Source organism: Photobacterium sp. DNB23_23_1 (genome assembly GCF_052873815.1).
This window is the reverse complement of record NZ_JBNNXT010000020.1, coordinates 1-83,644: the sequence shown is the minus strand read 5'-3', so window position 1 is coordinate 83,644 and position 83,644 is coordinate 1. Positions and strand designations below refer to the sequence as shown.

Here is an 83,644-nt window from a genome sequence, read left to right as displayed (position 1 = left end):
TCAGCTATCAGCTATCAGCTATCAGCTATCAGCTATCAGCTATCAGCTATCAGCTATCAGCTATCAGCTATCAGCTAAAGACGAACGGATGTTCTGGGTTAAAGCAAGAGAAACTTTGCGAATTTATACAACGGTCAGCTTAACGACCAGAGTGGTTTAGACATGCTACCGCCCTTAGGTTGTGGTTCCTAATGACCGTCAATTTTCGAGTGCAAGGTACACTACCGCAAGTTTGTTACGTCGAAATGTCAAATTTCTACTTAAATGATGAGGTTTCCCCCTTCAAATATGATTGATGATTTTACACATTTTTTATGCTGATAGGAATATGAATTTTGTAGCTTACTTTCAGAAAACCTTAAACGAATAGCGTAAGCAATTAACTTTAAAGGGTTTTACTTGTATTGATAAGTTTTCAAAATCATCATAACGGTGTAAGAATCCTAGTGGCACACCTCCCTCCCCCCATTAAGTTATTCTTATCGGCAAGCTCGTTGTTATTTTTGGGAGTGACCTCTCTTTTTTTCACTCCTGCATTTAAGAATTCATAAAACTCTTTTATGACAATTAGCTAGATGCATTGCGGATTTGTGTTAATCGCAATATCATTGCATAGAAGGCGGGAACCGCTTGATTGATATTTTTATATACGTAATTGTTAATTTTGACCAACAAGTAAGGGAATAGGATGAAAAAAGCAGCTTTGGCAATGATTGCGGCGCTATCACTTTGTGGTACAGCTTTCGCAGCAACTGAAACAGGTTCTACAGCCGCAACAACTGGTAGTACAGCTTCATCTACCGCAACTACTGCAGGTACAACAGCATCAACATCTGGTGCTGCTGCAGGTACAGCTGGTGCTTCTGCTGCTGCCGCTGGCGGTATTACAGCCACAACAGTAGCAGTAGGTGCAGCAGTGGCTGTGGCTGGTGTTGCAGCTGCCGATTCAGGCGGCAGCACCAGCACCACAACGACAGCGACTGCAACTCAGTAATACTTAAAACAGCTAGAGTTTGAGTTGATTGTGTTTAACCGCGCGTTATAGCGCGGTTAATTAACCAAAAATTCACTCAACAGCTACCACCTGATTCTGACATTTTATTCTAACCACTCTACTTTATCTTTATTTAGCAATTTGGATGCTACCTTCATGTTTCGACATTGTTCCACTGCAGTACTTCTCTTATTAACGCTTACTGGGTGCAGTCAGAAGTTTAATGATGTTAACGACACCGTTAACCTTGCCTTTTTTGGTGATAAAGATGTCGCCTTAAGCGCAGAAGAAATCAACCAACTTCCCTACGCCAGCATGTACGCACGCGTCGAGGACGGCCCACAAGCTTTTATGGTATTGGCTTTTGCTGAAAACAAAAAAACACAGGGTTTGCCAAACTCAGACTCGTCAACTCCAACCAATACCCAACTTAAGTGGGTGTCAGCCGATAAAGGCATGTTGATTACGGAAAATGGCCGAATCGTTAAAACTCTTAATTTGCCAAAGGGCAACTTAATTGGCAGCCACAGCTATAGCGTCGACCCTCTGGTGCAAGGGTTGCACTTAGCCTCTACCCCAACGCAATGGCAACGTACCATAGATTGGCAGCCCGGATATCATTTTGGCTACCCGAGCAAAAGTAAGTTTTCATATGTAGCCGACGATATTCTGGATATCAACGGTACTGAAAAACCTAGCAAGCAGTTTATCGAGCATGTCTCTATTCCCCTGCTGGATATCTCGTTCGACAACCATTGGTGGATCGACTCACGTAATGGCCAAGTTATAAAGAGTAAACAAAAGCCAGCGCCTAACATGCCTTATATCGAGCTGACCCAGCTTAAACCATTTAACTAGGAATGATGACCGTGAGTGCTTTTAGCTTTTATACCACTGATCACATAAAGCATAGCAACCCAATAGCCCAAAAGACTACTCAAAAGTCCTTTCAAGCCGCTATTCAAAAAGCTATGCCGTCACTGTTTTTTTTCTTTGTTGCTCTACTGCTTACACCACATTTTGCAAAGGCTAATAACTACCAACCAGAACAAGCATTGAGCGTAACTATTTACAGCCCTGATAAATCTCAAGCTTGGTCTTTAGACTATTCCAAGCCTGCTCGTTTGAGTCAAATTGTTAGCGATAATATTGCTACGCAATTACAGCGTAATAGCCTACGGGCTGACAACATTTATTGGCCAGGCAGCAGTTTGACTAACAGTGCGACACCTGAGAACAAATCATCCGTACTGAAGCAGATCGACCAGCTTGTAGATAAAGAGCCTATTGGCTTTGCAGCAAAAGCGAGCCTTAGGGCCAATGAACGCTGGATAAACCATAACATATTTTATTCGAGGCAGTTTATCCCGCTTGATTTTGATGCCATTAGGCTAAACAAAAAATTAAACCCTTTTCTTAGTGGCGAATATCACCTCTATTTACCTAATCGTCCTAATAATGTGTTAATTATTGGTGCGGTTCAAAAGCCTACATCGCTTGAATGGCGACCTCGCCTACCAGCAAAACAATACTTAGCTAAAACAGCATTGATTGAGGGGCATCAAAAGGATTTTGCAGCAGTCATTCAACCTGACGGTACAGTAGAGCAGCACCCTATTGCCTACTGGAATAAAAACCACATGGATATTGCGCCGGGTGCGACCATATATATTGGTTATAACAGTCTACCAACCGACTATGAAAAACTGAATGAAGAAATGATTGACCTACTAAGGAACAAGGTACTGTAATCATGACAAATAAGGGCATAAAACACACGGTAAAAACACCTAATCATTTATTCAGGCTATCAGCAATTGCTTTAACTCTACTTCCTATATATTCAACCAGTGCCGATGAGTTCAGTTATCCAATATTAAAGCCTTCCCAGTCTGATTTTGGTGGCGTCGGCTTGATGCAAATGCCTACAGCACGTATGAATCCAACGGGTGAGTTTAATTTCGGTGCGACTTATAACAATGAATACCATCACTATAATGCCTCATTACAACTTTTCTCTTGGTTTGAAGCAACGATTCGTTACACAATCGTTCAAGATCTTCTCTACAGTGGCAACCCTGATTTTAGTGGCGATACAAAATACACAGATAAGGGGATCGACTTTAAGGTTCGCTTGTGGGAAGAAAGTTACTGGCTGCCTGAAGTTGCCGTTGGGGTGCGAGACTTCGGGGGTACAGGGCTATTTGATGGCGAGTTTATTGCGGCCAACAAACAATTCGGGCCTGTTGATTTTACCCTTGGCGTAGCTTGGGGATACATGGGTAACAGTGACAATGTCAGCAACCCATTATGTGACTTAGCAGACCGTTTTTGTGAGCGCGAAATTCGTGGACAGTGGGGTACGGCAAACTTCGATAACTTTTTTAGTGGGCCGATGTCAATTTATGGCGGCATAGAGTATCAAAGCCCCTGGGAACCACTTCGGTTTAAACTGGAATATGACGCTAACGATTATACTAGCGACTACCCTGTCACCCGTGGTGAAATTGAAATGCCACAGGATAGCAAGTTTAACTATGGAGCACTTTATCGTGTAGGCAATTGGGGCGATTTACGTCTAAGTTATGAGCGCGGAAACACTTGGACCTTTGGGTTTAATCTATACACCAACTTCAATACCTTGAAGTCTGGATGGCAAGACGAGCCGGCGCCAAATTATACGCCTCGCGGTGAAAACCACCATGCAACTAAAAGTGAGCTGACCAATGCGGAATGGCAGGTTCTTGCTGACGAGCTGCATACTATTGCGGGCTATAAGAATCCGACTATTCACTACAATGATAAGAGTGTGACGGTCAGTGCCGATCAGAATAAATACCGCAATCGCAATGAGGCACATGAGCGTGCTGCGACGGTGCTCGCCAACCGAGGCCCTGATGTTGCTGAGTATCGGTTAATTGAAACCAGCAACCGTCAAGCAATTACCGAAACCCGTATCGATGCCGAAAAATTCGGTGAAGTTGCCAATGTTGAGTACATCGGCGCGACCATTGAAGATAGCAGTTCGGTATCTGTACCCAATAAGCCTGAAGGTACGCTGGTTGCTGAGCCAAGCAAACACTGGGATGTCAATATTTCCCCTACTCTGCAGCAATCTATTGGTGGGTCAGAAGATTTCTACATGTTCAACATCGGTATCAATGCAGGTGCAAACTACTGGTTTACCGACAATGTTGAGCTTGGTGGTTCAATTTACTTCAATATCTATGATAATTACGACCAGTTCTTGTACGACGTGCCGCCTGATGGCACAGACTTGAAGCGTGTTCGTACTCTGGTTCGCCAATACATCAGCGATAACCCTGTTCGTCTGGATAACTTGCAGCTTACTTGGATGGATAAATTAGGCGATGACTGGTACAGCCAAGCGTATGGTGGTTACCTTGAAATGATGTTTGGTGGTGTTGGTGGCGAAGTGTTGTATCGCCCGCTTGGCGCAAACTGGGCTGTCGGTATGGATGTCAACTATGTCGTACAGCGCGATCCTGATTCTGCCTTCGGTTTCTTTACCGAGGAAGATCAATTTGACCCAATCACTAATCGTCCATATCGCGTTCAAACGGGGGCGATGACTGGTCATGTTACTGGTTACTACCAACCACAATGGAATTGGCTACCAAATACTTTATTCAAGGTTAGCGCGGGCCAATACCTAACTGAAGATATTGGTGTCACTGTCGACTTCTCTAAACAATTTGATAGTGGAATTACCGCCGGTGCCTTTGCCACCTTTACAGATTTGTCTTCCGATGAATACGGTGAAGGTAGCTACACCAAAGGTTTCTACATTTCGATTCCGTTCGATGTGATGACCGTTAAGCCAAGTACTAATCGTGCGACCATTTCTTGGTTACCGTTGACCCGAGATGGCGGCCAGATGCTAAGCCGGAAATACCAATTGTTTGGTGTAACGGATGCAAGGTATCCGTGGTATGGGAGAAAGGCAGGGCACTAGGCGGAAGAAGCAAGGCGTGAGGCGAGTGGCCATAGGCTAGAGGCAAAGGCAAAAGCAAAAGCAAAAGCAAAAGCAAAAGCAAAAGAGCAACGTTAACCCCAGTCACAAATGTGAGTGGGGTTTTCTTTTTCTAACAGCTGAAAAAATGAAGACAAAAAAGCCGTGTACAAATAGCTGGTCCTCTTTTTCCCTTATCGTGACAAGCTCTATGCCCTTATGCACTCCCAGTTATTGAATTGACTCAATACAACGGAGACCATTTTCCATCAGAAATACCGTCACTGAGACACCTAGTACCAACCTGGATAAGTCGTTGATCAAGTATTTGCACTCGCGTGCCAAATTACCGTCACCGCGCAAAAAAACGGTTCAGTTTTCAACCCAATTTCATGGCCATTAAGTGACTCCAACAACTAAAAGTACACATTTAAATGCTCTAAAACCTACAAATATAGGCACAATGCATAACAAAACAATCAGTGTAAGTTATTGATTAAAAAAACCAATACTCACTATGATGCGTACTTTTTTATGCACTTCAATCACACCAAGTCTCAATAATGTGACATTGCCCGAAAAGTTATTCCGGTGGCACACATTGGTGGGATTTATCAGCTATCATAAATAAATAACAAGATTGTCAATAGTTTGACAACACAATTCTTAAAAACATTTTTTTGACGACAAAAAACTAACAAGAAGAGGGAAAGGGCATGTTCAGGGCATATGCACGCTTTTCAGTGAACCATCCATTGGTACATTACACGAATCTACTGGCAGTGCTGGCTGTGTTTATTACCAGTTGCTACCAATTATTAGAAAATGAGAATTTGATGTTTGCAGCTGGCTTAGTGCTTGTGATCTTACCAACTGTCATATTCGCACGTTCATCAGACTATAAGCGTAAGTATTTAAGTACGAATGATTGATATCGACAGATTATATTGATTTAAGTAAAAAAATCGGCACCTAGATGCCGATTTTTTTATTGCTTAACGCAAGTCTATTATATTACCTAGCTTGCAGCTGGAGCTGTTGCCACATCGCTTTGACAATCAACTGATCGGCAGGGTTGAGCTCAGACTGTGCATCAGCCATGCTTTCAACGACCTTAGCATCCATCACTTCAATGCTCGATGTCCCTTCGAGTTCACAGTTAGCGGCAGATAGCGAGATATGTCCACGTAGGTAACCGCCGGCAAACAGTTCATCGTCTGAGGCCGTTTCTACCATCTGGTCAATCAAGGTTAACAACTTTTCTTCGTATTGCTGGATCATAATCTTCATTCTTTGGCTATTGGCTGCTCGTTATGCAGACTTATTCAAACATCACTGGATCTAATGGCACTATGCCATAATGGGCCCGTAGTGATTCCGACAACTGCTTGGCCCTATCTGGAATACCGTGCTCTAGATACTGCAACACTTGCTCTCGAACCTTGTTAGTGAAACCGATCCTATCAGGTTCACAACTGCCATTGAGGTTATCACAGCTGACTTGAAAGCGAAAACCGCAGCTCGCCGCCAAAATCCACTCTAGGGCTTGGGGTTTGATTTCGACGATTTCAAATTCAGCCTGCGCCTGAGCTGTGCGACCATCCGGCTCATACCAATAGCCATAATCTTCCAACAAGCGGCGCTTGGGGCCGGCAATACACCAATGGGCAATTTCGTGCAGGGCCGAGGCAAAATAGCCGCGGGCAAAGATGACACGATGGTGGGCGCTATCCTCATCAGCAGGCTGATAGACAGGTTCATCAACGCCGAGGATCAACTCGGTATTGTAACTTTCAAGAAAGCAGCGATTAAAAATCGCAATAATATCATCGTTGTTGTGTTGCATTTCTTTCTACATGATTAATCAGGAATTACTGTTTTTCACTCTATCCCCTGCCCCACGACCAATCGCCGTCTGCAGAATATAGGCAAAGTATGATTTTAAATTAAAGGTTAAGATCATTTCCTGGTCCATCTCAGCCAGTTTCACCGGGGTCGACATATCTACGCCGTTGATTTGGGCCAAGCCGGTGATCCCAGGCAATACGTCCAGCACACCACGCTGCTGACGCGCTTCAATGAGTTCGGTTTGGTTGAACAGGCATGGGCGCGGGCCAACCAAACTCATTTCACCTTTAACGACATTGATCAGCTGAGGTAACTCATCAAGCTTAGTTCTACGCAAAAAAGCCCCCAGTTTGGTGACAGAGCTGGCATCAACAAGGTGAGTGGCTACCGACACCGTTTCTAGCGGCATGGTACGAAACTTCACCAAGATAAACGGTTTTTGGTTTTTACCGACTCGCTGCTGGCGAAAAATCGGCTGACCAGTATCACGTTTACCAAGCAGATAAACGATCACTAACACCGGAGATAGGCAAATCAAGCCACACAGGGCGAAAGAAAAGTCCAATAGCCGATATAAGCCAGATTGCATTATATTAGTTCCTATATGTTCTGTGGAGGCAAGTCTAAAGGATGACCAGAAGCAAGTGCAAGCACCAAATAGCGCATAATTCAATCAACAGTTCTTGAAAGTAACCTGAACGGCTAGCTAGTCATTTATTTAGCGTTTAGAATGAGGACACTATCCTCAGGGTGTGAATCATGTTTCAACCAGTTTTAAGCCTTTTCAGTGCCAAGCGCATCACCAAGCGCGTCGTTACCGTCTGTTATGATCTCATTGCAATAACAGCTGCCTTGTATCTAGCTATCGCTCTTCGAACAGGAAAAGTGATGATCCCCTTTGGCCCAGAGGAGTTCATCAGCTTTGCTTCAACGATTTTGGTTACACTCCTCGTATTTGCTAAGCTCGGCTTGTACAGGGCGGTTTTACGCTACATGATTGTCCCAGCCTTGGGGCATATTGCATTGGCTGTCATTTTATCTGCTTTTGCTTTAGCTATCTCAAGCTTTTATACGCACTCATACATTCATCGCAGTGTTCCAGCAATTTACGCTGGCCTTGCCATACTTTTCTTAGGTGCGCCTCGGGTCATGATTAGAATGTACTTCGACCGCTACTATAGAAAAGGTAAACCACATGTGCTGATCTACGGTGCAGGCTCTACTGGCCGGGAACTCGCCTATGCCCTGCGTCAAGGCTCAGAGTATCACCCTGTCGCGATGCTTGATGATAATAACCTAAAATGCGGCAACATTATATATGGCCTAAAGGTTTACCATAGCAGTGAGTTTGAAAAACTGAACAGCCTTTATCGCCCAGTCAAACTTCTTCTTGCCATTAATAACATCAGTAAAGGCGAGCGTTTAAGATTACTGGAAAGACTCTCTAGCTGGCCGATAGAAATACAATCCGTTCCTTCCGTTGAAGACATTGCTTCTGGTAAATCAAGCCTGACGGAAATCAAAGATCTCGATATTGCTGATCTCCTCGGTCGAAATAGTATTGAACCTCAAGAACACTTAATGAAGGCGTGTATTGAGTCAAAAGCCGTTATGATTACAGGTGCAGGGGGCTCTATCGGTTCTGAGCTCTGCCGGCAGATAATAAAAAGAAAACCCAAACTGGTCCTATTGTTCGAGCTTAACGAATATAACCTTTACAAGATTGAGCGCGAGTTGCTGCAATTTCTCAAATTCACCAAGCAAGAAATCCCTATTATTGCGGCCCTAGGATCGGTACAGCATAAAAACCGGCTACAAAACTTGATGCTCAAATATCAAATAGACACTGTTTACCATGCAGCGGCCTACAAACATGTGCCTATTGTTGAGCACAACACCGTCGAAGGTATTCGTAATAATATTTTTGGGACCTGGTTTACCGCCGAAGCTGCGATGAAGTCAGGTGTGAGTAATTTTGTATTAATCTCTACAGACAAAGCTGTTCGCCCTACTAATGTAATGGGGGCCAGCAAGCGAATGGCTGAGCTTGTCCTCCAAGCTTTGGCAGATGCAAATAGCCCAACAACATTCACTATGGTCCGATTTGGTAACGTACTCGGTTCATCAGGCTCTGTTGTGCCGCTATTTCGTGAGCAAATAAAGAGTGGTGGACCAATTACTGTCACGCACCCTGATATTACACGCTATTTTATGCTGATCCCTGAAGCAGCCCAGCTGGTTATTCAAGCTGGAGCCATCGGCCATAATGGTCAAGTCTTTGTACTTGATATGGATGAACCGGTAAAGATCCTCGACCTTGCAAAACGCATGGTTCAGCTAATGGGTTTAACTGAAAAGAAACATGAAAAGTGTGATGGCGACATCGAGATCCGTTTTACTGGCCTAAGACCAGGAGAAAAGCTCTATGAAGAATTGCTGATTGGTGATAACGTGACCGGTACTGAGCATCCAAAAATCATGTCAGCGAAGGAAGAAAAATTAAGTTGGCCGGAAATGGAAGATGTTCTAAAACAACTTGATAGTGCCTGCCACTCAACAGATCTTCAAAATATCAGAAATATACTTCTCAGCACACCTACAGGTTATACCCCTGAAGGCGAGATTTACGATCACCTTTATCATGATGTAACACAGCTCAAACTGTAATATCTATACGAAACATAGATAAAATCAGGATGCATGCATTCAATATGGATGTATGCATCAAGCTGATCCTTAGTTCAGTGTAGAGTGAAGATCATCATTGAGCTCCCACCCCAGTAATTCCTTTGCCTTACTATTATCGACTTCGAGATCATCAAACAGCTGGCTCGCTATTGCGCCTTTTCCCAACAATTTGGCTGCAAAGCGCATAACAGCTACCGGTACAGGAAACTGTATCGTTTTTTTCCCAGCAGCTTCCGCTAACGTATTAACCAATTGTTTAGTTGAAACGGTTTGACTATCAGCAGCCAAGAAGACTTGATCTACTGCTGCAGGATGAGAGGCGCATAACTTCAACAGTGACACTAAGTTTGTAACAGAGACGAAGCTTTTACTGTTTGCTACAGCACCAAAAGGGAGAATAGGTAAAACCGTAGCCAGCTTTGCCAACCTTGCCATATTTCCCGGGGCCTTCTTACCATATACCAATGCAGGGCGAACTATAACTAATTCAACACCTAATCGCTTAGCTTCTAGCGTGAGCTGCTGCTCAGCCTCGTATTTTGAGATCGCATAATCAGACACAGGTGTTGGTGTTTGCTGCTCGTTAAATGGTATACCGTGGGTAACATTGCCATTTACACCGATACTACTGACAAAAACAAAGCGGCTCACACCTTGTTTTGCCGCCTCACGCAAAAGGTGCAATGCAGCCTTACAGTTAACCTGCCTAAATAATTCAAGTGGTGACTGTGAAGGGTCTGCCAAAATGTGCGCCCTAGCAGCTAAGTGAATAACAACATCAACGCCTGCAAGTGCGTCATCCCAATTAGTTGTATCTGTAATATTACCAGTAGCAACAACATCCGTTGAAGATGGAAAAATGTCACTGATGTTTTCGTCTAACTTTCGTACAGATGCTCGTACAGAAAAGTCTTCCTGCAGTAATTTGACTAATTCCTTGCCAATAAAACCATTCCCACCTGTTACCAAAACCCTTTTCAAAAGCCACTCTCTCAATGCTATATGTTCTGTGATATATTAGTATATCAAGTGAATTGGTGGTTATCATGTGGTCAATTAGCAACAAAAATAAATTTCTTCTCCAACGCTTTGCGGATGCAGCTTCTGGCTTTCTTCTTTCATTCTTTTTTATATTAGGCAAAAGAAAGAAAAGGATCATTTTTAATTCAACCGTAAATAAAGATTTCACTTTCAATTCGAAGTACCTATTTATTAACCATAAAGAGGACTTTGAAAAAGCAGGGTACGACGTAAAGTTCATTATCAATGATGATGAAAAAAGGAACAAACTTAAACTCGAGTTTGGCGGTCACTTTATATCGACGAAAGGCATCAAACATAAAATATATATTCTTCAGGCGAGTTGCTGGATCATGAGTACAATGGATGCCCCTGTCAGCGGTTTATTCATGAATCATAACCGTTTGGTAATCCAACTTGGGCATGGTACACCCATAAAGAATATTGGACTAATGGACCAATCTGCTGGATTGATAAAGAAACTGTATTATAAACTAATGAGTACCAATATTAGTTATTACTTGAGCCCTTCCGCGTTCTTTGCAGACTATATTGGTAAAGCGTTTGGCGTAACACAAAATCAAGTTCTTGTTGCTAGACAACCTCGCCTTGACTCAATGTCCAACGGTAGTTCAACCTTTATTGATAGTTACCGAAAAAATAGCAATACTAAATTTATATTATACAGCCCAACTTGGCGTCCATATAGCGATGTTAAATTATTTCCTTTTGAAGGTTACGACAAGGAAAAGTTGGAACTACAGCTATCAGAAAATAATACTATTATATTTCTAAGACTACACCCAAAGTTTGAAATTAATTTAGTGGATTACCTAAGTCCGCATGTAGTTAACCTTGACTCAAATAAAGCACAAGATATTACTGAATACTTAGACCAATTTGATACATTGCTCACAGACTACTCAAGTATATACTGTGACTTTGCGATGCTTAATAAACCTGTCGGATTTATACCATACGATAAAGAAATATATAAAAAAGAGGTTGGTTTTTCATTTAGCTATGAAGATATGATATGGGGAAAAGAGATAACATCACTCAACGATATTTTTGAAATCGGTAGTGACAATTTAGCCAAAGAGAAAGCTGAAGTCCTGAATATGCTACCACATGGTCAGGACTTAAATATGTTAATAGCCAATGAACTAAGAAAGATAGTTAAACCGTAAAGAAAGCTGACCAATAAAGAAAGATTTGAGTGAGCCATTAGCCAAACGAGCAAGGAGTAACATCATGATAGCTATTAAGACGTTGAGCTGGCTCACTAACACAACAATAGCGATACCAATGAACATTACAAGGTAGAACAACCCTGAAAAAGCATGTATAAACTGCTTGTTGTTGATATGTAGCTTACGTAATAACCTGGTTTCATGATCTGAAAAGGCCCAATATTCCACAATGATAAAATACAAACCAGTTACACATGAAAAATACAAAGCATAAGACAAGTTTACAATAAAAAACAAAGCAGTTATAAATACTACAAGCATTATATCTGATAACACTTGACAATATGTCGGGAATGTACGATTAATTACTTTATAGGGAATTGACTTTCCCTTTACATTAAAGGCTTTGACCTCAATATTCTTTAATTCATTGTTAATAATCTTGCCTTTGTAAACTTGCAAAGCAGTATTAAACAAATAAAGAAAAACAACGAGCGCTATCATCAGGATTACATAAGTATTTCTACCTATTGTTGACTCAATATTTTCTAATGCTGCAATATTCTTTGTCCCAGATAAAACAAAAAGAAGTTTTAAAGGGATAAACATAACTACCATATTAAGGAACTTACAAAGCAACATTATTATAGATGCAGGCAGTATATGCAGACCAATTGTATACCTAAAAAAAGAATAAAGGTGCATGAACATGAGGGCGAATTCAACTAGCCTCGACTTTACTACTCTAAACTTTTTTTGAATCTTAATATTATTCATAAATTTATTTATCAAAACAGATTGTATCAGTATGATTAACAATATAATCAACAAACCTTTTAGTATTATTGTTATCAATGTGCTTGAAAAAAAGATCTGATGCAACTGGAATATTGTCGTTACTTTCTTGAACCAAGTCTGTCAATGAGTACATTAATTCTGAAAATTTATACGTGATTTTGCCCGGAAAAACCGACTCAAGAGGGTAGATCGTCCCTCGTTCATCATCGTATTCCTCATCATCAAAAAGATAAAGGCAAATATTTGAAGAAATCAGTGCGTAGTCAATCCAAACACTTGAATAATCTGTAATAAGAATATCAGTTTGCTTCAATACTGAATTAGTTAATTCATACTTATTAAGGTCGACTAATAGCCCCTTTTCAGCCAAGAGTGGCAGTGGCTGAATTTTACTGAATTTATGTGCCCTAATTCCGAATACCGCGTGATTTGCTTCTAGAAAATCACATAACAGCTTCTCTTCTTCATGAGAAAAAGCAGCTATCTCATTAAATTCATGCCATGTACCACGGTATGTAGGCATCCAAGAGATCAGTTTTCTTCCATTTAACATTCTTTTTAGTAACTCGTCACTACTATCTGTGAACCAGTCTAGCGTCTCATGGAACAAGAGATCATTACGTGGTAAACCAGAAAGTATACAGCGGCTAGGCGGCACCTGAAAGCAAGCAGACATTACAGCCATATCTAACATGGAAGAGCAAACTAGTCCATCTAAATTCTTTGACTCAAACTCAAGAAAAGAATCCGTAAAACGTTTACCATCAAAATAACGAATAGTTTTTAATGGAATACCATGCCAAACATTATAGATTTTACGTCTTTTATTCGTGAGAAATCGAGGAATAGCATGATCGACAATCAAAATGGGTGATGACAAAAGACGCTTCAAGTTGTATAAGTTGGATAGTAAACCACTAGTATTTTTACCGCGGATTACATTTAGCTTTAATTCCGGGTAATAGTATTTAAAGTAAGCTTCTATGCAAACTAAGTTACCATCAAGAACACCTGTAGAGGCATAAAGTGTGACCGAATTTTTCTCTTTTGGCCAAAGAAGATCAATAACATTGCCAATAAATTTATGGATAAGGCCTTTAATATTTATCATCTAAAACTTCTTTGCAATTTCAATAATTTCTGTCGTTGAAATAGATGGTGTCCTTGGGAAGTAAACAACCTCACAGATATCATTTAACTCATCAAACTTACCTTTCCAATCATCGCCCATAGCTAATACATCGGCACGATAGAACTCAATGTACTCACGTTTTCTTTCTAAGGAATGCTCAATAAATACTTCATCTACAAACTTAAGCGACTGAACGATCTTGATTCTGCTTTCTTGATCGTAGATCGGACTGCGATTCTTTTTTGAAAAATTGAGCTGATCACTTGAAATTCCGACAATTAAAGTGTCTCCAAGCGATGCACAGCGCTCTAAAATATTGATATGACCAATATGAAACACATCAAAGGTTCCGAATGTAATTATTCTTTTTGACATTTCTTACTCACACCGCTCTATAATAAAATCTTAATATTATTGTCACACAACATAAAAAGAAACACAAGGCAATGAATATCTTGTTTGTCACTGATTACCAGTATAATTTTCTAAAATTGAATCTGCAACTTTAGAAATGACTTCACTTCTATCCATACCTATACATCCTGGTATATAGCTAATATTTGGAAACCAAAGATCTTTATTATTATAAACTCTATACCTCTGAGCTTCACTATTTGTTAGAGCAAGCGTTTCTATACCTGATAGCCCTGCTATTTCTAGCACAGCAGTACCAGCAGATACAACAAGGTCCAAATTTCTCATCAAATACAACACGGACTCAAAATCATTCAGTTGATCAATTGGAGGGATATAAATATCAGTAGAGTATAATGTCTTAATTTTTTCAATTTCATCAATACAATGATCATACTGCAAAGATACAAAAACACAGTTTGGAATTTTAAATAATACAGATAAATCCTCAACGCTATAATAATGTGTATTTCTTGAATGACTTTGAACCATACTCCGCCAACAAATACCTATAATAGGCCTTTTTTTTACTTTCAAAGAATCAATAAATGAATTTATAATATTTTCTGTTTTTAAGTCTTTTATTTCAAATCTCTTTGTTGAAAATTGTGCATTTTCACCTGGTTCAACAAAATCAGATAACATATCGGTCATCAACGTTATTCTGTCAAAGTTAGCCATAAGACCAATACTATTTTTATCAAGAACATGATGAATTTTATGATGTGGCTGATGACTAAAGTCAAATGAGTTTTCATGCATAATACGTTTCGTTCGAGATACTGGTGTAATGTTTATGTCTTGATATACTCTTGAAAATAGTGATACTAACCTAGGTTCACATGAAAAAGTGACATTTGGATGTGCAGCTTTGATCGCAGGGAACATTGATGAATAACGAATGTCGTCACCAGGCCCCCACGATGAAAGCACAAGTAAAGCTTCATTGTCATCTAAAGAGCTAAGACTTTGAATATATTTACTCCCGAGGATTTGTCTAAAAACAGATGACATATCTCGCTCACGCATAGAACGAAAACCTTCAACTAATTCCCCTTTAGCAAACCAATATTCATTTATATTTTTATTTGATAAATACTTTTTGAAAAGCTGTAAGATCTTACTTGCAAATTTAAAGTCCTTTAACTTAACTGCAGCCTCAAAAATATAGTTTACACTACTCTTAGACAGATTATTGAGATTGTTACAGCTGTATATTCTTATAAGTTCTTCGTATTTTGATTCAATATAATATAAAAAAACTTTCTGGTTAGCTGTTAAACTATCAAAGTCAATAGCAGATCGATATGTTTCTACCTTGTAATCTAGGTATACACTTAAAACATAACGTTGAAAATCATTCTGTTCTTTACAGTTATCAACAATTGATCTCAATGATAATAATAAATAAGATTTATTTTCTATTTTTGAAAGTAAAACAGAAAAAGTTACTTTGTTTAAGCATGAAGTATCAGCTAACACAGCGAGTATCATGAATTTAATTCGTTGCAACTCATCTGACTCAGCAAGAGCAGCAAGTAAAATATCTTCCGACCGTTGAGATTTAATAAGAAAGCCGATATTTTTATTGACTAAATTGATGAGAACGACATAGTTATTTTGTCTATAACTCGTTTTGATAGCTTTTAATCTAAAATTACCAATAATATCAAAAGAGTACTTTTTTACTCTACAGAATGATATACGTGGAATGAAAACAATATTGACTGCGTCATCAACATCATCAACAAGAATATGATTAAATAGATTAGCCGGCTTTGCCATTGATATGATTTTATTTAACAAGCTATTTTAATCCTAATTTAATTATCAGCTTTTATTAAGCAAGTAGTTTAAAATTATATGCTCGTCAGATGAAATAGCTTCAGATTCCTTCATTGCATGAATTACAGCGCACCTATTTTTAATTGACATGCTGCCTAGCATGGTTATGATTTCATTATTAATAGCTTTGAATTTAGTTGACTTTTCAGAAAGAACCTCTTTGTTCAATCTAATTGAATCTTTCATTTCTATGGCTATTGAATCTCTTAACTGTTGTAAAGAATACTCATGGGTGCCAGCAAGATGAGGGCAATATTCTTTAAGCCTATCAACTGGTGCTTTAAAATTGGGCAGCCAAAATGTTGAGCTCAGCTCATTAACTTTTAAAGTTTTACATATTTTCTTATGAACAAACCCATAATAATCTTCAGGTATATCGTCCATTGCAAAGCATTGGTAAACTTCCTCTCCCTGCAAAGCATAATCTAACGCAGCTGTCGTATTCCCTGCAATACAAATAAGTCTATGATTACTGATAGTGTCTAAAGAGTTAACTACTAATGCTTTCCTATTAATTTTATCAACCTCATTGAATCGTGGATGGTGTTTAATAAAAATATTATTAATGTATATATTTTTATCCAGCTCCTCAATAATTTTATTCAAGTGTGAAAGTGATGGGATAGATGTTGGTAGAAGGCATACATTCAACATCTCATCAGTTTCATATTTCTTATCTTCTAACTTAAACGAATTGTCTAACCGTGAGATAGTAAAAACCTGAGCTTTTGATTTACCAATTTTATTGTATGTTTGCTGACTATTTTCATTCATCAAAACAGCATAATCAAAATCTAGTTTTGGAAAAATTTTCGATACGGCAGCATGCTGAAGGTAAATCCTTTTTACACCAAATAATTTAAATACCCTAGATACAGCCACATAGTTAGGATTGTGGTCATTAGAGACAACAAGTAATGTTGGCAAACACCCTTTTTGAGATTTCATGGCCTTATAATAAATCAGGAAATTTCTAGTATATTCTAGAGCATAGGTTAATGATGTCTGATTAAGGGTTATTTTATTGGTAAAGAACGATATAAATATTACAACAGATAGAATAGCATTTATAATAATACTTTTATCTTTTCTTTTGAAAAAACCAATATTATCAGCATTTACGATATTATTTATATTTTGGGCGGCATCTTTATCATCGAGAATCCCATTACACCAATTATGGAAGCATTCAAATTCTTTTAAATTGTTTTTTGTATGCCCAGCATATATAACCTCTGAAAATGAAAAATTGATTTTTTTTACTCTCTTCTTTATAACCTCTTTGAAGAGCAAAATCGGGAGATAAAGTAAACCTTTTTTTGTAGAGAACCGTTGATATAATTCAATATTTCTTTCTCTATTCTTTACATTACGACCATATTGAATTACTGCTGTCGAGTCGACTAACCCTTTGTAAAAGGTATATATTAACTTAATCACTTTCTAATCTCAGAAATAAACTTTTAATGATTGACCAACATCCAGAGAAACAGCACCTTTAGCAAAGGCTTTGCTTATGAATATTTTCCCTATAAAACCTGCGCTTATAAGGCATAAGTCTCCTGGTTGAACATTTCCTTCTATCCATGAGTTAACCTCTTTATAGACAAAAGGCAAAGGCCTTAGTGCTTTAACTGTTTCAGTTTTACCCTTTAACATACTATGTGTCGGTATCTCTTTAACAATAATATTATCATGGGGTATTTTATCTTTGATAGCCTCTGATTTATAACCAGAAATAACAATCAAACGTTTTGAATGTCTTACCAATCTTTGTATACTATTTTTATTAAAGATAACATTATTTATCTGATCTTCAGTAAAATACTCCGCTGAAATACTATTACTTTCAACTCTACTAATTATTTCCTTGGTTGTAAAAGCTAACCTATTAACCACCTTAACTTCCATATCAAGAGGAATATCTATTGAAGAGTTATTATTATAATCTACATAATGGAGAAACTTATAAGGTGATGGCATCCCTATTAGATTAAATTTCGAATCTAGTATACTGTTAAATGCGCTTTTTATCTCTTGCCTTAATTCCAAGGGTAGTTCTTCTCCCCACCAATGAACTTCTTGCCTCTTACTTAACTTTGGACAGTCTGAGAACGCATATGCCTCACCGTCACTTATTCGCACAAAAGAAAATGGTATCTGTTTTTTTACTGCTGCTATCAAATTTCTAAACAATATCCTTTGAGCCATTTTATTATAACGTAAGTCAAAGAGACATTTACCTTCAGGAAAGCTTTCATTAAAAGAAGGAAACAACTCCAAATAATCTTTGAAATATTTCTCAGTTTGCTTAGAAAACGCAATTTCAATATTATCTATAGATATACCTGTAGGACTGTAATACTGCCTTACAAGCTCTAATTTATCTTGTTTTTCCTGCTCTAATATCAAATCCTTATGAATATCATAAAGATTATTGTCACCGAGTTGCAATGCTCTCTTAAATATTTTAAATAAATGAACCTGTTTGATATCTTTTTTATTATCAATGATAATTTCAAGCTGTTTTATGGAGCACACTGAAATTAATGATGAAATTAACCCAGATGCTGAATTTCCATATCTATTTGTGAAGTGGATAATCCTGTATACTTCTTTATCATCTGGACTTAAAATAGAAAATTGAAGCAGAGAAATATATAAAAACTCTTTGGTATACATATCTTCAAATTTATAATATCTTTCAGCTCTTTCTATTACATTCTTTCTCGATACATGAAATTTTGATAAAACTTTACTTAATTCTTTTTTATTCAAATTAAAGTTACTCATCACATTATTGATGAGTTTTATATCAATATTTTTATCCTGTAGTAAGCTTAATATTATTGCTTTTTTTTCCACTTTTATTTTTCCAAGAGTGTTTATTTTCTTATGAATATAGCACCCCACCACTTTCTAAGCGATGGAGTGTCTTCAAAAAGCTATTAATAGCGAACCACATTTGTTGATTCTGAAATCTGTTTAAATCTTGGTTCTACTATCTTGTAATACGTATCGTCGATAAAATTGAAAACATCCATATAACTTTTGAAACAATCTTCAATTTGTAAATCTAAGAAATTTATTATCTTTTTAGTAGCCATTTCCGAGACAGTTAATTTTTCCATAGCATCAAAACATCCATATGCTGTACCTGATGTTTTCGAGAATCCATATGCTCGAGCATCTTCGACTAAAAGAATAGACGGTTTACGCTGCCGTAAGAAATATATATGCCCATGAAGTCTATAACCGATATGTAAGTCTATACTATCATAAAATGATAAATTTTTACTTTCACCATAAAGTGATACTGTATCAATATTTAGTGATTTTGCTATTTTTTCTAACTTTCTCGTAATTGCGTTTTCAGCACCATGCAATGTTAAATATATTTTAACATCGTCTGAAAAATAATTGCGGATTAAAGTTAATAGTTCAATTGATTGCTTAGTATATTTTGACTTATGCTGAACACTAATCGCGACTGACTTTATATTTTTACAACCTTTGTATTGGCTTCCTATGACATCAGGATCAAAAAGAACTAAATCCCCACTGTAATATGAGTTAATACCCGCCTCTTGCATCAACACTCTAATCTTTTCATCCCTACAAGGAATCAAGCCATAATTATTAGATATATTCTTTAAGAATTTAATATCAGATTCTTTATAGCGTTCTAACGAAAATGAAGAATCCTCAGGTAGATAATGCTGATACGAACACCCAAATGGGACAAAGTTAAATTTATCTAAATCATCGATATTATCAAATAACTTATAGTTTTTTGGGTAAGTTCCTGGGGCAACAGAAAATCCTGGAGCAAAGATATTCTTTACATGCTCAAGATTCAAATCTTCTAAACTTTGTCCTCGGAAAACACGTAAAAAATTAAAATCCGGATTATGAACTTTTAGTAGCTTTACAAATGCATCGGTGATCATTGCATCACCAACATTACCCGTTGAAAACTCGGGATATGTCGTGAGAATAATATTTTTATATTCACCAGATATCAATAAATTATTTAACTTATCAAGTTCATCTTGTTTTAGCTTGTTTTCAAGTATTTTATTTTTACTTTCTAAGTCTAAAAGTTTATTAATAACTGAATTCAATGCATTTTTAACTTTTTGCTCTTGCTTATTTTCTAATGAAGCAAACTCTAAACTTAGATTTTCAATTTTCTTGTTTTGAAGTCTAATTTCATTTTTCAAATCTTTTTCAATTTTTTTTCTGTTTGCAAGCCATTTTATATATGGATATTCCTTCATGAAAAATTTTTTCACAATAAACTTCCCTTATTCGCAAAGCTCAAATGATAATGGAGTACCTTTAATTAGTTTTATTTTCGCTTTTTTCCCTATCACTTGCTCATAGAACTTGGGTTCTAAACCTAAGCCTGGGCGTATGCTTTTCACGTTTTCACTCGTCAACTCTTCACCTTCCGCGATATCCTTAACGGCATACAATGAACGACGGAATTTCACATTACCTTTTTCAGCTTCAGTACGTTCATAGTTGACCTTACCCAGTGCCTGCCAAGCGGTTTTTGCATCTTTACATAGCTGTGCAAGTTCATGCGGTTCAAGAGAGAAACTATCGTCTGCACCACCACCGTTTCGGTCCATCGTTACATGTTTTTCAATCAAGCTCGCACCAAGTACCACGGATGCTACTGCAGTCGCATTGTCAATCGTATGATCTGACAACCCTGACAACACGCCGAATCGCTCTGAAATATCAGCAATCGTTCGGAGGTTATATTGATCGGCTGGTGCAGGATAGCCACTCACACAGTGAAGAACGACAAGCTCCTGACAACCATTATCTTTTGCTGTTTTGATGGCTTCAGCGATTTCTTCTTCGTTGGCCATGCCCGTAGACATGATCATTGGCTTACCTGTTTGTGCCACTCGAGCAATCAAAGGTAAGTCAATCAGCTCGAAAGAGGCAATTTTATATGCTGGCGCATTTAATTCTTCAAGCAGGTCTACAGCGGTAAAATCAAATGGGGAGCTAAAGATCGTGATACCAAGCTCTTTTGCCTTCTTAAACAAAGGCTCATGCCATTCCCATGGCATATGCGCACCTTTGTACAGTTCATACAGCGTCTGTCCGTCCCACAGCCCACCTTTGATTTGAAAATCCTCACTGTCACAATCGATAGTAATGGTCTCATGGGTATAAGTCTGCAACTTAATGGCATCGGCCCCTGCTTTCTTCGCTTCTTCCATAATGGCGAATGCACGGTTTATATCACCATTATGGTTTGCCGAAAGCTCGGCAATAATATACGGCGGATGTTCTGGTCCAATTTTACGGCCATCAATAGTGATATAGTTATTCATTTACGTTTACCTGTTTGTGTATTTCTTTGAAAGGTTTCGTCTGTCAGCTGCATGTATCCCGCTTTTGAAAATAAGCGTTGTGATGCCGTGTTTTCTTTCAGTACGGTGGCGTTGATTACAATATCTGGGTGGATATCATCAAGTATTGACAGACATTGGCTGGCAATTCCCTGACCAAAATATTGCGGATCAACAAAAATAGAAATCAAGTAACAGCAACTCTTTTGTCGGTTTAGCCTTACCACCCCAACGGAAAAGAACTCGCCATTTATATATTTTTCTGCGATGTAAAATAGACAATGTGGATTCACAACCTGCTTTTTCATCCAGCTCCGATGTTCTTCCCAAGATGGAACAGTTGAGTTGAGTGCGAACTTTCTTGTCTCGGGTAAGCATTGCCAATCGTAAACTTGCTTTATATCATCGTGGCAGGCCTTTCTCAGAATGATTTGCTCGCCACCCTTTATTTGATCAAAGGATGAAATCACGCTAGCGACACGTTTTGCTCCGTAGCCATCACAAATTGAAAAGGCATTTTCTCGGAAATTATCATAATTTGTGATGATACGTTCGATGCCCGCATCAAGTTGATCAGCAATATCTTCAACTTCAATCGGTATCGCTACCTTGGCTTCATTGAGATTATGACTAATTGTTTGCTGATTCTCCGCTAACGGAACAATAATACTCGGTAGGCCGAGGCAAGCCCTTTCCCAGGAGGTTGTTCCCGGTGCACCAATCGCGATAGTATGCGCAAGCATCAGTCCAGCCATGTCTTCAACAAAGTCGATATGTGTGATGATACTAGGGTAGCTCTCGGTATACTGCTTAACGGCAAGGTAATGCGGAGCCTTGGGTGACAGGAGTGCGGTAACCTTTATATCTGAATACCCTGAAACCATCAGGGCCTGTAAGACGCTCAGCGTCGCGTTAGGTTGGTCAATCCCCCCCATGCTCACCAATATTCGATGTGCTGACATATCTTCTGCCCTTTCTAGAGCACGCACCCTAAGAGCACTGAACTGATTACGCATCGGGGCATAGTCACAACCCACCAAGATTACAGTCTCCGGGTTCACTGCAGGGCGGTATTCTTCAACACCACGGGCCAGAGTTTGATCCATTAGCAAGTGGCAGTCGTGCTCCCGGACAAGGTCATCGATTGCCATTACCCGGGAGTCCATCGCTACCTTGATAGCCGTTTCCCACTCTTTGCCAATACCGTAATGATCAACTATCACCCAGTCAGGCTGATCAACCATAGCAATAAAGCTGTCGGCATCTTCCTGTTGGCTCACCTGAAGCCAAGCGGCATAATCCGCTGAGTGCAGAGGTGCCTGCCAGTGCTGCGGAGTACTCAACTGATAGACACCGTATCCACGGGACAGAATGTAATCAATCATATCTCCGGCCTGCGGGCGGCAAGCAAAGTGAACCTGGTGACCGTACCAAGTGAGCTCATCGGCCAAAACCAAGCAGCGCATAATGTGACCGCTGCCGATGTGAAGAGATGCGTCAGCACGAATCACAATATTCATGACCGAATTTTCTCCATCAGCGCGAACAAGCCTTCAGCGGTATCCCAATCTTCCGGTGTATCAATATCCTGCACTTCAATTCTTGGCAGTATAATCGCTATGCTATGTTCAGAAAATATCGCTCGACCTTCACAGAAGGCCTCGTATGTCCCCCAGTAGAACTGGCCGGCATCATGAATAGCTTCTTCCAGATCTTGCGAGCGGGTGTTTTGATGCTCGGGCATGAACATCGATACTGTCCCTTTTGCCGTTACCTTCAAGGCGCGCTGAATTGGAAACGGGAAGGTCGTTGCACTGAATGCATAATCAACGCCCGGCGGTGTGACAGACTCCAATCCTTCAGCCAGTTTATCAGCCCGCACAAACGGTGCAGTCGCATAAATGCAGCAGATGTACGACGGCTGACATCCTGATTCAACCAACCATGATGCGGCATGCTGAATCACATCCATGGTGGTGGCATGATCATCTGAGATGTCTGTCGGCCTGATGAATGGCACCTCTGCACCGTACTGCTTGGCGACATCAGCGATTTCCTGATCATCTGTTGAGACAATGATCCGATCAAAACAGCCCGATTCCCGGGCTGCTTTTATCGAATAGGCGATCATCGGCTGTCCAAAGAAAGGTTTGATATTCTTTCGGGGAATACGCTTACTTCCACCGCGGGCAGGAATGATAGCTACACGCATTACTTCAACTCCAATACCTTGGCCAGTACTCGCACCACTTCATCTTGCTGATCCTTCGTCATCAGGTGGAACATCGGCAGTGAAATCGCCTCGCTATAGTAGGATTCGGCACGAGGGAAGTCCCCTTGTTTGAACCCCATAGCCTGATAGTAAGGCTGGGTATGGACTGGAATATAATGCAAGTTAACGCCAATACCGTTCTCGCGCAGTGCATTGAAGACTTCACGATGAGACAGGGTGATCTTGTCCAACTCCAGACGGATCACATATAAGTGCAGGCCCGAGTAGGTTTCCGGCAACTGGTACGGACGAGCCACTGGTAAACTCGCAAGCCTGTCATTATATCGCTCAGCCAGGCGATGGCGGGCCTCGACAAAATCGTCAAGCCGCTCCATTTGGCTAACACCCAATGCCGCCTGAAGTTCGGTCATACGGTAGTTGTAGCCCAACTCAATTTGCTGGTAATACCAACCGCCGTGTGATGGCTCGGTCATCAACGCATCATCGCGGGTGATCCCGTGGCTACGGAAAAGTGCCATTTTGTCAGCAAGCTGAGCATTGTTTGTCAATGCAGCCCCCCCTTCCGCCGTGGTGACAATCTTCACTGGGTGGAAGCTGAATACAGTGACATCTGAGTACTCACAGTTGCCAATCACTGTATCTAGGTAGCGCCCACCAATGGCGTGTGAGGCATCTTCGATAATGGCAAAGCCGTATTCTTCAGATAGCGCTTTAATCGCGGCCATGTCACAAGGTTGACCACATAAGTGAACAGGCACGACAATCTTAGGCAGGCGATTTTCGAGCTTAGCTTGCTTGAGTTTTATTGCCAGCGCCTCGGGACACATATTGTATGTGTCAGGGTCGATATCGACGAAATCAACCTGAGCACCACAGTACAAACCACAGTTTGCTGACGCGACAAAGGTTATCGGTGAAGTCCACAGCCAGTCACCATCGCCCAAGCCCAATGCCATACAAGCAATATGCAATGCAGACGTTGCACTGTTTACCGCCAGGGCATGAGAGACACCGGTATAATCCGTTAGTGCTTTTTCAAAAGCAGGGACCTGAGGCCCCTGTGTCAGAAAATCAGATTTCAGAACATCAATAACGGCATCGATGTCTCCTTGGCTAATTTCCTGTTTACCGTATGGGATCATTGTTTTCTTACACCGTGAAAGTCGGATCGACGTGATCTTTGATCAAGTCACGCAGTGACTCAACGGTTTCCCACTCAGTGTTAGTACCCGAGTTGTATTTGAAGCCAAATGGTACTTTTTCTGCTTTGTGATGCGCCATGTATTCTTCTTCTGTGTAAGTAAAGGACACAGACGGTAAGATAGCGTAGTGAGGGCCCAAATCAATAGTATTCAGAGAGTCCGTATCGGTGATCATTTCCTCGTGCAGTTTTTCACCCGGGCGGATACCGACTACACGTGTTTTAGATTCAGGTGCCACTGCTTTGGCAACATCCAAAATTTTGTATGATGGGATTTTAGGAATGAAAATTTCACCACCTAAGTGGTTCTCAAGCGCAAACATCACCAAGTTCACACCATCCTGCAGTGAAATGTTAAAACGGGTCATCTCTTCATGGGTGATGGGTAGAACACCCTCTTCTTTTTTCTTCAAGAAGAAAGGGATCACTGAACCACGAGAGCCCATTACGTTACCGTAGCGAACGACACTGAAGCGGATATCTTTAGAACCACGGATGTTGTTTGCCGCCGTAAACAACTTATCTGATGCCAATTTGGTCGCACCATAAAGATTGATTGGCGCGCAAGCCTTATCAGTCGACAACGCCACGACATCCTTGACACCACACTGTAGCGCAGCATGGATCACATTCTCAGCCCCATCAACATTGGTACGGATACATTCTGTCGGGTTGTATTCAGCCGTGTCCACTTGCTTAATTGCTGCCGCATGAATGATCACATCAACACCTTCACACGCCTGGATCATACGCTCTTTGTCACGCACGTCTCCAATAAAAAAACGCAGTTGGGGGTAGTCATAGGCAGGATACTGTTGCTTAATCTCTGACTGTTTCAGCTCGTCACGTGAATAAATAATGATTTTTTTCACATCACTATAACGCTCTAGGATTGTTTTGATAAATTGCTTACCAAATGAGCCTGTACCGCCAGTGATCAGAACTGTTTTGTTGTTCAACATCCGTTTTACCTTGTCGTTTGCGTCATAATCTAGATACAAGGATGAAAAGCCTACTTTTCGGCGTGCTACCGCCATGAAGTAACGCTTCTCCCCGCACAAGATTAAGTTAAATTTCGTCGAATTTTACCATAATTGTCTTTAAAAACTAAATTAAATTAAACCCTTAAAAATCAAAACATTAGTTATTTTTAATTATACTTTATAATCACTGTTGTTAGTTTTATTCATCAGCCATGAATATATCAATAACTCTTTTAGCTGAACCGCCGTCTTCATAAGTATTAAACTTTTGGTTAAATTTTTGATGGCATACCTGGATTGGTGCTTTTTTTATACCTAACCTAAGAGCATCTAACCTATCATATATTGGCCCAGGCATATGGCTATCAACATCTATGTAAAAGCCTCTGTTTTCATTTTCATAATGAGCTCTGTCATACATAAAAAAGACTATTGGACGATTAAGTAATGCATAATCAAAGTAAACACTTGAATAGTCAGTTATCAAAATATCAGAGATCAAATAGAGGTCATTGACATCATTGTAGTTAGACACATCAATAAAGTGAGAGTGCTCTTTATGCGACTCAGAAAAATAATGTCCACGAAATAAAAAAACACAGTTCTCATCAAAACCATCAGTAAAATCACTATTTTCCAATGGATTATTAAAGTAATAACTCTGAGATACAGTCGAAAATTGCATATCGCGCCAAGTTGGCGCATAAAGAACAACTTTCTTACTCAAATCAATCCCTAAATTTTGTTTAATATTACTAATCCTATGAATATCTTCAGAGAATGTAATCAATGCATCATTTCTCGGGTAACCAACCTCAATAATTTTTTCTTTAGGTATACCAAATGCCGAAGAGAAGCACTTTGATGCATATGAGCTTGGAGATATAAAATAGTCATATCTATCCGAGTCAACTTGATATGAATACCTCATCCCCATTTTACTTGTAGTCGAATATGTACCATGTTCAATATCAAATCCAAGTTTTTTCAAAGGTGTACCATGCCAACATTGAATATATTTTTGACCCTTCTTTTTTTTCAAACGAAAAGGAAGACGACAATTCGTTATCCAGTAACCTGCATTAGCATAAGCTTGGTCATACTCTTCTGTACCATAATAAACAACCTTTGTGTTATGATTGCTTAACAATAAACTTTCAAGTTTATTGTTGTTTTTATCTAATACCCAGATGAAGTTATAATCACTTGGCACTTTCAATAATTCCAAATAAATAGACCAAGGAGAATCTGAAGCATTTTTTCCCTGAAAACACTCAAAAACAAATGTATCTTTATCTACCTTTGCTTTACTATGTTTCAAACTAAACATAAACTGCGAATATTTCACAATCAAAAACTTAGTTATAACATCAAGATAATTACTCTTTGCTAATAAACGTTTTGCCCGTGGTAATAATTTCATATCACTTCAAATAAATTAAATATAACATTAAAGCTGATGGGATGATTTACTCCGCATCAATCTCATCCAAGAAGTCATCCAGGTACGCTTCATCTTCCAGCTCTAGCATCTCGTCATTGCCGCCGGTGCCGCGGAAGTTTTTGTTCTGGATGTAGGCATCGCGGGTGAAAATATACGAATCAGGCGAGTCTTTCAAGATCGCTTCTTGCTTAACCAAGGCCGCTCGGTCTTCCATGCCTTCGAATGCCCATTTACCAAGGCTCTGCCAGAAGCTCAATGCGCTTAATGGCAGGTATAGACCATCGACAACATCACCGGCACCTTCGCGCAGTGTTAAAGGACCGTAAACCGGGAACATGAAGTATGGGCCGTTGGCAACGCCGTATTTACCCATGGTATCGCCAAACTGCTTATCAACCGGTTTACGGATGTCAGCAGCCGACGCGATATCAATCAGGCCAAAAACACCAAAGGTAGAGTTAATCCAAAAACGGTTGAAGTGGCGGACAGCCTCTTCGCCGTTTAGCATTAATGCGCTATTGACCATGCTGGCAGGCTCATCAAGGTTGGCCAGAAAATTTTTGATGCCTGTACGAATGAAAGAGGGGGTGTAATCAACGTAGGCCAAAGACACTGGGCGGACCAAATACGGATCTAGGTAATCGTAGTTCAGATCCCACATTGCCCGGTTGAAACCTTCAAAGGGATCGTACACACCCGGAACCGCATACTCACCTTCACCTTGCTCGACTTCTTCAAGTACGGCGGCTAAGTCCTCGTCGTAATTAGCATCGTAGTCACCGAATTCGTCCATCGCCGAGTCATCAGCCATGGCGTTCTCGCTGGCCGGTGATTCAATGTTGCTTGATGCCGATGAAGCTTGCCCGTCTGACGTCGCTTCGACAGGAGACATTTCACTAGCCGTCAGGTCACTAGATGCCTGGCCGCTAAATGTCAGGTCTTCAGGGTACTGTTCATCCGGAGACTGAGCACACGCTGTCAGGGTCAATAAAATAGCAAGGGTAAATAGGTGTTTTTTCAATGCTCTTTCCATGGTATGTCAGACTGAACCCGCGCTAAATGGTAATACCAGAAACCGTAAACATCTAGCGATTTTATGCTTGACGTAAATTAATATTTTAACTCAATACCAAACACACCAATTACACCAACCACTATCTGCATCTATTTAGTTTTAGACCAATCGAGATAAAACCTGATCAGCGTTACCCGTTACATAGATGGAATGTCTGATATCTCCTAAATCCTTTTGAGTTCAAAAATAAAAGGCCAGGTACTAATAGTATCTGGCCTTTTATATATCTACCACCTCAAGTCGCAGATTTTGTTAGTATTTTGTATTTATCACTACGTTTGTCGAGCCACCTAAAGAAATGACGTCACTCTGACCATACCAATCACCGTTACGGGTCATCACATTACCATCGGTATCGATACGGGCTTTGATGATCATATCCTGCAGCGAGGTCATTGGACGCTCAGGGATCATGCTGTCATTGTCATCCAAAGTCAGGGTGAACGGAAACGCAGAAATCGGTACACGTCGTGCTGCCACTGGCATTGGCGCACCATCAGCCGAATGAACAGAAACAAAGACCAAGCCTTGCTCTGGCAGTTCAACGGATGGGTCAAGCTCTACCGTTACCGACACTGAGGTTGCGGTGTTCTTGCCACGATCGAGCTGGGACTGAGCACGAGCAATACTACGGTCAAGCATTTCTGCACGCGGGTCATCGGTTCCGATGATCTGCTGCATCATGCTCCAGTAGTTAATCGCCTGCTTGAAATCACCACTTTCAAACGAGTCGAAAGCCAATAGCGACAGTGCTCGGATGTTGGTGTGGTCAACACGCAGCACACTGCGAAGCAACAGACGAGCACGCTCACTCTGTGCCGGATCACCAATCATCATCAGTGTCTGGCCGAAGCTCAGCATCACTTCAGGGTTGCTTGGTTCCAGGCGGTAGGCACGGTTCATCGCATCCTGAGCGGTCTCGGCATCACGGTTAGCCATGCCAATGCGGCCCAGCAACAACCAGCCTGTCGCATCATCAGGATTGTCATGAAGACGGGTACGTAATGCCAGCGTCAAATCGTCCATCTCTTGGTCGCTGAGCGGATTTGACTCATCCATCAAGCGCTGAGAGAGATCTGGCAAGCGGGTTACGGTCTCGTTCCATGCTTGGACTTTATCCAGACTACCGACCTTCATGTACATACCAAAGCTCACACCAACAAGCAGAATAAGCCCAGGGATCAGCATGGTGGTGCTGACCTGGGTTTTCGTCTGCTCGGCATTAGCTGGTACATCATCCAGTAGCGACTGCTGTAGTTCAACCACGAGTTCGTCTTTGTTTTCAACCAAGCCTTCGCTGCTTTCTTCTTTCAGTTCGTCCATACGGTCTTTGAAGAAAGCTTTGTTCAGCTCATCACGGCTGGCGACTTCATCTTGCTCTTTGCCGGTATACATTGGCACGACAAAAATAACCATCGCGACCAGTACCAAGAGGGCGGAAATTACCCAAAACATCGTCATTATTTCACCTTACCGTCTTGGTTAGTCTGCTTGGAAACGTCAACTGCATCAGTGCCGATTTCCGTCATCAGGGCTTTCAAGCGATCTTGTTCATCGGCTTCTAGCTCGGTGTCAGTCACTTTTTCTGTGCTTTTGCGCGAGCGCATCACCAAAATGGAAAAGCCAATAACGATAAAGAGCAAAGGACCTAACCACAGGATCAGGGTTGATGCCATCACCGGTGGGTTGTAGGTGACAAAGTTGCCGTAACGGGCAATCATGTAGTCCACCACATCCTGCTTGCTTTTACCTTCTTGAAGCAATTCGTAGGTTTTCTGACGCATGTCTTGCGCCAGAGCAGCATTCGAGTCAGCAATGTTGTTGTTCTGGCATTTAGGGCAACGCAAGGTTGCCGCAAGCTCCTGAAAATCCTTCTCCTGCTGGGCAGAATCGAAATCGTACACATCAGTCAATGCCAGGACCGGCACTGACGTTGTGAGCAACATCGTTCCACCAAGCACCATCGCCAGTGCCAAAACAGGACCAGTAAAAAACTGAGCCATTCGACGAGAAATAGTCATTATCCCTGCGCCTCCTCAATCAAGGCTTCGTACATCGGTTTCAATGTCTCGTTCCAATTACGGTCGTTGACATCACCGACATGGCGATAGCGAATAATACCGCTGGCATCAATCAGGAAGGTTTCCGGTGCGCCGTAAACGCCCAGATCCATCCCCAACATGCCATTGCCATCAAACAGGCTGTGCAGGTAAGGGTTACCCAGCTCATTCAACCAACGAACGGCTTTTAGGCGCTCATCTTTATAATTGAGGCCAATGATCTTCACCCCTTCGCTTGCTAGCTGGTTAAGGTAAGTGTGCTCGGCGTAACATGTCGGACACCAGGTCGCCCATACATTAAGAAGCAATGGCTCGCCGATGAAGATGTCCTGCTCGTAGAGCCTGCCAGCTTCAACCAAGTCTTCCAGCTTGAATTGAGGAACAGGCTTGCCGACCAGTACCGACTCCAATTTGGTTGGATCATCACCGTCTGCATTGCGGGTCAGCTGGATCATGAACATCACAACCAACCCAAGGAAAAGGATCAGTGGAATAAAAAGTAACTTCTTGTTCATCAGTTTGCCTTCGCCTCCTGCTTCGCTGCTGACGGTTGTTCTTTCTCTGCCTTCTTGCGGAAGCGATAGCGCTTGTCACTAATAGCAAATGCCCCGCCCAGTGCCATCAAGGCCGCACCAAACCAGATCCAGTTAACAAACGGCTTGAAGTAAATACGGACTGCCCACGCACCATCGGTTAACTTCTCGCCCATCGCCACATACAAATCGCGAGTCACACCGCTGTCGATCGCCGCTTCCGTCATCATTGAGCCAGCAACAGAATAGAAACGCTTTTCGGCATGCAAGGTCGTTACACGCTTACCGTTGCGGGTAATGTTGAAGTCTGCAATGTAACCGTCGTAGTTAGGACCGTCGGCATCACGCAAGCCAGCAAAGTGGAAGTCATACCCTTGAACCTGTACGGTCTCACCGGGTGCCATTCGTACGTCACGTTCGATATCGTAATTCGACACCAAGGCAATACCAATGACGGTAACCGCCATACCCATATGGCCGAGTACCATCGCCCAGTGACTACGGCCAAGTTTACCCAGGCCAGTCAACAATGTGTGGCGGTGGGTCGCACGCTCATACAGCTCGAAGCCGTGCATAACAATGATCCACACAGCCATCGCCATACCAAGAACCGCCATTGGCTCAAGTACGTCGGTGAACAGCCATACCGATAGGAAAGCAAATGGAATAGTGACAATGGCAGAAATGGTCATCTGCTTACTGATGCTAGAAAGCTGATCGCGCTTCCAGCGAACCAAAGGACCGATACCCAGAATAAAAGCAAACGGGATCATCAGCCAGGTAAACAAAGTATTGAAGAACGGCACACCAATCGATACCGAGCCCAAACCAATTTGTTTGTGGACCAGAGGAAGCAAAGTACCAATCAGTACCACAAGCAGCGCTGCGACCAACAACAGGTTGTTCGCCAGCAATAGATTCTCGCGAGAGAATAAGCTGTAGTTACCACGAGAGCGGATCTGCCCGCCACGAAGGGCGTAAAGCAGTAATGAACCGCCGATGACCACTACCAAGAAGCCAAGGATGAACATGCCTCGTGCCGGATCGGATGCAAACGCGTGTACCGATACAAGTACGCCAGAACGAACAAGGAAAGTACCCAATAAGCTCAGAGAGAATGCAGAGATAGCCAGCAGTACCGTCCATGCTTTGAACGTACCGCGTTTTTCTGTCACCGCCAGCGAGTGCATTAGAGCTGTACCGGCAAGCCATGGCATGAAGGACGCATTTTCAACCGGATCCCAGAACCACCAGCCACCCCAGCCAAGCTCATAGTAAGCCCACCATGAGCCTAGTGCGATACCCAAAGTCAGAAATGACCATGCAGAGATTGTCCAAGGGCGAGACCAACGCGCCCAAGCGGTATCAAGACGGCCTGTCATCAATGAGGCAATCGCAAAGGCAAACGCGACCGAGAAACCAACATAACCCATGTAAAGCAATGGCGGGTGAATGATCAGACCCGGATCTTGCAAAAGCGGATTCAAATCACGGCCATCAACAGGGAAGAAAGGCAGCGTGCGCAGGAATGGGTTAGACGTTGCGATAATAAACAGCAAGAAGCCAATCGCAATCATCCCCATCACAGACAGTACGCGCGCCAGTGATTCCAGCGGCATACCACGACTGAATACAGCAACCGCAACGGCCCAGCCAGCTTGGATCAATACCCAAAGCAGCAACGACCCTTCATGACCACCCCATACCGCCGATAAGCGGTAATACCAAGGCAGCATGGAGTTTGAGTTACTGGCAACATAAACCACGGTAAAGTCATTGATATAAAATGACCAGCTAAGGATGACAAACGACACCAGGATCATGCCGAAAATACCATATGTTAACGGCCGGGCCATTCGCATGAGTGCCTGGTTCCCCACGGACGCGCCGTATAGGGGATAAATGCTGACTAGGATGGACAATCCCAGTGCAACAATCAGGCTAAAGTTGCCTATTTCTGCAATCATTATTGAGCACTACCCTGCAATTGTTCGTCGGTATATTCAAGCGGTGCGTGTGTTTTCTCCATCGCTTCTGCTACCTCTGGTGGCAAATACTCTTCATCGTGCTTCGCCAATACTTCATGAGCATGAATGGTCGTCGCATTGATCAATTCGCCCTGAGCGACAATACCCTGCCCTTCACGGAATAGATCCGGCAAAATACCGTCATATTGAATCGTTACTGCCGGGCCGACATCAGCGACATCAAAGGTTACCTGCAAAGACTGAGGGTCACGAACGACTGAACCTTCAACCACCATACCGCCAATGCGCAAGCGCTGACCGACTTCTGGTTTACTCCCGTCTTTCTTGCCATGGACAAGCTCAGTCGGGGTATAGAACAGATCCATATTCTGGTTTAGTGCATACAGCAGCAACCCAACGGTTGCACCGAGGCCAACTACCAACGCCAACACCAAGGTCAGGCGCTTTTTACGTCTCGGGTTCATAATGTGTTCTCCAGTTTTTCAGCTTCTTTAATGCGCTTTTCACGCGCAATCTTATTCTTGATTTCGGCCGCTAGGCGGCGTTTGGTATTCAGGCTTGAAATCATCAACCACAGCAAGGCGCCGAAAGAGATCCCGTAGGCGCTCCACACATAGGGGGCATATCCGCCCATCGCCAAGAAGTCACTAAAAGAGTCAAAATGCATAATGGCCTCACTTCATCAGGGCACGCACCCAAGGGCGGTGGCTTTCACGGGCAATAATTTCGTTACGCAGACGCACCATGGTCAACGCACCAAAGAAACAAGCAAAACCAATAATATTGAGCAGCAGCGGCCACAACATGGTGGTCGCAATTGATGGTTTAGCAAACTTGGTGATCGTGGCGCCTTGGTGAAGGGTATTCCACCACTCTACCGAGAAATGAATAATGGGAAGGTTAATCACACCGACAATTGCCAGAATACCGGCCGCTTTACCCGCTGTTTTCTCATCATCGAAGGCATTGTAAAGGGCGATTACCCCCAAGTAGAGGAACAGCAGAATTAATTCTGAAGTCAAACGGGCATCCCATACCCACCATGCGCCCCACATCGGTTTACCCCATACCGCACCTGTCAACAGGGCAATCGCAGTAAACACCGCTCCAATCGGCGCCATGGCAAGGGCTGCCATGTTCGATAGGCGGATCTGCCACACCAAGCCGATAAAGGCCGCTATCGCCATCGACATGTAAGCGCCCATCGACCAAATAGCCGAAGGAACATGCAGGTAGATAATACGGAAACTGTCACCCTGCTGATAATCCGTCGGGGCGAACATCAGTCCCCAAACCGTACCAATCAGAAGGGATAACAAAGCGATGATTGAAAACCAAGGCAGTAAGGTACCGCACAAACGGTAGCAGTTCTCAGCTTTCGCGTAGGGATGTAACCACTTCCACATAATTCTGCTCTACTCAATTTAATAATAATTACGTATCAAAACAACACTTGGCTCAAAATCCAGTCCAGGCTCTGCCTAAGGTGTTACTTATCGTTTTGACGAATATATACCTCGTCTACCTTGGTATAAGCGTCTGGTCTAAAAGGCTTTATAACTCCCATCATCCAGAATGCAGCGCCAACCTAAATACTCCTTAAGGGTTAATAAACTGGCTATCGTCGGCTTCCTTGTTCTTGCTCAAATTGTCTCATGAGATCCATTCTCGTGAGACAGGACGAATCTTAGTTAATTGTAATCAGTTATTGCACACTTATGCGTAGTGAAGCTGCGACAGCGAAGGGAGAAAGTGTCGCCGACGCCACCAGCATCGCTCCCATCAGTGCTAGCTGACCGTTATATGGCACGCCTAAACTGGCAGCATCAATCGCAGAGGTCGCGAATATAAGCACTGGAATATAGAGCGGCAATATGAGCAAACTCAATAAAACACCTCCTTTGCGCAACCCTACAGTAAGAGCGACCCCAATCGCCCCCAGAAAGCTTAACGTCGGTGTCCCTATAAGTAGGGTCAAGACCACCGCCTTCCACGTTTCCCACTCAAGTGACAATAATATTGCCAACAACGGGCTGATCAAAATCAGGGGTAATCCGGTAAGCATCCAGTGCGCCAGCATTTTAGCAAAGGCCAAAATCGACAGCGGTGTTGGCATCAACAACATCTGTTCGAGTGAACCATCAACAAAATCATCACGGAACAAGCGCTCCATCGACAATAAAGCAGCCAATAGCGCAGCAACCCACACAATCCCCGGTGCAATTCGTGCTAATAGATTTGGCTCAGGCCCGACACCGAGTGGAAAAAGAGTGATAACAATAATGAAAAACCACAGCGGGTTAAATATCTCGGCCTGACGACGAAAGGCGATCAGAAGCTCACGACGTATAACATGGTATATCGCATTCATCTTCTGTTACCGCCCCAACTTAATTTTTCGTAGCTGATCACTGTCCGTGAACATATCTTGGTGGGTGGTCAATACGACAATTCCACCTCGTTTGGCATGGGCAAGGAACAGACCTTCCAGTACCTTCACCCCTTGCTTGTCAATCGCGGTCAACGGCTCATCCAATATCCACAATTTGTGATTACTCAGCCATAACCTTGCAAGGGCAACCCTGCGTTGCTGGCCTGCCGATAGTTGCCCGGCAGGTACATCTTCACGCCCGGCCAAACCAACTTGGGCTAATGCCTGCCACAAGGAGTCTTCACCAGACACCTGAGGCGTGCCCGTTAGATCCGATTGCTCGTTACACAGGTGCATCGACTGGAAGTAGGCCAAGTTCTCAAACGCGGTCAACTCCCGCTTCACGCCGGTCTGGTGACCCAAGAACAGCAGTTCCTGATGGTAATCTTCTCGTGCCGACTCGATGTCCTCATCAAGCCAGCAAACCCGCCCGTCATCTGCATGTCCAAGCCCTGCCAAGATCCGCAACAACGTCGTTTTACCGGCACCATTATGACCTTCTATCTGAACCAGCTCACCCGACGAGACCGTGAAACACAGGTCTTCAAACAATACCCTTTCGTCCCGGGTACAACTTAACTCTTCAACAGACAACATAAAAATGATGCATCCTAGGTGCCACAATTTGACTCGCATAATATCACAGCGTCCCACCCTGTTGTTAGAGAGCAGAGGCTGTAATTGTGACTTCCATACTGAGCTTAACCCAAGCACATATATTCCAACTGCCACTCACTGCCAGAGTGGACAAGCAGGTAATAAAAAAGTGCCACAAGAAGTTTTAAAAATAGCAAAAGCTGTAGCTAACCGCACACTTTCATCACAAGTCACTATTTTTAAGACAAAACGACATCAATTCCATTCTCGGCGCGAATTTTATTGATATTAACAGTTGTGAATACAGTGAAAAGAGTGCTTACAAGTTAAGGGCGGGGTGATGGTGATGGTGATGGTGATGTAAGACTCCCTTGACTTACTTGTAAGTCAAGGGAGTAGCTTAGGTTTAAAAGAATTAGCTTTGCTGCCTACCGCCGTGAATGGTGCATTTGCTGAAGCCGTAGCAGTAGCTCTGCTTCTGCTTTTGGCAGGTCGCACTCATTCATCAGCTCGTTGACGTCTGCACCCAGTTCGACCATTTTACTGGCGCGGCTGTACAACCGACTATCGGGATCCTGCATTGCCAATTCGCCTTGGCGATCAGACAACTCTTCCAGATGCCGTGCCATATCGCCCAGCTTCTGACTCATTCCCATGGTGCCTGCACGCAGTTCGTTAAATTGCTTAACCAAACTTTCCTGCTGCTGGCGGGCATTTTTCAATACCAGCTCCGTCGCTGCAAACTTGGCCTCAAGGGCCTGACGGGCAAGACGCTCACGCCTTACCATCAGCCATGCGACCACAATAGCCAACAACGACAAGGCCAGCGGTAACCATTGCAACAACACTTCAAGCATTATAGGTACGCCATCTCGTCCCATTCGTCATCTGATAATAGCTTATTGAGATCGACCAAGATCAGCAACTGGCCATCACGGTTACTCACACCCTGAATAAACTTGGCGCTCTCTTCCGTGCCAACGCTTGGCGTGCTGTCAATTTCAGAGCTGCGTAGGTAAACCACCTCCGCTACGCTATCAACCAGAATACCAATCACCTGCTTTTCAGCTTCGATGATCACAATGCGGGTATTGTCTGAGATCTCACCTGGCATCAAGCCAAAACGAGAACGAGTGTCGATAACCGTCACAACATTTCCGCGCAGGTTAATAATACCCAGAACGTAATCAGGCGCACCCGGTACTGGCGCAATTTCAGAATAACGCAGCACTTCACGCACCTGCATCACGTTAATACCGTAGGTTTCATCTTCCAGTTGGAAGGTCACCCACTGCAGGACTTGATCGTTGCTGTCTTCTTTTTGTATTTCAGCGACACTCACCTGTGACATGCTGTTTCCTCTTTGATCTATTTTTCTGCATTCAACGCGTTAGCGCCTGCGATGAACAGGAGCCTAACATGATTGCCTAAGTTTGGTATTAACATCTAATCCTGCTTTGAGCATCGAAATTAGCTCACTAACATGAATTAGCGCACACATTTTTTCTTTTACCATGCCCGCTAACCAAGGCCGCTTACCGGCTTTCTCGCGCCAGCGAACACTGTGTTGGGATAAGGTTTCGGTACCAAGCAAGGCATTGCAGGCCAGTCCCCACGAACTCTCGCCCAAGACCACCACATACTTATACTGTTCGCGGTACTCTTCGCCCTCAAGTTTATCGGGCATTGCCCAGCACGCAGTATCAACCACATTAAGCTGGTGATCGCGGCTGCTCATCAGCCCTAAATACCATACTGGACGACCAAGCAGGCTGTTCATATCGCCAAGTTGATGGATCCCACCCAGCTCGGTCAGCGGTACTGCAAATGTCACCCCGTTGACTTCAAAGAACAGCGCCTGAAAGTCATTGCCCTTCTGTACTTGCTGTGTCCACAAATCAGGCGGCAGATCTTCTCCGGCCTGCGTCTCAGCTAAAGTCTCTTCAATCGTCTCATCAACAGGTGCTTGAGGCGAAACAAGAGGCTGTTCATGCGCCTGTTCGTGCGCCATAACCTGTTGCCATTCATCAGCTAGCTCGTCGTCGATATAACGATGTTCCGCGTTTGTTTGTGGAACGGCATCTTCGACTACATCGCCTTTTACATCGCTTTTTACATCGTCGTTTTCGGTAAACGGGTTATTCCGGCTGACCTGATTCAACAAACGCTGAACGTTATCCAGCACTGGCGATGGCATACTGCGCTCGGGTTGCTCCGTATTATCGTCCAAGCTGGCAAAGTCGAATGGCTTGGCTACCGGTATTAGCGTCTGCTGCGGCTCAGGGCTCAGTACCCCAGCATCTTGAGATAGCTGACAACCTGGCCTGGGAGCCTCTTCAGCGGTTACCTCACCGCCGGATTGTGAAACCGCATCGGTACAGGGCTCGCAATCTTTTTCGAGGCGGGCCTCGGCGAGGTCGATGTCAGCTTGCTGCAGCGCAGGTTCAAAGGCAGCTTCTGGCTCTGGCTCTGGCTCTAGCAGTAAATCAACAAAATAATCTTCCAGCGCCTGAGTGCTGGATAAACGGCTGTTATCGGTCATCCTGTTGCAGGCGCCCCAAATAATTCAATAGCGTTTTATACGCAAAAACCCCACGGCTACTGCGTGAGTAAAGTGACGGTGGCATATGTTTGATACTCGCATCTCGGAACTTAGTATCGATCGGAACGGCCGATGCCCAGACTTGCTCAGGGAAGCGCAGTTTCAGCTCCTGCAGAGTCTGCAGCGATGCCCTCGTCCGTTTGTCATACATGGTGGGTACAATCGTGACCTTAAACGGCGAGCGACGTGATTTTTGCATGATATCCAAGGTGCGCATCATCCGCTCAAGGCCTTTCATTGCAAGAAACTCGGTCTGCACCGGAATCAAGATACGATCACTGGCTGCCAGCGCATTGACCATCATGACCCCGAGAATAGGCGGGCAGTCAATCAATACGTAATCATAGTCGTCAGCCAAACACTGCAGCGCTTTTCTAAGCACCAGCCCCATACCACCGCGATTACCCATCACCCTGTCCAGGGTCGCCAGCGACATATGGGCAGGGATAATATCGATGTTGTTGAACTGGGTGCGCAGGATCACCGGTTTGACTGTATCACGCTTGATCTCGGTTAATTGGAACAAATCAAACAAACTGGCAGGTACACCATCGGCGTCAAAGTTCAGGTATGTGGTCAGCGATGAATGTGGATCGGTATCCACCAGCAAAACCCGCTTGTTACGCTCGCTCAGCAATCCCGCCAGAGCGACAGTGGTCGTGGTTTTGCCCACGCCCCCTTTCTGGTTAGCAATACTCCAGACTATCAAGGTACACTCCCTACGCGAGCCCAAGCTCTACCGTAATACGCTCGGCAATACGCTCCAGCGGTAGATCTTCTGACGAGATCCCCGCCTTGGCTACCGCCTGAGGCATGCCGTACACGACACAACTGTCTTCATCCTGCGCCCAAATCGTTGCACCGCTGCTTTTAAGCATTCGTGCACCTTCTCGGCCATCGGCACCCATGCCGGTCAATACCATAGACAATACTTTGTCATGATAGATCTTGGCGGCAGAGCCGAATGTCACATCGACACACGGCTTGTAATTCATTCGATCACCGCCATCAATAATACGCAGTCGTGCCGAGCCCGGACGGCCGTCCAGCATCATCTGCATCCCCCCCGGCGCAAGATAAGCCATACCCGGTTTAAGGACATCGCCATCTTGTGCTTCCTTAACACCAATTTTGCATAGGTTATCGAGCCTAGCAGCAAAGGCGGCGGTGAAAGTCGCAGGCATATGCTGGATAAGTACAATCGGCAACGGGAAGTTTGCTGGCAATGCGGTGAGGATTTTCTGTAGTGCTACCGGGCCACCGGTCGAGGTACCAATAGCTATCAACTGATACTTTTTGCCGGAAGCCTTGAAACGAGCCGCTGGCTTGGCCACAGCAGGACGAGCAGCAGGCTGACGCAAGGCGGATAACTGAGCAGATGGCTTTGCACTTTCCTTCGACCGCACGCTTCTGCCAGCCAACGTATTACGCGCCGATAAGGCAGAGGCAGGCGCACGGGTTGACTCACGAGAGGAGTCGAGGGAAGATTCACGCCCTGCTGCTGTTGCTGACATTGCAGAACGTACCGGACGGCGCATGAAGACTCGCTTGCGGGCGAGTTCTGTCACCCGCTTTTGCAGCTGGCTAATCGCTTCATCCCGGTTACGGGCGATATCTTCAAACTTCTTCGGTAGAAAATCCAGCGCCCCAGCATCAAGGGCATCAAGCGTCGCTTTCGCCCCTTCGTGAGTCAGCGAGGAGAACATCAAAATCGGCGTCGGATTGGCTTGCATGATTTCACGCACAGCGGTGATCCCGTCCATCACCGGCATTTCAATATCCATGGTGATCACATCAGGTTGAATACGTGCCGCCATCTCAACCGCTTCCTTGCCGTTGATTGCATTGCCGACCACTTCCAACCTTGGATCAGCATTGAGAATTTCACTCACGCGCCGGCGGAAAAAGCTTGAATCATCCACCACCAATACTTTTACTGCCATGTTAATTTTATCCTGTAGATGACAAACCTTGCGCCTTTGAACAGGCTTTCTATGAGTTTGTTTAACGGCAATGGCTTCCCATAAATAGGGAAGCCATTTGGCCTTATTATTGTTTGATTAACGGCTAGCGTAGTGCTTAAGCAGATTAGGGACATCGAGGATCAAGGCAATATGGCCATCGCTGGTAATCGTCGCACCCGCCATTCCCGGCGTCCCTTGCAACAACTCATCCAACGGCTTGATCACCACTTCTTCCTGGCCAATTAAGGTATCAACCACAAAGCCAATTCTCTGGTGACCGTTCTGGACAATCACCACATGGCCATGGTCACGCTCGCGCTGCTGTACACCGGCGCCCGATAACCAGTCTTGTAAGTAGAAGAGTGGGATTGCCTTGTCGCGCACAATAATGGTCAACTGACCATCGACCGTATTGGTTTTGCGCAAATCAAGGTGGAAGATCTCATTAACACTTGCCAGCGGGAGGGCAAAGGGTTGTTCAGCCACACCCACCATCAGCGTTGGCAGTATCGCCAACGTCAGAGGAACCTTGATATCAATCCGCGTGCCTTTACCCAGGGCTGAGTCAATCGATATTGAACCGTTCAGCTGGGTGATCCCGGTTTTCACCACATCCATACCGACACCGCGGCCAGAGATATCGGAGATCTCTTTTTTGGTCGAGAAGCCAGGGGCAAAAATCAGGTTATAACACTCGCTATCGGTCAGGCGCGACGCCGTATCGGCATCCATTACACCACGCTCAACAGCGATACCACGTAGCTTATCCGGATCCATACCGCCGCCATCATCCTCAATGGTCAGCAAGATATGGTCGCCTTCTTGGGAAGCAGACAGCAATACCGTCCCTACCCTTGGTTTACCCGCTTTCTCACGGATAGCTGGCATTTCAATACCATGGTCAACCGAGTTGCGTACCAAGTGAACCAACGGATCGGCAAGCGCCTCAACCAGATTTTTATCCAAATCGGTCTCTTCGCCGCGCATTTCCAGCACAATATCTTTATTGAGATTGCGCGCCAAGTCACGCACCACCCGAGGAAAACGGCCGAAGACTTTCTTGATTGGCTGCATCCGGGTTTTCATTACCGCACCCTGCAGATCTGCAGTGACCACATCCAGGTTGGCAACCGCTTTGGACATCTCTTCGTCATTCGTATTCAGGCCAAGGCTAACCAAACGGTTACGCACCAAGACTAGCTCACCGACCATATTCATAATGGTATCGAGCGTCGAGGTATCAACCCGCACCGTTGCATCGCCAGCTTTAGCCTTCTCTTTGCCAGCTGCCGGCTTAGCGCGTCGCTCAGCCACAGGCTGAGGGGCTGCGACCGGCTGAACGGCTGGCGCTGACACAGGCTGTGTTTGAGGCTGAGCGGGAGCCGAAACGTGAGGTTGCCCTTGAGCAATGCCATCACCCAGCATGTCGGCAACCGACTTGGTGGCCATGTCGAGTTCATCCTCGGAAGGTCCTTTGCCCACGCCATGAAGTTCATCCAGCAGACGTTCAAACTCATCATCGGTCATCAAGTCGTCATTGCCGCTCATGCCTTGAGCTGAACTCGCCGGCACTGGACTGACAGACGCTTGACTAACAGACTCTTGACTAACAGGGGCTTGATACACTGGAACTTGGTTGACTGGCTCATTCGTCACTGGCGAGCTGAAGTTATTGCTTCCGGGCGCGTTACCGGCACCGTGCAACTCATCGAGCAAACGCTCAAATTCATCATCGGTGATATCGCCACTTTCAGACTGAATTTGGTTGACGATATCAGTGTCTACAACAGGGGAAAGGGAAGCCGGTGCCGCCTCGTGAACGGTTACCACATCAGAAGGGCCTCGCCCTTTTCCGTGTAGCTCGTCAAGCAAGCGATCGAATTCATCCTGGGTAATATCATCAACAGAATCACCGGCAATGGCGACATCACCTGATGATGCGACAGCGGGCTCACTGACAGGTACAGCGGCTACCGGTGCCATACTTGATGCAGCCATAGCTGACTCGATAGCAACGTCAACGATTGCCTCCGGGCCGCTCATCTGGGCGCCACTGGCCATGGCCAACTCTTGCTCTGAGGGCGGTAGACTGAACCGGTGCAGGGCTTCGAGCAGCGACGGCTCAGCCGGCTCGACGGGCTCGCGTTCCTGAACCTGGGCAAACATCACGTTAATGGTATCCAACGCTTCGAGGATCACATCCATCAGCTCAGATGTGACGCTACGCTTGCCCGTTCTTAGTAAATCAAAGATATTTTCGGCACCATGGCAAGCGTCTACCAGCTCGGTCAGGGAAAGGAACCCTGCGCCACCTTTTACGGTGTGAAAGCCACGGAAAATCGCATTGAGTAGCTCCGAGTCATCCGGACTGCGTTCTAACTCAACCAACTGCTCCGAAAGCAGCTCGAGGATCTCCCCGGCTTCAATCAAAAAGTCCTGTAGGATATCTTCGTCTAAATCAAAGCTCATATTGTTCCCTTAAAATCCTAGGCTCGACAGCAGATCGTCAACGTCATCCTGAGAGGACATGACATTCTCGCGACTGTCGCTGTTGACGATAGGCCCTTCAGGAACAAGGAGCCGCTCTTCACGCAGCGCGTCGGTTCGGTCTTCTTGTTCCATGCCAAACGCTTTGAGAATTTCAACCAATTGATCTTCAACTTCATGAACCAGCTCGATCACCTTGCGAATGATTTGGCCGGTCAGATCCTGGAAGTCCTGAGCCATGAGAATTTCAGTCAACTGGGTACGCAGTATCGTGCTATCACTCTCGACCTGAGTGAGCAACCCGCTGATATCGTGGCAGAGCGACTTAAATTCATTAAGGGCAATCTGTCCACCCATCAAGCGCTGCCATCTTGGATAAACCTGTTGTAAGGTATCCCCGAGCTGATCTGCCACTGGTTGGATGCTATCGACAGCGTCCATGGTTTTGTTGGCGGCGGACTCGGTTTTGTCTATCACATAAGACAACCGGTCGCGTGCATCAGGGATTTCCGTTTTTGCTAAATCGGTAACACGGGGATCAAGGCGGAAATTAGCCAACGAATCATGAAGTTGGCGTGTCAACTTGCCCACTTCTTCATAGACGGGATCACGACTATCTGACACCAAACGGGTAAATAGTGTATTTGCGCCATCCTGATCGCTGGATTCAAGCAGACTGACAAGCTGTTTCGCCTGTTCGAGTGTAATCATTGTTATTATTGTCCTTTGATGCCCGAAAAGTGCTTTACTGCATACGCTCGAAGATTTTATCAAGCTTCTCTTTTAGCGTTGCGGCAGTAAATGGCTTGACGATATAGCCATTAACACCGGCTTGGGCAGCTTCAATGATCTGCTCACGCTTGGCTTCCGCGGTGATCATCAACACAGGCAGGTGCTTGAGTTCGGCATCGGCACGGATATGCTTGAGTAGATCAATACCCTGCATGCCCGGCATGTTCCAGTCCGTCACGACAAAGTCAAAACCGCCCTTTTTCAGCATCGGTAGCGCAGTCAATCCATCATCCGCCTCCTGGGTATTGTTGAAGCCCAGATCACGCAGCAAATTCTTTACGATTCGGCGCATTGTTGAGAAATCATCAACAATGAGGATTTTCATGTTTTTATTCAAAGTTGCCCCCACTGAATTATCAGTGTTTTATAGTGTGTTTATTACGAAGTCCACGCAGTCAACTTGGACCGCAAACGTTGCATCGCCTGACTGTGAATCTGGCAAACTCGGGATTCACTCACCCCGATAACCGCCCCTATCTCTTTGAGGTTTAGCTCCTCGTCGTAGTACAGGGACAAAACTAATGCTTCTCTTTCAGGCAGGGTTTTGATCGCTCCGGCCAAAGATTGACGAAAATTATCATCTACAACCCCCTGAAAGGGAAGATTTTCTTCAACCGATTCTTCATTTGCGACGGTGTCTTCAGCAACCCCCAGATCATCCATACCCACTAAACGACCACAATTAACATCATTTAAGGCTTGGTGGTACTGTTCTAGCGTCATTTCGAGATATGCCGCAATTTCCTGATCATTGGGATCCCGGCCGAGAGTACCTTCAAGGGCCGAAATGGCTTCAGCAATACGTCGGTTGTTTTTGTATACAGAGCGAGGAACCCAGTCCCCGCGGCGGATATCATCCAGCATGGCCCCGCGAATGCGGATGCCGGCAAAGGTTTCGAAACTCGCCCCCTTGGTCGGGTCGTAGTTTTTCTGAGCTTCAAGCAGGCCAATCATACCCGCCTGAATGAGATCTTCCAACATCACGCTTGGCGGCAAGCGGCCCATAAGGTGATGGGCAATACGCTTAACCAATGACGAGTAACGTTCGATAAAAGCCTGCGGGCTCGGCTGGTAGCGCCCATAGGTTAATGCCTTATTCACTGACTGGCACCTCCCGAGGGTGTCGGGTATTGACCAACAACCTTTCAACGAAGAATTCCAGATGACCACCAGGGCTTTGCGGGACCGGCCACATAGCCGCTTTGTTGGCCAAAGCCCCCAGAGCCAATGCTGCCGGGCTGCGCGGGAAGGCTTCCACCACCAGTTTCTGGCGTTTCACCGACTGGCGAACCCGATCATCAAGTGGAATACACGCCACCAGCTCGAGGTTGGCATCCAAAAAACGCTCAGCCACCCGAGTCAGCTTGATAAACAGATCGCGACCCTCTCGGTAACTGCGCACCATGTTAGCCACTATTTTAAAGCGCTGAACATCATATTCACGGCTGAGGATCTTAATCATGGCGTAGGCATCGGTGATCGACGTTGGCTCATCACAGACCACGACCACCACATCTTGAGCGGCGCGGGAAAAGCTGAGTACCATGTCTGAAATGCCTGCTGCGGTATCGACCAGCAACACATCAATATCGTCTTCAAGGGTACTGAACGCCCGGATCAACCCCATGTGCTGGGCGGCAGTCAGTTCAGCCATATTCTGGGTGCCGGAAGCGGCCGGGACAATTTTCACCCCGTATGGGCCTTCGACAATGATATCTTTAAGCTCGCACGCCCCAGCCAGCACATGTGATAAGTTACGGCCGGTACGTAAGCCAAGCATGACATCGACATTCGCCAATCCGAGGTCGGCATCGAGTACCATGACCCGTTTGCCCTGGCGAGCCATTGAAATCGCCATGTTCAGGGTCACATTGGTTTTCCCCACGCCCCCCTTACCGCCAGTCACGGTAATCACTTTGGTTGAGGTTAGCTGGGTCATACGGCGTAAACCGCTAGCTTGATCGTACATGGCGTTCTCAGTCATAAAAGTCTGCCCCCTGGTTCTCAGCGCTTTCGCTACTCCAGAAGTGGGTTTGCTGGCTTAACTCTTGTTCAAGTAATTCATTTGCCCGAGCAACCAGATAGTTCCCCGTGGCGACCTTAATGTCTTCCGGTACCCGTTGCCCATCAGCAAGATAAGCAATGGGTAGTGCGTGCTGTATCGATACGCTGATCACCTCACCCAAGCTCAGTGATTCGTCCAGCTTGGTCAGTACGCAGCCCGATAGTGGAATACGGCGGAAGTGTTCAATGGTTTCATGCAACACCCGGCGCTGTGCTGTTGAAGGCAGCACCAAGTAGCTGCGGATCTGCGACCCACTGTTTTGCATCAGGGTATCAAGTTGCTCCGATAGCCGAATATCACGTTGTCCCATCCCTGCGGTATCAAGCAGAACCAGGCGACGATGACGTAACTGATGTAATATATCGGCCAATTCCTCAGCATCTTTAGCTACTCTGACCGGACAGCCCATAATTCGTCCATAAGTGGCCAGCTGTTCATGGGCGCCGATACGGAACGTATCAGTCGTCACCATGGCAATTTGGTCAGGGCCAAACTCCATCGCTGCCCGTGCAGCCAACTTGGCAATCGTGGTGGTTTTCCCCACACCTGTTGGCCCAAGCAGCGCGACCACGCCACCACTTTCCAAAATACTGTCTTTGGTGGTAATAATCTGGTCAGAAAGCAGGTTCAGCAGTGCTGGCCATGCTTCGTTAGCCGGCACATCTTCAGGGATATAGCACGCTAGCTGATCAGCAAGCTCTTGCGACAGCCCCATTTTTTCCAACCGCTTGATCATCATTGCCCGCATCGGCTCACGACGTTCCATTTCCTGCCACATTAGGCCAGAAACTTGATGTTCGAGCAGACGACGGATCGAGGCCATTTCATTGCGCATCGCATCGATTTCGCCGGTGCTGTGGTTGCGCGCTTTGGGATCGTAGCGACTTGGGTCTAAACGATTTTTCGGCGGTTGCGGTGCACCAAATCGTGACTCTGAGCGGTGTGACTCTAATTGACTCTCTGCCGGGCCTGCAGAGCGCGAGGCATGCAGAGGTTCCGCCTGAGGAACAGCCGGACGACGATAATCACCGATATCGAGCTGGTGGCGACTTTGTTGGTGACCCGCTTGTTGACGGCCTGCCTGATGGCTTGAATGCCGGCTTGGTGTCTGACGAGCAGCAGGATCATTGAAATAAGACTCCGGCTGGCGACGCTGTGACTCTTGTGCCCTGCCGCCGCCAGCAGCATAGCGGCGTTCACCATATGACGGACTGGCAGATTGCTGGGGCTCATCGTGGCGGCCATAACGCGGCTCGTCACCATAATGCTTGGACTGGCGCTGCAACAGCGCGGACAACGAGTCGGCTTCATTGCCTTGACCACTGCCTTGCTCAGCATCACCAGACTGGCCGGTAAAATTGTTTAGCACTTTGGCAAACCGGCTTGATGGCGATTGCAGCTGAACCTTATCATCCGCCAGCTGCCGCTTAGCACTATCAAGCCGTTCGGCGAGCTCTTCGCGGGTTTTGCTGGCAGCTGATGACAGTTGGCCACGAGGATCCTCACTGTCCAGCGCTGCAACAATTTCCACCCCACCGGTGACCTTTTTATTCGACATGATGACCGCATCCGCACCCAACTCTTCCTTAACTTGGGTGAGCGCAGCACGCATATCCTTGGCAAAAAAACGTTTAATTTTCAATGTGACCTTCCCGTAATTTCAGGCCGTGAGGTGATGACAGTCCTAAGACCATCTCCGTCATCGTCATCGCCGTTACCGCCATTATGAATTCCCTACTGCATTGACAATACGGATCTGTTTCTCATCAGGTACTTCCTGATAAGACAACACGCGTAATGAAGGAATGGTGTTTTTTACAAATTTCGCGAGTGTCAGCCTCAGTACCCCCGATGTCAGCAACACGGCAGGTTCACCTTTCAGCTCTTGCTGCTGGGTCGCATCGACCAGTGAGCGCTGCAGGCGCTCAGCCAGGCCAGGCTCAATACCGGTCGACTCACCGCCGGAAGACTGCATCGTTTGATGCAAGATTTGCTCCAACTCTGGAACAAGAGTAATAACAGGCAATTCAGGCTCTATGCCATTGATTTCCTGGCAAATAAGTCGTTTCAAATTGACACGAACAGCCGCCGTAAGAATGTCAGGATCTTGACTCTTGGTGGAATATTCCGCCAACGTCTGCACAATTGTCCGTACATCCCTAATCGGGATTTCCTCATTAAGCAGGTTCTGCAGCACTTTAACAATGACACCCAAGCTAAGCAGATCCGGCACCAAACCTTCCACCAAACGCGGCGCAGACTTGGCCAACAAGTCGAGCAGGTTCTGAACTTCTTCGTAGCCAATCAGCTGAGCTGCACGGTTAGTTAAGATCTGGCTAAGATGGGTTGCCAGAACCGTCGAAGAATCGACCACGGTGTAGCCAAGGGCCTGGGCATGTTCGCGTTGGGAGTCATTGATCCATACGGCTTCAAGACCAAAAGCCGGATCGACGGTGCGCTCGCCGTCGACACTACCAAACACTTGGCCCGGGTTTATTGCCAATTCGCGGTTAGGATGGATATTGGCCTCACCACAGGCAACACCCATCAAGCTAATACGGTAGGTATTGGGCGGTAGCTCGAGGTTATCGCGAATATGAACGGCCGGGATCAAGAAACCAAAGTCCTGCGACAGTTTCTTCCTTACACCTTTGACTCGCTCCAGCAACTCGCCGCCTTGGTCTTTGTCGACCATAGGAATAAGGCGGTAGCCCACTTCGAGGCCGATGACATCAATCGGTTTGACGTCATCCCAAGACAACTCTTTTGGCAGTTGCGGTGCGACCACATCGCTCGAGGCTTCCTGCTCGTTGATTTCAGCTGCTTCGCGCTGTGATTTGATGCGCCAATAAGCGACCCCGCCAATAAGCGCAGCCAGTAACAAGAATGGGATATGCGGCATACCCGGCACGATACCCATCACAAACAGGATCCCACCGGTGATGATCAACGCCTGCGGGTTGTTGAACATCTGGAAAATCATCTGCTGGCCCATGTCTTCGTCAGTATTTTGACGCGTCACCATCATGGCGGCACCAATGGACAACAGCAACGAAGGAATTTGGGCCACAAGGCCGTCACCGATGGTCAGCAAGCTGTAGATTTCAATCGCCTGACCAAAACCAAGACCGTGCTGGCTCATACCAATGACCAGCCCGCCGACAATATTGATACACAGGATAAGGATACCGGCAATGGCATCCCCTTTCACAAACTTAGAGGCACCATCCATCGAACCGTAGAAGTCCGCTTCTTTGGTGACCTCAGAGCGACGGGTGCGGGCCTGATCCTGGTCAATCAAACCGGCATTCAAGTCCGCATCAATTGCCATTTGCTTACCCGGTAAGGCATCAAGGGTGAAGCGGGCACTTACCTCGGAAATACGGCCGGCACCTTTGGTCACCACCATGAAGTTGATAATCATCAAGATCAGGAAAACCACCAAACCAACCGCGTAGTTACCGCCGATCACCACCGAGCCGAAGGAATCGATAACCTGGCCCGCAGCATCTGGCCCGTCATGGCCATAAAGCAATACGACTCGGGTGGAAGCAACGTTCAATGCCAAGCGGAGCAAAGTCGCTATCAGCAATACTGTCGGAAAGGCAGCAAAATCAAGGGGACGACGAGTATAAATCGTCACCAGCAGTACCACGAGGGCAAGTGCGATATTGAAGGAAAAGGCCATATCCAGCAGTAATGGCGGCATTGGCAATATAATCATTGCCAGAGTTGCCAGTACCAAGACAGGCGCACCTATCGCAGGCATCGACTGTAAACGAGCTGGATTGAACTTATCGGTAAAAGGTAAAGATAGCTTCATGCAATGTCTGTAATGGTTTTGTTCCCGCTAAACCAAGACACCTTCAATATACCGGCAGTCAATGTGACAACACTGTATCTAGTGGGATCTGTGAGGGGTAGTTATAAGAATTTGGTATTGGTTATTGTACCGTTTTCACCGGTAAACAAAAAGCAACCGACGCTAGCTAATAAGCAATTATCATGCCTTAAAATAGTGTCATTTTCTTGACTTTTTTAGCAAAAATGTGCAGTTGATAGTAAATACTAACCAGGATAAATAATTAATAACGGAATTCGTTAGGGATATCCGAGGCTTCCTTGGACAAAGCGGGTTTACGCCCACGCCCTTTCTGGTATTGCTTAAGCTGGTAAATATACGCCAGCACCTGTGCCACGGCGGCAAACAACCCGTCGGGGATCTGCTGCTCGAGTTCAGTCGTGTGATACAGGGCCCTGGCCAGTGGCGGCGCAGGGACTATTTCGATCTCGTGTTCGTTGGCAATTTCACGGATTTTCAATGCCAAGAAATCGGTTCCTTTCGCAATGACTACCGGTGCCGAGTCAATCTTGGAGTCATAGCGCAGTGCAACAGAAAAGTGCTCCGGGTTGGTAATGACAACATCGGCCTGCGGGACATCGGCCATCATTCTCCGCTGTGCCATTTCACGCTGAAGCATACGGATACGGCCCTTCACTTCCGGCTTACCTTCCGAGTCCTTGAATTCGTCCTTCACTTCCTGTTTGGTCATCTTAAGCTGTTCATTGTGCTGCCAGATCTGGAACGGGATATCGATAGCCACCACCACCAATAAGGAACAACTGATCAAAAAAATGAAATTGAGTAAAATATCCAGTGCGTGAGCGATATTTTTCGGATACACCTCGCGGCTGAGTTGGTAGAAATCGGTCAGGTGAGCCTTGAGTAGGAAGAAAGCCACCCCAACCACCAACAGAACTTTGAGGATCGACTTGATCAGCTCAACCAAACTCTGCTTGCCCATCATTCGTTTGAAGCCACTTAGCGGATTCAACTTGGACAACTTCGGGGCTGCCGCTTGGGACGAAAAGCGGATCCCACCTAAGCCCGTGGCGCCAATAAACGCGGCGACATAAACAAACAGCAAGAAGGTCAATAATGGAAGCAGCAGGTTACCAAGAGCCGACACAATCAAGCCAAACAGCTGTGACAGATCGAATATTTCCTCTCGGGTTAGGCTAAACAGTCTGGTCATGACCTCGCCGATCCCCCGGCCAAGCGCTTCTCCAAACCACATCATACCGACGGCGCCAGCCACCAGCACAGCAATCGATGCCAGTTCCCTCGACCGGGGAACCTGTCCTTTTTCGCGGGCCTGATCCCGCCTTCGGGGCGTGGCCTCTTCGGTTCTTTCTTGTCCGTCAGAATCAGCCATTAACAATCCAACCGAATTAAACTACACACTTGCTCGACACCGACCTGCCATATCGCTTCGTAGTGCGGCAAAATACCTGCAATCAAGAACCAGCTGATCACAAAACCCAGCAAAAGGGCAAATGAAAAGCCAAGGGCAAAAATATTCAGCTGAGGCGCTGCCCGGGTCATGACACCAAACGACATATTGACCACCAGCAAGGCCACCACACCGGCAATTGCCATACTCAGAGCAAACTTGAACATATGACCAAACCATTGCGCCATCTGGTAGTAATCACCAGCATCAAGCATCGACTCACCCACAGGCAGCGTATGGAAACTCATCGCCACCAGTTTGAGCATCACTAAATGGCCATCGGTGGCCAGAAAAATCATCACCACCAGAAACATATAAAACTGGCCCAGCACCGGGGTATTCTGCCCGTTGGACGGGTCGACCATAGAGGCAAAACCCAAGCTCGACTGCATACCGAGGATCTGTCCCAGCAGAATGAAAGTCTGGGTGACAAACGTCGTCACCATCCCCATAGCCACACCGATGATCACCTGCTGGCCAGTGGTGATGAACCCCTGCAACGACATCAAGGGAATATCGACCGGGGCAACCGGCAAGACCGGTAACAGCGCAAAGGTAAACAGCAATGAGACATAGAGACGAATTTTAGGTGCGACATAGCGAGCACCAAAAAACGTCATCACCATCATCATCGATGAGATCCGGGTCAGCGGCCAGAAAATCGTTGCCAGCCACTCCAATAGCAAGGGTGCAGGATAATTCATCATTAGTGCAGCAGTTGCGGGATGTAATCAATCATCTGGTGGAAATAATCCATCAGCATCTGGGTCATCATGTGGCCGAAGAACATCAGAGCCAGCAAGGTCACGATCAACCTTGGCAAGAAGCTCAGGGTCTGTTCGTTTATCGAGGTTGCCGCCTGGAAGACAGCAACCACCAAACCAATCAACAAACCCGGCACCACAATGGAACAGACCATGATCAGTACCATGTAGAGTGCATCTTGGAAGATTTCGACAAAAAACTCCGGTGTCACGTCCCAAAACTCCCAGCCAAGGTTGATAGGATCAAGTTCCAGCCATCCACCAACACAAACAGCATTAGCTTAAACGGCAAAGAAACGATCATCGGCGAAAGCATCATCATACCCATGGCCATCAACACCGATGCCACCACCAAATCAATGATCAAAAAGGGCAGAAACAACATAAAGCCTATCTGGAACGCCGTTTTCAACTCCGAGGTCACAAAGGCCGGGATCAGTACCGTCATCGGTACTTCCTGCGGATCGGTAGCGTCCGAGCCTGACATCTCGACAAAGGTTTCTAAATCTTTAACCCGCGTCTGTTTGAGCATGAACTGGCGCAGCGGATCTTGGGCCGCTTCTAGCGCTTGGGAAGCACTCACCTGTTCGTTCATATAAGGCTGAACAGCTTCGGTATTGATCTTGTCGAGCACCGGTGACATCACGAAAAAGGTCATGAACATGGCAATACCGATAATCACCTGGTTCGACGGCGTCTGCTGTAAGCCCATCGCCTGACGTAATATTGAGATGACCACCACAATCCGGGTAAAAGAGGTCATCAGGATCACGATGGCCGGCAAGAACCCCAAGGCAGTCATCAACGCCAAGATTTGCAGGGTTATCGAATAATCTTCACTGCCATCCGGGTTTACTGTCACCGAAAAGGCCGGTATACCACTTCCACCGCTTTGGGTCAGTGCCATCGCGGTTGAGCCCGCTTCGTTTTGCATCTCGCTCAATGTCGCGCCCGGTTGAGCAGCGACGCCGTCAACCAACCCCGCCGCCGTTTCTGCCGCAGCAGGAAACACCAGCAGAAGCGAAAAAGCCGCCAATAAGGCGGCAATGAAATTAGTTCTTATCATTTTTTCTCAACAGCTTTCCCAGCTGGCTGGCAAACTCCCCGCCATCCTGACCTTGCTCCGCAACAATCGGGTTATCGAGTTTTCCGAGCAATGAAATATTATGTTGGGTCACCCCGACCAGCATCTGCTCTTCACCGACCTGCAGCAGAACGATGCGTTCGCGCTGGCCAACAGGCAGTTGGCGCAAGATACGAATGGCGCTATCGCCACCCTGCAAACCGGGTAGCTTCATCCTTTTGATCAGCCAAGCCAACAGAACGATAACCGCCAAAACCAACAACAAGGAGGCGAGCGTGGTCGCCAAATTCAATTCAGGTGCCATCATTAACGCAGCTTCTTGATCCGTTCGGTCTGACTGATCACATCTGTCAGACGGATACCGAATTTGTCATTGACCACCACGACTTCGCCGTGGGCGATCAGGGTACCGTTAACCATCACATCCAGCGATTCACCGGCGACACGATCAAGCTCTACAACTGAGCCTTGGTTAAGTTGCAGCAAGTTTCGAATACTGATTTGCGTCCGGCCAACTTCCATCGAGATAGTCACTGGGATATCCAAGATTGTATCGAGCTTGCGCCGTTCATTTTCACCAATTGGAGGTGATTCATCGGTCAGCTCTTCCAGCGGCGCAGGCTGCGCCCCTTCGTCAGTCGCCTGCTCAGCTAAAGCCGCCGCCCAATCGTCGGCAATTTGTTGATCATTATTAGACATGTTTGTACCTATTCGGATCTCGTCCTTAATTGTCTGTATCGTCACTGTGAAGATTCAACAGTGCCGAGCCTAGTTCATCGCGATCGAGGAAAGCCAAGTCGCTTTTCACCATATCCGGACGCTTTAATTTTTCGGTGATCTTCAGTGCGATATTCTCGCCCGATTTCCCCATTTTTGCGCGGTAGGTTGGCAAGTCTTCGACAAAGACCGTAGCAGCTTCCGGCACATCAATCGGGATCACATCCCCCGGCTGAAGTTCCATCAAATCACGCAGGGTCAGGTCAACATCGAGTAACTTGGCCCGCATATTCACCGGCACATCCATGATTTCATCACGCAATGCCTTGCTCCAACGAACATCGGTATCCATCTTGTCACTCTGGACACCGGCATCGAGCAATTCGCGGATCGGTTCAACCATGGAGTAAGGCATCACGACATGGAAGTCACCACCGCCACCGTCCACCTCGATATGGAACGAGCTGACAACAATTACCTCAGTCGGGCTGACGATGTTGGCCATCGTCGGGTTCACTTCGGAGTCAAGGTATTCAAATTCCACCCCCATCACCGGTGACCATGCCTCGCGGTAATCCTCAAACACCAGCTTCAGCAGCATCTGAACAATACGACGCTCTGTTGGCGTAAATTCACGCCCTTCAATCTTGGCGTGAAACCGGCCATCGCCACCGAAGAAGTTCTCCACCAAAATGAAGACCAGCCGGGCTTCCATGGTGATCAGTGCTGTGCCCTTGAGCGGGCGAAAGCGCACCATATTCAAACTGGTCGGGACATACAGGGTATTCTGATACTCACCAAACTTGAGCATCTGTACCCCGTTGATAGAAACTTCGGCTGTTTTTCGTAACATATTAAACAAGCTGATCCGCATATGGCGGGCAAAACGCTCGTTAATCAGCTCCAGTGTGGGCATCCGCCCACGGACTATCCTGTCTTGTGATGAAAAATCAAAAGCGATGATGCCAGTTTCACTCTGGCCATCGTCATCATCATCGACATCGTCGACACCGTGTAAGAGGGCGTCAATTTCGTCCTGAGTTAATAAGTCACTCACATAAAACCTATTGCATTACAAAACCAGTAAACAGCACCCGTTCAACCGCTTGTCGACCGGATACCTTAAGCAGAGCTTCTTGAACAGCCGCCAACGATTGGCTACGCAGCTCCAATCGCCCTGTCGGCGTTCTCAATTGCTCAACAGTTGCAGCACCAAATGTCTGCAACAACGTACTTTCTATCAGCGGTATATGCTGACGGGCGGCAGCTTCATTGCTATCCCCCCTGACCATTAGCTGAACTTTTACCTGCACCAACCTGTCACGCGCATCACCGCTAACATTAAAAATGAATGGTTGGGGCAAAATGACATAGTAGGCGGATTCCAGCACTGCCGGTGCTGTTGGGCTCGCCGAGCCAGACTGTGCGGTGTCAGGCTCCGACGATGAGTCACTGAAGAAAAACCATGCTCCAGCACCGACTCCAGCGAGCAGAACAACCGCCAGCACGGCAATAATAATGAGCTTTTGCTTTCCGCCTGATTGCGCTTCACCTGCCATCTTTAATTCGTCCTTTGTCTTTGTTCATTACCGTACTCGGCCAGTTTAACAGACTGAACACTTAGGCATAATAATCAACACCGTCTTTTGGTGCCGTCATCCACAAATCAGCAGAATGAGAGTGTGCAGTGGTACCCTGTGCCAAACCATGAGGATCCGCTTGACCACCTCCCTGACTACCATGCTGGGGGGAAGAGCCCGGCTGACCATTGGCTTGCTGCTGCGAACCGCCAGCAAACTGGCGACTGCTATCCTGCTGAACCGTGCTTTGTGCTAACTGCAGCCCTTGCTGTTGCAGCAGTTCACGTAAGCGGGGCATAGCTTGTTCGACCAAGTCCCGCGATTGCTGATTGGCCACGGTAATTTGCACCGACGCCTGATCGTTGTTCATTGATAGCTTGATCTGCAATTTACCAAGCTCTGGCGGGTCAAGGCGAATATCAACATGCTTGAGGTTCTTTGACATCATCACCTGCACCCTGTCCGCCAACTGCTCTCCGGCTTGCTCTTTGCTCAGCAGCAAAGGGGATTGGGCCGTTCCCGGCTTCTCGCCCTCGGCCGTCAATATGCCTGCCGCCGCGCTTCGATGCGTGGCATGAGAACCATGTACTTCACCCTGACTGCTTAAGCCGTCATCCAGTGAAGTCGCAGCCAATGCACTTGCATTGCCCTTCGCTTCCAGCGAATCCTTCAACGAACCGGATGACAATGACTGGCCCATCAAGGCCGCTAATTCGCTGTTCGGCGCTGATTGAAATGGTGACTTACCCTGGACGGCCTTAAGCTCGGCGGACTCACCATTGGTCAATGCCATCCCCGATAAAGCAAACTTGCCCGAGTGCTCACCTTTTACCTGCTTGCCATCGGCCTGTGCCGCGCCATCTTTCTCTTGTGCCACCAGCCCATCGATACTCACAGCAGCTTTATTAACCGCGTCCTTACCGTACTTTCCAACCAAGCCGTCTTTTCCAACCAAGCCGTTTTGTTCAGCTACAGCCTCTTCGGATAATGCTTCGGCACCAGGCGGCAACAACTTGCCATCTGTTCCCGCTCCGGCTACCTCGCCGTTTGCGGCCTGTGCATTTGTCCCCGCAGAGGTACCCGAGAGTTGACTGCGTGATGCTGTTAAGCGCTGAAGCAGCTCTTCGCCTTCGCTCATTGATGACTTGGCGTTGTCAGGCTTGGCTAGAGATGAAGCCGCAATGTGACCAGCAGCACTTGCAGCTGAATCGTCAGCGGGTTGCTCATCGTCGGCTGGACTGCCTGCTTGATTGTCTAATAAGCGCCCTGCCTTTTTGCCATCCGACTCATCTAGGCCTTCAGCCTCCAGACTGCCATCCTGAATTAGTTCATTTTTATCAATATGCTGTGCTACATCATCAGTGGCTTCACTCGCGCCCACAGGTGGCTTTTGCGTGCTAGCAACGTTGCCATCTTCACCTGTGGTTTTCGCCTCGGCGTCCAGCGAAACCGGTTCCGCTGTCGCCTCTTTACCCATCGCCCCTTGCAGAGTTTGGCTAAAGCTTTTTTCCGGCGCCGCGTCCAATTCGCCCGGCAGGCCTTCTGTTGCCACAGAGGACTTGGATGCGCCCGTAGATGCGACCGGAACGGTATCCGTTTTGAATAAGTGAGATAAAAACATAATGAAGATCGCGCTTTGACAGTGGCCTATACCCGTATCAATGCAAAAAGTACGCCAATAAAAGAGTCTTGGAGACTAGCACCCATAATACGGGCAACTGACAAACACGCCACCCGCTAGTGGCCCATCAGGCGACGGGCATATTGCATGGTGGCAAACTCATCCATCATTTTCTGCTCTTGCTTGTCCAGCAAGCGCTGCCGCTCTGTCTGTTTTTTGTCAATTAACCACTCAATGGAACGCCGTTGTTTACGCATTTCCTGCCAATGCCGACTGCATTGCTCCACCTGCTGGTCAAAATGAGCGCCAGCACTCCTCTGCTTGACCAAGGTTTCATCAAGCTGATTCAAGAACTTTTGCAAATGATTATACGCGCTGGCAGTTAACCCCTGCTGGCCCCGCTCTGATAATTGACGACAGTAATCCAAGCGGTATTGTTCTATCTGTTGAAGCTGCTGCAAGTAATTTTCGCGCTCAATACGGGCTTGGTTCAGTGCCAGCGATGCTTTATGTTCAGCATCTGCACTCTGGGTTAAAATCAGCTCTAGTGCACTATCCGCTGCCATCACTTTCTCCTGACCCATCAATTTCTTTTAAAATAGTCATCAACACGCTATTTATTGCCCGCTAAGAACTGAACGCAGCATGTTGACACACATCTCATAGGGTACTGACTCTTTCATTGATTGCTGCATATACCCGTCCAATCGAGGTTTCAGGGCAAATGACTGATCGATAGCCTGATCGGTGCCGGGCTTATAGGCACCAATTGACACCAAATCCTGATTCTTGCGGCAAATCGACAGCACTTGCCGTACCGCCTTGGACATCATCAGGTGCTCTTCGCTCACAATCGCTGGCATCACACGGCTCACCGAGCGCTCGACATCGATCGCTGGATAATGGCCTGCATCAGCAAGTTCTCGTGATAATACGATGTGGCCATCCAAGATGGCACGAGATGCATCGGCGATCGGATCTTGCAGATCATCCCCTTCGGTCAGCACGGTGAAGAAAGCGGTAATAGAGCCCTGATGCTCACCACCATTACCTGCCCGCTCAACCAGTGCTGGCAATTTGGCAAATACCGAAGGCGGATAACCCTTGGTGGCTGGCGGCTCGCCAACAGAGAGGGCGATCTCACGCTGAGCTTGGGCAAAGCGGGTCAGTGAGTCCATCAGCAACAAAACATCCAGCCCTTGGTCACGGAAATATTCCGCGATCGTCAAGGCCGTTTGGCAGCCTTTCAGTCGCATCAGTGGTGAAGCATCGGCAGGAGCTGCCACGACGACTGCTCGCTGTCGTCCTTCCGTGCCAAGGATCTCGTCAATAAACTCTTTAACTTCTCGGCCTCGCTCGCCGATAAGGCCAACGACCACAACTTGTGCCGTGGTGCCGCGAGTCATCATCCCCAAGGTCACAGACTTACCGACACCTGAACCGGCAAATAGGCCGATACGCTGCCCCTTGCCGACAGTCAGCAAACCGTTAACAGCCTTCAAACCGACATCCAGCGGTTCTTTAATAGGTTTTCTGGCCAGCGGGTTTATCGGTTCGGCATTAAATGCCGCCCGCTGGCCGGTATAGATATCACCCAGACCATCAAGTGGATTACCGACACCATCGATGACCCTGCCAAGCAGTTCCATACCCACCGGGATCCCCCCGGCTTCGGTGATTGGCGTGACTCTTGCGCCGGGCATAATGCCGGTCAGCTGTTCACTGGGCATCAAAAATAGGGTTTCGCCGGAGAAACCGACCACCTCTGCTTCCATCTCGCCAGAGAGGGTTTCTACCTTACACTGGCTACCAACAGGAGCCCGGCACCCGACCGCTTCCAGGGTCAGGCCAACGACGCGTACCAAACGGCCAGAGGCCACCGGCCGACATGTCGTATTGGCAGTTTGGTAGCGGGATAAACGTTCAGCCAGGTTGGCCATTAGGCTTCCCCGGACTCTTTGCCTGTTTCTTTACAAGCGGTAGGCTGAGGCTGGCTATTGAGGCCAACAAATTGCTCAAGCGAATGGCGCAAACGGGTTTCCATCTGATAGTCGATGAGCGAATTGCCTGATTCAACAAACAAATCCCCTCGGCTCATTGCCGGCTCGGCCTGAAGCGTCCACTGCCGCTCTGTCAAGTTCTCGGTTCCGTATGCCTGCTTGATAATATCCAGATCATCGGGGTGAAGTTGAATCGTGGTTTTCTGCGCGGCCATCGGCAGTGCAGCAATCCCTTCGCGCAGGGTTTGCAAAATCACCTGAGGGTTAGTTTTCAGCTCAACCTGCACCAACTCTCGGGCCAAGCTGGTAACAAGCTGAACCAGCTGCTGCTCAACCGCGTCATCCACTTGTTTCAACGGCGTTGCTAATTTTTCTACCAGCTGGGTTAGATAACAAACCTGCTCGTCTATTTGCGCTTTACCTTGCGCTAAGCCCTGCTCCAAACCTTGAGCCAAACCTTGCTCTAAACCCTGTTGCTGCCCTTGCTCTAACCCTTGCTGCATGCCTTGTTCAAAGCCTTCAGCATGACCCGCAGTACGGCCCTCACTAATACCTTCTTCATAGGCTGAGTGGCGGATGTCATCCAAATCGGCCGCAGTTAGCGGCGGCACTTCAGGCTCTTCGTCAAGCGGCTCTACCTGCCACTCGGGTTCGTAATTAAACGCATTTTCAGAAATGCCTTCGTGTTCAGAGGAGTAATCCGGGTAGGCCCAGCGTTCAAGCTCTTGCGCCTGATGTTCAGGTACACGAAGGAAGCCGCGGCGGCGCTCCATCGAACGGTCACTAGACATAAGCAGCCTTTAAACGGCGTAGGCTCTGTGGGTTATTACAAGAATTCATCTGCACCGCTCCCGGTCAACATAAGCTCGCCAGCATCTGACAAGCGACGGGCAATCGATAGAATCTCTTTTTGGGCAGACTCAACATCAGCCACTCGAATTGGTCCCATTGCCTCAAGATCATCTTGCAGCATTTCAGCAGCACGCTTGGACATGTTACGCATGATTTTCTCGCGCAGCGTATCATCAGCCCCCTTAAGGGCTTTCTGCAATAGGTCTTGCGGTACATCGCGCATCAGTGTCTGAATACCGCGGTCATCCACTTCAGCAAGGTTATCGAAGACAAACATCAGATCTTCAATCTGGGTCGCCATATCTTCGTCATTGTCGCGAATTTGATCCATGAGTGCGCCTTCAACATTGTTGTCGAGGTAGTTCATGATCTCGGCTGCTGCCTTCAGGCCGCCAATCTTCGCCGCCTGTGCACCGGCCTGACCAGCAAACTGTTTCTCCATGATATCGTTCAGCTCATGCAGTGCCGCCGGCTGAACTTCTTCAAGGTTGGCAATTCGCATCATCAAATCCAAACGCACCCGCTCTGGGAACTGCGCCAGAATCTCCGCTGACTGCTCAGGCTCAAGGTACGACAGAACAATGGTTTGGATCTGTGGGTGTTCGTTAAGGATGATACTGGCCACCTGCCTTGGATCCATCCACTTAAGGGAATCAAGACCTCGCGAACCACTGCCCATCAAGATCTGATCGACAAGGTTATTTGCCTTATCTTCACCCAGTGCTGCGATCAGGGTATTCCGGACAAAGTCTTCACTGCCCATACCGATACTGGTGTATTTCTGGATATCCTCCAGGAAATGACGATGAACAGCAGACACTTTTTCTTGGTTTAGATCTGCCATTTGCGCCATCACACCACCGACCCGTTGCACTTGTTTGGGCTCAAGGTGACGGATAATACTGGCAGCATCCTGCTCATTAAGACTCAGCAGCAAAATCGCAGCTTTATCCGCCCCGGTCAGGGTGGTGATATCAAATTTCTTATTGTCTGTGGTTGCGATTTCATTAGCCATCTTCAGTTACCCAACTTTTAACAACCTGCGCTGCCAGATCCGGTTCGTTTGCCACAAGGGCACGTACCGCTTTTAGCAAATCTTCATCTTTATGCAGGTTTGGTAGATCCAGATTGCTACTGCTTAATTCAAGCGATTCGACGCCATCAAGTTCACTGCCAATCAGGTCAACAGACTCATGACGACCAGGCGGCATAGGCAAACCATTTTCATCCAATGGTGTACCATCAGCCGATTGATTTGGATACAGCAGCTTGCGCATCGCTGGGCGTACCATCACTACCATGATCACAATAATCACCAGAGCGGCGGCAAGCCAACGAACCCAGGTGTTGAAATTCGGATGATCCCAAATCGGCAGGTCCGCCACCATTTGCTCTTCAGGTACGGCAAACGGCACTGAAATCACTTCCAGCATGTCACCACGCATTTCAGAGAAACCGACACCACCTTTGAGCAAGCGGGAGATTTTTGCCAGTTCCGCCTCACTCAGTGCAACTCGGGTTAGCTCTCCGGTTTCTGGGTTTAGTACCTGTTTGTAATCGATCGCAACGGACACTGTCTGGCGATCAACCGTACCGGTTTGTGCCCGGCGGTGCCTGATTGTGGTATCCAGCTCATAATTTCGGGTCGCTTCTCGGTGAACAGAGTTATTCCCGGTACGGCCGCCCGACTGTAGTTCAGCCACTTCCTGCGGAATCGCACTGTCTACCGGTGGTTGGTTACTCAAGGCGCCAGGAATACCCGCGACTATGTTGCCGTTGTTGATGTCTTCTAATGTATATTCACTGCGGGTTGACTGAGACGCCGGATCATATTGCTTGCGGGTTTCTTCCACCGCGCTGAAGTCCATCGACACATCAACCTGGGCGGTATAGTTGCCAAGCCCCAATACCGGGATCAAAATCGCATCGATTTTCTCGCGCAGCGCCTGCTCTTGCTTGCGCTCCAATTCATATTCTTTGCGGCGAGCCGTTGCCTGCGGATCGGCCGTGCCTGAACTGAGCAGTCGGCCGTGCTGATCGGTAACCGTCACACGGGTCGGTTTGAGTCCAGGTACAGCCGTGGCAACCATATCGACAATCGAATCAACTTCCTGCTGACCTAAGCTGCCACCAGTAGACAAGGTCAGAAATACCGTGGCTGACGCTTCCTGGTTATGACGAACAAATACACTTTGCTTTGGCATCGCAAGCAACACCTGAGCCTGACGAACCTGACGAATTTGTTCAATTGCCCGCGCCAGTTGGCGCTCTCGGCTGAGCTTCAAACGCTCTTGCTCAAGGCGTTGTGACACACCAAAACCCATGTCCTGCAACAGGATGTCATCGCCCATGGCCGTTGCTTGGTTCAAGCCCGCCCGGGTCAATTCCAACTTAATCGCAGAAAAGTCGTCCGCAGGGACGCGGATGGTGTTGCCATCAAGGGTATAGTTGATTTTTTTCTGATCGAAGTGATCAAGGATCGGGATCAGCTCTGCCGTTTCATAGGTTCCCATCGGCCGCATTTCCGGCTCTTTTATCCAGGAAACGACAAGGACGATCAAAGCGACACAAATAGCGACCGACAGAACCAGAACGACCTGGCGCAGCACATCTAGGTTCCCCAGCATGCTATCAACACGTGAGGCCCCCCTTTCTTCAGCATCTGGGTTCTGAAGCATTGAATCGCTGTCCGCCATCATCGCTGTCGATGGTGAATTGCCAGCTACCGCGAGCTCGTTGTTAGTTGATGGTTCCGACACGCACTATATTCCTAAATTAGACCGGCATATTCATGAGTTCTTTGTACGCTTCGACCATTTTATTACGTACCTGTACCGTCGCTTCGAAAGCAACGCTGGATTTGTTACGCGCAATCATGACATCAGACAGGGAAACACTGCGGTCGCCTTGGTCGAAACGTGTTGCTAAATCATTGGATTGTGACTGCACCTGGTTAACGCCTTTGATGGCATCGCCCAGCATGGCCCCGAAATCAGCGCTGACCTGTTGACCGGTTGCCGGGCGGGATGCGTTGGTTGCTTCCAGTTGCATGGCCTGCATTTCGGCCTGAAGTCCATTTACTTTCATTACTCTCTCCTACCCGTCAAAATGTTGTCGCCGAATAATTTTATAAATATTATCACGTTAAGTATGAAGGAATTCGTCCATCATTACGGTATTCAAACTGGGATATCTATTCCAGCATCACGCATTTTTGCCAATTTATAGCGCAGCGTTCTTGGACTGATCCCTAATTTTTCCGCAACATCCTTGCGCCGTCCATCGCAGGCACGAATGGTGTCTAGAATAATCGAAAACTCTTGTTCCCGCAGCTCATTTCCTAACCCATCCGCTGGTGTTGCCATTTTTGCTGATTCAGCAGCCTGTTGCTCCGTTGCCACATTCGGCACCGCATGTGACACACCGGTTGCCTCATCACCAAAGTGCGTGCTCGCCATGGGTTCAATCAACGTCTGTAAGCCATCGGCCTGCAGCCAGTCCAGCCCTTCGAGCAAAATATCAGACTCCACCACCGATTGACCATGACGCAAGATCAACGCCCGTTGAATCACATTGTCGAGCTCCCGAACATTGCCCGGCCAGGAGTACTGCTTGAGTTTACCCATTGCCGCGGGTGAAAAATCAGGGATCGGCTGCCCCTGTTTGCTACAGTGGCGCGCCATCAAATATTTCGCCAACGGCTCAATATCCCCCGGCCGTTCGGACAGTGCCGGCCACAGCAGCGGAAACACATTGAGACGGTAATACAAGTCCTCACGGAAATGACCTTGCGCAACATACTCTTTCAAATCACGGTTGCTGGTTGCCAGAACGCGGACATCCAACTTGATACTCTTACGGCCACCCAGGCGTTCAACCTCACGCTCCTGCAATACCCTTAGCAGTTTGGCCTGCAAGTTCAAGTCCATTTCACTGATTTCATCAAGCAGAATTGTCCCGCCCTGAGCTTGCTCGAACTTGCCTGGACACGCTTGAATGGCACCGGTAAACGCCCCTTTTTCATAACCAAACAGGGTCGCTTCAAGCATATTGTCTGGAATGGCGGCGCAATTAATCGCCACAAAAGGACCGTCACTGCGGTTCGAGTGCTGATGGATATAGCGCGACATCACTTCTTTTCCCGAACCACTGGGGCCCAGCACCATCACACTCGCATCCGTCTTGGCAACTTTCTCAGCCAATGCCAGTAGTTTCAATGACTTTTCGTCAGCGGCAACGGTATGGCCGTTTTCACTTTTCACCGGCGCATAGCGACTGACCATATTGAGCAACACTTCAGGGGCAAATGGCTTGGCCATATAGTCAATCGCGCCGTCTTTCATCGCCGAGACGGCATCTTCGATATTGGCATATGCAGTCATCAGCAAAACCGGCAACTTAGGCCAGTGCTGCTTGATACTGCGTAGCAAACCCAGGCCATCCATTCCGGCCATTTGAACATCCGACACGACGATATCGACCGTATTGGCTTTGAGCGTCAACAGGGCCTGTTCGGCGCTATCAGCCTCCAGCGAGTGGTAACCGGCCAATGCCAGTGTATCAACCAAGGCTTCGCGTAACCCCTCGTCATCCTCGACAACCAAAACACGGTTTGGGTTCATAGTGTTACTCCTGTCGGATCCAATTGTTGTTCATTGTGCTCTTCTTGAGCGGCCTCAGCTTGCGGCAATGATAAGGTAAAGCAAGCCCCTTTTCCGAGCTCAGATTCTACGGTTAACCTTCCCTTGTGGGCACTGGCGACCATTTGCACTACCGCCAATCCAAGTCCGGTTCCCTGTTGGCGCGTGGTGTAAAAAGGCTCCAAGATTTTCTGTTGCATCTCAGGGGCGATGCCCGGTCCGTTATCCAATACCGCCAAATGGATCCAACCACTTTGCTCGACAACCTTCACCGCGACCCGGCACTGCTTGCCCGCCATTTGGATGGCATTGGTGATCAAGTTGCTGACCGCACTCGCCAATGCATTGGCGTTGCCCAATAGCTGCAAAGATTCGTCGTCACAATCAATACTGAAATCAACGTGGTTGCCCAGCACCTGTGCTTCGACCATGCTATCCAGTTCATTGAGCAGGGTTTCAAGGCTAAAGCACTCCACCACTTTGTTGTCGCCACCTTTGGCAAACAACAACATGTCATTTACTTGCTTTTCCAAGTCATGCAAGCGATCGACAAGCTTGCCCTGAAAACGCTCTCGCATTGGCGCCGTCAAATTCGGTGCGGCCAAATTAGAGGCATATAACATCGCACTGGATAACGGCGTCCTTACTTGGTGTGCTAATGACGCCACCATTTTGCCAAGTGATGACAGACGCTGCATTTCACTGACCCTTGACTGCAACAGGCGAGTTTCTGTCATGTCGGTGATGAAAATCAGCTGGCCGCTGTTCGATGCCGAGATAGCCAGTTTCACCCTACGGCCGTTTTTCAATGAGATCTCATGGCCGTCATCGTCACGGGGAGAGAAAGCCCGATGGATAACATCGACCCAGCGCTGGTCCAGTAGCGGCTCGCCAAGCAAACGAATTGCTTCGGGGTTGGCCTCGTGGACAATACCGCCCGGATCCAAAAAAATCACCCCAGATGGCATCACTTCCAGCACCTGCTGATAGCGGCTAACTTGCTGTGACAATGTCCCCAAAGCGGAACTTGAAGTAAGCGGGGTACTCAGGGCTGGCTGATTATCATCCATGGAAAACCTAATAAAACGAAAATGGGCACATCGCGACGCGTAAAGAAAGAAATGAGCTACGAGCTCGGCGTGGAACGTCCAGCACTACGCTGTCAAAAAATGCCATTATAAAATGCCAAGAACAAGAAGCATGCATGAATAGTGCCATAATTATATCTTGATTATCAGCACGTTATCCATAGGGGAAGATAAAAAAGACGCCAATAATTTGGCGCCTTAGGAATGATGGTATTTTGACTAGCGACTTAAGCCATATTTGCGCATTTTTTCAACCAAGGTGGTGCGGCGCATTCCCAGCATGTCAGCTGCCCGGGCAACAACCCCGCCCTGCGCTTCCAGAGCTTGGCTGATCATGTCAATTTCTAGCTCTGCCAGCATTTCCTTCAAGTTCACCCCTTCCGGCGGTAAATCACTGTGACCCTGAGCATCATCCAGCTCCGAACTATGGCTGCTAAACATATCAGCCAATGCCAGCCTTTCATGATCGTCTACCGACAGGAAGTTTTCTTCCGGCTGGAACTCTGGGAACTGGCTGTAGCGATACTTCATCGGCAAGTGACTGATGTCTACCATTTCGCCCGGATAAAGAATGATCAAACGCTCAACCAAGTTAGCCAACTCACGAATATTGCCTGGCCAATCATGCTCCATCAAAGAGGTGACAGCGCGAGGAGTAAAGTGGATAGGCTTAGCACCTTGGGCTTCCATCCGAGCCAATAGCTCTTGCAGCAGTAAAGGAATATCTTCCATTCGCTCGCGAAGGGCCGGCATCTCAATTGGGAAGACGTTCAAGCGGTAATACAGATCTTCACGGAATTTTTCATCGGCAATCATTGATTCGAGATCACGATGCGTTGCCGCAACAATACGCACATCCGCTTTTATCGTTTCACTACCACCCACACGCTCAAAGCAGCGCTCCTGCAATACACGCAGCAGCTTCACCTGCATGGACATTGGCATGTCGCCAATTTCATCCAAGAACAAGGTACCACCTTCGGCCAGCTCAAAGCGGCCCTTACGCGTAGAAACTGCACCGGTAAAAGCCCCTTTTTCATGACCGAAAAGTTCGCTCTCCAGCAGATCGGGTGGGATAGCTCCACAGTTAACCGGCACAAATGGCCCTTTGCCTCGCGTCGAGTGGTAATGGATATTACGCGCGACAACCTCTTTACCCGTGCCTGACTCGCCGAAAATCAATACGCTGGCATCTGTTGAAGCGACTTGCTCCATCAAATGGCGGATCTGGCTAATGGCTTCGCTGCGCCCAACCATACTACGGAACAAAGTATTCTTGCGGCCCAGAGAGGGTAATTGGAAAGTTTGCTTGCCCAAAAACTCTTTGCAATGGCGGAAGGCATCCATCAATTGGCCATAGTGCAATGGCTTGTCGAGGTTGCCGATATAATTGGGTAAAGATGCCAGTTCACTTTCATGATCGCTCATGGAGATCACTGGAATGTGGTTATGGGTGCGCAAAAAATTAAGCAGCGTGCTCAATGACTGACTGGAACTGACCTTGCCTAGTAAACATGCCCCCCACTCTTTTTCACCGTGCGTACTGTTAACCTCTAGAGACGAATATGCCTCATACTGCTCACCAATAAAGGAAAGGATCACGCTTAAATCATGGCGATGCTGTTGGTCATCATCAATAACGAGGGTATGAACTTGCATAGAAAAGAGTTTGCCTGCCTACTTAAGAGTTATTTCGTACTAACATTATCGACTTTCATATTCAAAACTATGAAAAACACTGCCTAATGCGACGAGAAACCACTTCAAATCTTATCCGACCATTGTAATTAAAGTACAGAAGAAGGCAACCAACGGTGAGCAAAAGCTGTGAAGCTATCCCAGTGAAAAATAAGCTGAGATAGCTATCGAGTAGATTTTATACTGGAGAGAATCGAGAAAAACCTCACAACCGTATTGGCAGGCTGTTATGATTCTTCTGCTAAGTGGTGAAATTCAGCAGGGATTTGCTCCCACGCCGACTTAATTTCACGTAGTAAATCGACCACTTCGGTGAACTTTTCCGGCTGGTTGTTCGAGTTGCCCTCAATCACATGGCGCATCATGAAGTCGTACAAGCTATCAAGGTTGGTTGCGATATCGCCGCCATCTTCCATCGACAGGCTGTCACGCAATGTGCCGATAATCGCCAGTGCCTTAGACACTCGCTCACCTTTCACTGACGTATTCCCCTGCTCCATCGCCGCTTTGGCTTGAACCAAACGCTCAATCGCACCTGATAGTAACATTAGTACTACACGGTGTGGCGATGCGCTGGCCAACTGAGAGTTAACGGAGACTTGTTTATATGCCTGAAGCGAACCACGCATAGTTATTTCCTATTTATTTTTGATACATTTTATAGACAGAGACTGATTTTTTGCCTTGCTTGGCGGTCAGGAGTTTCTGCCTGATACGGGCTTTATTTTGTTCTAGTAGTGCTTTCAAATCGCGAGTACGTTGCTGGACGTCCTCAAAGGTTTCCCGGCTGAGGCGTTCTTGATCAGCCAGGATTAATTTAACGCGTTCATGCCTTGCCGCGACGAGTTGCTCAAGCTGCTCGGGAAAATCATCTGGGTAATCCTCAAGTTCTAGCAAGGCCTTTATATGTCGTTCTAAATTTGCTAACTCTTGCATGGGTATCCCTAGTACAATAGGCTCATCATTGTATTGAGTTCATTATTCATTTTATATATTGCCGAATCCATCGCGGTTAGCTGTTTATAAGTCCGATCTTCGAAAGCTTGCATTCGCTCATCCAGCGTTGCAAGATCATCATTCAACCGAGTTCTTTGCTCTTTCAAGCTGTCTTCTTTTGACGTTATCGAACCATCATTACCGACAAAGCCGTCCAGCAGATCATCAACTTTATATAAAAAACCGTTTTCATCGTCACCATTGAAAAAGGCAGCAAAGGCTTGGAAGTTCTCGTCAAGCATGTCGTCGAGCTCTTCAGTATCCACTTCCAATTTACCGTAGCGATCCATCCCGACACCGAAGTCGGATAGAAAGTATTCTTGACCATTGACGGTGACACCTTCATTCATCACATTACGCATCTGACTCAACAGTGAGCGAGAAAGGCTATCTCCGACTAACGGACCTGCAGATTCCGTTTCAAGATCATATTTAGACTGAGAGCTAACGAGTTCAACCAGCTCATTGTAGGTATCAGTAAACTCGGTAACCGCATTCTTAGGTTTGGAGGTATCATTTGAGATTTCAATACGAACGTTCTTTACATCAATATCGTCGGTCTCATCCCCCGTCGCTAACGTGCCTGTGATCTGGCTGACATCAAACGTGACCCCATCAATGGCATCTTCAAATTTATTGGTATCACTTGTAATGGTGGAGAAGCCGTCGATGATAATTTGCGCATCTTGTGCTTCTTGCATTTCCAACATTTCTGGCGTACTTGCAGGATCATCAGGGTCATAGCTCAATTTGACTAACTCACCGGTGGCCGCTGAAGCATCAATGCTGATTTTATTGCTCTCACCTGTTTGAGTGCTAGAGAATACAATCTTGGCTCCATCATCATCAGTAATGATGGTGGCAGTAACACCTGGGTTATCGTTCGATTTATTGATCGCCTCTACCACATCTTTCAAACTGCTTTTGTCTGGATCAACGGATAGGGTAAAGCTATCATCACCGATCGCGATAACAATATCGCCTGAGCCTAAGCTAATATCCGGATCAGCATCAAAACTGTCTGCACTGGCAACTTTGTGACTTTGGGCCAATTGCTTAACTTCTACCGAATAGCTGCCATTTTGTGCATGGCTTTCAACTGATACATCGACATAGCTGTTATCTGAAGAAGTAGCACTTTTACTGTGGAAGGATTCTTCTTTTTCGTACTTCTCGACCAAGTCATGTACTGCGCTGGCACTAGCCTTCACCTGACCATAGGCGCTTAAGCTAACCTCAACCTTTGACATCTCTGACTGGATGCGCTGCTCTTTGGGCATCCGCTCAGCCGCAACCAACTGCTGTGTCATACCGGTAACATCAAGGCCCGAGCCCAAACCACCGACTGCCAATCCTGCCATGCCCACTCCCCAGACAGTGTAAATTCAATATAGACGAATGTTTATTGCAAATTAAATGCAAAATTCAAGCCAAAATTATATTTTTTCACTCAGCGATGTCAGCGGGTGTTGCGCCAACTTGGTATTAAGCTCAAGCAACTCCTGGGCAGGGATCTGCCTGATCAGCTCACCGGTTTGCTTGCTGAAGATATACACGACCTGCTCCCCACTTTCTTCATCCAGCTCGAACTTCAACTCTCGGTTTAACCGCTGAGACAATGCTTCTAACTGCTCCAACTGATGCTCAGAAGGGTATGACATTAGCTCTTCTGATTCTTGGCTCGGTTGCACTTCTTTGGGTTTGTCCACAGAACGAGTGTTTTGAGGGTGATCTATCGCGCTCAGTTGATATTGCGCATTAAGTGCTGGTGTCGCAGGTTTTTCCTGCTCAAGGCGAGAGTTGGGTTGGGTAACAGGTAACCATGATGCGCTGTCATTATTTACTGCCATCACGTCCTCCTGATAGAAGCATGGCCCGAAAGCCATGCTTTATTTTTACTAACTTACAGTAGGCTCAATGCCGCCTGTGGATTCATTTTTGCTTGCGCAAGAATCGAGGTTGATGCCTGTTGTAGGATTTGGTTCTTGGTCAAATCAACCGTTTCCGTCGCAAAGTCAACATCCTTGATACGGCTGTTCGATGCATTTACGTTTTCGTTGATGTTTGCTAGGTTGTTTAGCGTGTGGTCAAAACGGTTCTGTACCGCACCCAATTCTGCACGCTGGTTGTCAATCTGGGCAATCGCACCATCGATAATGTCAACAGCAGCTTGTGCGCCAGCAGCCGATGTGATGTCAATTGAATCTACTGAGTTGAATGAAGCTGTTGCACCAAATCCATCAGTATCACCAATTAGCTCCGTACTTGATGACTCAACACTAAAGCTTTTATCTGACGAGAAAGTCAAAGAGGCTGTAACTTGTGCATCTGGTCCACCATTAGTCCCATCATCAACAACTATTGCGCCATCACTTTCAGTGCTATCAACAGTAATCGCACCCGCATTACCAGCTGCAGCAGTCACAACAACACCATCAACACCTGTAGCATTCAAACTAACTTCTGAACCATCTGAATCGGCAGTAATACCAGCGTCATTTAACTTTTTGGCAATCGCATCAGCATCATCTGAGGCAAGCACTTCAACTTCTGTATCACCGACTGCAATTGTTCCTTCAAAGTTAGCTACAGCACTTAGCTGCGCATTCACTGCTGTGTCTGCAGTAACACCTGTTTTGGCATTATTAATTGCACGAGCTGCTTCTGTTGCTGTCGAATCTTCTGCAATAGTTACATCACTAGAGCCCGAACCGACATTAACAGTCAGTGTTTCATTTGCACTTAACACCTGATTTTTTGACCCCGCTGTAGCAGCACCACCAAAGGTTGCAGCAGCATGGTCACCTAAGTCGCTAACACCTGAATTTGCAGATGTTGCACCTAGCGCACTGGCAGACATGTCACCAAGCGTTAGAGAAATAGTTTCATTGGCATTGGCACCGACCTGGAAGTCCTGAGTACCATAAGAGCCGTCTAGCAAGTTCTGGCCACCAAAAGTGGTCGTGTCTGAGATACGGGTTAGCTCGTCTTGCAATGCTCCGATTTCTTTATTCAATGCTTCACGGTCTTCGGCTGAGTTAGAACCATTTGACGCCTGCAAAGACAAGTCACGCATACGCTGCATGATATTAGTCGATTCCTGCATCGCACCTTCAGCGGTTTGGGCAATCGAGATACCGTCGTTGGCGTTACGCATGGCTACGCTCAAGCCATTGCTCTGGCTGGTTAGACGGTTAGAGATTTGCAGACCCGCCGCATCGTCAGCTGCACTGTTGATACGCAAGCCAGAAGACAAACGCTCCATGCTGCTGCTTACGTTATTTGTGGCTGAACCTAGGTGACGCTGGGCCGTCATCGCTGAAACGTTTGAATTTACGGTAACAGACATATATCGCTCCTTGTTGAGTTACAACCCAGCCTATTAGCGGGGGGTAAATATCTATTTTTCTTTAAGTACTTCTGTTAACGGCACGGGTGAAAATACCTTTAGGATTTTTTTAAAAAAAGTTTTTGCTGGCGATGGACGATGGACGATGGACGATGGACGATGGACGATGGACGATGGACGATGGACGATGGACGATGGACGATGGACGATGCAAAAGTTTCCATTATGGACTAAGAGCTACAAGGATAAATTTGCCACATTAGCAATAAAAGTGACGTTTAATGAAAAAGCGGCAAAGCACTGCCGCTCTATCTTAGTTGGCTGGGTATTACATGTAGTTGAACAGGCTAAGCTGCTTGGTTTGATTGAATGCCGCTTGGGAGGCCTGAAGAGCCAGCATGTCTTCGTTCAACTCAATAATGGCTTTGCTGTAATCTAAGTCTTCCAGGCTGCCTTTGGCTTTGTTGAGACTCAGTTCAAAATCTTTATGTTGAGATTCGTACGTTTCGAGGGTTTTCAACTCGGTACCGACTTCTGCACGTCGCTGGTTCATATGGACATAACTGCCATTAAGCTCTTCTATTGAACGCTGCAGGCTCGCCCTCGCTTCAGGTGAAGACGTCGGATACTCAGAATATTTAATGGCATCATTCATTGTCTGGAACAAGTCAATCGTCGGAGCCTTATCCAAGGTGATACTATCATCAGCTTTGATATCCCCCTTAAACTGAAAATCAAGATGGATTTGGCTTTCTGGATTCGGGTCTGTGTACTGAATCCCCTTGGCAGGATCGTAGCCTTGAGTATCAAGTAGCTGGTTATTCCCGTATAGCTCGTAGTTCAAGCCACCCTGACCATCATCGACAAACGTCACGCTGTATGTGGTTGGGTCATTGAGATCCTGGTTGGTAGCAGAAAGTAATGACAACCCTGATTCAGCTTGAAGCCCTGCATAATCTGGTCGGTAGTCACCAAATGGGTTATCAATGCCCATAAAAACCAGATTGCCAGGCTGGCTGGTATCTACATGTACCGAGGTATCAATACGCGCTTGGCGAAACCCGCTGTCCCCCTGATATTGCACATCACCATTGGCATTTTCGACAAACGGTTGGGTCCGCACCTGATGGCCAGCGAACACATAGTTACCACCTTCATCTTGGGTATTAGCTAGATTCAGCAATCCTTCGTAAAGGCTTTCCAACTCATTTTTAAATGCCGTTTTATCATCACCCGCCATTGCACCATTAATCATACCAATCATTTTTTGCTTAGAGCTATCGATATGGGATTCGACATTTTTCAGTGAAGTTTCGAGCGTCCCTAAACGGTTATTGGCCAATGTGATCGACTTTTGAAACTGTTCTATTTGCACCAATTGTTGCTTGTAGTTTTGGGTCGAAACAGAAGCAATCGGATCATCTCCGGCGGTCTTGATCCGCTTACCGGTAGCCAGTTGCTCATTGGTGTTATTCACTGCCCCTTGCTTGCGCATCAGGTTAGAGGTCAAATTTTGGTACTGAGAGAATGTCGATACACGATTAATCATAATTGCTCCTCGCTTTACACCGCACGCATCAGCGTATCGAAGGTTTCACGGGCCACGCTCATAATCCGCGATGAGGCCATATAAGCCTGCTGGAACTTCATTAAGTTGGCCGCTTCCTCGTCCAAGTTCACTCCAGAGACACTCGACACTCGTTCTGTTGCCGCATCAAAATCAAGCTGGCTGATTTGGCCGAATTTTTCAGCGTTCATCTTCTGGATACCCACGTCGGTTGTGAGGTTCTGAAACAAGTCAATGACACTAGAGCGACCATTATTCATTGATTTGTTCGTCTGCAAGTGCTGCATGGCCATCAAGTTGCTATTGTCACCTTCGGCTTTATCTGCATTCAGGTGGACAGTAAAACGATCGTTACCCTGTGCCTGCCCTGTCAACGTCAAGGTTTCAAAACCATTAGGGTCTGGCACCATTGAGGTGTCAGCAAACCGAATGACATTGTCATGTATCGGGTATTTAATATTCTTGGTTGTTGTAGGGTTACCGTTTACATCAACCTCAACCAAATCTATTTTTTTACCCTCATTATCGTAGACAGATAAGCGGTTACCATTTTCATTAATCACCACGTCATATTGCCCGAACACTTGTGCTGTATCGAGTGCCTCAAGCTGGCCGTTCCCCATATTTTCCGCCGCGGGAGAAACGATACGCTGGGCAGCAATATCTGCTGGCTCCGTTGCACTCATCGCCATTTGCGCACCACCAAGCCTAACAGGCCTCAGGGTGATGACTTCATCATCAGCAGGAGGCTGGCTGACATCAATCTTCATCCCATCGACCCGAATAACCTGCGGGTCAGCCGCATCAATGTTTTCGCTGAATACTTCTTCTCCCTGGCTATTAAACACCTGATATCGGTAGCTGCCACCGTTATCGGTCGCCTGCAATTTATAGTCGCCAAGTTGAAGCTTTGACACATCCTCAATCCCTACGGCCAAATCTGCTGCGCTACCTAGAGGCTTAAGTACTCGCTGAGCCATGGCTCTAGGGTCATTAACATCGGCATACAGTTCTTTACCTGTATCTCCGTTTAAATCCAAGCCTTGACGCTGAATGGTATTAACCTGTCCTGCAAACCCTATTGCCATACGGCCCACTTCATCGATGCTCCGTTCCACTACGTCAGTGCGAAAGCCAATCATCGCACCTAAAATGCCACCCATATTTTCAGCATTAAGAGGGGTTGCATTGTGGCCATCATCCACCGCGATTCGGGTCTGCAGTGGATCTGGCTCACCGGGGATCACTGTTAGGCGAGACGATTCGGTTCCCGAAACCAAGGTTTGGCCATCACCGATAATAACGGTATTGGCAAGGTTATCCTTCCCCTTTAAAGCCGTCACTTTCGTGTACTGGGCCAATTCATTGATTAAGCTTTGCTGTTTATCGAACAAGTCATTTTTTTCGCCGGCAGGGTTTTCCTGGATCCGCTTGTTCAAGGTGGCAATTTCTTGCCCTAGGGAATTCACTCGGTCAACCGTTGCCACTAATTGATCATTCACATCACGCTGCATACTAGAAAGCGTATCGTAGGTACTGTTGACGGTTTGACTGACAAGCGAGGCATTTTCCAGTACCGCTTTTCTTGAACCCAAGTCATTGGGGTGATCCGCCAAGCTTTTTACCGAATCATAGTAATCGTTCATACTAGTAATGGTTTTGCTGGCATTGTTGGAGATGAATTCATCCATCACCGCAAGTTGGGCATGACTTTCATTAGCATTATGAAGCTGAGTGGTTGACTGAGTTAGTTCACGCGATGCAAACTGATCATAAGCGCGGCGGACGTTATCAATATAAGCGCCAGTGCCATACTGACTACCGCCTATCCAATGCGCATCATCTGCTTTTTGCTCAGCGCTCTGGCGACTGTATCCCGGCGTGTTGACGTTACTGATATTATGGCTGGTAACATTAAGCTGCTTCTGAGTCGTTCTCAGCCCACTCATGCCTATATTCAATAAATCTAGCGCCATACCTTTATCTCCAGCCAACTCCAGCGGCAATCACACCAATCGCCCAAACAATAAAAACAAATGCAAAAATCAGGCCAACGTACTTAAAGTCAATGAATTGAATAGCGAAATTACAGGAAGTTAATCAAGCAGCATTGGCTAGATTGAAAATAACCGTAATATATTAGCTTCCAGCGGTATTTTTGACGCCAACTAAAGAGACATATTTTGAGGTTATTGGTACTAAGAAACAGCCTAAACTCTTTTCAGTACCCCATACCTTATATTTAATTTAAGATTAAAATCATTAACTAAATTAGAGGACTGAATAATAAATTAAAAAGTCAACTGTTGATATTATTCTTTGTGAATATCAACTGACAAAAAATAGCCATTATTTTGACAAACGTGATACATAGCCATATACGCCCCTCACCAACAAAAATAAAACATTGAATTTACTATAAAAGATAAAATAATTGTTGCCCCCATCAATAATCAACGGGGAATCATGGCTAAATCACCGACAAAGATACAAGTTAACAACACAACACCACCGTTAACCCGACCTAACATTTACAATTTATTTCGATTTACACTAATTTACACTAGATAATCAGTATAACTTGTCTATATAATTACTTTATCTAATCAGTAAAAAACCATTGGTGGTGATTATGAACATTGGCCTTGCAACATTACTCGGCTATGCTATCAAAGAGATTATTGCACCTGTGGTGTTAGATAATATTCGGGAGGGCAACCAAGAAAAAGTACAGACGAATGAAATTAAATCTGCCCTGTCTGAAAGTGAGGACACACTGAATATCATTTCATCAATTGTAGATGTGTTTGTTTAAATTTTATCTTTTATTGCTGCTCTTTATCCATCAAGTCACTGACCTGATCAAATACCCGCATCACTTTATCGCTGTATCTAGGATCGGTCGCATAACCGGCTTTGTGGATCTCATTAATAAACGCTTTCGGATCTTGCGTATTTTCTAGCGCAACCGAATACCTTGGGTTCCGCTTTAAGAACTGCGCATAATCATTAAAGCTTTCATCGAAAGAGTCATAAGAACGAAATGCTGCACGTTCTTGCACGGCAATACCTTGATGATACTCCAAGGTTTGCGTCGCCATTTTATCCCCTTTCCAGCTTGGATCAGCCTTAATGTTAAACAGGTTATTGCTGTTACCAGCGGCATTACTGATCACTTTCTTGCCCCACCCTGTTTCAAGAGCGGCTTGGGCTATCAATACCGCAGGATCGACCCCCAACACATTAGCGGTCCGACGAGCATAGGGGGCCATATGTGAAACAAAGGCTTGCGGAGAATCAAAGCTTTCTGGCATTGGTGCTCCTTCTGCTTGCATAGCAGAGACAGGAGCACTATTCGCCATATTACGCTGGGCAATCGCTTTATTGGCTATCTGAGTAATCTCTTCTTCGCTCATGGATGATTCAGATAAGGTATTTTTATGGATTACAGGTGAAATGCTTTGGTTATTCATCTCGGTACGATTATCTTGCCGCTCAAAGGGCAGGGTCTTGCCGCCTTTGTCTAGCTCAACAAACGGCTGTTCTTTATTTAGCGTACCATCACTTTGCTTCACCGCGCTCTCATCTTGGTGGGCACCAAGCTGCTGAACAATCATATCGGCAAGACCCAGTGAATTGCTGCGGCTCAACTCACTGGCCATCTGCTCATCATGCATCTGTTCAAAGAATTTGGCGTTGCGGCTACTCATCAAGTCCGACTCAAAAGCGGAGTTTGCTTCTCGCATCGATTTGAACATCATCTGGGTGAAGATGGCTTCAAACTGCTCGGCAGCGGCCTGCAGACTCGCCTTCTCACCTTCTTTGCCAGTTTTCACCCCGGCTCGCAAGCGATCAAGGCTTGATATATCAAGAACAAAACTGGTGTCGGTCGGGCTTTTCACCTTGCTCTCCCTTTAAATGATGATCAGCTGGCCTTCAATGGCACCAGCTTGTTTCAATGCTTGTAAAATTGCCATCAGATCTGACGGCGCAGCCCCTACCTGATTCACGGCACGAACCAAATCATCAAGACTCACACCCGGTTCAAACAAGAACATCCGCGAATCTTCTTCGGTAACGGTGATTTCGCTATCGGGTACCACCATGGTTTGGCCACCGGCAAAGGCATTCGGCTGGCTAGCCGACAGGTTTTCTTTGATGGATACGGTCATCCCGCCATGGGTAATGGCGGCTGGTTTCAACCGAACATGCTGGCCGATAACAATGGTTCCAGTGCGCGAATTTACGATAATCTGCGCCCCTGAATCCGCGGTTTCAAATTCCACATTTTCAATGGTTGAAAGGAAAGCCACACGCTGGCTAACATCACGCGGGGCACGCACCCGCACCGACGCCGCATCCATGGCCGAAGCCACATCAGGACCAAGGAAATTATTAATCGCATCTACCATGTTCTGCGCGGTGGAGAAGTCCGGCTCGAAGAGGTTAAACGTCAGAAAGTCACCACGGCCAAACGGGTTTGGCACTTCTTGTTCGACAATCGCGCCAGAAGGGATCGTCCCCACGGTTGGGGTATTGCTGACAATTCGCGATCCGTCAGCACCATCGGCGGTAAAGCCACCGACCACGAGGCTACCTTGCGCGACCGCATAAATATTGCCGTCTAAGCCTTTCAGGAAAGTTTGCAGGAGCGTACCGCCGCGCAAACTCTTGGCTGAGCCGACCGACGAGACGGTGATATCAATTTGTTGACCTTGCTTGGAAAAAGGTGGCAACGTGGCATGGACGGCCACCGCCGCGACATTTCGGGTGCGGAACCGCTCACCTTCGGGGATATTAATCCCAAAGTTATTCAGCATGGCACGGAAGCTCTGCTCGGTATAATACGCTGAAGATGACTCACCGGTTCCTGGCAGACCGACTACCAAGCCATAACCAACTAATTGGTTATCCCTGACTCCGGCAACGCCAGCGACATCTTTAATGCGGGCAGCATGAGCTTGCGGTGCAACCACAGGCAAGACAAGTGTCAGTATTAGACTAAATAACAGGGTTGGGATTAACTTTTTCATGTATTACATCGCTGCATTGAAGAATCGGCCAAACCAGCTTGGGTCTTGGGTATCCTGACGATCGCCCGTCGCCGAGTACTGAATCCGCGCATTGGAGATACGGGTTGAGGGAATAGCGTTGTCCGAATCGATATCATCTGGGCGAATAGTGCCACTCACCCGGATATATTCGTCACCGCTGTTCAGTGTCAGCCACTTTTCTCCTCGCACCAGCAAGTTACCATTAGGTAACACTTCAATCACCTCAACCGAAATAGAACCGGAAAAGCTGTTGCTTTGATCCGAAGAAAGGCTGCCTGAGAATGAATTATCGTTGGTAAGGGCATAGGACAAATCATAGTTACCAATATTCACCGGACGTCCACCAAGCATGATCGGTTCCATGCTCATATCTGTCGATTTGCCCAAATCTGAACTGGCACTCTTTCTTGCCTGAGTCTTCTCCTCAAGCAATACGGTGACAATATCACCGAGCCCAGTCGGACGTGAATCGTTGTAAAGCCCCATGGCGCTGGTGGTATTAAATAGTGAACCGGTAGAAGTGGCATAGTGCTCCGGCTTCTCTGGCGGACGAACAGAAGACCAGTTAGGATCGCCCTGTACCGCGTCTTCCCGCTGCCTGACCAAACCTATAATGCCATCACTTTGCTCAGTCGTGCCCTCAACCGCATCAACCTCACTGACCGCACTATCAAGATCAGAGCCAGTATCAAAGTTCTGCGCACAACCCGATAGCATTGCAACCAGTAAAACCAGCCAATATTTGCCCATACCTTACTCCCTGTTATAGCTGCTGGTTAACGTAGCTCAGCATCTGATCCACGGTAGAAATCACCTTGGAGTTCATCTCGTAAACCCGTTGTGCCTCGATCATATTGACCAGTTCTTCGGTAACATTCACATTGGATGTTTCCAGCATCGACTGGCGAACACTGCCAAAACCATCAAGGCCGGGGATCCCCTCTTGCGGGTCGCCACTTGCCCCTGTCGGTAGGTAAAGGTTCTGACCAATCGGCTCCATACCGCCTGGATTAATGAAGTTGGTCAGGTTGATCTGGCCCAGCACCTGATTTTCCTGCTGATCTCGAATACGGGCAGAGACTTCACCGTCGGTGCCGACTGTAATGGCAACCGCATTGTCTGGCACCACAATTTCAGGCTCCAGAACATAGCCCGCGCCAGAGGTCACAATCTGGCCTTCGTTACTCACGGTAAATTGGCCGTTACGGGTATAGCCGATGTTGCCGTCAGGCAGCATAACCTGGAAGAAGCCATCGCCCTCGACCATCATATCGAGCGCATTGTCGGTGGTTTGGGTATTACCTTGGGTAAAGACCTTCTGAGTGGCGACCACTTTTGAGCCGGCACCCAGCATCAAGCCTGATGGCAAGGTAGTATCTTGCGTTGCCTGACCGCCAGGCTGGTTAATATTCTGGTAAAAAAGATCTTCAAAAACTGGGCGGCTTTTCTTAAAACCTATTGTCGAGGCGTTAGCTAGGTTATTGGAAACCGTTGAAATATTGGTTTGCTGGGCATCAAGACCAGTCTTACTAACCCATAGAGCTGGATGCATTCGTTAACTCCTCGCTATTATCCGATTCGCATTAAAGATGAAGACGATTTATCCATGTCTTCTGCGGTTTTCATCAATTTGACTTGCATTTCAAAGTGGCGCTGAAGGTCAATCATGCTGACCATTTCACCCACAGCATTCACATTACTGCCTTCCAATGCGCCACTGAGCAAGGTTACGCTTGCATCGGCTTCCAAGCCCTGAGGGTTCGGGGTCGTTGGCTTGAACAAACCATCGACGTCCTTGTACAAGTCACTGTTGTTGGGGTTAACCAATTTGATCCGATTGATAGCGACCATGGCTTCCGGTGGTGCCCCCTGCGGCAAAATGCTGACCGTGCCGTCTTTTTGGATTTCAATTTTGTTGATAGGGAGTGGGACAAAGATCGGTGCATCGGCGTCACCTAAAATAAGCTGGCCGTTGCTGTTTTGCAGCATACCCATCTCATCAATCTTCAAATGGCCAGCACGGGTGTATGCTTCTTGTCCCGACACATCTTGAACCGCCAGCCAACCGTTGCCTTCAACGGCCACGTCCATTGCACGACCGGTCATTTTTACCGCTCCCTGCTCAAAGTTGTTGCCCGGACGTTCCGTCATAGCAAATACTCGACTTGGCAACCCTTCGCCATACGCTTGCATACTTCTCGCCTGCTGCAAATCAGCACGAAAGCCGGTGGTATTCACGTTCGCCAAATTGTTGGCCGCAACCTGCATGCCGTACATGTCTTGCTTGGCGCCACTCATGGCTAGAAATAATGCGCGATCCATCTATCAATCCCCTCTATCGATAGGCAGTATTAATGCAAAAAGCATACCATCAAAATCGGTAGCAGGTAGGGCATTGATTTAAATAAGAATAAAAGCAAAAAAGGGAGAGTGACAAACATGAAGGGGAAAAACGTTGCCGCTTCATTGGCGGTCATGCTTAGTCAATTAGTCATGACTTTCAATTTGGTGGCTTAGGTGTCAATAAATTGACCAAAGCCCATAACAGCCAGTGTTATGGGCTCGGCGCTATTACAGCTGGGGATTATTACAGAAAGAGATTAGCGGATCTGCAAAATGTTCTGCTGTAGCTGGTTGTTCACATCCAGGGCACGTGAGCTGGCCTGGAAATTACGCTGGGCAGAGATCAAGTCCACCAGCTCCTGGGTCATATCGATATTGGATTGCTCCAAGGTACCGTTTTTGATTGAACCAAACGAGCCCTGTGAGGCATCGCCCCAGACAGTAGCACCAGAGTCTTGGGTAGCATTCCACATAGTACCACCTAGCTGGGCCAAACCTTGCTCGTTAGCAACACGGGCCATAGCAATACGGCCAATCACCTTATCTTTACCGTTCGAGTAAGACGCCTGAATATTACCGTCAGAGTCTATATCGACATTGGACAGATAACCGGTGGTAGCACCGTCCTCATCCTCCAGCTTACGAATTTCAAATGGTGCCGCGTATTGAGTAGGATCGTCATAATTAAACGTCAACGTTTGGGTACCATCTGCACCACCAAGTTGTAGCCCCGCAGCCTGAAAAGACGTTGATGTATGCGAGCTCCCCGATGTTAACTGCCCACCTTCATCAAAACGTAAACGGTGGCCTAAGTGGCCAGTGCCATTATCGACCCCTGAGTCAATATTCAGTTCTTTTTCACCACCACTATCACTAACGGTATAAAAGACATCCCATACATTATCGTTTCTCTTCGAATAATAAGCTGTCATTTTCAGCGGGTTACCCAATGAGTCGTAAATTGTTGAAGAGGTTGACTTATTGTAAGTGTCAGAATTGTTGAAATCGAATGGTGCAACAGCGGGCTTTTCCTCACCACTTGGTAAGTTCATCGAAATATTCACGTTATTCGACATACTTGGTTGACCAAAAGTATCATCAATGGTCATCGGCTTCGGCTCATACGATGCCACAGAGTTAGTATCTTGGTTTACCTCGTAACCCAACAAGTAGTTGTTTTCTGCGTTAACAATCTCGTTGTTGTTATTGAGGTGAAAAGCACCGTTGCGAGTCAGGTTATTGTTCGCTGGCTCAGCTTTATTCGGAGCTACGGCAAAAAAACCGGTGCCCGATACCCGTAAATCCAGTGGGTTGTTAGTGTAAATACTGGAGCCTTCATGAAACTGCTGAGAAACCGTCGCAGTCTGAACACCGCCACCAGTCGTGGTCTTCGAGTTAGAAAAAATCGAGTTCGAATACACATCAGAGAACTCAGCCCTTGATTCCTTGAAGCCATAGGTGTTGGCGTTGGCGATATTATTACTGGTAGTGTTGAGATCTTTCTGAGCTGCACCCAGGCCACTCAAGGCAATATTCATGCTCATAGTTGATTATCCTTTCGCTTGTGCTTTTCCGACCTGAAGTACATCAGCCAAGTTAAATTGCTTGTCGAGACCGGCTAAGTTCAATAGAACCTGACCATCTCCCTGCCCCATCACCACGCTGTTAACGTTGGCATGAGTAAATACGTCATAGTTCTGTGTTTCGCCACCGACCAGACCCGATACCCGAATTGTGTATTGTCCTTCCGGCATCACCTTGCCTTGATCGTTCTTGCCGTCCCACTCGATATCGTGGTCTCCGGCCGCTTTGGCACCAAGATTAATGGTTTTAACCAGTTCACCCTGTGGGGTTTCAACCCGCATCATGGCTTGGTCAAGCGAATTGGTCAGGCGCACACGGCCGCTTAACCCGCCCTCTTCAGCTTTCATCCCGGTCGCACTCGGCACCAGTACATCCTGACCAACCAAGGTCGATGCCTGCAGTGCCTGGTTAGACGTCATGGCGGTATTTAGCAGACCGAACTGCTCGTTCATCTGGCCGATGCCGTCAACGGTGGCAAACGATGCCATCTGGGCAATCATCTGATCATTGCCTACGGGTTCAAATGGGTCCTGTTGGGCTAGTTGTTTAGTTAACAAAGACAGGAAGTCTTCTTGTTGTAACTGATTTTGCCCAGTGACTTTCTGGTCTTCCTGAACCTTCTTTTCCTGCATCGACTTTAGCTGGTCAAGGTAAGAGAGGTTATTCGAACCTGCACCATTAATACTGCTCATTGTCATCACTCCCTAGCCTACTTACCCATCTGCAGTGTTTTCATCAGCATCTGCTTGCTGGCATCAGCCACTTGCACATTGTTCTGGTATGAACGAGATGCCGAGATCATGTTGGCCATTTCTTCCATCACATTGACATTCGGCTTATAGATATAACCTTCGGCATTGGCCAACGGGTGATCTGGGTTGTACTCTGCACTCAACGGCTTCTCGCTCTCGACAATCCCTTTAACCTGAACCGGCACACTATCACTGCGCTTGTAGCTGGCACCTTGAAGCTCAGCGGCAAATACCGGATGCCTTGCTTTATAGGTTTCTTCTGCCGAGCTGCTGACGCTGTTGGCATTGGCAAGGTTACTGGAAGTGGTATTAAGACGTACCGATTCTGCACTCATCGCCGAACCCGATACATTGAAAATATTAAATAAGCTCATTCATTAATTCCCCGTCAGTGCCTTGCTCAGGTTTTTGAATTTTGATCCAAGAAAATCCAGCGATGCCTGATACTCAATGGAGTTCTGCATAAACAGGTTCTGCTCCAGCTGGGAGTCAACGGTATTACCGTCACCGGTGTCCGGCTGGGTAGGTACGCGGTACTTTTGCTCACCCATGACCTGAGTGGAGGCAGAGATATGCCGACCGTCAGTGCGGCTGAGGCCAACTTTTGCCTCCGAGGTTGCCGCATTGAGAGCCCGCTGAAAGTCGATATCTTTCGCCTTGTACCCCGGCGTATTGGCATTGGCAAGATTGCTCGCCAGCGTTTCTGCACGTTTGGCACGTACGCCAACGGTATGCTGGTGAACGCCTAATGCTTTATCAAAAGAAATGGACATGTCTGCCTCCAAAATTCGTTACCAGATAGAAAGCAAAGGGTGTGCCAAGAATGTAAGGCAAGGGAAGTTAGGTACTTGGGCGATGGGCGATGGGCGATGGGCGATGGGCGATGGGCGATGGGCGATGGGCGATGGGCGATGGGCGATGGGCGA

80 protein-coding genes and 1 pseudogene are annotated in these 83,644 nt (G+C 46.6%); 8 read left to right on the top strand and 73 right to left on the bottom strand.

Annotated features, from left to right (window positions below):
- The first annotated feature begins 688 nt into the window (after positions 1-688).
- The 4 genes from ACVA53_RS14200 to ACVA53_RS14185 all read left to right on the top strand — a co-directional run bounded on the left by ACVA53_RS14200 (position 689) and on the right by ACVA53_RS14185 (position 4,970).
- Positions 689-994 carry a hypothetical protein gene (locus tag ACVA53_RS14200; protein ID WP_446505428.1) on the top strand — a complete coding sequence of 102 codons (306 nt, stop codon included), beginning with the start codon at positions 689-691 and terminating at the stop codon, positions 992-994.
- A 156-nt stretch (positions 995-1,150) separates the two neighbouring features.
- Positions 1,151-1,852 (top strand): YjbF family lipoprotein, encoded by a 702-nt coding sequence (locus tag ACVA53_RS14195; protein WP_446505427.1) that lies wholly within the window; start codon positions 1,151-1,153, stop codon positions 1,850-1,852.
- A gap of 11 nt (positions 1,853-1,863) precedes the next feature.
- On the top strand, positions 1,864-2,745 hold the full coding sequence (locus ACVA53_RS14190) for a capsule biosynthesis GfcC family protein (protein WP_446505426.1): 882 nt from the start codon (positions 1,864-1,866) through the stop codon (positions 2,743-2,745).
- A 2-nt stretch (positions 2,746-2,747) separates the two neighbouring features.
- Positions 2,748-4,970: a YjbH domain-containing protein gene (locus ACVA53_RS14185; protein ID WP_446505425.1), complete on the top strand. Its 2,223-nt coding sequence runs from the start codon at positions 2,748-2,750 to the stop codon at positions 4,968-4,970.
- Between the two features lie 1,011 nt (positions 4,971-5,981).
- Here the strand turns inward: ACVA53_RS14185 and ACVA53_RS14180 are convergent.
- The 3 genes from ACVA53_RS14180 to ACVA53_RS14170 are packed head-to-tail and all read right to left on the bottom strand — an operon-like array spanning position 5,982 to position 7,404.
- Positions 5,982-6,248, bottom strand: coding sequence for a YfcL family protein (locus ACVA53_RS14180; protein ID WP_255044120.1), 267 nt, complete (start codon positions 6,246-6,248; stop codon positions 5,982-5,984).
- 40 nt (positions 6,249-6,288) lie between these two features.
- Positions 6,289-6,813, bottom strand: coding sequence for an elongation factor P hydroxylase (locus tag ACVA53_RS14175; protein WP_446505424.1), 525 nt, complete (start codon positions 6,811-6,813; stop codon positions 6,289-6,291).
- Positions 6,814-6,831: 18 nt separating this feature from the next.
- On the bottom strand, positions 6,832-7,404 hold the full coding sequence (locus ACVA53_RS14170; RefSeq protein WP_446505423.1) for a sugar transferase: 573 nt from the start codon (positions 7,402-7,404) through the stop codon (positions 6,832-6,834).
- A 170-nt stretch (positions 7,405-7,574) separates the two neighbouring features.
- Between ACVA53_RS14170 and ACVA53_RS14165 the strand changes: the two genes are divergently transcribed.
- A complete protein-coding gene (locus ACVA53_RS14165; RefSeq protein ID WP_446505422.1) occupies positions 7,575-9,482 on the top strand; it encodes a polysaccharide biosynthesis protein in 1,908 nt (635 codons plus the stop codon).
- A gap of 69 nt (positions 9,483-9,551) precedes the next feature.
- Here the strand turns inward: ACVA53_RS14165 and ACVA53_RS14160 are convergent, their stop codons facing one another.
- On the bottom strand, positions 9,552-10,484 hold the full coding sequence (locus tag ACVA53_RS14160; RefSeq protein WP_446505421.1) for an NAD-dependent epimerase/dehydratase family protein: 933 nt from the start codon (positions 10,482-10,484) through the stop codon (positions 9,552-9,554).
- 65 nt (positions 10,485-10,549) lie between these two features.
- On the opposite strand from ACVA53_RS14160, the gene ACVA53_RS14155 reads away from it, so the two are divergent.
- Positions 10,550-11,713, top strand: coding sequence for a CDP-glycerol glycerophosphotransferase family protein (locus ACVA53_RS14155; protein WP_446505420.1), 1,164 nt, complete (start codon positions 10,550-10,552; stop codon positions 11,711-11,713).
- On the opposite strand, the gene ACVA53_RS14150 is transcribed toward ACVA53_RS14155, so the two are convergent.
- From ACVA53_RS14150 to flgK, 60 genes are all read right to left on the bottom strand, one after another.
- A complete protein-coding gene (locus ACVA53_RS14150) occupies positions 11,690-12,325 on the bottom strand; it encodes a hypothetical protein (protein WP_446505419.1) in 636 nt (211 codons plus the stop codon). The two genes, ACVA53_RS14155 and ACVA53_RS14150, sit on opposite strands and share 24 nt — an antisense overlap.
- A 172-nt stretch (positions 12,326-12,497) precedes the next feature.
- Positions 12,498-13,625 (bottom strand): CDP-glycerol glycerophosphotransferase family protein, encoded by a 1,128-nt coding sequence (locus tag ACVA53_RS14145; protein WP_446505418.1) that lies wholly within the window; start codon positions 13,623-13,625, stop codon positions 12,498-12,500.
- On the bottom strand, positions 13,626-14,021 hold the full coding sequence (locus ACVA53_RS14140) for an adenylyltransferase/cytidyltransferase family protein (protein ID WP_446505417.1): 396 nt from the start codon (positions 14,019-14,021) through the stop codon (positions 13,626-13,628).
- An 87-nt stretch (positions 14,022-14,108) separates the two neighbouring features.
- Positions 14,109-15,866, bottom strand: coding sequence for a hypothetical protein (locus ACVA53_RS14135; RefSeq protein WP_446505416.1), 1,758 nt, complete (start codon positions 15,864-15,866; stop codon positions 14,109-14,111).
- Between the two features lie 24 nt (positions 15,867-15,890).
- Positions 15,891-17,345: a hypothetical protein gene (locus ACVA53_RS14130; protein ID WP_446505415.1), complete on the bottom strand. Its 1,455-nt coding sequence runs from the start codon at positions 17,343-17,345 to the stop codon at positions 15,891-15,893.
- A 9-nt stretch (positions 17,346-17,354) separates the two neighbouring features.
- Positions 17,355-18,770 carry a hypothetical protein gene (locus ACVA53_RS14125; protein ID WP_446505414.1) on the bottom strand — a complete coding sequence of 472 codons (1,416 nt, stop codon included), beginning with the start codon at positions 18,768-18,770 and terminating at the stop codon, positions 17,355-17,357.
- 83 nt (positions 18,771-18,853) lie between these two features.
- The gene (locus tag ACVA53_RS14120; protein ID WP_446505413.1) at positions 18,854-20,200 is read right to left on the bottom strand and encodes a polysaccharide pyruvyl transferase family protein; all 1,347 of its coding nucleotides are present in this window, start codon (positions 20,198-20,200) and stop codon (positions 18,854-18,856) included.
- A 12-nt stretch (positions 20,201-20,212) separates the two neighbouring features.
- Positions 20,213-21,262 carry a pseudaminic acid synthase gene (pseI, locus tag ACVA53_RS14115; protein WP_446505412.1) on the bottom strand — a complete coding sequence of 350 codons (1,050 nt, stop codon included), beginning with the start codon at positions 21,260-21,262 and terminating at the stop codon, positions 20,213-20,215.
- A complete protein-coding gene (gene pseG, locus ACVA53_RS14110) occupies positions 21,259-22,800 on the bottom strand; it encodes a UDP-2,4-diacetamido-2,4,6-trideoxy-beta-L-altropyranose hydrolase (protein WP_446505411.1) in 1,542 nt (513 codons plus the stop codon). Before pseG ends, pseI begins: the two co-directional genes overlap by 4 nt.
- Entirely contained in the window at positions 22,797-23,492 is a 696-nt protein-coding gene (gene pseF / locus ACVA53_RS14105) for a pseudaminic acid cytidylyltransferase (protein WP_446505410.1), read from the bottom strand. Before pseF ends, pseG begins: the two co-directional genes overlap by 4 nt.
- Positions 23,492-24,655 (bottom strand): UDP-4-amino-4,6-dideoxy-N-acetyl-beta-L-altrosamine transaminase, encoded by a 1,164-nt coding sequence (gene pseC / locus ACVA53_RS14100; RefSeq protein ID WP_446505409.1) that lies wholly within the window; start codon positions 24,653-24,655, stop codon positions 23,492-23,494. The genes pseF and pseC overlap by 1 nt, the downstream gene beginning before the upstream one ends.
- Positions 24,656-24,662: 7 nt before the next feature.
- Positions 24,663-25,676 (bottom strand): UDP-N-acetylglucosamine 4,6-dehydratase (inverting), encoded by a 1,014-nt coding sequence (gene pseB / locus ACVA53_RS14095; RefSeq protein WP_446505408.1) that lies wholly within the window; start codon positions 25,674-25,676, stop codon positions 24,663-24,665.
- Positions 25,677-25,896: 220 nt separating this feature from the next.
- Positions 25,897-27,120 carry a CDP-glycerol glycerophosphotransferase family protein gene (locus ACVA53_RS14090; RefSeq protein WP_446505407.1) on the bottom strand — a complete coding sequence of 408 codons (1,224 nt, stop codon included), beginning with the start codon at positions 27,118-27,120 and terminating at the stop codon, positions 25,897-25,899.
- Positions 27,121-27,166: 46 nt separating this feature from the next.
- Positions 27,167-28,162 carry an MlaA family lipoprotein gene (locus tag ACVA53_RS14085; RefSeq protein ID WP_446505406.1) on the bottom strand — a complete coding sequence of 332 codons (996 nt, stop codon included), beginning with the start codon at positions 28,160-28,162 and terminating at the stop codon, positions 27,167-27,169.
- Positions 28,163-28,468: 306 nt separating this feature from the next.
- Positions 28,469-29,677 (bottom strand): c-type cytochrome biogenesis protein CcmI, encoded by a 1,209-nt coding sequence (gene ccmI, locus ACVA53_RS14080; RefSeq protein WP_255042199.1) that lies wholly within the window; start codon positions 29,675-29,677, stop codon positions 28,469-28,471.
- The gene (locus ACVA53_RS14075; protein ID WP_446505429.1) at positions 29,677-30,162 is read right to left on the bottom strand and encodes a cytochrome c-type biogenesis protein; all 486 of its coding nucleotides are present in this window, start codon (positions 30,160-30,162) and stop codon (positions 29,677-29,679) included. Before ACVA53_RS14075 ends, ccmI begins: the two co-directional genes overlap by 1 nt.
- 74 nt (positions 30,163-30,236) lie before the next feature.
- Positions 30,237-30,791 (bottom strand): DsbE family thiol:disulfide interchange protein, encoded by a 555-nt coding sequence (locus ACVA53_RS14070; protein WP_255042197.1) that lies wholly within the window; start codon positions 30,789-30,791, stop codon positions 30,237-30,239.
- Positions 30,791-32,776, bottom strand: a complete 1,986-nt coding sequence (locus tag ACVA53_RS14065) for a heme lyase CcmF/NrfE family subunit (protein WP_446505405.1) — start codon at positions 32,774-32,776, stop codon at positions 30,791-30,793. Before ACVA53_RS14065 ends, ACVA53_RS14070 begins: the two co-directional genes overlap by 1 nt.
- Entirely contained in the window at positions 32,776-33,261 is a 486-nt protein-coding gene (ccmE, locus tag ACVA53_RS14060; protein ID WP_255042194.1) for a cytochrome c maturation protein CcmE, read from the bottom strand. Before ccmE ends, ACVA53_RS14065 begins: the two co-directional genes overlap by 1 nt.
- Positions 33,258-33,464: a heme exporter protein CcmD gene (gene ccmD, locus ACVA53_RS14055; RefSeq protein WP_107299346.1), complete on the bottom strand. Its 207-nt coding sequence runs from the start codon at positions 33,462-33,464 to the stop codon at positions 33,258-33,260. The genes ccmE and ccmD overlap by 4 nt, the downstream gene beginning before the upstream one ends.
- A 7-nt stretch (positions 33,465-33,471) precedes the next feature.
- On the bottom strand, positions 33,472-34,203 hold the full coding sequence (locus tag ACVA53_RS14050; RefSeq protein ID WP_255042193.1) for a heme ABC transporter permease: 732 nt from the start codon (positions 34,201-34,203) through the stop codon (positions 33,472-33,474).
- A 299-nt stretch (positions 34,204-34,502) separates the two neighbouring features.
- Positions 34,503-35,168: a heme exporter protein CcmB gene (gene ccmB, locus ACVA53_RS14045; RefSeq protein ID WP_107351426.1), complete on the bottom strand. Its 666-nt coding sequence runs from the start codon at positions 35,166-35,168 to the stop codon at positions 34,503-34,505.
- Positions 35,169-35,174: 6 nt separating this feature from the next.
- Positions 35,175-35,825 (bottom strand): cytochrome c biogenesis heme-transporting ATPase CcmA, encoded by a 651-nt coding sequence (gene ccmA, locus ACVA53_RS14040; RefSeq protein WP_255042192.1) that lies wholly within the window; start codon positions 35,823-35,825, stop codon positions 35,175-35,177.
- Positions 35,826-36,253: 428 nt separating this feature from the next.
- Positions 36,254-36,682: a DUF2802 domain-containing protein gene (locus tag ACVA53_RS14035; RefSeq protein ID WP_255042191.1), complete on the bottom strand. Its 429-nt coding sequence runs from the start codon at positions 36,680-36,682 to the stop codon at positions 36,254-36,256.
- The gene (locus ACVA53_RS14030; protein ID WP_107299340.1) at positions 36,682-37,176 is read right to left on the bottom strand and encodes a chemotaxis protein CheW; all 495 of its coding nucleotides are present in this window, start codon (positions 37,174-37,176) and stop codon (positions 36,682-36,684) included. Before ACVA53_RS14030 ends, ACVA53_RS14035 begins: the two co-directional genes overlap by 1 nt.
- Before the next feature lie 63 nt (positions 37,177-37,239).
- A complete protein-coding gene (locus ACVA53_RS14025) occupies positions 37,240-38,367 on the bottom strand; it encodes a chemotaxis protein CheW (RefSeq protein ID WP_446505404.1) in 1,128 nt (375 codons plus the stop codon).
- Complete coding sequence (locus tag ACVA53_RS14020; RefSeq protein WP_255042188.1) at positions 38,357-39,136, bottom strand: ParA family protein; 780 nt, start codon at positions 39,134-39,136, stop codon at positions 38,357-38,359. Before ACVA53_RS14020 ends, ACVA53_RS14025 begins: the two co-directional genes overlap by 11 nt.
- A gap of 10 nt (positions 39,137-39,146) precedes the next feature.
- Positions 39,147-40,370 carry a protein-glutamate methylesterase/protein-glutamine glutaminase gene (locus ACVA53_RS14015; RefSeq protein WP_446505403.1) on the bottom strand — a complete coding sequence of 408 codons (1,224 nt, stop codon included), beginning with the start codon at positions 40,368-40,370 and terminating at the stop codon, positions 39,147-39,149.
- 117 nt (positions 40,371-40,487) lie between these two features.
- Positions 40,488-42,860, bottom strand: coding sequence for a chemotaxis protein CheA (locus ACVA53_RS14010; RefSeq protein ID WP_446505402.1), 2,373 nt, complete (start codon positions 42,858-42,860; stop codon positions 40,488-40,490).
- A 9-nt stretch (positions 42,861-42,869) separates the two neighbouring features.
- Positions 42,870-43,589: a protein phosphatase CheZ gene (locus ACVA53_RS14005; protein ID WP_255042185.1), complete on the bottom strand. Its 720-nt coding sequence runs from the start codon at positions 43,587-43,589 to the stop codon at positions 42,870-42,872.
- 34 nt (positions 43,590-43,623) lie between these two features.
- A complete protein-coding gene (cheY, locus tag ACVA53_RS14000; RefSeq protein WP_039467413.1) occupies positions 43,624-43,995 on the bottom strand; it encodes a chemotaxis response regulator CheY in 372 nt (123 codons plus the stop codon).
- A 53-nt stretch (positions 43,996-44,048) separates the two neighbouring features.
- A complete protein-coding gene (locus tag ACVA53_RS13995; protein ID WP_255042183.1) occupies positions 44,049-44,771 on the bottom strand; it encodes an RNA polymerase sigma factor FliA in 723 nt (240 codons plus the stop codon).
- A complete protein-coding gene (locus ACVA53_RS13990) occupies positions 44,764-45,654 on the bottom strand; it encodes a MinD/ParA family protein (RefSeq protein ID WP_446505401.1) in 891 nt (296 codons plus the stop codon). The genes ACVA53_RS13995 and ACVA53_RS13990 overlap by 8 nt, the downstream gene beginning before the upstream one ends.
- A complete protein-coding gene (gene flhF / locus ACVA53_RS13985; RefSeq protein ID WP_446505400.1) occupies positions 45,647-47,377 on the bottom strand; it encodes a flagellar biosynthesis protein FlhF in 1,731 nt (576 codons plus the stop codon). Before flhF ends, ACVA53_RS13990 begins: the two co-directional genes overlap by 8 nt.
- 81 nt (positions 47,378-47,458) lie before the next feature.
- A complete protein-coding gene (flhA, locus tag ACVA53_RS13980; RefSeq protein ID WP_446505399.1) occupies positions 47,459-49,558 on the bottom strand; it encodes a flagellar biosynthesis protein FlhA in 2,100 nt (699 codons plus the stop codon).
- A gap of 262 nt (positions 49,559-49,820) precedes the next feature.
- Positions 49,821-50,951 carry a flagellar biosynthesis protein FlhB gene (gene flhB, locus ACVA53_RS13975; protein ID WP_255042176.1) on the bottom strand — a complete coding sequence of 377 codons (1,131 nt, stop codon included), beginning with the start codon at positions 50,949-50,951 and terminating at the stop codon, positions 49,821-49,823.
- Positions 50,951-51,733 (bottom strand): flagellar biosynthetic protein FliR, encoded by a 783-nt coding sequence (gene fliR / locus ACVA53_RS13970; RefSeq protein ID WP_255042210.1) that lies wholly within the window; start codon positions 51,731-51,733, stop codon positions 50,951-50,953. The genes flhB and fliR overlap by 1 nt, the downstream gene beginning before the upstream one ends.
- Positions 51,734-51,735: 2 nt before the next feature.
- A complete protein-coding gene (gene fliQ / locus ACVA53_RS13965) occupies positions 51,736-52,005 on the bottom strand; it encodes a flagellar biosynthesis protein FliQ (RefSeq protein ID WP_255042174.1) in 270 nt (89 codons plus the stop codon).
- The gene (gene fliP, locus ACVA53_RS13960) at positions 52,002-52,859 is read right to left on the bottom strand and encodes a flagellar type III secretion system pore protein FliP (protein ID WP_255042173.1); all 858 of its coding nucleotides are present in this window, start codon (positions 52,857-52,859) and stop codon (positions 52,002-52,004) included. The genes fliQ and fliP overlap by 4 nt, the downstream gene beginning before the upstream one ends.
- Complete coding sequence (gene fliO, locus ACVA53_RS13955; protein WP_255042172.1) at positions 52,846-53,184, bottom strand: flagellar biosynthetic protein FliO; 339 nt, start codon at positions 53,182-53,184, stop codon at positions 52,846-52,848. The genes fliP and fliO overlap by 14 nt, the downstream gene beginning before the upstream one ends.
- The gene (gene fliN / locus ACVA53_RS13950) at positions 53,184-53,576 is read right to left on the bottom strand and encodes a flagellar motor switch protein FliN (RefSeq protein ID WP_446505398.1); all 393 of its coding nucleotides are present in this window, start codon (positions 53,574-53,576) and stop codon (positions 53,184-53,186) included. The genes fliO and fliN overlap by 1 nt, the downstream gene beginning before the upstream one ends.
- Before the next feature lie 25 nt (positions 53,577-53,601).
- Positions 53,602-54,651: a flagellar motor switch protein FliM gene (gene fliM / locus ACVA53_RS13945; RefSeq protein WP_446505397.1), complete on the bottom strand. Its 1,050-nt coding sequence runs from the start codon at positions 54,649-54,651 to the stop codon at positions 53,602-53,604.
- 7 nt (positions 54,652-54,658) lie between these two features.
- Positions 54,659-55,153 carry a flagellar basal body-associated protein FliL gene (gene fliL / locus ACVA53_RS13940; protein ID WP_446505396.1) on the bottom strand — a complete coding sequence of 165 codons (495 nt, stop codon included), beginning with the start codon at positions 55,151-55,153 and terminating at the stop codon, positions 54,659-54,661.
- 61 nt (positions 55,154-55,214) lie between these two features.
- Positions 55,215-56,795, bottom strand: coding sequence for a flagellar hook-length control protein FliK (locus ACVA53_RS13935; RefSeq protein ID WP_446505395.1), 1,581 nt, complete (start codon positions 56,793-56,795; stop codon positions 55,215-55,217).
- Between the two features lie 116 nt (positions 56,796-56,911).
- Positions 56,912-57,361, bottom strand: coding sequence for a flagellar export protein FliJ (fliJ, locus tag ACVA53_RS13930; RefSeq protein WP_255042166.1), 450 nt, complete (start codon positions 57,359-57,361; stop codon positions 56,912-56,914).
- A gap of 51 nt (positions 57,362-57,412) precedes the next feature.
- On the bottom strand, positions 57,413-58,735 hold the full coding sequence (gene fliI / locus ACVA53_RS13925; protein ID WP_255042165.1) for a flagellar protein export ATPase FliI: 1,323 nt from the start codon (positions 58,733-58,735) through the stop codon (positions 57,413-57,415).
- Positions 58,735-59,586, bottom strand: a complete 852-nt coding sequence (fliH, locus tag ACVA53_RS13920) for a flagellar assembly protein FliH (protein WP_446505394.1) — start codon at positions 59,584-59,586, stop codon at positions 58,735-58,737. The genes fliI and fliH overlap by 1 nt, the downstream gene beginning before the upstream one ends.
- Before the next feature lie 35 nt (positions 59,587-59,621).
- Positions 59,622-60,662, bottom strand: coding sequence for a flagellar motor switch protein FliG (fliG, locus tag ACVA53_RS13915; protein ID WP_446505393.1), 1,041 nt, complete (start codon positions 60,660-60,662; stop codon positions 59,622-59,624).
- Entirely contained in the window at positions 60,655-62,406 is a 1,752-nt protein-coding gene (gene fliF / locus ACVA53_RS13910; protein ID WP_446505392.1) for a flagellar basal-body MS-ring/collar protein FliF, read from the bottom strand. Before fliF ends, fliG begins: the two co-directional genes overlap by 8 nt.
- A 16-nt stretch (positions 62,407-62,422) precedes the next feature.
- The gene (gene fliE, locus ACVA53_RS13905; protein ID WP_255042159.1) at positions 62,423-62,734 is read right to left on the bottom strand and encodes a flagellar hook-basal body complex protein FliE; all 312 of its coding nucleotides are present in this window, start codon (positions 62,732-62,734) and stop codon (positions 62,423-62,425) included.
- Between the two features lie 92 nt (positions 62,735-62,826).
- Positions 62,827-64,269 carry a sigma-54-dependent transcriptional regulator gene (locus tag ACVA53_RS13900; RefSeq protein WP_446505391.1) on the bottom strand — a complete coding sequence of 481 codons (1,443 nt, stop codon included), beginning with the start codon at positions 64,267-64,269 and terminating at the stop codon, positions 62,827-62,829.
- Positions 64,266-65,357, bottom strand: a complete 1,092-nt coding sequence (locus tag ACVA53_RS13895) for a sensor histidine kinase (protein ID WP_446505390.1) — start codon at positions 65,355-65,357, stop codon at positions 64,266-64,268. Before ACVA53_RS13895 ends, ACVA53_RS13900 begins: the two co-directional genes overlap by 4 nt.
- Before the next feature lie 237 nt (positions 65,358-65,594).
- Entirely contained in the window at positions 65,595-67,034 is a 1,440-nt protein-coding gene (locus tag ACVA53_RS13890) for a sigma-54 dependent transcriptional regulator (RefSeq protein WP_446505389.1), read from the bottom strand.
- A gap of 266 nt (positions 67,035-67,300) precedes the next feature.
- Positions 67,301-67,702 (bottom strand): flagellar export chaperone FliS, encoded by a 402-nt coding sequence (fliS, locus tag ACVA53_RS13885; protein WP_255042155.1) that lies wholly within the window; start codon positions 67,700-67,702, stop codon positions 67,301-67,303.
- Between the two features lie 13 nt (positions 67,703-67,715).
- A complete protein-coding gene (locus tag ACVA53_RS13880; RefSeq protein WP_446505388.1) occupies positions 67,716-68,009 on the bottom strand; it encodes a flagellar biosynthesis protein FliS in 294 nt (97 codons plus the stop codon).
- A gap of 8 nt (positions 68,010-68,017) precedes the next feature.
- Positions 68,018-69,430: a flagellar filament capping protein FliD gene (gene fliD, locus ACVA53_RS13875; RefSeq protein ID WP_446505387.1), complete on the bottom strand. Its 1,413-nt coding sequence runs from the start codon at positions 69,428-69,430 to the stop codon at positions 68,018-68,020.
- A gap of 75 nt (positions 69,431-69,505) precedes the next feature.
- Complete coding sequence (locus tag ACVA53_RS13870; protein WP_446505386.1) at positions 69,506-69,919, bottom strand: flagellar protein FlaG; 414 nt, start codon at positions 69,917-69,919, stop codon at positions 69,506-69,508.
- 53 nt (positions 69,920-69,972) lie between these two features.
- Positions 69,973-71,418: a flagellin gene (locus ACVA53_RS13865; protein WP_446505385.1), complete on the bottom strand. Its 1,446-nt coding sequence runs from the start codon at positions 71,416-71,418 to the stop codon at positions 69,973-69,975.
- 328 nt (positions 71,419-71,746) lie between these two features.
- Positions 71,747-72,967, bottom strand: a complete 1,221-nt coding sequence (gene flgL, locus ACVA53_RS13860) for a flagellar hook-associated protein FlgL (protein WP_446505384.1) — start codon at positions 72,965-72,967, stop codon at positions 71,747-71,749.
- Positions 72,968-72,981: 14 nt separating this feature from the next.
- The gene (flgK, locus tag ACVA53_RS13855) at positions 72,982-74,961 is read right to left on the bottom strand and encodes a flagellar hook-associated protein FlgK (RefSeq protein WP_446505383.1); all 1,980 of its coding nucleotides are present in this window, start codon (positions 74,959-74,961) and stop codon (positions 72,982-72,984) included.
- A 656-nt stretch (positions 74,962-75,617) separates the two neighbouring features.
- Between flgK and ACVA53_RS13850 the strand changes: the two genes are divergently transcribed.
- Positions 75,618-75,800, top strand: coding sequence for a hypothetical protein (locus tag ACVA53_RS13850; protein ID WP_255042145.1), 183 nt, complete (start codon positions 75,618-75,620; stop codon positions 75,798-75,800).
- Positions 75,801-75,810: 10 nt separating this feature from the next.
- Here the strand turns inward: ACVA53_RS13850 and flgJ are convergent, their stop codons facing one another.
- From flgJ to flgB, 9 genes are all read right to left on the bottom strand, one after another.
- Positions 75,811-76,887, bottom strand: a complete 1,077-nt coding sequence (flgJ, locus tag ACVA53_RS13845) for a flagellar assembly peptidoglycan hydrolase FlgJ (protein ID WP_446505382.1) — start codon at positions 76,885-76,887, stop codon at positions 75,811-75,813.
- Positions 76,888-76,899: 12 nt separating this feature from the next.
- Positions 76,900-78,018, bottom strand: a complete 1,119-nt coding sequence (locus tag ACVA53_RS13840; protein ID WP_446505381.1) for a flagellar basal body P-ring protein FlgI — start codon at positions 78,016-78,018, stop codon at positions 76,900-76,902.
- 3 nt (positions 78,019-78,021) lie between these two features.
- Entirely contained in the window at positions 78,022-78,789 is a 768-nt protein-coding gene (locus tag ACVA53_RS13835; RefSeq protein ID WP_255042142.1) for a flagellar basal body L-ring protein FlgH, read from the bottom strand.
- A gap of 13 nt (positions 78,790-78,802) precedes the next feature.
- On the bottom strand, positions 78,803-79,591 hold the full coding sequence (flgG, locus tag ACVA53_RS13830) for a flagellar basal-body rod protein FlgG (RefSeq protein ID WP_107351471.1): 789 nt from the start codon (positions 79,589-79,591) through the stop codon (positions 78,803-78,805).
- A 17-nt stretch (positions 79,592-79,608) separates the two neighbouring features.
- A complete protein-coding gene (gene flgF, locus ACVA53_RS13825; protein ID WP_255042140.1) occupies positions 79,609-80,361 on the bottom strand; it encodes a flagellar basal-body rod protein FlgF in 753 nt (250 codons plus the stop codon).
- 278 nt (positions 80,362-80,639) lie between these two features.
- Positions 80,640-81,926, bottom strand: a complete 1,287-nt coding sequence (flgE, locus tag ACVA53_RS13820) for a flagellar hook protein FlgE (RefSeq protein WP_446505380.1) — start codon at positions 81,924-81,926, stop codon at positions 80,640-80,642.
- A gap of 6 nt (positions 81,927-81,932) precedes the next feature.
- Positions 81,933-82,658 (bottom strand): flagellar hook assembly protein FlgD, encoded by a 726-nt coding sequence (locus ACVA53_RS13815; RefSeq protein ID WP_255042138.1) that lies wholly within the window; start codon positions 82,656-82,658, stop codon positions 81,933-81,935.
- Positions 82,659-82,675: 17 nt separating this feature from the next.
- Positions 82,676-83,092 (bottom strand): flagellar basal body rod protein FlgC, encoded by a 417-nt coding sequence (gene flgC, locus ACVA53_RS13810; RefSeq protein WP_255042137.1) that lies wholly within the window; start codon positions 83,090-83,092, stop codon positions 82,676-82,678.
- 3 nt (positions 83,093-83,095) lie between these two features.
- Complete coding sequence (gene flgB, locus ACVA53_RS13805; protein ID WP_255042136.1) at positions 83,096-83,491, bottom strand: flagellar basal body rod protein FlgB; 396 nt, start codon at positions 83,489-83,491, stop codon at positions 83,096-83,098.
- 77 nt (positions 83,492-83,568) lie between these two features.
- On the opposite strand from flgB, the pseudogene ACVA53_RS13800 reads away from it, so the two are divergent.
- Positions 83,569-83,644 (top strand): annotated as a pseudogene (locus tag ACVA53_RS13800) (hypothetical protein); the annotation flags it as partial.

Excerpts from the sequence above, each read along its gene's own strand:
- pseB (WP_446505408.1), bottom strand. The coding sequence starts at position 25,676 with ATGTTGAACAACAAAACAGTTCTGATCACTGGCGGTACAGGCTCATTT.
- flgK (WP_446505383.1), bottom strand. The coding sequence starts at position 74,961 with ATGGCGCTAGATTTATTGAATATAGGCATGAGTGGGCTGAGAACGACT.
- pseF (WP_446505410.1), bottom strand. The coding sequence starts at position 23,492 with ATGCGTGTAGCTATCATTCCTGCCCGCGGTGGAAGTAAGCGTATTCCC.
- pseI (WP_446505412.1), bottom strand. The coding sequence starts at position 21,262 with ATGAATAACTATATCACTATTGATGGCCGTAAAATTGGACCAGAACAT.
- ACVA53_RS14170 (WP_446505423.1), bottom strand. The coding sequence starts at position 7,404 with ATGCAATCTGGCTTATATCGGCTATTGGACTTTTCTTTCGCCCTGTGT.
- flgG (WP_107351471.1), bottom strand. The coding sequence starts at position 79,591 with ATGCATCCAGCTCTATGGGTTAGTAAGACTGGTCTTGATGCCCAGCAA.
- ACVA53_RS14140 (WP_446505417.1), bottom strand. The coding sequence starts at position 14,021 with ATGTCAAAAAGAATAATTACATTCGGAACCTTTGATGTGTTTCATATT.
- ACVA53_RS14070 (WP_255042197.1), bottom strand. The coding sequence starts at position 30,791 with ATGAACAAGAAGTTACTTTTTATTCCACTGATCCTTTTCCTTGGGTTG.
- ACVA53_RS14180 (WP_255044120.1), bottom strand. The coding sequence starts at position 6,248 with ATGATCCAGCAATACGAAGAAAAGTTGTTAACCTTGATTGACCAGATG.
- ACVA53_RS14015 (WP_446505403.1), bottom strand. The coding sequence starts at position 40,370 with ATGGCAGTAAAAGTATTGGTGGTGGATGATTCAAGCTTTTTCCGCCGG.
- fliG (WP_446505393.1), bottom strand. The coding sequence starts at position 60,662 with ATGGCTAATGAAATCGCAACCACAGACAATAAGAAATTTGATATCACC.
- ACVA53_RS13900 (WP_446505391.1), bottom strand. The coding sequence starts at position 64,269 with ATGAACCCAAACCGTGTTTTGGTTGTCGAGGATGACGAGGGGTTACGC.
- ACVA53_RS13840 (WP_446505381.1), bottom strand. The coding sequence starts at position 78,018 with ATGAAAAAGTTAATCCCAACCCTGTTATTTAGTCTAATACTGACACTT.
- fliR (WP_255042210.1), bottom strand. The coding sequence starts at position 51,733 with ATGAATTATCCTGCACCCTTGCTATTGGAGTGGCTGGCAACGATTTTC.
- ccmB (WP_107351426.1), bottom strand. The coding sequence starts at position 35,168 with ATGAATGCGATATACCATGTTATACGTCGTGAGCTTCTGATCGCCTTT.
- fliS (WP_255042155.1), bottom strand. The coding sequence starts at position 67,702 with ATGCGTGGTTCGCTTCAGGCATATAAACAAGTCTCCGTTAACTCTCAG.
- ACVA53_RS14005 (WP_255042185.1), bottom strand. The coding sequence starts at position 43,589 with ATGATTACACTCGAACAGGCGAAACAGCTTGTCAGTCTGCTTGAATCC.
- fliD (WP_446505387.1), bottom strand. The coding sequence starts at position 69,430 with ATGGCAGGATTGGCAGTCGGTGGTTTGGGCTCGGGCCTTGATGTTACC.
- fliE (WP_255042159.1), bottom strand. The coding sequence starts at position 62,734 with ATGAAAGTAAATGGACTTCAGGCCGAAATGCAGGCCATGCAACTGGAA.
- ACVA53_RS14090 (WP_446505407.1), bottom strand. The coding sequence starts at position 27,120 with ATGAAATTATTACCACGGGCAAAACGTTTATTAGCAAAGAGTAATTAT.
- flhA (WP_446505399.1), bottom strand. The coding sequence starts at position 49,558 with ATGAAGCTATCTTTACCTTTTACCGATAAGTTCAATCCAGCTCGTTTA.
- ccmE (WP_255042194.1), bottom strand. The coding sequence starts at position 33,261 with ATGAACCCGAGACGTAAAAAGCGCCTGACCTTGGTGTTGGCGTTGGTA.
- cheY (WP_039467413.1), bottom strand. The coding sequence starts at position 43,995 with ATGAAAATCCTCATTGTTGATGATTTCTCAACAATGCGCCGAATCGTA.
- ACVA53_RS14035 (WP_255042191.1), bottom strand. The coding sequence starts at position 36,682 with ATGCTTGAAGTGTTGTTGCAATGGTTACCGCTGGCCTTGTCGTTGTTG.
- flgB (WP_255042136.1), bottom strand. The coding sequence starts at position 83,491 with ATGTCCATTTCTTTTGATAAAGCATTAGGCGTTCACCAGCATACCGTT.
- ACVA53_RS14150 (WP_446505419.1), bottom strand. The coding sequence starts at position 12,325 with ATGTTTATCCCTTTAAAACTTCTTTTTGTTTTATCTGGGACAAAGAAT.
- ACVA53_RS14010 (WP_446505402.1), bottom strand. The coding sequence starts at position 42,860 with ATGAGCTTTGATTTAGACGAAGATATCCTACAGGACTTTTTGATTGAA.
- fliJ (WP_255042166.1), bottom strand. The coding sequence starts at position 57,361 with ATGGCAGCGGATAGTGCACTAGAGCTGATTTTAACCCAGAGTGCAGAT.
- ACVA53_RS13865 (WP_446505385.1), bottom strand. The coding sequence starts at position 71,418 with ATGTCTGTTACCGTAAATTCAAACGTTTCAGCGATGACGGCCCAGCGT.
- ACVA53_RS13835 (WP_255042142.1), bottom strand. The coding sequence starts at position 78,789 with ATGGGCAAATATTGGCTGGTTTTACTGGTTGCAATGCTATCGGGTTGT.
- ACVA53_RS14030 (WP_107299340.1), bottom strand. The coding sequence starts at position 37,176 with ATGTCACAGGTGAGTGTCGCTGAAATACAAAAAGAAGACAGCAACGAT.
- ACVA53_RS14165 (WP_446505422.1), top strand. The coding sequence starts at position 7,575 with ATGTTTCAACCAGTTTTAAGCCTTTTCAGTGCCAAGCGCATCACCAAG.
- ACVA53_RS14155 (WP_446505420.1), top strand. The coding sequence starts at position 10,550 with ATGTGGTCAATTAGCAACAAAAATAAATTTCTTCTCCAACGCTTTGCG.
- ACVA53_RS13870 (WP_446505386.1), bottom strand. The coding sequence starts at position 69,919 with ATGGCAGTAAATAATGACAGCGCATCATGGTTACCTGTTACCCAACCC.
- fliP (WP_255042173.1), bottom strand. The coding sequence starts at position 52,859 with ATGATAAGAACTAATTTCATTGCCGCCTTATTGGCGGCTTTTTCGCTT.
- ACVA53_RS13850 (WP_255042145.1), top strand. The coding sequence starts at position 75,618 with ATGAACATTGGCCTTGCAACATTACTCGGCTATGCTATCAAAGAGATT.
- flhB (WP_255042176.1), bottom strand. The coding sequence starts at position 50,951 with ATGGCTGATTCTGACGGACAAGAAAGAACCGAAGAGGCCACGCCCCGA.
- ACVA53_RS14065 (WP_446505405.1), bottom strand. The coding sequence starts at position 32,776 with ATGATTGCAGAAATAGGCAACTTTAGCCTGATTGTTGCACTGGGATTG.
- ACVA53_RS14050 (WP_255042193.1), bottom strand. The coding sequence starts at position 34,203 with ATGTGGAAGTGGTTACATCCCTACGCGAAAGCTGAGAACTGCTACCGT.
- fliH (WP_446505394.1), bottom strand. The coding sequence starts at position 59,586 with ATGTCTAGTGACCGTTCGATGGAGCGCCGCCGCGGCTTCCTTCGTGTA.
- ACVA53_RS13990 (WP_446505401.1), bottom strand. The coding sequence starts at position 45,654 with ATGACTGAGAACGCCATGTACGATCAAGCTAGCGGTTTACGCCGTATG.
- fliN (WP_446505398.1), bottom strand. The coding sequence starts at position 53,576 with ATGTCTAATAATGATCAACAAATTGCCGACGATTGGGCGGCGGCTTTA.
- ACVA53_RS14185 (WP_446505425.1), top strand. The coding sequence starts at position 2,748 with ATGACAAATAAGGGCATAAAACACACGGTAAAAACACCTAATCATTTA.
- fliO (WP_255042172.1), bottom strand. The coding sequence starts at position 53,184 with ATGATGGCACCTGAATTGAATTTGGCGACCACGCTCGCCTCCTTGTTG.
- flgC (WP_255042137.1), bottom strand. The coding sequence starts at position 83,092 with ATGAGCTTATTTAATATTTTCAATGTATCGGGTTCGGCGATGAGTGCA.
- fliI (WP_255042165.1), bottom strand. The coding sequence starts at position 58,735 with ATGGCCAACCTGGCTGAACGTTTATCCCGCTACCAAACTGCCAATACG.
- ACVA53_RS13895 (WP_446505390.1), bottom strand. The coding sequence starts at position 65,357 with ATGGATGATAATCAGCCAGCCCTGAGTACCCCGCTTACTTCAAGTTCC.
- ACVA53_RS14025 (WP_446505404.1), bottom strand. The coding sequence starts at position 38,367 with ATGACCGATAACAGCCGTTTATCCAGCACTCAGGCGCTGGAAGATTAT.
- flgE (WP_446505380.1), bottom strand. The coding sequence starts at position 81,926 with ATGAGCATGAATATTGCCTTGAGTGGCCTGGGTGCAGCTCAGAAAGAT.
- ACVA53_RS14145 (WP_446505418.1), bottom strand. The coding sequence starts at position 13,625 with ATGATAAATATTAAAGGCCTTATCCATAAATTTATTGGCAATGTTATT.
- ACVA53_RS14175 (WP_446505424.1), bottom strand. The coding sequence starts at position 6,813 with ATGCAACACAACAACGATGATATTATTGCGATTTTTAATCGCTGCTTT.
- ACVA53_RS13935 (WP_446505395.1), bottom strand. The coding sequence starts at position 56,795 with ATGTTTTTATCTCACTTATTCAAAACGGATACCGTTCCGGTCGCATCT.
- fliL (WP_446505396.1), bottom strand. The coding sequence starts at position 55,153 with ATGGCAGGTGAAGCGCAATCAGGCGGAAAGCAAAAGCTCATTATTATT.
- pseC (WP_446505409.1), bottom strand. The coding sequence starts at position 24,655 with ATGATCCCATACGGTAAACAGGAAATTAGCCAAGGAGACATCGATGCC.
- ccmA (WP_255042192.1), bottom strand. The coding sequence starts at position 35,825 with ATGTTGTCTGTTGAAGAGTTAAGTTGTACCCGGGACGAAAGGGTATTG.
- ccmI (WP_255042199.1), bottom strand. The coding sequence starts at position 29,677 with ATGACGATGTTTTGGGTAATTTCCGCCCTCTTGGTACTGGTCGCGATG.
- ACVA53_RS14075 (WP_446505429.1), bottom strand. The coding sequence starts at position 30,162 with ATGTTGCTCACAACGTCAGTGCCGGTCCTGGCATTGACTGATGTGTAC.
- flgF (WP_255042140.1), bottom strand. The coding sequence starts at position 80,361 with ATGGATCGCGCATTATTTCTAGCCATGAGTGGCGCCAAGCAAGACATG.
- ACVA53_RS13815 (WP_255042138.1), bottom strand. The coding sequence starts at position 82,658 with ATGAGCAGTATTAATGGTGCAGGTTCGAATAACCTCTCTTACCTTGAC.
- ACVA53_RS14200 (WP_446505428.1), top strand. The coding sequence starts at position 689 with ATGAAAAAAGCAGCTTTGGCAATGATTGCGGCGCTATCACTTTGTGGT.
- pseG (WP_446505411.1), bottom strand. The coding sequence starts at position 22,800 with ATGAATATTGTGATTCGTGCTGACGCATCTCTTCACATCGGCAGCGGT.
- flgL (WP_446505384.1), bottom strand. The coding sequence starts at position 72,967 with ATGATTAATCGTGTATCGACATTCTCTCAGTACCAAAATTTGACCTCT.
- ACVA53_RS13880 (WP_446505388.1), bottom strand. The coding sequence starts at position 68,009 with ATGCAAGAGTTAGCAAATTTAGAACGACATATAAAGGCCTTGCTAGAA.
- ACVA53_RS13890 (WP_446505389.1), bottom strand. The coding sequence starts at position 67,034 with ATGCAAGTTCATACCCTCGTTATTGATGATGACCAACAGCATCGCCAT.
- ACVA53_RS14195 (WP_446505427.1), top strand. The coding sequence starts at position 1,151 with ATGTTTCGACATTGTTCCACTGCAGTACTTCTCTTATTAACGCTTACT.
- ccmD (WP_107299346.1), bottom strand. The coding sequence starts at position 33,464 with ATGCATTTTGACTCTTTTAGTGACTTCTTGGCGATGGGCGGATATGCC.